The sequence below is a fragment of the Hydrogenovibrio sp. JE_KL2 genome, from assembly GCF_009296185.1.
Taxonomy (GTDB): domain Bacteria; phylum Pseudomonadota; class Gammaproteobacteria; order Thiomicrospirales; family Thiomicrospiraceae; genus Hydrogenovibrio.
The window spans coordinates 573609-688951 of record NZ_WBJR01000001.1; the positions used below are offsets into that span (position 1 = coordinate 573609).

At 43.6% G+C, this 115343-nt stretch carries 106 protein-coding genes and 8 tRNA genes (2 of these 114 cut by a window edge); 56 read left to right on the plus strand and 58 right to left on the minus strand.

Annotation, left to right across the window (positions count from 1 at the left end; translation table 11 throughout):
* On the plus strand, nucleotides 1-2454 hold the 3' portion of the coding sequence (locus F8R13_RS02685; RefSeq protein WP_152831778.1) for an EAL domain-containing protein. It extends 1950 nt beyond the left edge of the window; only the last 2454 of its 4404 coding nucleotides appear in the window; the start codon falls outside the window, past its left edge; the stop codon is at nucleotides 2452-2454.
* A gap of 3 nt (nucleotides 2455-2457) precedes the next feature.
* Here F8R13_RS02685 and F8R13_RS02690 read toward each other — a convergent pair whose 3' ends face one another.
* Nucleotides 2458-2694 (minus strand): bacterioferritin-associated ferredoxin, encoded by a 237-nt coding sequence (locus F8R13_RS02690; protein ID WP_152831779.1) that lies wholly within the window; start codon nucleotides 2692-2694, stop codon nucleotides 2458-2460.
* A 60-nt stretch (nucleotides 2695-2754) separates the two neighbouring features.
* Here F8R13_RS02690 and F8R13_RS02695 point away from each other — a divergent pair, with 60 nt between their 5' ends.
* Nucleotides 2755-3834 (plus strand): sialidase family protein, encoded by a 1080-nt coding sequence (locus F8R13_RS02695; RefSeq protein WP_152831780.1) that lies wholly within the window; start codon nucleotides 2755-2757, stop codon nucleotides 3832-3834.
* Nucleotides 3835-3838: 4 nt separating this feature from the next.
* Here F8R13_RS02695 and F8R13_RS02700 read toward each other — a convergent pair whose 3' ends face one another.
* Both F8R13_RS02700 and F8R13_RS02705 read right to left on the minus strand, forming a co-directional pair.
* On the minus strand, nucleotides 3839-4843 hold the full coding sequence (locus F8R13_RS02700) for an LPP20 family lipoprotein (RefSeq protein ID WP_152831781.1): 1005 nt from the start codon (nucleotides 4841-4843) through the stop codon (nucleotides 3839-3841).
* Entirely contained in the window at nucleotides 4840-5874 is a 1035-nt protein-coding gene (locus tag F8R13_RS02705) for a CsgG/HfaB family protein (protein WP_152831782.1), read from the minus strand. The genes F8R13_RS02700 and F8R13_RS02705 overlap by 4 nt, the downstream gene beginning before the upstream one ends.
* Nucleotides 5875-6100: 226 nt before the next feature.
* Between F8R13_RS02705 and F8R13_RS02710 the strand changes: the two genes are divergently transcribed.
* From F8R13_RS02710 to minE, 4 genes are all read left to right on the plus strand, one after another.
* Nucleotides 6101-6742, plus strand: coding sequence for a hypothetical protein (locus tag F8R13_RS02710; protein ID WP_152831783.1), 642 nt, complete (start codon nucleotides 6101-6103; stop codon nucleotides 6740-6742).
* A 202-nt stretch (nucleotides 6743-6944) separates the two neighbouring features.
* Nucleotides 6945-7643: a septum site-determining protein MinC gene (gene minC / locus F8R13_RS02715; RefSeq protein ID WP_152831784.1), complete on the plus strand. Its 699-nt coding sequence runs from the start codon at nucleotides 6945-6947 to the stop codon at nucleotides 7641-7643.
* A gap of 93 nt (nucleotides 7644-7736) precedes the next feature.
* Entirely contained in the window at nucleotides 7737-8549 is an 813-nt protein-coding gene (gene minD, locus F8R13_RS02720) for a septum site-determining protein MinD (protein ID WP_371414879.1), read from the plus strand.
* A gap of 2 nt (nucleotides 8550-8551) precedes the next feature.
* Nucleotides 8552-8806 carry a cell division topological specificity factor MinE gene (minE, locus tag F8R13_RS02725; RefSeq protein ID WP_152831785.1) on the plus strand — a complete coding sequence of 85 codons (255 nt, stop codon included), beginning with the start codon at nucleotides 8552-8554 and terminating at the stop codon, nucleotides 8804-8806.
* Between the two features lie 134 nt (nucleotides 8807-8940).
* Here minE and F8R13_RS02730 read toward each other — a convergent pair whose 3' ends face one another.
* Together F8R13_RS02730 and mfd are read right to left on the minus strand one after the other, a co-directional pair.
* A complete protein-coding gene (locus tag F8R13_RS02730) occupies nucleotides 8941-9756 on the minus strand; it encodes a peptidoglycan binding protein CsiV (RefSeq protein ID WP_152831786.1) in 816 nt (271 codons plus the stop codon).
* 59 nt (nucleotides 9757-9815) lie between these two features.
* Complete coding sequence (gene mfd, locus F8R13_RS02735) at nucleotides 9816-13346, minus strand: transcription-repair coupling factor (RefSeq protein WP_152831787.1); 3531 nt, start codon at nucleotides 13344-13346, stop codon at nucleotides 9816-9818.
* A 168-nt stretch (nucleotides 13347-13514) separates the two neighbouring features.
* On the opposite strand from mfd, the gene F8R13_RS02740 reads away from it, so the two are divergent.
* From F8R13_RS02740 to F8R13_RS02765, 6 genes are all read left to right on the plus strand, one after another.
* Nucleotides 13515-14738, plus strand: coding sequence for a hypothetical protein (locus tag F8R13_RS02740; protein ID WP_152831788.1), 1224 nt, complete (start codon nucleotides 13515-13517; stop codon nucleotides 14736-14738).
* A gap of 240 nt (nucleotides 14739-14978) precedes the next feature.
* Nucleotides 14979-16289 (plus strand): NAD(P)/FAD-dependent oxidoreductase, encoded by a 1311-nt coding sequence (locus tag F8R13_RS02745; protein WP_152831789.1) that lies wholly within the window; start codon nucleotides 14979-14981, stop codon nucleotides 16287-16289.
* Nucleotides 16290-16422: 133 nt separating this feature from the next.
* The gene (locus F8R13_RS02750; RefSeq protein WP_152831790.1) at nucleotides 16423-17046 is read left to right on the plus strand and encodes a trimeric intracellular cation channel family protein; all 624 of its coding nucleotides are present in this window, start codon (nucleotides 16423-16425) and stop codon (nucleotides 17044-17046) included.
* A gap of 18 nt (nucleotides 17047-17064) precedes the next feature.
* A complete protein-coding gene (locus F8R13_RS02755; RefSeq protein ID WP_152831791.1) occupies nucleotides 17065-18315 on the plus strand; it encodes a lipoprotein-releasing ABC transporter permease subunit in 1251 nt (416 codons plus the stop codon).
* Nucleotides 18308-19000: a lipoprotein-releasing ABC transporter ATP-binding protein LolD gene (gene lolD, locus F8R13_RS02760; protein WP_152831792.1), complete on the plus strand. Its 693-nt coding sequence runs from the start codon at nucleotides 18308-18310 to the stop codon at nucleotides 18998-19000. The genes F8R13_RS02755 and lolD overlap by 8 nt, the downstream gene beginning before the upstream one ends.
* Nucleotides 19001-19009: 9 nt before the next feature.
* The gene (locus F8R13_RS02765) at nucleotides 19010-20959 is read left to right on the plus strand and encodes an ATP-binding cassette domain-containing protein (protein WP_152831793.1); all 1950 of its coding nucleotides are present in this window, start codon (nucleotides 19010-19012) and stop codon (nucleotides 20957-20959) included.
* A 40-nt stretch (nucleotides 20960-20999) separates the two neighbouring features.
* Here the strand turns inward: F8R13_RS02765 and F8R13_RS02770 are convergent, their stop codons facing one another.
* A complete protein-coding gene (locus tag F8R13_RS02770) occupies nucleotides 21000-21215 on the minus strand; it encodes a DUF2892 domain-containing protein (RefSeq protein WP_152831794.1) in 216 nt (71 codons plus the stop codon).
* A 252-nt stretch (nucleotides 21216-21467) separates the two neighbouring features.
* Between F8R13_RS02770 and tig the strand changes: the two genes are divergently transcribed.
* The 9 genes from tig to F8R13_RS02815 all read left to right on the plus strand — a co-directional run bounded on the left by tig (nucleotide 21468) and on the right by F8R13_RS02815 (nucleotide 28481).
* A complete protein-coding gene (gene tig / locus F8R13_RS02775; protein ID WP_152831795.1) occupies nucleotides 21468-22781 on the plus strand; it encodes a trigger factor in 1314 nt (437 codons plus the stop codon).
* A gap of 140 nt (nucleotides 22782-22921) precedes the next feature.
* Nucleotides 22922-23530 (plus strand): ATP-dependent Clp endopeptidase proteolytic subunit ClpP, encoded by a 609-nt coding sequence (gene clpP, locus F8R13_RS02780; protein ID WP_152831796.1) that lies wholly within the window; start codon nucleotides 22922-22924, stop codon nucleotides 23528-23530.
* Nucleotides 23531-23542: 12 nt separating this feature from the next.
* The gene (clpX, locus tag F8R13_RS02785) at nucleotides 23543-24793 is read left to right on the plus strand and encodes an ATP-dependent Clp protease ATP-binding subunit ClpX (RefSeq protein WP_152831797.1); all 1251 of its coding nucleotides are present in this window, start codon (nucleotides 23543-23545) and stop codon (nucleotides 24791-24793) included.
* Between the two features lie 90 nt (nucleotides 24794-24883).
* Nucleotides 24884-27322, plus strand: a complete 2439-nt coding sequence (gene lon, locus F8R13_RS02790; protein ID WP_152831798.1) for an endopeptidase La — start codon at nucleotides 24884-24886, stop codon at nucleotides 27320-27322.
* A gap of 115 nt (nucleotides 27323-27437) precedes the next feature.
* Nucleotides 27438-27710 carry an HU family DNA-binding protein gene (locus tag F8R13_RS02795; RefSeq protein ID WP_029908910.1) on the plus strand — a complete coding sequence of 91 codons (273 nt, stop codon included), beginning with the start codon at nucleotides 27438-27440 and terminating at the stop codon, nucleotides 27708-27710.
* A gap of 399 nt (nucleotides 27711-28109) precedes the next feature.
* A tRNA-Val gene (locus F8R13_RS02800) sits at nucleotides 28110-28185 on the plus strand.
* A 17-nt stretch (nucleotides 28186-28202) separates the two neighbouring features.
* A tRNA-Asp gene (locus F8R13_RS02805) sits at nucleotides 28203-28279 on the plus strand.
* A 29-nt stretch (nucleotides 28280-28308) separates the two neighbouring features.
* Nucleotides 28309-28384 (plus strand) — tRNA-Val (locus F8R13_RS02810).
* 20 nt (nucleotides 28385-28404) lie between these two features.
* A tRNA-Asp gene (locus F8R13_RS02815) sits at nucleotides 28405-28481 on the plus strand.
* A gap of 149 nt (nucleotides 28482-28630) precedes the next feature.
* Here F8R13_RS02815 and F8R13_RS02820 read toward each other — a convergent pair.
* Nucleotides 28631-29407: an enoyl-ACP reductase gene (locus F8R13_RS02820; protein WP_152831799.1), complete on the minus strand. Its 777-nt coding sequence runs from the start codon at nucleotides 29405-29407 to the stop codon at nucleotides 28631-28633.
* A gap of 188 nt (nucleotides 29408-29595) precedes the next feature.
* On the opposite strand from F8R13_RS02820, the gene F8R13_RS02825 reads away from it, so the two are divergent.
* The 5 genes from F8R13_RS02825 to F8R13_RS02845 are packed head-to-tail and all read left to right on the plus strand — an operon-like array spanning nucleotide 29596 to nucleotide 36198.
* Complete coding sequence (locus tag F8R13_RS02825) at nucleotides 29596-31770, plus strand: ABC transporter substrate-binding protein (protein WP_253806300.1); 2175 nt, start codon at nucleotides 29596-29598, stop codon at nucleotides 31768-31770.
* A complete protein-coding gene (locus F8R13_RS02830; protein ID WP_152831800.1) occupies nucleotides 31770-32750 on the plus strand; it encodes an ABC transporter permease in 981 nt (326 codons plus the stop codon). The genes F8R13_RS02825 and F8R13_RS02830 overlap by 1 nt, the downstream gene beginning before the upstream one ends.
* Nucleotides 32747-34117 carry an ABC transporter permease gene (locus tag F8R13_RS02835; RefSeq protein WP_253806301.1) on the plus strand — a complete coding sequence of 457 codons (1371 nt, stop codon included), beginning with the start codon at nucleotides 32747-32749 and terminating at the stop codon, nucleotides 34115-34117. The genes F8R13_RS02830 and F8R13_RS02835 overlap by 4 nt, the downstream gene beginning before the upstream one ends.
* Before the next feature lie 38 nt (nucleotides 34118-34155).
* The gene (locus F8R13_RS02840; protein WP_253806302.1) at nucleotides 34156-35826 is read left to right on the plus strand and encodes an ABC transporter ATP-binding protein; all 1671 of its coding nucleotides are present in this window, start codon (nucleotides 34156-34158) and stop codon (nucleotides 35824-35826) included.
* A gap of 18 nt (nucleotides 35827-35844) precedes the next feature.
* Nucleotides 35845-36198 carry an acyl-CoA thioesterase gene (locus F8R13_RS02845; protein ID WP_152831801.1) on the plus strand — a complete coding sequence of 118 codons (354 nt, stop codon included), beginning with the start codon at nucleotides 35845-35847 and terminating at the stop codon, nucleotides 36196-36198.
* 64 nt (nucleotides 36199-36262) lie between these two features.
* Here F8R13_RS02845 and ppsA read toward each other — a convergent pair whose 3' ends face one another.
* The 7 genes from ppsA to slyA all read right to left on the minus strand — a co-directional run bounded on the left by ppsA (nucleotide 36263) and on the right by slyA (nucleotide 43695).
* On the minus strand, nucleotides 36263-38677 hold the full coding sequence (gene ppsA, locus F8R13_RS02850; RefSeq protein ID WP_152831802.1) for a phosphoenolpyruvate synthase: 2415 nt from the start codon (nucleotides 38675-38677) through the stop codon (nucleotides 36263-36265).
* Between the two features lie 168 nt (nucleotides 38678-38845).
* Nucleotides 38846-39568 (minus strand): SDR family NAD(P)-dependent oxidoreductase, encoded by a 723-nt coding sequence (locus tag F8R13_RS02855; protein ID WP_152831803.1) that lies wholly within the window; start codon nucleotides 39566-39568, stop codon nucleotides 38846-38848.
* 30 nt (nucleotides 39569-39598) lie between these two features.
* Nucleotides 39599-40258, minus strand: a complete 660-nt coding sequence (locus F8R13_RS02860; RefSeq protein ID WP_152831804.1) for an HAD family hydrolase — start codon at nucleotides 40256-40258, stop codon at nucleotides 39599-39601.
* Between the two features lie 36 nt (nucleotides 40259-40294).
* On the minus strand, nucleotides 40295-40999 hold the full coding sequence (ubiG, locus tag F8R13_RS02865) for a bifunctional 2-polyprenyl-6-hydroxyphenol methylase/3-demethylubiquinol 3-O-methyltransferase UbiG (protein ID WP_152832096.1): 705 nt from the start codon (nucleotides 40997-40999) through the stop codon (nucleotides 40295-40297).
* 90 nt (nucleotides 41000-41089) lie between these two features.
* Nucleotides 41090-42118, minus strand: a complete 1029-nt coding sequence (locus F8R13_RS02870; RefSeq protein WP_152831805.1) for a DUF2955 domain-containing protein — start codon at nucleotides 42116-42118, stop codon at nucleotides 41090-41092.
* A 19-nt stretch (nucleotides 42119-42137) separates the two neighbouring features.
* On the minus strand, nucleotides 42138-43196 hold the full coding sequence (locus tag F8R13_RS02875) for an HlyD family secretion protein (protein ID WP_152831806.1): 1059 nt from the start codon (nucleotides 43194-43196) through the stop codon (nucleotides 42138-42140).
* 28 nt (nucleotides 43197-43224) lie between these two features.
* A complete protein-coding gene (gene slyA / locus F8R13_RS02880) occupies nucleotides 43225-43695 on the minus strand; it encodes a transcriptional regulator SlyA (RefSeq protein WP_152831807.1) in 471 nt (156 codons plus the stop codon).
* 267 nt (nucleotides 43696-43962) lie between these two features.
* Here slyA and gyrA point away from each other — a divergent pair, with 267 nt between their 5' ends.
* The 11 genes from gyrA (at nucleotide 43963) to pyrF (ending at nucleotide 56437) form a co-directional block, all read left to right on the plus strand.
* Nucleotides 43963-46581 (plus strand): DNA gyrase subunit A, encoded by a 2619-nt coding sequence (gene gyrA, locus F8R13_RS02885; protein ID WP_152831808.1) that lies wholly within the window; start codon nucleotides 43963-43965, stop codon nucleotides 46579-46581.
* 122 nt (nucleotides 46582-46703) lie between these two features.
* The gene (gene serC / locus F8R13_RS02890) at nucleotides 46704-47768 is read left to right on the plus strand and encodes a 3-phosphoserine/phosphohydroxythreonine transaminase (RefSeq protein WP_152831809.1); all 1065 of its coding nucleotides are present in this window, start codon (nucleotides 46704-46706) and stop codon (nucleotides 47766-47768) included.
* Nucleotides 47769-47799: 31 nt separating this feature from the next.
* Complete coding sequence (pheA, locus tag F8R13_RS02895) at nucleotides 47800-48903, plus strand: prephenate dehydratase (protein WP_152831810.1); 1104 nt, start codon at nucleotides 47800-47802, stop codon at nucleotides 48901-48903.
* Between the two features lie 18 nt (nucleotides 48904-48921).
* The gene (gene hisC, locus F8R13_RS02900; RefSeq protein ID WP_152831811.1) at nucleotides 48922-50022 is read left to right on the plus strand and encodes a histidinol-phosphate transaminase; all 1101 of its coding nucleotides are present in this window, start codon (nucleotides 48922-48924) and stop codon (nucleotides 50020-50022) included.
* A 6-nt stretch (nucleotides 50023-50028) separates the two neighbouring features.
* Nucleotides 50029-50916: a prephenate dehydrogenase/arogenate dehydrogenase family protein gene (locus F8R13_RS02905; protein ID WP_172967676.1), complete on the plus strand. Its 888-nt coding sequence runs from the start codon at nucleotides 50029-50031 to the stop codon at nucleotides 50914-50916.
* 56 nt (nucleotides 50917-50972) lie between these two features.
* Nucleotides 50973-52319: a 3-phosphoshikimate 1-carboxyvinyltransferase gene (gene aroA / locus F8R13_RS02910; RefSeq protein WP_152831812.1), complete on the plus strand. Its 1347-nt coding sequence runs from the start codon at nucleotides 50973-50975 to the stop codon at nucleotides 52317-52319.
* Nucleotides 52319-52984, plus strand: a complete 666-nt coding sequence (gene cmk / locus F8R13_RS02915; protein WP_152832098.1) for a (d)CMP kinase — start codon at nucleotides 52319-52321, stop codon at nucleotides 52982-52984. The genes aroA and cmk overlap by 1 nt, the downstream gene beginning before the upstream one ends.
* Nucleotides 52985-53192: 208 nt before the next feature.
* Entirely contained in the window at nucleotides 53193-54866 is a 1674-nt protein-coding gene (gene rpsA / locus F8R13_RS02920; RefSeq protein WP_152831813.1) for a 30S ribosomal protein S1, read from the plus strand.
* A gap of 134 nt (nucleotides 54867-55000) precedes the next feature.
* Complete coding sequence (locus F8R13_RS02925; protein WP_029908955.1) at nucleotides 55001-55306, plus strand: integration host factor subunit beta; 306 nt, start codon at nucleotides 55001-55003, stop codon at nucleotides 55304-55306.
* A gap of 67 nt (nucleotides 55307-55373) precedes the next feature.
* Nucleotides 55374-55706: a LapA family protein gene (locus tag F8R13_RS11795; protein ID WP_172967677.1), complete on the plus strand. Its 333-nt coding sequence runs from the start codon at nucleotides 55374-55376 to the stop codon at nucleotides 55704-55706.
* 14 nt (nucleotides 55707-55720) lie between these two features.
* Nucleotides 55721-56437 (plus strand): orotidine-5'-phosphate decarboxylase, encoded by a 717-nt coding sequence (gene pyrF, locus F8R13_RS02935; RefSeq protein WP_152831815.1) that lies wholly within the window; start codon nucleotides 55721-55723, stop codon nucleotides 56435-56437.
* A gap of 9 nt (nucleotides 56438-56446) precedes the next feature.
* Here pyrF and F8R13_RS02940 read toward each other — a convergent pair whose 3' ends face one another.
* From F8R13_RS02940 to F8R13_RS02955, 4 genes are read right to left on the minus strand one after another with little or no spacing between them, the layout of a single operon-like run.
* Nucleotides 56447-57985, minus strand: a complete 1539-nt coding sequence (locus tag F8R13_RS02940) for an ATP-binding protein (RefSeq protein ID WP_152831816.1) — start codon at nucleotides 57983-57985, stop codon at nucleotides 56447-56449.
* A complete protein-coding gene (locus F8R13_RS02945) occupies nucleotides 57982-58689 on the minus strand; it encodes a response regulator transcription factor (RefSeq protein WP_253806303.1) in 708 nt (235 codons plus the stop codon). Before F8R13_RS02945 ends, F8R13_RS02940 begins: the two co-directional genes overlap by 4 nt.
* Nucleotides 58690-58731: 42 nt before the next feature.
* Nucleotides 58732-59664, minus strand: a complete 933-nt coding sequence (locus tag F8R13_RS02950) for a hypothetical protein (protein ID WP_152831817.1) — start codon at nucleotides 59662-59664, stop codon at nucleotides 58732-58734.
* Nucleotides 59665-59695: 31 nt separating this feature from the next.
* Nucleotides 59696-61186, minus strand: coding sequence for an RNA polymerase factor sigma-54 (locus F8R13_RS02955; RefSeq protein WP_152831818.1), 1491 nt, complete (start codon nucleotides 61184-61186; stop codon nucleotides 59696-59698).
* A gap of 186 nt (nucleotides 61187-61372) precedes the next feature.
* Here F8R13_RS02955 and F8R13_RS02960 point away from each other — a divergent pair, with 186 nt between their 5' ends.
* Nucleotides 61373-61819, plus strand: a complete 447-nt coding sequence (locus F8R13_RS02960; RefSeq protein WP_152831819.1) for a hypothetical protein — start codon at nucleotides 61373-61375, stop codon at nucleotides 61817-61819.
* A gap of 197 nt (nucleotides 61820-62016) precedes the next feature.
* On the opposite strand, the gene F8R13_RS02965 is transcribed toward F8R13_RS02960, so the two are convergent.
* From F8R13_RS02965 to dusA, 5 genes are read right to left on the minus strand one after another with little or no spacing between them, the layout of a single operon-like run.
* A complete protein-coding gene (locus F8R13_RS02965; protein ID WP_152831820.1) occupies nucleotides 62017-63186 on the minus strand; it encodes a hypothetical protein in 1170 nt (389 codons plus the stop codon).
* A gap of 46 nt (nucleotides 63187-63232) precedes the next feature.
* Nucleotides 63233-63601 (minus strand): arsenate reductase (glutaredoxin), encoded by a 369-nt coding sequence (arsC, locus tag F8R13_RS02970; RefSeq protein ID WP_152831821.1) that lies wholly within the window; start codon nucleotides 63599-63601, stop codon nucleotides 63233-63235.
* A 5-nt stretch (nucleotides 63602-63606) separates the two neighbouring features.
* On the minus strand, nucleotides 63607-63825 hold the full coding sequence (gene xseB, locus F8R13_RS02975) for an exodeoxyribonuclease VII small subunit (RefSeq protein WP_152831822.1): 219 nt from the start codon (nucleotides 63823-63825) through the stop codon (nucleotides 63607-63609).
* Nucleotides 63826-63859: 34 nt separating this feature from the next.
* Nucleotides 63860-65446, minus strand: coding sequence for an exodeoxyribonuclease VII large subunit (gene xseA, locus F8R13_RS02980; protein ID WP_152831823.1), 1587 nt, complete (start codon nucleotides 65444-65446; stop codon nucleotides 63860-63862).
* Complete coding sequence (dusA, locus tag F8R13_RS02985) at nucleotides 65443-66510, minus strand: tRNA dihydrouridine(20/20a) synthase DusA (protein ID WP_152831824.1); 1068 nt, start codon at nucleotides 66508-66510, stop codon at nucleotides 65443-65445. Before dusA ends, xseA begins: the two co-directional genes overlap by 4 nt.
* A gap of 193 nt (nucleotides 66511-66703) precedes the next feature.
* Here dusA and F8R13_RS02990 point away from each other — a divergent pair, with 193 nt between their 5' ends.
* Nucleotides 66704-68875, plus strand: coding sequence for a bifunctional (p)ppGpp synthetase/guanosine-3',5'-bis(diphosphate) 3'-pyrophosphohydrolase (locus F8R13_RS02990; protein ID WP_152831825.1), 2172 nt, complete (start codon nucleotides 66704-66706; stop codon nucleotides 68873-68875).
* 65 nt (nucleotides 68876-68940) lie between these two features.
* On the opposite strand, the gene pgl is transcribed toward F8R13_RS02990, so the two are convergent.
* From pgl to F8R13_RS03035, 9 genes are all read right to left on the minus strand, one after another.
* Complete coding sequence (pgl, locus tag F8R13_RS02995; RefSeq protein ID WP_152831826.1) at nucleotides 68941-69648, minus strand: 6-phosphogluconolactonase; 708 nt, start codon at nucleotides 69646-69648, stop codon at nucleotides 68941-68943.
* An 11-nt stretch (nucleotides 69649-69659) separates the two neighbouring features.
* Nucleotides 69660-71150, minus strand: a complete 1491-nt coding sequence (zwf, locus tag F8R13_RS03000; RefSeq protein ID WP_152831827.1) for a glucose-6-phosphate dehydrogenase — start codon at nucleotides 71148-71150, stop codon at nucleotides 69660-69662.
* 3 nt (nucleotides 71151-71153) lie between these two features.
* On the minus strand, nucleotides 71154-72602 hold the full coding sequence (gnd, locus tag F8R13_RS03005) for a decarboxylating NADP(+)-dependent phosphogluconate dehydrogenase (RefSeq protein WP_152831828.1): 1449 nt from the start codon (nucleotides 72600-72602) through the stop codon (nucleotides 71154-71156).
* Between the two features lie 241 nt (nucleotides 72603-72843).
* Nucleotides 72844-72919: transfer RNA gene (locus F8R13_RS03010), tRNA-Glu, on the minus strand.
* 98 nt (nucleotides 72920-73017) lie between these two features.
* A tRNA-Gly gene (locus tag F8R13_RS03015) sits at nucleotides 73018-73092 on the minus strand.
* Between the two features lie 4 nt (nucleotides 73093-73096).
* A tRNA-Glu gene (locus F8R13_RS03020) sits at nucleotides 73097-73172 on the minus strand.
* Between the two features lie 72 nt (nucleotides 73173-73244).
* Nucleotides 73245-73320, minus strand: a tRNA-Ala gene (locus F8R13_RS03025).
* A gap of 213 nt (nucleotides 73321-73533) precedes the next feature.
* On the minus strand, nucleotides 73534-74946 hold the full coding sequence (gene gltX, locus F8R13_RS03030) for a glutamate--tRNA ligase (RefSeq protein WP_371414880.1): 1413 nt from the start codon (nucleotides 74944-74946) through the stop codon (nucleotides 73534-73536).
* 82 nt (nucleotides 74947-75028) lie between these two features.
* Nucleotides 75029-76012 (minus strand): hypothetical protein, encoded by a 984-nt coding sequence (locus F8R13_RS03035; RefSeq protein ID WP_216642578.1) that lies wholly within the window; start codon nucleotides 76010-76012, stop codon nucleotides 75029-75031.
* Between the two features lie 234 nt (nucleotides 76013-76246).
* Here F8R13_RS03035 and F8R13_RS03040 point away from each other — a divergent pair, with 234 nt between their 5' ends.
* From F8R13_RS03040 to F8R13_RS03050, 3 genes are read left to right on the plus strand one after another with little or no spacing between them, the layout of a single operon-like run.
* Nucleotides 76247-77287 (plus strand): SLAC1 anion channel family protein, encoded by a 1041-nt coding sequence (locus F8R13_RS03040; RefSeq protein ID WP_152831830.1) that lies wholly within the window; start codon nucleotides 76247-76249, stop codon nucleotides 77285-77287.
* 1 nt (nucleotide 77288) lies between these two features.
* Nucleotides 77289-79100, plus strand: a complete 1812-nt coding sequence (locus tag F8R13_RS03045; protein WP_152831831.1) for a M61 family metallopeptidase — start codon at nucleotides 77289-77291, stop codon at nucleotides 79098-79100.
* Nucleotides 79085-79330, plus strand: coding sequence for a SlyX family protein (locus F8R13_RS03050; protein WP_152831832.1), 246 nt, complete (start codon nucleotides 79085-79087; stop codon nucleotides 79328-79330). Before F8R13_RS03045 ends, F8R13_RS03050 begins: the two co-directional genes overlap by 16 nt.
* Before the next feature lie 12 nt (nucleotides 79331-79342).
* Here the strand turns inward: F8R13_RS03050 and F8R13_RS03055 are convergent, their stop codons facing one another.
* The 6 genes from F8R13_RS03055 to F8R13_RS03080 all read right to left on the minus strand — a co-directional run bounded on the left by F8R13_RS03055 (nucleotide 79343) and on the right by F8R13_RS03080 (nucleotide 84310).
* Nucleotides 79343-80245: a bile acid:sodium symporter family protein gene (locus F8R13_RS03055; protein ID WP_152831833.1), complete on the minus strand. Its 903-nt coding sequence runs from the start codon at nucleotides 80243-80245 to the stop codon at nucleotides 79343-79345.
* An 87-nt stretch (nucleotides 80246-80332) separates the two neighbouring features.
* Complete coding sequence (locus tag F8R13_RS03060) at nucleotides 80333-81046, minus strand: DUF445 domain-containing protein (protein ID WP_216642579.1); 714 nt, start codon at nucleotides 81044-81046, stop codon at nucleotides 80333-80335.
* Nucleotides 81047-81077: 31 nt separating this feature from the next.
* Nucleotides 81078-82037 carry a 23S rRNA pseudouridine(2605) synthase RluB gene (gene rluB, locus F8R13_RS03065; protein WP_152831834.1) on the minus strand — a complete coding sequence of 320 codons (960 nt, stop codon included), beginning with the start codon at nucleotides 82035-82037 and terminating at the stop codon, nucleotides 81078-81080.
* On the minus strand, nucleotides 82037-82690 hold the full coding sequence (locus tag F8R13_RS03070; RefSeq protein ID WP_152831835.1) for a site-2 protease family protein: 654 nt from the start codon (nucleotides 82688-82690) through the stop codon (nucleotides 82037-82039). Before F8R13_RS03070 ends, rluB begins: the two co-directional genes overlap by 1 nt.
* Before the next feature lie 51 nt (nucleotides 82691-82741).
* Nucleotides 82742-83365, minus strand: coding sequence for an L-threonylcarbamoyladenylate synthase (locus F8R13_RS03075; protein WP_371414881.1), 624 nt, complete (start codon nucleotides 83363-83365; stop codon nucleotides 82742-82744).
* A gap of 102 nt (nucleotides 83366-83467) precedes the next feature.
* Nucleotides 83468-84310 (minus strand): PHP domain-containing protein, encoded by an 843-nt coding sequence (locus F8R13_RS03080; RefSeq protein WP_152831836.1) that lies wholly within the window; start codon nucleotides 84308-84310, stop codon nucleotides 83468-83470.
* Nucleotides 84311-84465: 155 nt separating this feature from the next.
* Between F8R13_RS03080 and F8R13_RS03085 the strand changes: the two genes are divergently transcribed.
* Genes F8R13_RS03085 through F8R13_RS03105 form a run of 6 tightly spaced genes read left to right on the plus strand, consistent with a single transcriptional unit; the run spans nucleotide 84466 to nucleotide 87446 of the window.
* A complete protein-coding gene (locus F8R13_RS03085) occupies nucleotides 84466-85131 on the plus strand; it encodes a septation protein A (RefSeq protein ID WP_152831837.1) in 666 nt (221 codons plus the stop codon).
* 24 nt (nucleotides 85132-85155) lie between these two features.
* Nucleotides 85156-85455, plus strand: coding sequence for a YciI family protein (locus F8R13_RS03090; protein WP_152831838.1), 300 nt, complete (start codon nucleotides 85156-85158; stop codon nucleotides 85453-85455).
* 56 nt (nucleotides 85456-85511) lie between these two features.
* Nucleotides 85512-85973: a transcriptional repressor LexA gene (gene lexA / locus F8R13_RS03095; protein ID WP_152831839.1), complete on the plus strand. Its 462-nt coding sequence runs from the start codon at nucleotides 85512-85514 to the stop codon at nucleotides 85971-85973.
* Nucleotides 85970-86503, plus strand: a complete 534-nt coding sequence (locus tag F8R13_RS03100; protein ID WP_152831840.1) for an asparaginase domain-containing protein — start codon at nucleotides 85970-85972, stop codon at nucleotides 86501-86503. Before lexA ends, F8R13_RS03100 begins: the two co-directional genes overlap by 4 nt.
* A gap of 56 nt (nucleotides 86504-86559) precedes the next feature.
* Entirely contained in the window at nucleotides 86560-86781 is a 222-nt protein-coding gene (locus F8R13_RS11625; RefSeq protein WP_253806304.1) for a hypothetical protein, read from the plus strand.
* On the plus strand, nucleotides 86778-87446 hold the full coding sequence (locus F8R13_RS03105) for a DMT family transporter (RefSeq protein ID WP_253806305.1): 669 nt from the start codon (nucleotides 86778-86780) through the stop codon (nucleotides 87444-87446). The genes F8R13_RS11625 and F8R13_RS03105 overlap by 4 nt, the downstream gene beginning before the upstream one ends.
* 26 nt (nucleotides 87447-87472) lie before the next feature.
* Here F8R13_RS03105 and yjgA read toward each other — a convergent pair whose 3' ends face one another.
* Genes yjgA through F8R13_RS03120 form a run of 3 tightly spaced genes read right to left on the minus strand, consistent with a single transcriptional unit; the run spans nucleotide 87473 to nucleotide 91028 of the window.
* Nucleotides 87473-88018: a ribosome biogenesis factor YjgA gene (gene yjgA, locus F8R13_RS03110; protein WP_152831841.1), complete on the minus strand. Its 546-nt coding sequence runs from the start codon at nucleotides 88016-88018 to the stop codon at nucleotides 87473-87475.
* Nucleotides 88019-88043: 25 nt separating this feature from the next.
* The gene (gene ligA, locus F8R13_RS03115) at nucleotides 88044-90074 is read right to left on the minus strand and encodes an NAD-dependent DNA ligase LigA (protein ID WP_152831842.1); all 2031 of its coding nucleotides are present in this window, start codon (nucleotides 90072-90074) and stop codon (nucleotides 88044-88046) included.
* Nucleotides 90075-90086: 12 nt separating this feature from the next.
* Nucleotides 90087-91028: a cell division protein ZipA C-terminal FtsZ-binding domain-containing protein gene (locus F8R13_RS03120; RefSeq protein ID WP_152831843.1), complete on the minus strand. Its 942-nt coding sequence runs from the start codon at nucleotides 91026-91028 to the stop codon at nucleotides 90087-90089.
* 204 nt (nucleotides 91029-91232) lie between these two features.
* On the opposite strand from F8R13_RS03120, the gene F8R13_RS03125 reads away from it, so the two are divergent.
* Complete coding sequence (locus F8R13_RS03125; protein ID WP_172967678.1) at nucleotides 91233-92546, plus strand: FGGY-family carbohydrate kinase; 1314 nt, start codon at nucleotides 91233-91235, stop codon at nucleotides 92544-92546.
* Between the two features lie 9 nt (nucleotides 92547-92555).
* On the opposite strand, the gene F8R13_RS03130 is transcribed toward F8R13_RS03125, so the two are convergent.
* A complete protein-coding gene (locus tag F8R13_RS03130) occupies nucleotides 92556-93317 on the minus strand; it encodes an HAD family hydrolase (RefSeq protein WP_152831845.1) in 762 nt (253 codons plus the stop codon).
* A 211-nt stretch (nucleotides 93318-93528) separates the two neighbouring features.
* On the opposite strand from F8R13_RS03130, the gene dksA reads away from it, so the two are divergent.
* The 4 genes from dksA to F8R13_RS03150 all read left to right on the plus strand — a co-directional run bounded on the left by dksA (nucleotide 93529) and on the right by F8R13_RS03150 (nucleotide 96537).
* Nucleotides 93529-93957, plus strand: coding sequence for an RNA polymerase-binding protein DksA (dksA, locus tag F8R13_RS03135; protein ID WP_152831846.1), 429 nt, complete (start codon nucleotides 93529-93531; stop codon nucleotides 93955-93957).
* A gap of 88 nt (nucleotides 93958-94045) precedes the next feature.
* A complete protein-coding gene (locus tag F8R13_RS03140) occupies nucleotides 94046-95611 on the plus strand; it encodes a bifunctional aminoglycoside phosphotransferase/ATP-binding protein (RefSeq protein ID WP_152831847.1) in 1566 nt (521 codons plus the stop codon).
* 42 nt (nucleotides 95612-95653) lie between these two features.
* Nucleotides 95654-96268: a hypothetical protein gene (locus tag F8R13_RS03145; RefSeq protein WP_152831848.1), complete on the plus strand. Its 615-nt coding sequence runs from the start codon at nucleotides 95654-95656 to the stop codon at nucleotides 96266-96268.
* Between the two features lie 41 nt (nucleotides 96269-96309).
* Entirely contained in the window at nucleotides 96310-96537 is a 228-nt protein-coding gene (locus F8R13_RS03150) for a hypothetical protein (protein ID WP_152831849.1), read from the plus strand.
* Here F8R13_RS03150 and F8R13_RS03155 read toward each other — a convergent pair.
* Nucleotides 96517-97131 carry a YqiA/YcfP family alpha/beta fold hydrolase gene (locus tag F8R13_RS03155; RefSeq protein ID WP_152831850.1) on the minus strand — a complete coding sequence of 205 codons (615 nt, stop codon included), beginning with the start codon at nucleotides 97129-97131 and terminating at the stop codon, nucleotides 96517-96519. The two genes, F8R13_RS03150 and F8R13_RS03155, sit on opposite strands and share 21 nt — an antisense overlap.
* Nucleotides 97132-97289: 158 nt before the next feature.
* Here F8R13_RS03155 and F8R13_RS03160 point away from each other — a divergent pair, with 158 nt between their 5' ends.
* Nucleotides 97290-98972: a DHH family phosphoesterase gene (locus F8R13_RS03160; protein ID WP_253806306.1), complete on the plus strand. Its 1683-nt coding sequence runs from the start codon at nucleotides 97290-97292 to the stop codon at nucleotides 98970-98972.
* Here the strand turns inward: F8R13_RS03160 and thrC are convergent.
* The 4 genes from thrC to alaC all read right to left on the minus strand — a co-directional run bounded on the left by thrC (nucleotide 98969) and on the right by alaC (nucleotide 104285).
* Nucleotides 98969-100444 (minus strand): threonine synthase, encoded by a 1476-nt coding sequence (gene thrC / locus F8R13_RS03165; protein WP_152831851.1) that lies wholly within the window; start codon nucleotides 100442-100444, stop codon nucleotides 98969-98971. The genes F8R13_RS03160 and thrC overlap by 4 nt on opposite strands.
* Before the next feature lie 130 nt (nucleotides 100445-100574).
* The gene (locus F8R13_RS03170; protein WP_152831852.1) at nucleotides 100575-101618 is read right to left on the minus strand and encodes a hypothetical protein; all 1044 of its coding nucleotides are present in this window, start codon (nucleotides 101616-101618) and stop codon (nucleotides 100575-100577) included.
* Nucleotides 101619-101726: 108 nt separating this feature from the next.
* Nucleotides 101727-103043: a homoserine dehydrogenase gene (locus F8R13_RS03175; protein WP_371414882.1), complete on the minus strand. Its 1317-nt coding sequence runs from the start codon at nucleotides 103041-103043 to the stop codon at nucleotides 101727-101729.
* A gap of 48 nt (nucleotides 103044-103091) precedes the next feature.
* Complete coding sequence (alaC, locus tag F8R13_RS03180) at nucleotides 103092-104285, minus strand: alanine transaminase (protein WP_371414883.1); 1194 nt, start codon at nucleotides 104283-104285, stop codon at nucleotides 103092-103094.
* 159 nt (nucleotides 104286-104444) lie between these two features.
* On the opposite strand from alaC, the gene F8R13_RS03185 reads away from it, so the two are divergent.
* Nucleotides 104445-104813, plus strand: coding sequence for an Mth938-like domain-containing protein (locus tag F8R13_RS03185; RefSeq protein ID WP_152831854.1), 369 nt, complete (start codon nucleotides 104445-104447; stop codon nucleotides 104811-104813).
* A 10-nt stretch (nucleotides 104814-104823) separates the two neighbouring features.
* Here the strand turns inward: F8R13_RS03185 and F8R13_RS03190 are convergent, their stop codons facing one another.
* The 4 genes from F8R13_RS03190 to surE form a co-directional block, all read right to left on the minus strand.
* Entirely contained in the window at nucleotides 104824-105564 is a 741-nt protein-coding gene (locus tag F8R13_RS03190; protein WP_253806339.1) for a M23 family metallopeptidase, read from the minus strand.
* 38 nt (nucleotides 105565-105602) lie between these two features.
* On the minus strand, nucleotides 105603-106187 hold the full coding sequence (locus F8R13_RS03195) for a YqaA family protein (protein ID WP_152831856.1): 585 nt from the start codon (nucleotides 106185-106187) through the stop codon (nucleotides 105603-105605).
* A 5-nt stretch (nucleotides 106188-106192) separates the two neighbouring features.
* A complete protein-coding gene (locus F8R13_RS03200; protein WP_253806307.1) occupies nucleotides 106193-106834 on the minus strand; it encodes a protein-L-isoaspartate(D-aspartate) O-methyltransferase in 642 nt (213 codons plus the stop codon).
* Between the two features lie 96 nt (nucleotides 106835-106930).
* Nucleotides 106931-107674, minus strand: coding sequence for a 5'/3'-nucleotidase SurE (surE, locus tag F8R13_RS03205; protein WP_152831858.1), 744 nt, complete (start codon nucleotides 107672-107674; stop codon nucleotides 106931-106933).
* 158 nt (nucleotides 107675-107832) lie between these two features.
* On the opposite strand from surE, the gene F8R13_RS03210 reads away from it, so the two are divergent.
* On the plus strand, nucleotides 107833-108387 hold the full coding sequence (locus F8R13_RS03210) for a Smr/MutS family protein (protein WP_152831859.1): 555 nt from the start codon (nucleotides 107833-107835) through the stop codon (nucleotides 108385-108387).
* 20 nt (nucleotides 108388-108407) lie between these two features.
* On the opposite strand, the gene F8R13_RS03215 is transcribed toward F8R13_RS03210, so the two are convergent.
* The 7 genes from F8R13_RS03215 to ycaO all read right to left on the minus strand — a co-directional run.
* Nucleotides 108408-108761, minus strand: a complete 354-nt coding sequence (locus tag F8R13_RS03215; RefSeq protein WP_152831860.1) for a septum formation initiator family protein — start codon at nucleotides 108759-108761, stop codon at nucleotides 108408-108410.
* A gap of 19 nt (nucleotides 108762-108780) precedes the next feature.
* Nucleotides 108781-110061 (minus strand): phosphopyruvate hydratase, encoded by a 1281-nt coding sequence (eno, locus tag F8R13_RS03220; protein ID WP_152831861.1) that lies wholly within the window; start codon nucleotides 110059-110061, stop codon nucleotides 108781-108783.
* A gap of 85 nt (nucleotides 110062-110146) precedes the next feature.
* Nucleotides 110147-110983: a 3-deoxy-8-phosphooctulonate synthase gene (gene kdsA, locus F8R13_RS03225; protein WP_152831862.1), complete on the minus strand. Its 837-nt coding sequence runs from the start codon at nucleotides 110981-110983 to the stop codon at nucleotides 110147-110149.
* The gene (locus F8R13_RS03230; protein WP_152831863.1) at nucleotides 110980-112617 is read right to left on the minus strand and encodes a CTP synthase; all 1638 of its coding nucleotides are present in this window, start codon (nucleotides 112615-112617) and stop codon (nucleotides 110980-110982) included. Before F8R13_RS03230 ends, kdsA begins: the two co-directional genes overlap by 4 nt.
* A 132-nt stretch (nucleotides 112618-112749) precedes the next feature.
* Complete coding sequence (tilS, locus tag F8R13_RS03235; RefSeq protein ID WP_152831864.1) at nucleotides 112750-114012, minus strand: tRNA lysidine(34) synthetase TilS; 1263 nt, start codon at nucleotides 114010-114012, stop codon at nucleotides 112750-112752.
* A gap of 14 nt (nucleotides 114013-114026) precedes the next feature.
* Entirely contained in the window at nucleotides 114027-114983 is a 957-nt protein-coding gene (locus tag F8R13_RS03240) for an acetyl-CoA carboxylase carboxyltransferase subunit alpha (protein ID WP_152831865.1), read from the minus strand.
* Nucleotides 114984-115075: 92 nt separating this feature from the next.
* Nucleotides 115076-115343, minus strand: partial view of a 30S ribosomal protein S12 methylthiotransferase accessory factor YcaO gene (gene ycaO, locus F8R13_RS03245; RefSeq protein WP_152831866.1) — the 3' end only. 1460 nt of this gene lie beyond the right edge of the window; 268 of the gene's 1728 nt are visible here — the last part of the coding sequence; its start codon lies beyond the right edge, outside the window — the gene reads right to left on this strand; its stop codon occupies nucleotides 115076-115078.

The following is a 115343-nucleotide window of genomic DNA, read 5'->3' on the forward strand; positions in this document are numbered from 1 at the left end:
AAGCTGGATAATGCTTCTGGGTTTGTTAAGCCTGTTGCTCGATCAGGCATAAACTCTGACTATCTCCAAGGGCTTGAAATATCTGTGAAGGACGAAGAGCTAAAAGGTCCAGCGGCAATAGCGATTACGACAAATATGCCTTATTGGTGCCAAGATTTTGAACAAGATGTAAATACCGCTCATTGGCACGAACGAGCACGTAAATTCGGTTGGAAGTCTTCGGCCTCCATTCCTTTGACGCAACGATCAAAAGTGGTTTCGACCTTAAATATCTACTCGGATGTGGTGAATGCGTTTGATGAGGAAATGCAGAATCTATTGTTGGAAATGGGAGCTGACATCAGTTTTGCCCTTTCTTCCTATGTCGCGGAAGAAGAGCGCGAGACAATCGAGCATGAGCGGCAGGAAGCGCTGGAGCGCTTACAAAAGTTAGCAGGGCGTCTGCCGGGCGTGATTTATCAATACCAACTCTTCAAGGACGGCCAAAGCTGCTTCCCATTTGCAAGTGATGCAATTGAACGCATTTATCATGTAAAAGCTGAAGATGTCGTGAAAGATGCGAGCTCTGTATTCAAAATCATTCACCCAGAAGATATAGAAATGGTTTCTCTTTCAATACAGGAGTCGGCGGAGAATCTCTCCCCTTGGCAGTTAGAGTATCGAGTGAAGTTTGATGATGGTGAAGTACGCTGGCTATCGGGTAATGCAGTACCTCAAAAACAAGATGATGACTCGATTCTTTGGCATGGTTTTATCACCGATATAACAGAACGAAGAAAAACCGAAGAGCAAATTGAGATGGCTTCCAAGGTGTTCGAGCAAAGCCGGGAAGGCATTATGATTACCGACGCGAACCAGAAGCTACTGATGGTCAATGACGCATTTAGCGAGATCACAGGCTATTCTAGGGAAGAAGTGTTGGGCAAAACGGCAAGTGTCCTTTCTTCAGGTAAGCATACAAATGAGTTTTACGAACAAATGTGGCGCCAGATTAGAGAAGAAGGTCATTGGCAAGGTGAAATCTGGAACAAACATAAGTCTGGACGTTTTTATCCTGAATGGTTGTCAATCAGCCAAGGTAAGGATAAGCATGGAGAGGTAATGCAATATATCGGTGTGTTTACCGATATGTCGAAAATAAAAGAGTCAGAAGAGCACATTCATCGACTGGAACACTTTGACAGCCTTACGAATTTGGTCAATAGAGAGTCACTGATCAAAAGGCTTACCAAGGAAATCGGTTTGGCAGAAGGGACACATAAAAATATAGCTGTTTTGTTCATTGACTTGGATCACTTTAAGAATATCAACGATACCCTAGGGCATTATGTCGGTGACAAGCTGCTGATGGAAGTTGGGCGACGTATATCAATGCTTTTACAGCCGGATGATCAGCTAGGTCGACAAGGTGGGGATGAGTTTATTGCAGTGATGCCTGACGCTGATGAAAATGAGGCCGCTCATATGGCAGAAAAAATATTGAAATCTGTCGCGTCGGAAATGTTGTTGGAAAATCTGAACCTAAAAATTACGCCATCGGTGGGAATTGCCATTTATCCTCAGGATGGTTCGGATGCCGGCAGCTTGTTGAAAAACGCTGATACTGCAATGTATCAAGCTAAAAATGATGGTCGCAATACCTACCGATTCTTTACCGCAGAGATGCAAAAGCATGCGGCTAAAACCATGTCGATTGAAAGCGCCTTGAGAACGGCACTAGCAAGAAACGAATTTGAAATGTATTACCAACCTCAGGTTTGTGCGCATACGCATGAGGTGGTGGGTGCTGAAGCATTGATTCGTTGGAATAACCCCGATTTAGGTAAAATTTCTCCAGCCGAATTTATTCCTGTTGCGGAACAAAGCGGGCAAATTCTTGAGATTAGCAACTGGGTCATGGAAACTGCTATTGAACAAATAAAAGAATGGCAGGAACAAGGTTTACCGTTTGTAAATATTGCCGTGAACCTATCTGCAGCGCAATTCCGTGACGAAGCGCTACCAAGTCAAATTATTGGTCTACTGAACAAACACACTGTTGAGCCATCTTGCTTGACGGTCGAGTTGACTGAGACGCTTGCGATGTCTGACCCTTATTCAGCCGTAAAAATTATGGACAAATTAACCGCTCATGGAATCAAAATAGCCATTGATGATTTTGGTACGGGTTATTCGTCACTGAGTTACCTCAAAAAGTTTAAAGCCACCAAGCTAAAACTCGATCAGTCTTTTGTTCAAGATGTTGCGGTTGATGCCGATGATCGATCAATTATTGTCGGGATGATCAGCCTTGCACAAAGCCTAGGGTTAAAAACCATTGCCGAAGGGGTTGAGACGCAAGAGCAATTAAGCTTCTTGGAAGAAAAAGGTTGTGATGAAATTCAGGGGTATTATTTTAGTAAACCCATACCATCAAAAGAGTTTGCGCAATTTATTTCAGAACGTAAAAACTGAGCTTTATTCCGCCGAATCCGAAGTGTCGGTTAAGCATTCGATCAATCTTGAGACTTGGCGCTTGCAACAACCATTACCGTCTGAAGCATAGGTTTGGCGTTGAACCATATCCAAAGTGACTGCACCTGATTCAATGGCATCAATGATTTTTCGTTTAGTGACCTCATTGCAAACACAAAGATTATCGTCCAAGTCACGACGAAGGATTTCAGGCAGTTTGTTTAAAGTTTCTGGTGTCATCCCATTATTTTAACGTAAACTCAAGCCAAAGACGGCTAGATAAAGAGAGCAAACATAAGCATGGCAGCGCAAAACGAAAGAATTGAGTACCCTGACATTAAATTGAATTTTGAGTTGGCCCCCGTAACCGACCACTCAGTCTTTCTTCATCCAGCAGTCCAACCTTTGGAACATGCATTTAATGGTCCATTTGCGCGCAATCAATACGGGCAATTGATTTGGTTGCACCGCAAGTCCGCCTATCTATCCGATGACGAGGGGGCAACCTGGCAGATTTTTCCTATCTTTGATGAAGATGATGATTTTGTTCTTAATGACAGCCATTGTATTGCGCTCTCGCAAGATAACACATTGGTGGTCTCTTTTATTTACGACCTGTATTTCAACTGGCACAGCAAGACCAATAAACCGACCAAAAACACTCATGCCTACCAGTGGGTCATTCGTAGTTTGGATGGCGGAAAAACCTGGCAGGAACCCGTCTTGGTACAAAAAGGCTATGCTGCAGAAGCCATGAGCATGGTTGTGTTGCCATCCGGGCGTCTGGTGATTTCCGCACAAAATCTTGATTATGAAGAGGGACGTCACTACAGTTTGTCCTTCTATTCCGATGATGATGGCGTAACTTGGCATGCCAGTAACAAAATTGATATTGGCGGAAGAGGGCATCATGGTGGCTGTTACGAAGGACGATTACTTCCTTTGAATGATGGACGTCTATGGTATTGCATACGCACCAATAGAGATTGGTTCTGGAATGCCTACTCGGAGGACGAGGGAGAAAGTTGGACGCATCTGGAAAAAGGACTGAGTGCCAGTAGTTCGCCCTCAACGATTAGACGACTGAATAGCGGACGAATCTGCCTGGTTTACAATCAGTTGTATCGAGAAGGCGAGTCAGCGGCGAGACGCGTGTCCGGTTTGTTCTCTGAAGTCGCGGCGTCCTGGCAAAGAGAAGAATTGTCTATCCGCTTTTCTGATGACGATGGGGGGACTTGGACCGACCCTGTGGTTATCGCCAGTTGTCAGGGCGCTTGGTTGTCTTATGCTTTTGTGTTTGAAGCTTCGCCGGGAGAAATCTGGATTTCTACCATGCAATCACAGCTTCGCATTAAGTTAAACGAATCGGATTTCGTTTAAAGTTCTATTCTTTATTCAAGCCAAGCGTCTGTTGTAGCGAACTGCTTTGCAGTTGTTGCTTGAAGTCATTTTGCAAATTGATGCTGGCTTGCTCGTTGTTCAATCCCTGACCCTTTAGCGAAAACTGATTGCTGCCTAGTTGTTTTTGCCCTTCATAAAACGCAATGGTCGCTTGGCTTCTGATAATGGTAAAACCATAAGCCTGAGTCGATTTTTCAGTCGCATCCAGGTTAATGTTATCCGTTGCGTCTTTATCTGTAGGTGCCAGTGAAAAGCCCGATGCCGTGATTTTATTTTCCAATGTGGGTTGCAGCATCGTGCCTGTTGAAGAAGTTGCGCGGATAAAGAATTTTACGCTCGTTTTTGCGGACTGATATTTTTTTGAAACGTCTGTTAGATAGTCTCTGTAAAGTTTTGTATTTTCACGTTTTTTAAGTGTTTGTAGTATGGCAACTTGGCGCTCAAAAGCGGCTAGTTTTTGATGCTCGGAATCATAGAACTGCCAGGTTAAATAGCCCGGCTGATGATTGTTCAAAAACTGTTTTTCGACACGTAAAAAACTTTCAATCTGTTGTTGTAGCTGGTTACGAATCGCAAAGGCTAATGCGGTTTTATCTGTTTTCACTAGGGCATAAAAACGGTCATAACCGGTTTGTTCGGTTTTAACGACTTGATACTGATTCAGTGTGGTCGTTTGCACCTCCGTCAAGATTTTCTGGTCAGTGGTTTCTTCATCGAATGCATAAGCACTATTGGTGCTTTTATGCTGGAGTTTGAACTGAGAACTAACCTGTACGCCAAGCTTGGATGCCAAATCATTGAGCGCGGCTTGCACAGCTTTTTCACGAGATTTTCCTGCGCCAGCACCATATAAATCCAACAGAGTATCGGCGGGTGGCGTCATGTACCAAGCAGGCGGCTGAATGAGCGGGAGTGGTTTGCTAGGCGTATCGGCACAGGATGTGAGTAATAATCCCAGCGTTAGGGCGAAAAGAGTGCGTATCATCATGGTTGTGCAATCTGCGCTGTCGCTTTCTTATGTTGCGCGATAACTTGGTTGATGCGGTTGATGGCCTGATTAATGGCCTCAACAGGTTCTTTTTGCAAACTATCGGCAAGGGTGTAGAGTTTTTTGGCTTCGTCATACTCTCCAGTTGCTTCTTTGACAACGCCCAAGTTGTAAGCCGCTACGTAAGATAGTGATTGCGTTTGGTAGACGAGTTGACTGAAAATCTGGTCAGCTTTGTCCATGCGGTGGGCTTCCACAAAAGCGATGCCGCTTTTCAATAGTTGTTTTTCATTGTCGTTGTAGTCGATATCAGGATCATCAAGCAGCTCAATACGTTTGTAGACATAGCGCGGAGCGATTTTACTCACGAAATCTGCGGCGATGTCATTTGCCTGACGTTGCCAGATAGTGTCCGACGCAGGGAGCGTCACCGGCATGTCGGCACAAGAAAACCAACTGTTGGAAGGCGAGTAACTGTTGCTGTATATGACGCTGGAGGTTTGGATGTCGATAATCTTGATATTCGCACTCATTGAAATGGTGCGTTTTGTACAGGGCACTCGATAGGTTCGGACGTAGTTACATTTTTTGTCCAAACACTCTTGGCGCTCGGTATAAAAACGGCTGTCTTGTGATGCCGCAGAAGAGACTTCGCCAGTAACAAAAGCCTGCGCGCCAATCAATTCTCCGGCCTTGACGATGTCTTTTTCATTGGTCAGCCCGGAATACTGGAGTTTTTGTTCTTTTAGAATCTTATCGAAATCCTGGCGGTTCAAAACGGTGTAGTAGGGTTTGTTTTCAACATTCTTCTGGCTCAAGCGCGTTTCTATTTTGCCACCCAATCCCACGCTATCATTTTTAAAGGTATTGACGGCGACACGTTTGTATTTCGCGGCTTGTTCTACTTGCGCGGGTTCCAGGTATTGAATGCGGGTTGTGGTAGCACAGCCGGACAGTTGCAGGATAAGTAGGGGGGATAAAACTATCAAAAAGTGTTTCAAAAAGACAAAGTGGGTTTTTGGCGTTTTCATGTGGAATTATATGAGCCTTGATTAAGCAAAATCTATTGATGCAATAGTAATGGAAAATGCGCGCTTCGTAAAAGGTCAAGCAAGGAAAAATTCATATTGCTTTAATTTTGTGAAGCTTCCATTGAAGATAAACTATACTGGAAAAACTTTATTACCTGAGTAGAATGACAGTAAATCGCGTCATGTGAACACTAGGACGATAAGAGCGATACAAAAGGAAGGTAGCATGGAAATTTGCAAAGAAAACATCAGTAACCGAATGAAAAACAATAAAAAAAGTCTGTTACATCTTGTCATGTTTGGTGCGGCAATGAGTTTGGTGGGCTGTTCAAGCACGCCGTCTAAAACGGATATCGCCGAAGAGCAGGCCAAGGTTGAAAAAATTCAGTCTGATGCCGCCGAAGCACAAGCTGAACGACGTCAGGAGCAGATGGAACAGGAAATGAAAAATCTGCCAGGTTGGGTGCTTGATCCACCAAAGACTGATGGTAGCGGTTTCTATGGTGTGGGGATCGGTTCAGACAGAGACCTGGTCAACTCCATGCGCAAAGCCAAGCTGCAAGCATCTTATGAACTGGCAAAAACCATGAAATCTGAATTGTCGGGCGAAGACACCATGACCGGTTCCGGTGAAGGTGAATATCGCTATGTTATCAACAACTTTGTCGATAAAGTGAATTTGTCTGGTGCACAAGTGGTGAAACAAAAAGTGGAGCCAATCAACGGTATGTACAAGTCTTATGTGCTGATGAAGTATCCTTATAACGACTTCAACCAAGTGCTGAAAGACTCTCAAGCAAACGATGCCAATAAGAAAACCTTGGAAGATGCATATCAGAGATTGATGAAAAAGATCGGTCGAGAGTAAGTGTTGAAAACTGGTCTTATGGCTTGAGCACTAAGACGCCGGAGCGAGTGTATTAATGCATTTCTCCGGCGTTTTTGTTTTGACTCAAAGCCTTGTCTCAAGTAATATTCTTGTCAGTTTCATAGAACCAATTTCCTATAAAAATATAAAGCCCGAACATCCGACATGAGATGCAAAACGGGGCAGAAATCTATAACCCATTATGAGTAAAATTATTGAGCTGAAAGGCTCCATCCTGTCTTTGACGGTACTACGTGTCCACTCTGCTGACATTGAGCAGACCAAATCTGCCATCACCGATAAAATTGATCAGGCACCGGATTTCTTTGCTGGCATTCCCGTGGTGATTGAATTCAAGATTCAACCTGAAGATCCAATGTTTCTGGCCTTGCTGGTTGAGTTTCTGCATCAGAAGCAAATGATTCCGATTGGGGTGCGTACCGAAGACCAGTCTATTCAAGAACAAGCATCTTACGCTGGTTTGGCGGTGTTCCCTGAAGAAGTTAAGAAACGTAAGAAAGAACAGACTGCCGAAGCACCGGTAGAAAGTGATGAACCTAAAGCAACCACGGCGATGGTGGTGCAAGGCACCGTGCGTTCAGGACAACAGATCTATGCCAAGGGGCGTGATTTGATGGTGATGGGCTCGGTAAACCCAGGTGCCGAAGTTGTGGCAGATGGACATGTCCATGTATTCGGCAAGATTCTCGGCAAAGTGTTTGCAGGCTCTTCCGGTATGACGGATGCGCGTATTTTCGCAAAAGAATTGAATCCGGAACTGGTGTGCATCTCCGGTTTGTATTTATTGGCAGAAGACATTGGCGCGGAATATAAAAAAGGCTTCATTGAAGTTCTGCTAAGAGATGATAAACTCGTGTTTCAAAGACCGCTTGAAGATTAGTTTTAGCGGATTAATGAAGCCAGTTTCACCAAAGAATTTTGAATTTTAATGCCCCGTTACTGGGGAAATGTTTGTGATGATTAGGAGACAAATGTGTCAAGAGTGATTGTTGTGACCTCAGGGAAGGGTGGGGTCGGTAAAACCACAACGAGTGCCAGTATTTCTACCGGTTTGGCCATGAAAGGCTATAAAGTTGCTGTTATCGACTTTGACGTGGGGCTGAGAAATCTGGACTTGATCATGGGGTGTGAGCGCCGAGTTGTCTATGATTTTGTCAACGTCGTGCAAGGTGAAGCGTCGTTAAAACAAGCGCTAATCAAAGACAAGCGCATTGATAACCTTTACATCCTAGCCGCTTCGCAAACGAGAGATAAAGATGCCTTGACGCAAGAAGGTGTGGGTAACGTCATCGAAGCCTTGAAAGAAGACGGTTTCGATTTCATTATCTGTGATTCTCCGGCGGGGATTGAAAAGGGTGCGCAGTTGGCACTGTATTTCGCAGATGAAGCGATTGTCGTCACCAATCCAGAAGTGTCATCAGTACGTGATTCGGATCGTATTTTGGGTATTTTGCAAGCAAAGTCAAAACGTGCGGAATCTGGCGATACGGCGATTGTCGAGCATTTGGTATTGACACGCTATAACCCAGAGCGCGTCGAAACAGGTGAAATGTTATCTGTGGATGATGTTATCGGCCTACTTAGCGTGAAGTTGCTGGGCGTTGTTCCTGAGTCTGAACAAGTGCTGAATGCGTCTAACTCTGGTAGTCCAGTTATTTTGGAGTCCGGATCGGATGCAGCGCAAGCATACATCGATATCGTTGACCGTTTCTTGGGTGAAGAAAAAGAGCATCGCTTCTTGACGGCTGAGAAAAAAGGATTGCTCAAGAAACTATTTGGGAGATAAGCATGGCATTACTAGATTATCTTCTGGGACAAAAGAAAAAGAAATCGGCAGGGGTCGCAAAAGACCGTTTGCAGATTTTGTTGGCGCATGAACGTTCGGAACGTAAAGCGCCGGAGTACTTGCCGAAAATGCGTGAAGAGATTCTTCAGGTGATTAGCAAGTATGTTCAAATCGATCAGGATCAATTGCAGATTTCCATCGACGAAGCCAACGGCTATGAAGTATTGGAACTGAACTTGGTACTACCTGAAAAGTAAGTCTTAACCGTTCTGGCTTTCGATAGTTCGATAGAGGATAAGCAAGCCTTGCTTATCCTTTCCATCATAATTGTCACACAGCCTCTTTTGATGGATTCTTTGGGCAAGTGAGGCTTACCCCAACCTGGTAGATTTTATTGACCAGTAGGGGTGGGCGCTGTTTCTTCTGATGGGTCAGTTGAAGTATCGTCTGGATTGTCGGGAATATCTTCACCTGTTGCGTGTATGCTAGGCTTTTCTGGTTGCGTTGCCGGCGGAAGTTCTGGATCAATCATCTCGTTGCCAGGCTTATAGTGCGGTAGGTATTTAATTTCTACCAAGGCACCGAAAATAGGGTGGTCTAGGTAATGGATTTGTCTGGTTTTGATTTTGCGGGATTCTTTCAATTGAAAACGCCAGAACTCTGGTAACAAATCTTCCTGCATGTTTTGGTTTTTCGCAAAGTCAGAGCGAATTACCAATGGAATTTTGCGTTCAAGTTCCAAGTTCATTTCAATATGCGGATAGCGTGATTTGTAGAATAACAGCGTGCCTTCCAGTCTCGATTTGTAGTCTTTATCGGGCAGTGAGCTGATGTAAATCGGTTTTGCCTGGTCTTCCGGTAGCGCATCCACCACCCATGCTTGATGGAACAAAATGTTGTAGCCCATGCGGCGCGTCATTTTGGATACTTCATCATTCAATAAGTTGTATTGCGGGCGAACTCTTGGCGGGGCGATGACATCGTCATCGTTCAAGTCCATAATAGGCAGATTGTCTGGCCAAAACTCTTCTGTCCAACCTTTTAAAGCCAGCGTCTCAAAAACGACTACTTCGACTTCGAACTTTGGCGGCGCGCTATTTTCGTCTGCCTGAGCATTTGTTGCAGGGAATAAACAAATTAGCGACAGTGCAATCGTAGTGGTATTGAGAAAAGTGGATTTGAAGGTCGATGCGAATCGGTTTTTCATCTTGATTTATCAATCCTTGGCGAAAGTTATCGTCAAATTTGTTGTCATTTGAGGCAATTTTACCCGGCTTTTATTGAAGCCACAATGAGCTCGATGGCTTGAATTCTTTGCGCTGTTTCCGGCATTGTATCGAAATATTTCAGTTCAGTTTGCCCTTTTAACTGATAATTTTTTGGCTGGCGTTGGATGAGTTGAATCAATCTTAGTGGATCGATATTTGGCGAAGAACCGAATTGGATGCGGATCATCGTCTCATGTGCTTCCACTTTCAGTAAGTTCATCGGTTCGACCAGTAACTTAACAGAGGTTGCCGCAAACAGGTTTTTCACCTGGTCAGGCAACAGCCCGAAACGGTCAATCATTTCCACTTCGAGTTCGCGTAGACTTTGCGTGTCTTTTGCACCGGCAATGCGTTTGTAGAATACCAAGCGGGTGTGAATATCCGGTAGATAGTCTTCTGGAATCAAAGACGGCACGCCCAGTTCGATTTCCGTACCATGGTGCAAACTGGTGTCCAACTCCGGTTGTTTACCGGATTTCAAGGCTCTAACAGCGCGATCAAGCAGCTCGGCATAGAGTCCGAAACCAATTTCCTGAATTTGTCCGGATTGCCCATCGCCCAGCAACTCACCAGCGCCACGGATTTCCAAGTCATGGCTTGCCAGCATAAAGCCCGCACCCAAAGTATCATGCTTGGAAATGGCTGCTAGACGTTTTTCGGCATCTTTGGTCATCAAAGATTTACCCGCAGTAAACAGATAAGCGTAGGCCTTATGGTGAGAGCGTCCGACGCGACCACGTAGCTGGTGCAGCTGCGCCAAGCCGAACTTATCCGCACGGTGGATGAGTATGGTGTTGGCGGTTGGAATATCAATCCCCGTTTCGATAATGGTGGTACAGACCAAAATATTGAAGCGGCGGTGATAGAAATCTTGCATGACCTGTTCCAGTTCGCGCTCATTCATTTGCCCGTGAGCGGAACGAACGGAGGCTTCAGGCAACAAAGCCTGCATTTCTTCAACCATGTTGTCGATTTTATCGACATTGTTATAAAGCAGGTAGATTTGACCGCCACGGCGAATTTCACGCAGGCAAGCTTCTTTAACGACGTCAGGGTTCCAGTCTTGAACAAAGGTCTGTACCGCAAGACGTTTTTCCGGCGCGGTGGCGATAATAGACAAGTCACGCAAATCGTTCATCGCCATGTTCAAGGTACGAGGAATAGGCGTTGCTGTCATGGTCATGACATCCACTTCGGTGCGCATCTTCTTTAATTGCTCTTTTTGACGAACGCCAAAGCGATGCTCTTCATCAATGATAATCAGGCCAAGGTTTTTGAACTGGGTATCGCCCTGAATCAATTTGTGCGTACCGATAATAATATCGACTTTGCCTTCTTTGGCATCTTCTAGAATGCGCTGGGTTTCTTTCGGGGATTGAAAGCGAGACAAACCTTCAACTTTGATTGGCCAGTCAGCAAAACGGTTTTGGAAGTTTTCCAAATGCTGTTGGGCAAGGAGTGTGGTCGGAACCAAAATGGCGACTTGCTTGCCTGAATAAGCGGCGATAAAGGCAGCGCGCATGGCAACTTCCGTTTTCCCGAAGCCGACATCACCACATACCAATCGATCCATTGGTTTAGGCGAGGCCATGTCCGCAAGCACTGCTTCGATAGCGGCTTCCTGATCCGGTGTTTCTTCAAATGGGAACCCTGCACGGAAGCGTGCATAGGCTTGCTCATCGGTTTCAAAAGCAAAACCAGGACGTGCTTCACGTTGCGCGTAAATATCCAATAACTCTGCGGCGACATCATGGACTTTTTCTGCCGCTTTGCGTTTGGCTTTTTTCCAACGGTCTGAACCAATTTTATGAAGCGGAGCGTTTTCGGCGCTGGCGCCGGTATAGCGGCTAATCAGGTGAAGGGAAGTCACCGGAACATAAAGTTTGGCTTCATCAGCATACTCTATGCACAGCAACTCGTGGTCTTCACCTTGGATTGTCATGGTGATCAGACCTTGGTAGCGACCGACACCGTGGTCGATGTGTACAATCGGATCACCGACTTCCAATTCAATCAGGTTGGAGATTGAAGTATCGAAATCACTGTGTTTTTGTTTACGACGACGGCGCTGGGTAACGGTTTCACCGAAAATCTGCGTTTCTGAAATAAGGCAGATGTCAGGCGTTGCATCGCTTGCGGATACATAAAGACTTTCTTCCAAAGGGCCGACAACGATGGCACAGTTGGTGTCGCGTTGCATAAAGTCTTGCCAGGAATCGACAATGGTCGGTTTTGGGCCGCTCAGCATTTTTTCTTTTTTGAGTAAGGTCAGTAGCGTTTCGCGACGCCCGGTTGATTCAGCACAGTAGAGCAGGCGTACGTTCTGCTCGTGTTTGTTATTCTTAGGCTTGTCGTTAAATAGGCGATCAACAAATGCGTTCAACTTTGCCAGAGGGTAGTCGGCGTTGTTTTGAATGCTTAAATCCGGCAGAGGCTTGTTGGCAAGTCGAGCGTTGGTTTTTGCGCCTTGAATTCTTTCAAAGGTGACGCGGTGGTACTGCTTTAATTTCGCAAGAGTATCGGTTTCGTTTGAAATCAGCAATGCGGGTGGCAATACCGGATAATCCGGGTTGTGCTGTGCGATTTGATAACGTTCTTGGTAGTCGTTCCAGGTTCTTTGAATGCTGTCACTTAGATCGCCATTATCAAAGAACAGGCTGTCTTGCGGTAAATAGTCAAATAACGTTGCCAGCGTTTCATGGAATAACGGTAGGTAGTATTCCAAGCCATCAAGGGTTTGATGGTCACTAACGGCTTTGTATAGTGTGGCGTGGCGCGCATCTTCACCAAACTGGGTGCGGAAATTCTGACGGAAAAGTTGGATGCCGGCATCACTTAGATCATATTCCTTGGCGGGTAATAACTCAATTTGATCAATGGCATCTAGCGTTCGCTGGTTTTCAGGGTCAAAGCTACGGATGCTTTCGATTTCATCGTCGAAAAGGTCTAGCCTAAAAGGCGTTTTACTGCCCATCGGAAAAACATCTATCAGTGAACCGCGTACGGCAAATTCACCCGGCTCCACCACTTGGTTGACACGCTGGTAGCCGCCAGTTTCAAGTTGCCGGTTAAAGGCTTCCACATCGATATTGTCCTGCGTTTTCAGGAAAAAAGTGTATTTATCAATAAAGTGATGGGGAACCACTTTTTGTAATAGCGTGGAAACGGGTAGAATGAGCAAGCCTTGTTTTAGGCTAGGCAGTTGATGTAAGGTTTTCAGTCTTTGCGAAATAATATCTTGGTGCGGAGAAAATTGGTCATAAGGTAAAGTTTCCCAGTCCGGAAAGTTCAGGATGGGAAAGTTTTCTCCAGCAAAGAAGTTAACGGCCTCTTCAAGTTTGTTGGCTTCATGGGTGCTGGCGGTTAAAAAAACTGCCAGGTTGGGGGTCGCCTTGATTTTCTCACTGAGCAGCCAAGCGGTTTCCGCCAGGTTGGAAACCTGCCAGTGAGAGCGCTGACCTTTGAATGGAAGGTTGATGAGCGCTTGGATGGAATAGGCGGATGGTTTGTTTGAAGCGTTTTGAGCCATTGCGTATCTGAGTTTATTTAACTTGCATCTATAACAAAGAGATTGAAAACGCAGTATTTTAGCAGATGCGGGCTGGATTGATGACCCGGATTTGCGCAAGACGCAAGATGAAAATTGAACAAAGTACAAAAACTAAGAGTATGAGACAAATAAAGGGTTAAGGATTTCATGAGATCACAATGGGCATATAGTTGGGTAATGGTTTTGTCGCACTCGAAAAAGCCAACACTGATTTTTCTAACATTGATTTCCATTATTAATTTAATGGGGTTGGTGTGGGTGAGTATTCCCCAAATGAGTCTGGGGTTGCTGAGTCTGGTACTCATGTCATTGGTAGCCATGAAGTTGATGGATTCTGTGAAGTCTGGTGTGTTGCTACTGGGATTCAGTCTGTATGTAATCCTAATGACTTTAGGGTTGCTGGGATGGATTGGGCTAACGCCTGACAGTGTTTCCGCTTTGGCTTGGGTGGTTGTAATGACGATGATGATGAGTCATTTGATTCACTTTATTGCGGCGTTACTTCGAGCCATGGCACGGGGCAGCTTTCAGCATGATGCCATTGCCGAAGCGCTAGGACAAACGCATCAGCCGATTTTACTGTCATCTCTAACCACCATTGTGGGGTTTGCGGTTGCGGCTTATTTTGATGCGCATTATGTCAATATGGCAGTGATTGTCGCGGTAGGGGTGCTGTTTTCTTATTTGGTGGTGCTGAGTTGGGTGCCTTGGGTACTGTTGAACTGGTTGTTGGAGTTCAGGGTGGGGCAATATGAAGATCGGCATGGTTTGTCATTTGTGGCAAAAACCTTAGAACATAACCTGATGTTGAGAAGAGGGTTAACGCTGATTGGTTTTTTATTGGCGGCTTGGGCAGTGTTTCAGCTTGTTGAGCAGTTCAATGCCATGAGAGCTGTGTTGACCATGATTGTTGCAAGTTTCTTTCTATTATTATTTGCATGGCACAATTTAAAAGTGGCTTTAGTGGCGACCTTGATTGGTTGTTTATCCGTCATCGTTATTTTGTCACCCATGCATTGGATTCATGCTATCTCAGTATTCTCTCCTTTTGTGTTGGTGGTGCCAATGGGCATCGTGTTGGATGATGTCGTGCATTTCTTTTCGCGCTATTTGAAGGCTGAACAATCCTTTTTTTCCAAGCATGAAGATAAAACACGTTTTGCGCTTGCCAGTGTTGGGCGCTCGATTTGGCTGACCAGCCAGTTATTGGTCATTGGGTTATTGGTATTACTCTTCAGTGATAACGAGTTGATTCGTCAGGCGAGCATGATGACGATACTCTCCATTTTATTGGTTTCATTTCTGTTGTTGTCGGTTATGCCTTCAATCACCGCTTCGGTAAAGAAAAGTGATGAAAAACTAATGTCATAAAAATATGTGATTCGTCATAAGTGAAATTATGTATAACGCCATTAAATATGACTATTTCCTAATATAATGAAATTTGATTTCTATTTTGAATCCTTATACTCCATCATAAGTCTCACTTATTTAGTCAAATCCATGGATATGGCTAGGCAGGATGCTCTGGTAGCGATGTGAGACCTGAAGTGACTCACTGAAATACTCGGCAATCAAAATAAAAAATAAAGTTAAGAGGAAGTAATCGATATGGCAACTATTGTTGTGGTCGGATCAAGTACCGGTGGTCTACCGATGGCTTATGATATTCGTAAGACATTAGGAAAGGAACATACAATCAAAGTCGTAAACGCTGTTGACGAATTCAATTTCGTGCCTTCAAACCCTTGGGTTGCAGTTGGCTGGCGTAAACCTGAAGACATTTCATTCAAATTGGAACCGCACTTGGTTCGTAAAGGGATTGAGTTTTATCATCAAACTGTTACGAAGCTGGATCCAGATGCGAACATGTTGACGCTTAGTGATGGCTCAGAAATGGGTTATGACTACTTGATCCTTTCAACAGGTCCTAGCTTGGCATTCGATGAAGTTGAAGGATTCGGTCCTAAGTCTCACGGTGGTAACACGGTTTCTGTTTGTACAACGCCTCACTCTGTTGAAGCTTTCGACGAATGGGAAGAGTTCTGTAAAAAGCCGGGGCCAATCGTGGTTGGTGCTGTCCAAGGTGCATCTTGTTTCGGTCCTGCTTATGAGTTCGCTATGATCATGGAAACGGAATTGCGTAAGCGCAAAATCCGTAACCAAGTGCCGATGACTTTCGTTACTGCTGAGCCATATATCGGTCACTTGGGTCTAGGTGGTGTTGGTGATTCTAAAGGTTTGTTGGAATCTGAAATGCGTAACCGTCACATCAACTGGATTTGCAACGCAAAAGTAACCAAAATCGAAGACGGTAAAATGTACGTTGACGAGTACAACAACCGTGGTGACGTTATCGATCAACACGAGTTGCCTTTCGGTTACTCAATGATGCTACCTGCGTTTAAAGGTTCTAAGTTCTTGGTTGATTTGGTTCAACCAGAGAATATGGGTGGTCCTTTGGTTAACCCACGTGGGTTCGTTAAAGTTGACCAATTCAGCCGTAACCCAACTTACCACAACATTTATGCGTTGGGTGTAGGGATTGCGATTCCACCAGTAGATGCTACTTGTCCAGTACCATGTGGTACGCCAAAAACAGGTTTGATGATTGAATCAATGGTAACTGCAATTTGCCATAACATCGAAGATGAATTGTCTGGTAAAGAACCTACATCAGAACCAACTTGGAATACAGTTTGTTTGGCGGACATGGGGGATACTGGTGCAGCATTCGTAGCACTACCTCAAATTCCACCTCGTAACCTGACGTGGGCGAAAAAAGGTAAGTGGGTTCACTTGGCGAAAATCGCATTTGAAAAATACTTCATCCGTAACATGAAGTCTGGTAACTCTGAGCCGATTTACCAAAAATACATTATGAAAATGCTAGGTATCAACCGTCTGAAAGCAGACAAGTAAGTCTTTCATAATGAAAACCTTAAACGCCCTCTTTATGAGGGCGTTTTTGTTTGTATATGACAACCCATTCTTGAAGTCGAAAATTCAATATTTAGAAAGTCTCTTTTAATTATTTTCTCTTATAATAGCCGCCATGACAGTATTGCAATCTCTTTATTACTTGGACTTATTGGGAACGGTGGTTTTTGCCATTACCGGTCTTTTGGCTGCAAGCGGAAAACAATTGGATTTGTTTGGGGCGCTTTTTGTTGCGCTGGTAACTGCAGTTGGCGGTGGAACAGTTAGAGATTTATTGTTGGGGCAGCCGGTTTTCTGGATTCAGCACAATATTTATATTTATCTTGTACTTATCACGACTTTGTTCGTCTTTTTCTATTCAAAACGCTTTCGTTTACCCATTCCACTTTTACTCTACCTTGATGCACTTGGCCTTGCGGTGTTTACCGTGTTGGGGGCGCAAAAAAGCATTTCTTTAGGTTTTCCCACCCCAATCGTTATCATGACAGCCGTGATGACAGGTGTACTAGGCGGCGTTATTCGTGATGTGTTGGTAGGAGAGGTTCCGCTTATTTTCCGTAAGGAAATCTATGCCACGGCTTCTTTCTTAGGTGCTATCCTGTATGTCGCTGGTCGGCAGCTGCCGATTTCAAGTGATTTACTGATTGTTATTTCAGTTGGATTTATTTTCATATACCGGGTTTGGGCCGTTCGGTATAACCACAGTTTGCCTGCATTTGATGCGGAAAGACGTAATTAACCCGGAAGAGTAATAACTATGTTTAAACAACCTTTTGAGCTACTGCTAGGGTTTCGCTACACCAGAGCCAAACGAAGAAATGGCTTTATCTCCTTTATCTCCTTATCTTCCATTATCGGTATTACGTTGGGTGTTTTTGCGTTGATAACGGTTTTATCCGTTATGAATGGGTTTCAGCAAGAGTTGCGTGACAGAATCTTGAGTATGACGGCGCATATGACGCTTTCCGAGCAGTATGAACGCCTTGGTAATTGGCATGATTTGTATGACAAAGTTATTCATCTTGACCACATTAAGGGAGCGGCTCCGAATGTTATGGGGCAAGGTATGTTGGCGCACGGCGACAAGGTGAAAGCGGCAATCGTCAGAGGGATTGCACCAAAGTATGAACCACAGGTGGCGGATATCGACTCTAAGATGAAGTTCGGACAGCTTGCCGATTTGAAACCAAAAGGCTATGGCATTATTTTGGGCTCTGAGTTGGCGAATGGTCTAGGCGTGTCGGTGGGTGATAAAGTGACTATGGTCGCCCCAGAAGGGACGGTTTCTCCTATGGGGGTGATTCCTCGCGTTAAGCGCTTCACGGTGGTTGGTATTTTTGAAGCGGGTATGTATGAATATGATAATGGTCTCGCACTGGTTAATATTTCTGATGCACAGCGCGTTTTCAAGATGCATGACAAGGTTTCTGGGCTACAGTTGAAGCTGGATGACATGTTTAAAACATCGTTGGTGCGTAAAGAAATTGGTCAGCACGTTGATAGAGTTCTCTATGTTCGGGATTGGACACAAGAACATGCGAATTTCTTCAAAGCGATTCAAATGGAAAAACGAATGGTGTTCATTTTTCTGACCCTGATTATTATGGTGGCGGCCTTTAATATTGTTTCGACAATGGTAATGGTGGTGACTGATAAGGAAAAAGACATCGCCGTTCTGAGGACCATTGGTGCCACGCCAGCCAGTATTCAATCCATTTTCATTATTCAGGGGTTGATTATCGGAACCGTCGGTTCGATTGTCGGCGCCATTTTGGGGGTAATTACCTCATTGAATATTGGAACGATTGTGCCTTTTATCGAAAACCTGTTTGGCTTTAAGTTCTTTCCACCGGACATCTATTACATCAGCGAGATTCCTTCGGATTTACACTGGTCGGATGTTTGGACGGTGTCGATTCTTGCGTTTGTTATGACATTACTGGCGACTTTGTATCCGGCGAGAAGAGCGTCCAAGACACAACCTGCGGAGGCTTTGCGTTATGAGTAATTTAATTTTAGAAGCGCAAGGTCTTCATAAAACCTATAAGGACGGTAAGCTTGAAACAGCCGTCATCAACGGCATTGATTTTCAGGTAGGAACAAATGAAACCGTGGCAATCATAGGTAGTTCGGGTTCAGGAAAAAGTACGCTATTACACTTGTTAGGTGGTTTGGATACTCCTACACAGGGTCGGGTGAGTTTGATGGGGCAGGACTTTTCCAGTTTGTCGACCGTTAAGCGCGGCACCTTAAGAAACCGTCACATGGGGTTTATCTATCAATTCCATTTTCTTTTACCTGAGTTGACAGCTATTGAGAATGTCATGTTGCCGCTAAGGGTTCGCAGAGAATCAGCCAAGCATGCAGAAAAAGAGGCGACCGAATTATTGAGTAGGGCGGGGCTGTCGCACAGATTGCACCACAAGCCGTCAGAGCTGTCGGGTGGTGAGCGCCAAAGGGTGGCAATTGCGCGTGCGCTAATTACCAAACCGGCGTGTGTTTTAGCGGATGAACCAACCGGGAATCTTGATGAAGGCTCTGCTAATCAAGTCTTTGATTTGATGTTGGATTTGAACCGGGAAATGCAAACATCCATTATTATGGTGACGCACGACCTGAAGCTGGCCTCCAGAATGGATAGACAAATGCATATTTTGGATGGCATCTTTGTCGATACCCCGTTTACCTACTGATTTTTCTTTATGTTAAGTATCCAATCTATCGACCTGATGGTCGGTAAGCAGCAATTGCTACAAGGCGCATCTTTAACGATCCATCCCGGGCAGAAAATTGGGCTTATCGGGCAAAACGGTGCCGGTAAATCAACGCTGCTAAAAGCTATTTTGGGTGAACTGTCTTTGGATGCAGGGACAATTCAGCTTCCTGCAAACTGGATAATTGGCTGCGTTCAGCAAGAGTTAACCGTCACCGAGGTCAATGCGCTACAGTTTGTTATTGATGGCGACGAACTCTATGCAGATGTTCAACGAGACATTTGCGTTGCTGAAGAAAAAGGCAATCAAGATAATTTGGTTCATGCTTATGATCGTCTGGATCGTATTTCCGGCTATCTTGTTCCGCAAAAGGCGAAACAACTGTTGTTTGGATTGGGGTTTGAAGAGGAGGCCTTTTCAAAACCTCTATCAGTGTTTTCAGGGGGTTGGCAAGTTAGGCTGAAATTGGCGAGAGCCTTAATGCAACGTTCAGACCTTTTGTTGTTGGATGAACCTACCAACCACTTGGATATTGAAGCGGTTTCCTGGTTGGTGCAGTGGCTCAAAAGCTATGAAGGCGCAGTGATTGTTATTTCCCATGATCGCTTCTTCTTGGATGAAGTGGTTTCGGGGATAGCACAAATCGAGCAGCAAAAAATTCACTTCTTTTCAGGAAATTTTGAATCTTTTGAGCGGCAAAAGAATGCGCAGTTGATGCAACAGCAGTCTTTGCATGAAGCGCAAAAAGTCCAAATGCAGCATTTGAAAACATTCATTTCACGCTTTAAAGCAAAAGCTTCTAAAGCAAAGCAGGCGCAAAGCCGGGTTAAGGCGCTAGAGCGTATGGAGGAGGTTGCCGCAGTTCAGGCGGTCAATCCATTCAAGTTCAGCTTCATTCAGCCAGACTATTTACCTGACCCGATGTTGAAAGTGGAAGAAATGAGCTTTGGTTATGACAAAGAAATTATTCACAATGCGAGTTTGGTGCTTCGAGCGGGTGACAGAATTGGGTTGGTTGGTGTTAATGGGTCTGGGAAGTCAACACTTCTAAAGTTGTTGATTCGTGAACTACAGCCACAAGCGGGTAAAGTCATACACGCAAAGGGTTTGAAAATCGGGTATTTTGCACAGCATCAATTAGAAGCCCTGACACTAGACTGGTCTCCGTTGCAGCACTTGATTCAGCTAGATAAGCAAAATATAGAAGATGGATCGCTCATTTCTGACCAGGATGCTAGGAGTTTTCTTGGGCGATTCGGTTTTACGAATGAAAAAGCACTAGAAGCGACAAAGCACTTCTCCGGTGGAGAAAAAGCACGGCTTTCATTGGCTTTGATGGTATACCAAAAGCCAAATCTGATTATTTTGGATGAGCCGACTAACCATTTAGATATGGAAACGCGTGACGCTTTGGATATGGCTTTGCAGGAGTTCAATGGGGCATTGATTTTAGTCACGCATGATCGTCATTTGCTTTCCAGTATAGTTGACCAGTATTGGTGGGTGCACGCAGGGCAGGTGGAAGCCTACTTCGGTTCATTGGATGAATACCTCAACCAGCGTTTGCAGTGGATAAAAAGTCAAAAGCTTGATGAGCGTGAGCAACAACAGGATAAGGTGCAACAAGCACCGAACAAAAAAGAGAAGCGTCAGGCGGGCGCACAATTACGAAAGCAAATTCAGCAAGCGACCAGTAAACAGACGTCCCGATTGAAACAAGTTGAGAAGACACTGGAGAAAGCGCAATTTGAATTGTCTGAACTACATCAGGCGCTGGAGGATAGTGAACTCTATCAAAGTGAGAATGCTGAACAGTTGACTCAAACGTTAAAAAGAGAGGCTGAGCTCAAAGAAAGTTTGGCAGCTTTGGAAGAAGAGTGGTTGATGCTCGAAGAAGAGGTAATGGAGATAACAGAACGGTTATCTTCGAGAGAATAAAAAAAGCCCGGACTAGCCGGGCTTTTTTGTAGGAGAGAGATTACCGAGCGCAGCCTCTGAAAGCACAGCCGTGTTGTAAGCCAAATTTGCGCAAAATCGATACCATTGGACAGAAACCTGTAAATGCTGAGATAAGTAGGTTGACACCAATGAATGCAGTCAAAAGTAACCATGTTGCAGAAACGTAATAGCCTAACACAACACTTACCAAAACCATTGTCCCAACAATCATCATCATGATTTTTTCGATCTTCATTTTAGATACTCCAATATTTTAATAGGGATATTAAAACGAATTATATAAGAAAATACTAATATGTCAATCTTTAAAAAAGTTCTTGAAGATTTAAAGTGGGAGGCTGGTTAATTCAACCTAGATATTTGATACCTTTATATTTATGAATAAATTCAGTATAATTCGACGTTTGTTTTAAGAGGTGCTTCGGGCTAGCTTATTGGCCTGTATATAGAAGTACGACCGAATTTTTAATTTTGAGAAAGTGACATCATGCAAGTAACAGTCGAAAAACCAAAGTCAGGTTTAGAGCATAAAATCACCGTTGTAATGCCTTCTGGTGATTTGGATTCAAAAGTTGAGAAGCGCTTAGCTGAAATGCGCCGCAACGTAAAAATGGATGGTTTCCGTCCTGGTAAAGTGCCAATGAGCGTTGTTAAAAAGCGTTACGGCGGTCAAGTTCGTCAAGAATTGATGGGTGATGCTGTTCAACAATCATTCTATGAAGCAGTTACCAAAGAAGAGTTGAATGTTGCTGGTTACCCAATGTTTGATAGTCTTGATGAAAAAGAGGGTTCAATCGAATTTACAGCACGTTTTGAAATCTTCCCAGAAGTTAAACTACCTGATCTTGCGAAGTTGAAAGTTGATTCTATCCAAGCGGAAGTGACTGACAAAGATGTCGACAACATGCTAAACAAGTTGCTTGAACAGAAAATGGTTTGGCAGCCTTCAAAAAGTGCGGCGAAAAAAGCGAAAAAAGGTGAGCAAGTAATCATCGACTTCGTTGGTAAGAAAGATGGTGTTGCCTTTGACCGTGGTAGCGCAGAAAATGTGCCTTTAGTGTTGGGTGGCGGTCAGATGATTCCAGGTTTTGAAGACGATATCATCGGCATGAAAAAAGGTGAAGAGAAAGTTATCGAAGTAACTTTCCCAGAAGACTACCAATCAGAAGAGCTAAAAGGGCAAACCGTTACTTTTGATATCACAGTTCACTCGATTCAGACAAAAGTGGTGCCAGAAATGGACGAAGAGTTTGTTAAATCGTTCGGTGTTGAAGAAGGTACAGAAGAAGCTTTGAGAGCCGAAATTCGTTCAAATATGGAAAAAGAATTGGCTAGAGCTGTCGATAGCAAAAACCGAACAGCAGTTTTCGATGCTCTGTCTGAAGCAGTTAAAATTGAATTGCCAAAATCTGCAGTTGAGCAAGAAGCTTCTGATTTGATGCAGCGTCAAGCGCAAAACTTCCAACAACAAGGTATTAAGCCTGAAGATGTTGGTCTGACAATCGATGCATTCATGTCAGACGCTGAAATTCGTGTCAAACTTGGATTGGTTTTGGGTGATCTCATCAAAGAAAACAAAATCGAAGCAACTGAAGCTGACAGAAAAGCTTACATTGAAGAGCAAGCGTCTTCATACGAAGATCCTCAGCAAGTAATCGAATGGTATGCTAAAAACCCTCAAGCGCAACGTGAAATCGATTCATTGTTGGTTGAAAAGCAAGTTGCCAATTTGATTCTTGGTAAAGCTAAAGTGAAGGAAGTTAAGAAGTCTTTTGATGATGTAGTTAACCAAGCTGGTTAATATTTCCTCTTTAGTTCTATAAAAAACTTAACCTTGCCGTAAATTGTGACGATTTATTGGCATCGTTAAGTTTTTTTTTGTCCGATAAACGGCTAATATAGAAACCGAATGAATAACAAAATATAAAAAGGTTGTATTGAATGTACCCAGGTGAAATTCAAAATGCATTGATTCCAATGGTTATCGAACAAACGAGTAGAGGGGAGAGGTCGTTTGATATCTATTCACGCTTATTAAAAGAACGCGTGATTTTTCTCGTTGGTCAGGTTGAAGATCATATGGCGAACTTGATTGTTGCACAATTGCTGTTTCTAGAATCTGAAAACCCTGATAAAGATATCCATTTGTATATCAATTCGCCTGGCGGTAGCGTGACAGCTGGAATGGCCATCTACGATACCATGCGCTTCATTAAGCCGGATGTCAGTACGATGTGTATCGGTCAAGCAGCAAGTATGGGATCGTTTTTGTTGTCTGCCGGCACAAAAGGCAAACGTTTTGCTTTGCCTAACTCAAGAGTCATGATTCATCAGCCTTTGGGTGGTTTCCAAGGTCAAGCTTCTGACATTGAAATCCATGCAAAGGAAATTTTGCAAATCAGAGATAAGTTGAATCGTGCGTTGTCAGATCATACCGGGCAGCCGATCGAACGTATCGAACAAGATACTGATCGAGACAACTTTATGAGTGCAGAGCAAGCTTGTGAATATGGCTTGGTGGATAAAGTATTAAACAGCCGCAACGGATAACGGGTGTGAGTTATGAGTGAGAAAACATTGTATTGTTCGTTTTGTGGAAAAGCACAAGACGAAGTCAAAAAATTAATTGCCGGACCATCCGTTTATATTTGCGATGAGTGTGTCGAGCTATGTAATGACATTCTAAAAGAAGAGTTTGGTGAAGAAGAACTAAGCACATTTGAATTGGAAAACTTGCCAACGCCTCATGAAATTAGCGCCATTCTTGATGATTATGTTATCGGTCAACAACAAGCTAAAAAGGTCTTGTCTGTAGCGGTTTATAACCACTACAAACGCCTTCAGAGTGGCCATGCAAAAGATGATGTTGAGCTTAACAAAAGTAACATTCTACTGATTGGGCCGACGGGTTCCGGGAAAACATTGTTGGCTCAAACCATGGCAAGATTGCTGGATGTGCCTTTTGCCATCGCGGATGCAACAACCTTGACTGAAGCAGGTTATGTTGGTGAAGACGTTGAAAGTATTGTTCTTAAGCTACTTCAAAAGTGTGATAACGATCCTGAGAAAGCGGAACGTGGCATTATCTATATTGATGAAATCGATAAGATTACGCGTAAGTCTGAGAATCCATCAATTACTCGTGATGTTTCAGGCGAAGGGGTTCAACAAGCTTTGTTGAAACTGATTGAGGGTACGGTTGCGAATATCCCACCACAAGGTGGACGAAAGCATCCGAACCAAGACATGATTCAAGTCGATACCTCTAAGATCTTGTTTATCGTTGGCGGTGCTTTTGAAGGCTTGGATAGAATCATTGAGCAAAGAACAGAAAAAAATGTCGGTATCGGTTTCTCAGCTGAAGTGAAGTCCAAGGACGAAAAAGCCACCTTGACACAGAAATTCAAGGAAATCGAACCTGAAGATTTGATTAAGTTTGGTTTGATCCCTGAATTTGTGGGGCGTTTGCCGGTTGTCGCTGCACTTGCAGAGTTAGATGAAGATGCATTGATTCAAATTCTGACTGAGCCAAAAAATGCTTTGGTAAAACAGTTCCAGAAAATGTTTGAACTTGAAGGTGCTGAGCTTCAGTTCAGAAAAGACGCTCTGAGTGAAATTGCCAAGATGGCAATTGAAAGAAAAACGGGCGCTCGTGGTTTACGTTCAATTTTGGAGCATACTTTGCTTGATACTATGTATGACTTGCCAAGTATGTCGGATGTCGAAAAAGTCGTTATTAACAAAGCGGTGATTAAAGGTCAGAAAAAACCGCTGTTAATGTACAAAGAAAGCGCGGAAAAAGTCTCAAGCTAGATTTTTTCAACGCGTATCTATTTAAAAATTCTTGAGAAGATATAAGCCAGTAATCCTACTGGCTTATTTTTCAGTTCAGATGGTTGTTGTATGGACATAGATCAAATCGATTTTAAAACAAATGTTTTCGTTCTCGCACTGAGGGATGTGGTTGTTTTCCCTGGCATGGTTGTGCCGCTTTTCGTTGGGCGAGAAAAGTCAATGAATGCATTGAATGCAGCCATGCAAGAAGATAAGCAGATCTTTTTGGTAACGCAGAAGAACGCTACACAAGAAACACCGACACTGGATAGCCTTTATAAAATCGGCGTTATGGCAAACATTCTTCAGTTGTTGAAGTTACCTGATGGCACATTAAAAGTATTGGTGGAAGGGGTTAAACGCTTCGAGTTAATAGATTTGAACGACCAAGACCAATATTTGACGGGTGATATCCAGCAAGTGGAAATTAATGAAACTCTTGGAGTGGAAGAGCAGGCGCTTGTTCGATCTATCCAAAAAAGCTTTCAACGTTATGCCGATTTGAAGAAAAAGGTGCCTTCCGAAGTACAGAAGAGCGTGCAAAAAACAGATGACCCGAATCAGTTGGTAGACACTATTTCCGCGAACTTGAAGTTGAGCATTGAAGATAAGCAGACATTGCTTGAAATGCTTTCTTTGACTGATCGTTTGGAAAAAATTCTAGCAACGATTGAATCAGAAATTGATTTGTTGGAATCAGAAAGCAGAATCAATCAGCGCGTTAAGAAGAAAATGGATCAAACACAACGCAATTTCTATCTAAACACGAAATTGCAGGCGATTCACGAAGAGCTTGGTGAAGGCGCTGAAGATAATGTGACGGAATTCAATCGTTTGAAAGAGCAGATTGAATCGGTTGGCCTGACACCAGAAGCTAAGAAAGTGGCTGAAGATGAGTTGAAAAAACTCAAGCAAATGTCATCACAATCTCCCGAAGCGAATATTGTCCGTACCTATCTAGAGTGGTTGGTTAATATTCCATGGAAAAAACGTTCTCGCGTTTCCAAAGATTTAAATAAAGCACAAAATGTTCTGGATACTCAGCACTATGGGTTGGAAAAGGTAAAAGAGCGTATTGTTGAATATTTGGCGGTTCAAAAGCGTGTCAACAAGTTGAAAGGACCTATTTTGTGTTTGGTGGGGCCGCCAGGTGTGGGTAAAACTTCTTTGGCACGTTCCATCGCAGAGGCGACCAACCGCAAGTATGTTCGTATGTCATTAGGAGGTGTGCGTGACGAAGCTGAAATCAGAGGACATCGTAAGACTTATCTGGGCGCCATGCCTGGGCGTATTATTCAGAAAATGAAGATCGCCGGTACGCGTAATCCTTTATTCTTATTAGATGAAATCGATAAGATGGCTCGTGATCAGCGTGGTGATCCTGCAAGCGCTTTGTTGGAAGTCTTGGACCCAGAACAAAACAAGAGCTTCAACGACCATTACTTGGAAGTTGATTATGACTTGTCGGATGTGATGTTTATTGCTACCTCTAACTCAATGGACATTCCTGAACCCTTGATGGACAGAATGGAAATCATTGATTTGTCAGGTTATACCGAGAATGAAAAACTTAATATCGCACAACAGCATTTGTTACCGAAAGAGATTAAAAATCATGGTTTGAAGCCTAATGAACTTCAGGTTGATGAGGCAGTAATTACTAAAATCATTCAGCTTTATACCAGAGAAGCCGGTGTACGATTGCTGAATCAGCAATTGTCCAAGATCTGCCGAAAAGTGGTGAAAAAGTTGGTGACGGATGATTCTTTATCTTCTATTCATTTAACGGTGGAGGATCTAGAAGAATATCTTGGCGTTGCCAAGTACCGTATTGGTCTGGCGGACGAAAAGAACCAGATCGGGCAGGTAGCAGGTTTGGCTTGGACTCGCGTTGGTGGCGATTTGTTGCGAATTGAGGCAACCGCTATGCCTGGGAAAGGGAAGAATACCTCGACGGGGCAGCTAGGTAGCGTTATGCAAGAGTCGACGCAGGCTGCGATGAGTGTGATTCGAAGCCGAACTAAAGAACTTGGCTTGGCTGACGATTTTTATGAGAAGCAAGACATACATTTGCACTTCCCGGAAGGTGCGACTAAAAAAGACGGGCCCAGTGCTGGTATTGCTATTTGTACTGCGATTGCGTCTGTTTTGACGCAAATCCCGGTCAAAGCAGATGTTGCCATGACTGGCGAGATCACTTTGAGAGGAGAAGTTCTTCCAATCGGTGGATTGAAAGAAAAACTTTTAGCAGCTTCTCGAGGCGGCATCAAAACCGTTTTGATTCCTTATGACAATATACGTGATTTGTCTGAGATTCCTGAAGAAGTGAAGAAAGGGTTGGATATTCACCCGGTTCAATGGATAGACGAAGTCTTCAGAATCGCGCTGGAATCTATGCCTAAACAAGCAGAGTCTTCTATAAACCTAGGTGATGAAGTAATAGAAAAAATTGTGGCAAATGAGACCGTAAAAGCTAAAAATCTTAAAAAAGATCATAAAAGGCACTAAATTCGTAAAAAAATGCGAAAACATGGCTTGACAGTAAATATTGTTCGTTGATATAACTACTGCAAGCCATTAAAGTGGTTTGTAAGACACTAAATACTTATGGAGAAACTCAAACATGAATAAGACTGAATTAGTTGCTGCAATTGCTGAAGAAGCTGGTCTAACTAAAGCTGATGCGGCTCGCGCATTGGACGCTGCCGTTTCAACTGTAACTAAAGCGTTAAGCTCTGGTGACTCGGTTGCAATTATCGGTTTTGGTACGTTTAAAGTTGGTGAGCGTTCTGCGCGTACTGGCCGCAACCCACAAACGGGTGCAGAAATGCAAATCCCAGCAGCAAAAGTTCCAAAATTCTCTGCTGGTAAAGCACTAAAAGAAGCAGTTAACTAATAAGAGTTTTCTTTCTTCTGTAAAAGGACCTCCTTTATGGAGGTTTTTTTATATCTAAAATTTAAAAGTTTTTATTGAATTTCTATCTAACCAAATGTTTTTAAACAAAAAAATTCCAATGCAGTTGTGTTTGTTTATAGTTTCAACAGTTATAAATGCTAATTAACTTCTCTCAAATCTTAATCGGTCTGTAAGGCGCTTAAACACTAAGTTTGTTTGTTATGTTCGAGTGACTTTTTGTATTGGTGTCATGATTTGTTTAGGGGGTAAATATAAAATTACAAAAAATGAAGATTTTGGTTTGACAATGGATGCCGAGTCTTTATAATACGCCCATCAGTTAAGGGGCAGCCTTGTTTATAACAAATATGTCACTTAATCGTTATAAAAGTCAGAGTTGGGTGATTAGCTCAGCTGGGAGAGCATCGCCCTTACAAGGCGAGGGTCACTGGTTCGAACCCAGTATCACCCACCAATTTTGACAACCTGTACGGAGTGGTAGTTCAGCTGGTTAGAATACTTGCCTGTCACGCAGGGGGTCGCGGGTTCGAGTCCCGTCCACTCCGCCATTTTTATAACACGAATTAATTCTTAATTCGGGTGATTAGCTCAGCTGGGAGAGCATCGCCCTTACAAGGCGAGGGTCACTGGTTCGAACCCAGTATCACCCACCATTTATTTTTGACACCTGTACGGAGTGGTAGTTCAGCTGGTTAGAATACTTGCCTGTCACGCAGGGGGTCGCGGGTTCGAGTCCCGTCCACTCCGCCATTATCTTCTTTATTTTTATTCAATCTTAAACCCACATTAGAAGCCAGAGATCTCTGGAATGCTTCTATGTTTTTGCATATGTGATTCACATAAATTTTGGATATAAAAAATCCCCAGTGAAGGGGATTCTTAGTCGTAATCAGCTTATCTTAGTTAGAAGACGCGATATTGTAGCCGCCATCAACATAAGTGATTTCACCGGTAATACCTGATGCTAGATCAGAGCATAGGAATGCTGCTGTGTTACCCACTTCTTCAATCGTAACATTACGTCGAAGAGGTGTCGCTGCAGCCGCTTTATCAAGCATGGTGCGGAAGTCTTTGATACCTGACGCGGCAAGGGTACGGATAGGTCCTGCAGAGACGGCATTAACACGAATACCATCCTGACCAAGATCAGCAGCTAGGTAGCGCACAGTCGCTTCTAAAGAGGCTTTGGCAATCCCCATAACATTATAGTTAGGCACAGCGCGCTCAGCACCTAGGTAAGAGACTGTCATAACAGAACCTTGATTCGCTTTTAGCATGTCATAACCAGCTTTAGTCAAAGCGGTTAAGCTGTATGCTGAAATGTCATGAGCGATAGAGAAGCCATCACGAGTTGAAGCATCAATCATACGTCCTTCAAGTTCTTCACGCGGCGCGAAAGCAACCGAGTGAACCAGAATGTCCAAACCACCCCAAGACTTTTTAAGTTCTGCAAAAACGTTTGTGATTTGTTCGTCAGAAGTTACATCAAGAGGCAAAACGATGTTGCTTCCTAACTCTTCGGCGATTTTCTCAACGCGGCTTTGTAGTTTTTCAGTTTGGTAAGTTAATGCGATTTCAGCGCCTTGCTCATGCATTTGCTTAGCGATACCGTAAGCAATGGATTTGTTATTGGCTACGCCGACAATCAGTGCCTTTTTACCTGCTAGGAAGCCCATTTCAACTCCTTGTAAGTTTTTATGTTGTTATTTCAATAAATAAAGTGTTGTCATTATAACGTAAATCATTCTATAGGATAGGTTTGTCGCCAAATCTCCCAAATCTAAATGGGCTGGTGTATACTGGCTTGCAGCGTTATTATGTGTAATGTCTTAGCAAAACCATACTTAGGAATTAAGGCAGAATTTTGATCGGACGTGCTGTTGTATTCTTACTGTTGATATCGGGGTTGACTGGCTGCTCAGGCTCTATGTGGAATAGTCCTTATCCAGTAGGGCAGACCCAGCAAGACATTCTCTATTCTTCCTTCTCATCCCCTCCTAAACATCTTGATCCTGCTATTTCTTATAACGCCAATGAATGGGCAATCATCAGCCAGGTTTACGAACCCCCTTTGCAATACGCTTACTTCAAGCGGCCTTATAGCTTGGAACCACTTACCTTGATGACGATGCCACAGGTTTCTTACCTAGATAAAGACGGCAATAAAGTCGATGAAAAATCTGCCAGGTTGGCCTACACGGAATATCGTTTTACCTTAAAGCCGGAAATCTATTTCCAACCGCATCCAGCCTTTGTCAAAGACGCTAGTGGACACCTAATCTATGGGCATTTGAGCGAAGAGGATGTGAAGGATATTCAAAGCCCTAGCGATTTCAAGTTGCAAGACACCCGCAGACTCTCTGCTGCAGATTACGTCTATGCGATTCAGCGCATGGCATTGAAACAGAATCATTCCCCAATTTTGGGAACCATGCAGCAGTATATTGTTGGGCTAAAAGCCTATTCAGATAAAATTTCAAAACAGGTTTCGCAGAATCCAGGTTTTGCTTTCAGAAAAGAAGCTATCTCTGGCGTTAAAGTCATTTCTGACAATGTATTCTCCATTAAAATCAAAGGGTTGTATCCACAATTTCTATATTGGATGAGTATGAACTTCTTTGCGCCGGTGCCATGGGAGGCGGTGCGTTTTTATCGTCAAGCGGTGTTGAAACAAAAGAATATTACACTGGATACTTTTCCGGTGGGCACAGGGCCTTATATGTTGGTGGAGAATAATCCGAATAAACGCATGAGGTTGTTAAAGAATCCGAATTTCGATCATGAGCTTTATCCATCGCAAGGCTTGCCGGCAGACGCGCCAAAGTCGCTTTTGAAAGATGCTGGAAAACCCTTGCCTTTCATTAATGAAGTCATCTATTCGTTAGAGAAGGAAAGTGTGCCTTTATGGAATAAGTTTCTTCAAGGCTATTATGATGTTTCCGGTGTGTCATCCGACAGCTTTGATCAGGCGATTTCCGTTTCGTCCAGCGGCAACATGGCGTTAACGCAAGCGATGAAAGACAAGAACATTCACTTTCTGAACCAAGTCGAGCCGACGATTTTCTATTTTGCATTCAATATGGCGGATCCGGTTGTAGGGGGCTATACCGAAAAACAACGCAAGCTACGCCAAGCCATCAGTATTGCCATCAATATGGAAGACTATATTTCCATTTTCCTGAATGGTCGTGGCATTGTTGCGCAAAGCCCGATTCCGCCGGGCGTTGCCGGCTATCAATCCGGTAAAGAGGGCATTGATCCCTATGTTTACGATTGGGTGGGTGGTGATACCAACGGACGAGCCAAAAGAAAGTCGATTGAAGTCGCCAAAAAGCTGTTGGCGGAAGCAGGGTATCCCGGTGGACGTAAACCAGATGGTTCACCATTGGTGCTTTACTATGACACGGCTGCAACCGGACCAGACAGCAAATCCATGTTGAATTGGTATCGCAAGCAATTCGCTAAGCTAGGCATTCAGCTTGCGGTTCGTGCAACCGATTACAACCGCTTTCAAGATAAAGTGCGTACCGCCAAAGTACAGATGTTTTCTTGGGGCTGGAACGCGGATTACCCTGATCCAGAATACTTTCTGTTTTTATTGGCGGGGGTCAACGCGCCTATCAACACCAATGGGCAAGGGGTGAATGGTGCCAACTATGATGATCCGCAATACAATAAATGGTTCGACCAAATCAAAACCATGCCGAATTCTCCTGAGCGTATGGCAATCATTCATAAGATGATTCGCAAGCTTCAGAAAGACGCCCCTTGGGTTTGGGGGGTTAACCCGAAAACGCTGGTGCTCTATCATGACTGGTACCACAATGCTTGGGCGCACCCTTTGGCAAACAACACGCTTAAATACAAACGGATTGATGCTCAAAAGCGTTATCAAGAACAACAAGCATGGAATAAACCTGTGATTTGGCCATTTGTTTTTGTGCTTCTAATCTTAATCGGCTCGATTTACCCATTGAGAAAAGCCTACTTGAAACGCCAGCATTTGCGCATTGATACTGACACCGAGGATGCAGCCTGATGTTTGCCTATATCATCCGTCGATTGTTGTATGCCATCCCGATACTTATCGGCGTAAACCTTATTACCTTTGCCTTGTTCTTCATGGTCAACACACCAGATGACATGGCTCGTGCGCAGCTAGGCGCCAAGCAAACTTCTCCAGAGTTGATTCAGGCGTGGAAAGTGTCCCATGGCTACGACAAGCCGCTGTTTTTCAATGCAAAGGCGTCTGGCTTTGACAAAGTGACAAACACTTTGTTCACGCAGGAGTCGTTGAAACTCTTTATGTTCGACTTTGGTCAGTCTGATGCCGGCAGGCAAATTTCCAGTGACATCTTGCAACGAATGGTGCCGAGTTTGTCGATTGCCTTACCGACGTTTATGATTGGGTTGATTACCAATATCGCTTTAGCGTTGTTGATTGTGCTGTTCCGCGGTTCGGTGTTGGATTCGGTCACCATGACGATTGCCGTCGCTATCATGTCGATTTCCGGGCTGTTTTACATTATTGCCGGTCAAGTCTTGTTCAGTAAACTACTGCACTGGGTGCCTATTTCCGGCTATGCCACCGGGTGGGAGGGCTCGAAATTTGTCATCCTGCCGGTTTTGATTGGCGTGTTCGCAGGCTTAGGTTCCGGCGTGCGTTGGTACCGTAGCTTGTTCTTGGAAGAAATCAATAAAGACTATGTGCGCACCGCAAGGGCAAAAGGGCTGTCTGAAATCTCCGTCCTCTTTAAGCACGTGTTGCAAAATGGGCTATTACCGATTTTGACCGGGGTCGTGGTGGTGATTCCGACCTTGTTTATGGGGAGTCTGATTATGGAGTCCTTCTTCGGCATCCCCGGGTTGGGGAGCTACACCATTGATGCTATCAACTCGCAGGACTTCGGCATCGTGAAGGCAATGGTATTCTTAGGTTCCGTGTTGTATATCTTCGGTTTAATCCTGACGGATATTTCCTATACCTTCTTTGATCCAAGAGTGAGGTTGAACGGATGATTCCCTTGTTCAACGGCATCTCCATTTATTTCTTTTGGACAGATATTATGATCTGGGGGCTGTTTTTCAGTCTGTTGGCTTGGTCGAGAGTGATTGGTCGGTCTGAGCAGGTCAAAGCGCAATGGCATCGGGTGTTCGAGTCTAAGGTGGCGATGATCGCCGCGATTATTCTAGTGGCATATTTTGCGATAGCCCTGATGGACTCGGTGCAAATCCACTTGGCACATGCCAATACCCAACCTGGCAGTTTTTTGGATGTTTTACTGGCACATTTGATTTCTGCAACCGAACGAACTTATTCCGCGCCTTTTGCGCTGCATGAGTTTACCAAGTCAACACAGTTGGGCTTGAATGGTGAAATGCAGCAGGTGTATCTTCCGCTAAAACATGTTAATGCAAATGCGTCGATAGGGATGCAAACAGGTGAAGCCATCGCGCTAGGCTTGCTGATTAGTGCGATTTTAATTGGTTTGCACGGCTTGTATCTTGCCAAACGAAATCAAACATCGTTCCCCCAAATGCTGTCCGCCATATGGCTTGAGCAAACCAAACTGCCTTGGCGTACTGCCTATGTCACTCTGACATCGCTTGTAATCGTGATGAGTTGGTTGTTTAAACTCAGTTATTCATACCATGTGTTGGGAACAGACCAAGTTGGCATTGATGTTCTCTACGATACGCTCAAAAGTATTCGCACCGGGGTATTGATTGGTGTGCTGACCACTTTGGTGATGTTGCCGATAGCCTTGACCCTGGGGATTACTGCTGGGTTGTTCAAAGGTTGGGTTGATGATGTCATCCAGTATCTTTACACCACACTGAACTCCATTCCCGGCGTATTGTTAATTGCTGCCGCAGTGCTGGTGATGCAAGTCATGATCAACAACCACCCAGATTGGATGCACTCCACCGCGGAGCGCGCTGACCTACGTTTGTTGTTTTTGGTGGGTATTCTCGGTGTCACCAGTTGGACAGGGCTGTGCCGCTTGTTGCGTGCCGAAACGCTTAAAATCAGCCAGATGGAATATGTCGTGGCCGCCCGTGCTTTTGGTGTGAGCAGAGCCAAAGTTATCTCGCGTCATATTTTGCCAAATGTCATGCATATTGTATTAATATCGGTCGTATTGGATTTCAGTAGTCTGGTGCTTGCAGAAGCGGTATTGTCCTATGTCGGCGTCGGTGTTGACCCAACCATGAACAGCTGGGGGAACATGATAAACCAAGCACGTTTGGAAATGGCGCGAGAACCGATGGTTTGGTGGTCACTGTTTTCGGCATTCGTGTTTATGTTTATTTTGGTGCTGGCGGCCAACCTTTTCTCAGATAGAGTTCAAACTGTACTCAATCCCAGAGAAAGCGTTAAATAAAAATGCGAAATAAGAGCGAAATAATCCAGTAAGTTTTAATGATGAGTTTAGAAGTAATGAGTTCAAATCAGCCCGTATTAAAAGTCGAAAACCTCTGTGTTGAGTTGGAAAAGAATCATCGACCTTTGATTTCCAATGTCAGCTTTGAGATCAATGCAGGGGAGATTTTTGCGCTGGTAGGCGAATCGGGCAGTGGTAAATCTCTCACTTCACTGGCGATTATGCGACTGTTGCCGGAAGCTTTGCAAGTATCCTCGGGTGCTATTTCGCTCAATCATCAAAGCCTATTCTCATTGCCTGAGTACCAAATGCAAAAAGTGCGCGGCAGACAGGTCGCCATGATCTTCCAAGAACCGATGACCTCCTTGAACCCGGTGATGAAAGTAGGGGATCAGGTTGCCGAGGTGCTTAGGGTTCACTTGGGGTTGAATCGTAAAGCCGCCAGAGAAAAAGTCGTCAGCCTGTTTGATGAAGTTGGCATTCCAAACCCTGAAGAACGTTATGACTGGTATCCGCATCAATTATCCGGCGGTCAGAAACAACGGGTGATGATTGCGATGGCGCTTGCCTGTGAACCTGATTTATTGATTGCCGACGAGCCAACAACCGCCTTGGATGTCACCATTCAGGCACAAGTGTTGAATCTGCTTAAACAAATCCGTGATGACCGTGGCTTGGCGATCTTGTTCATTACGCATGATATGGGCGTGGTCAATGAAATCGCTGATCGCGTTGCAGTGATGAAAGAGGGGGAAATTGTAGAGCAAGCTGAGACCGAGCATTTCTTTACCGATCCGCAACATCCCTATACGCAAAAGCTGTTGTCAGACGCGATTCCAAAGCGAGAAAATTTTGAAGATGAAGCTTTAAGTCCTGTTCAAAATCTTTTGCAAGTTAATGATTTAAAAGTCTATTTTCCGATTAAAAAAGGTATCTTTCAGCGTACAGTGGGTCATGTTAAAGCCGTCGATGGCGTCAACTTAACTATTCCAAAAGGGCAGACATTGGCGCTGGTGGGTGAGTCGGGCAGCGGTAAAACCACTATTGGCCAAGCCATTTTAAAACTGGTGGATGCTACTGCCGGGCAAGTGAATTTTACCAACGATCAAGCTACCCAAGCCATTAACTTGGTGGATTTATCCGAAAAAGCCATGAAGCCTTTCCGTAAAAAGGTACAGGTCATTTTCCAAGACCCGTTTTCGGCACTGAACCCAAGAATGACCATTAACGAAATTATTCGCGAAGGCATGAATAGCTTACAGGTTGGCCCTACAACCAGAGCAGAGCAAGATAAACGTATTGAGTCATTGTTGGAGCAAGTCGGCTTATTACCGGAACATAAATACCGTTATCCGCATGAATTCTCTGGCGGGCAGCGTCAGCGCATCGGTATTGCCCGCGCTTTAGCGGTAGAACCTGAATTGATTATCTGTGATGAACCAACCAGTGCCTTGGATGTTTCGGTTCGCGCACAGGTGTTGGCATTACTGAAAGACCTGCAAAAGACTTATCAGATGTCTTATCTGTTTATTACCCATGATCTGTCTATTGTGCCAAGTATTGCGCACCATGTGGCGGTGATGCAGGCCGGTAAAATTGTCGAGCAGGGATTGGTGGAAGACGTCATGCAAAACCCGCAGCACGACTACACACAAAGGCTGTTGGCTTCTGCACCCAGCTTGGTTAGGCAAGCTTTAGAACAAGCTTAAACATCTCTAGGAAATGGAATGCAAAACTATCAATTGGTGCTCACTGAGCATTTGAATCATTATGGCTTTTTATTTGGCGGTACTTTGTTGAAATGGGTAGACGAGTCTGCCTATATCTGCGCACGATTGGATTATCCTGGCAAGAGTTTCGTGACGGTAGGCATGGATAAAGTCAGTTACAAAAAGCGTGTTGAACTGGGGACGATTCTACGTTTCAATGTCGATAAAATTAAAACAGGAACGACGTCTGTCACTTATAAAGTCACCGCGAGCGTTGCCAGTGCGTTTAAGGATGATTGTTCAGAAATCTTTTCAACCATGGTCACTTTTGTTTGCATTGATGAAGATGGCAATAAACGACCGTTAGAATAAAAAAACTGCCAGGTTGGGGTTGAAACACATTAGACCCAACCTGGTAGATTTTAGTAATCAACGCTTATCTTCCCAGGCGTTTTTCCAATTCAACAATATCTTGAGTGGTTTTCAGTAGCGAATCTGGGTTTAGGCTCATGGAGTCAGCGCCCAATTCCACTAGGAATTCTGCCATTTCTGGGTAATCCGACGGCGCTTGTCCGCAAATGCCGGAGTGCAAACCATTGCGTTTGGCACCTTCAATCGCCCATTTAATCATGGTTTTCACGCCTTGATCTCGTTCATCGTAATCATAAGCCACCAGCTCGGAATCTCTATCGACCCCTAACACCAATTGCGTCAAGTCGTTTGAACCGATGGAAATGCCGTCAAACAGTGGGGCGAAGTGATCGATTTCAATCACGTTGTTGGGAATCTCACACATCATATAAACTTTCAAACCGTTTTCAGTGCGGCTCAAGCCGTATTTCTTCATGACTTCAAGCACTTGCTCGGCTTCTTTGACACGACGTACGAATGGAATCATGACGATGACATTGTTCAAGCCCATACGTTCGCGCACGGTTTTGATGGCTTGGCATTCCAAGGCAAAAGCCGGCTCGAAAGTCTCTGAAATATAACGGGATGCGCCACGGAAACCAATCATCGGGTTTTCTTCTTTTGGCTCAAAAGCACGCCCACCCAATAAGCTGGCGTATTCATTTGATTTGAAGTCTGACATGCGTACGACCACTGGTTTTGGATAGAAAGCGGCAGCGATGGTGCCAATACCTTCGGAAAGCTCGTGGAGGAAGAAATCTTTGCCAGACGCATGACCATCAATCAGCTCGATAATTTGCTCACGCTCATGGTCGCTTTCGATTTTATCCATGTTGAGCAGGGCAAGTGGATGTACTTTGATGGATTCGTTGATGATAAATTCCATGCGCGCCAAGCCAACGCCTTGGTTGGGTAGGAAGCTGGTTTTGAATGCTAAATCTGGGTTGGCGATGTTCAGCATCATTTCTGTTTTGGGTGTTGGTAAACCGGATAAATCTGTGTGCATGACATCAAAAGGCACGCTGCCTTCATAGACATTACCGGTGTCACCCTCGGCGCAGGAAACGGTGATTTCCGGGTTGTCTATGAGTACTTCAGTCGCATCCTGACAACCCACGATAGCGGGAATACCCAGCTCACGGGCGATAATGGCGGCGTGACAGGTACGCCCGCCACGGTTGGTGACGATTGCTGAAGCGATTTTCATCACGGGTTCCCAGTCTGGTGTGGTGATGTCTGAAACCAGTATTTCACCCGCTTGGAACTCATGCATGAACGTGGCGTCACGAATCACGTGTGCTTTACCCTGAGCGACTTTGCTACCGACGGCTCTGCCGGTGACAAGTGTTTTGGTGTCTTCATTTTTGTTGACATGGTAGGTTTCAAGCAAGTTGGCTTTGGTTTGTGAGGCAACGGTTTCAGGGCGCGCCTGCACGATGTAGAGCTTGCCGTCTAATCCATCTTTTGCCCACTCCATATCCATCGGTTTTTGGTAACCGGCTTTCTTGCTGTAATGCTTTTCAATCTTGATGGCGTATTCGGCAAGTTTGAGCACTTCATCATCTTTAATACAGAAGGATTTTTGTTCAATGGAAGATGTCGGGATGTTTCTGACCGGGGATTTGGTGATGTCCGGTGAGTAAATCATCTTGATGCTTTTGGCACCGCGGTGGCGACGCAAAATATGGCGGTAACCCTGTTCATAAGTCGGTTTGTGGACATAGAACTCATCGGGATCAACCGCGCCTTGAACCACGTTTTCTCCCAAGCCGAAAGCACCGGTGATAAAGACAGTATCGCGGAAACCACTTTCGGTATCCAGTGAGAACATGACGCCGGAAGCCGCCAAGTCGGAGCGCACCATTTTCTGTACGCCAATCGACAAGCCAACATCAAAATGATCAAAGCCTTTTTCGACACGATAGTGGATGGCTCGGTCGGTAAACAAACTGGCGAAACAACGCTTACAGGCATCCAGTAGCGAGCCTTTACCATGAATGTTCAGATAGGTGTCCTGTTGCCCGGCAAAACTGGCTGTGACCAAGTCTTCTGCCGTTGCAGAGCTGCGTACCGCCAAACTGATGTTTTCGTCGAACTGGTCTTTGAGCAGTTCGTAGGCTTCAATGATTTCCAACTCAAGCACTTTTGGTAGCGGGGCGTTGTAAACCAAGTCTCGAATGTGGTGTCCACGGTCAGCCAAATCTCGAACATTGTTGATGTCCAAGGTGTCGAGTAGGCGGTGCATTTCGCCTAGAAGTTGATTTTCTTCTATCAGTAAGTGGTAGGCTTCGGAGGTAATGGCAAAGCCGTTGGGAACCAATACGCCTTGTGGAACGAGTGCTTGGTACATCTCGCCGAGAGAGGCATTCTTACCGCCAACTAGGGGAATGTCTTCAATTCCGATTTCGTCAAAAAACTTGATATAAGTGAAACGCGACATGGCTCCTCCGGAAATGACTATGAAAGACTGCTTTTAGTGTTGAACAGCATAACAGAATTGCCTAAATAAAATCACTATCGAAAGTGTGGAATTCAAACTTTATTCAGACAATTTAGCCCCCCAACCTGGCAGATTTTGGAAGGGAGGATTGGCTTGTTGCTTTGCGACTTAATCGGTCGACTGAGCCGCTTCGTCGTTGAGCTTGTTGATGTCTTCCGAGTGCAGGCCTTCTAGAACAATTTGCAACAAGTGACTTGCCATGGCTTCAGCAGTAGGGAGCAGGGTAGGATCCTCACTCGGGAATTGTCTACTGCGTGTCGCAGACTGGAAAGCACCCAGTTTGGCATTGTAAAAATCAATATTGGCAGATGGGTTTTCAAATGCGGTGGTAACCATCAACTGTTCCAGTCCGGCTTTGGCAACACCGTAAGCGCCGTAATAAGCAGGGTGGCTTTCAGTACCCTGATCAAGAATGGCGACTAATTGACTGGTTGTCTCGCCGTTTTTCATCAGTGGCAAACATTGCTGTATCAGATGAAAGTTAGCGTTTAGGTTGGTGTGCAGGACTTCGTACCATTGCTTGTAATCGAAGAATTCAATTGGCGTAAAAGCTGGCAGAATAGCGGCATTCAGGAAAACACCGTCAAGTTGACCATATTCGCTACGTAACGTTTCTTGCAACTGGGCGTAGTGGTCGATGTTCGCACCCAATAAATCCATAGGAAACAACGCGGGTTCACAATTACTCTTAGCGGCTAGTTCGTCATAAATCAGATTTAAAGCTTCAAGATCTTTGTCTAACAAAATCAAGTTGTTATTATTGTTTGCTAAACCTAAAGCGAGCGCGCGACCGAGTCCTTGTGCCGCGCCAGTGATTAAGTAAGTGCTCATGGTTTTGTTTCCTTGGTGTTTGTTTTGTGGCTATTTTAGCTGATTGATGAATTCGCTGATTTCAAAAGGCGTGTCGAAGAAGAAATCCGCTGGCCAGTCACCGTCTGTTGCCGACTCCGGCAAGTAGCCGAATAGAGCGGCACCTGTTTTCATCCCAGCATTGATACCCGCTTCGATGTCACGAGGGTGGTCGCCAATGTAAATGCATTTTGTCGGTTCGATGCCACATTCTTCGGCGGCTTTGAACATTGGTTCGGCATTGGGTTTGCGTACGGGCAGGGTGTCGCCAGAGATGACAGTTAATGGCGTAGCAGGAAAGTGTATTTCCGAAAGGAGTTTTTCAGTCAACCAACCGGGTTTGTTGGTGACAATCCCCCATGGTATTTTCTTTTTATTAATCAGGGCTAAACCACGCTCAAGTCCAGGAAAAATACGGGTGTGGTGGTTGATGTTATCAAAGTACACTTGCAGAAAATATTGGCGTTTTTCTTCCAGCGCGTCACCTTCCAAATCTGGAAATGCAAGCTTGGTCATGGCTAGGCCGCCTTGAGAAACGGTTTTGCGTATATCTTGGTAGCGCAAATGCGGGGCATTGAAATGTTTACAGGTACGGTTCAGGGCGTAGGCAAAATCGTAGGAAGTGTCCAGTAGTGTGCCGTCCAAATCAAAAAGAATGCAGTCGATGCTCATAGTGACCTTATTAGTATAAATGTAGTAGTGTTTTTGTCAGTTTTTTTGGTACGCCAATAGGTAGTTGACGTCTAGTTTGTCTGACAGACCATATTGGTTGAGTACGGGGTTAAAGTCGATTCCCGCACCATCAACTAATTGCAAACCAGCTTGACGAGCCATTGCATCCAGCTCAGAAGGTTTGATGAATTTGTCATAGGTATGGGTGCCTTTCGGTACCAGATTCAACAGATTTTCCGCGGCTAAAATCCCGAGTAGATAGGCTTTGTAATTGCGGTTCAAGGTAGAGAAGAACACCCAACCGTTAGGTTTGACACAATCCGCAGCAGCTTTAATGATGGAAGCCGGATCTGGAACATGTTCCAGCATTTCCATACAGGTCACGACATCATAATGTTCAGGATGGGCTTTTGCGTGTGCTTCAGCGGCAATGCACTGATAGTCAATACTCAACTCGGATTCCAAACTGTGTAGCTTGGCAACGGTAAGAACCTCTTCGGCTAAATCAATACCCGTTGTTTTCGCGCCTGCTTCTGCCAAAGACTCAGATAGAATTCCGCCGCCGCAGCCAATATCCAGCGCCGTTTTGCCTTGTAAAGGGGTGTGAGACTCAATGAACTCAACACGAAAAGGATTGATGGTGTGCAACGCACCGAATTCACCTTCTTTATCCCACCAGGTATGGGCAAACTGGTTGAAGTTATTGAGTTCGGCTTGATCTGCGTTTGAATGGTCGGACATAGTTTTCAATATCATTAATCTTAGTTGCCTTGAATTATAAACAACTTCAACCGGGCTTGTGGCATGACTTTGTTTTTCATGGCTGGATTGTCAGTCGCCAAAGCGTGTTGCTTGAAAGCTGTTAAGTAAATAATGCATGAGATAACAGAAGACGAGTGTGCCAACGATAGCGACCATGATGCTGCTAACACGGTAAAAAGAGGTAAAGACTAGATCATTTTGCGGTGTAAGGTAAAGACCAAATAATACTGCTAAGGTTGTCATAGCACTAAAACCTGCACCCGAGCTGACACCTTCCTTGACGTGTGTTTGGCAGAACAGAAAAGTCCCTATCCAAAGAGCTAATATGACAAGAATTAATTCACTGGTCCAGTCTTGTAAGATAACTTGTATCAAAAGCGCATAGATGACACCAAGAGTTGCGCCCATTGCGCGCTTACGAGCGTAATCCATGCTGCCGTGCCAGTGCATAGGAAAGAGCAGTAAGATGGTTGTGACTTGTGCGGAAAGTGAGTCGTGCAAATCAAATACCTGAAACACCACGAAAGATAGGGTTGCGACACTGGCACCCATTAAGGCTTCATGTCGAACGCGATGGGGCTGCTTCTCTGGTGGCGTTCGTTTTGGCGGTGGTTCAAGGTCTGGAATGAGAGCCGTCACTGCATAAGCGATGAGTACCGAGAGGATGCCTGCGCCAAAATTGGTGAATATCATATCGTTGATGTCTGTATTGGCATAGCTGGCGAAATGCAGCATGATACTCAAGGTCAAAACACCATTGGCACCAAACAAAAACAGACTGCCACGAGACATGGCGATAAAGCGATAAAGAAAGAGCACAAACACCACAGGAATCATAATCCCCGGGTGTGTGCCAAATAGACCGCCAAGGATACCAAGTTCAATGCCGCTGATTGCAGAGGACGCCAATAGCTGCTTTGCGGCATGAGCGTTCATCTCGGGAACCAAGCCCAACAGAAGAATAGGGAAAATGGTGAAGAACACGCCATAATCCCAGTTCATTAATTTGCACATGGTGAAGCCGAGCGTTGCGCCTAACCCGACGCGAATGCTCCGTCTTAAGCCGTTTTCACTCAGTGCAACATGGTTTAGTATCATCTGAAATCTCGGTAAATTCTCAGTAAATATAGTGCAACAGGCTGATGGTTTTGATTTGCAATTTGGCAAGGAAACGGTAGATGCTATTTTGCGGTATCAATTGCACAGTAGCTAACGAGCCGGTTGCCAGTAATGGAAAGTCTTTTGATTGCAGTGATAAATGCAGGCGCATTCTTTGTGCATCACGAATCCAACGGTCAGATTTTATGGGGGTCGCTAGACTGCCGTTGGCATCAAATTGCCCCGTGCTCACGCCGGCATCTCGACTGGTTACTTGAGCCAGAAAAAGTTTACCCGGATCAGCATCGAAGGTGACCCAAGCTTGAGTTTGGTTGTTGACACCTCGAAGACTTTTTTCACGGAAGTCCGCAATGATGTCGAGCTTGTCGGACACGATTGCAAGTACAGGTTGATCGGTAGCTGCGACACTGCCATCCATCAGTTGTAGATTGGTGACGACACCATCTTCCTGAGCACGTACTTTGGTGTAGCTAAGATTAAGCTCAGCTTGTTGTTCTTGGTTGCGAGCCTGGAGTAATTTAAGGTTGTTGTTGCCGGTATTGCCTCTGGCAGCAATAAGCTTTGCCAGTTGTGCTTTGGAAGCAGAAAGGGTGGCTTCTGCGGTCTGCACATCAGTGGTGGCTTGATCTCTCAATTGACGAGACACGCCGTTACTGGCATAAAGAGCACTCAGGCGTTTTGCATCTCGTCGCTTTTGCGCCAGCTCTGCTTCGTTTGCATGAATTTCGGCTGTGGCAGCTTTAATAGAGGCGTCTAGCTCAGCATTGTTTTGCATTGCTTCATCCAATGACAGTTTTGCTTTTTCAAGGGCAAGTTTGTATGGCGCGTCATCAAGCGTGAATAGGATGTCGCCTTGTTTGACGTGTTGGTTGTTGTGCACAAGCACTTCGGTCACTCTTCCGCTAACCTGTGGCGCCATTTTAACCACCGTTCTAGTTGCCATGGATTGGGTGGTTAAGGGCATTTTCAAATCTGCAAGCATGAAATAGACGAGAATTGCGACAAAGAGCAGCATTGAAAATTTGATTAATCGTGCGAATTGTTGATCAGGCGTCATCTCTTTTCTCTCTGTGACTGTATTTATTTTATGGTTCTTGGATTTCCGATGTCAGTTTGTCATGTATGTTGGTGGCGATGCGTTCCATTACCGAATCAAATAATGTCAATTCTTCAGGTGTGATACCAGCAAGTAACTCTGTGCGAACCTGAACGATGCGGGCTTCCATTTGTCGAATGATGGCAATACCTTCTGGCGTTAAGTTCACCAGTCTTACCCGCTTGTCCTCTTTACAAGTATGTCGCTGAATTAAACCGTGTTCTTCCAGCTGACCAAGCGTACGCATGAGTGATGCAAGTTCGATTTCCAACGCATCCGCTAAATGTTTCTGGCTAGTGTTATCTCCCATACGCCAAAGTTTCCACATGGCGGTCCAGCGAGGGTGGGTTAGGCCTAATGGTAAAAGCTCTGCATCGACGATAACGCGCCATTGTCGATGTAGTCGGCCGAGCTTTTCTACCAGTGAGGTGTGGTTTGATTGTGTGATGTATTTTTTCATGGCATTCATTTTAGTTAAATTATTTAGCGTGCTAAGTAATAAATAGTTTAGCATGCTAAGTAAGTTTGTCAAATAATAATAGTGCTATTGAAAATAGATATTAAGGGAGGATGGTTTGTAGGGCGGGGGTTAAAAATGCCTTGCAATGAATTCAGAAAAATGGATGAGATTACAAAATTAACTGAAACTTAACAAAACACACTCTAAACGCGATTTTTTGGTTATAATCTTTGGCTAATTTCAACTCAATATAAGTCGATTTTTTATATGTCAGATTTTGCAAGAGAAATCCTTCCCATCTCGCTTGAAGATGAAATGAAGCAATCCTATTTGAGTTATGCCATGAGCGTTATCATCGGTCGTGCGTTGCCCGATGTTCGAGATGGATTGAAACCCGTTCACAGACGTGTGCTTTACGCCATGAACGAATTGGGTAATGGTTGGAATAGGTCATATAAGAAATCGGCTCGTATCGTCGGGGATGTAATCGGTAAATACCACCCTCATGGTGATACGGCTGTTTACGACACGATTGTTCGTATGGCACAGCCTTTCTCTTTGCGCTACATGCTGGTAGACGGTCAAGGGAACTTCGGTTCGATTGATGGTGATGCGCCAGCTGCAATGCGTTATACGGAAGTGCGTATGGCGAAAATCGCCCATGAGCTGCTAGCGGACCTTGATAAAGAAACTGTCGATTTCTCACCTAACTACGACGGTTCTGAGTCAGAGCCAAATGTTTTGCCAACGCGTATTCCAAATCTTTTGGTAAACGGTTCATCAGGTATCGCCGTAGGTATGGCAACAAACATCCCTCCGCATAACTTGACTGAAACGGTCAATGCCTGTGTTGCTTTGATTGATAACCCGGATTTAACGATTGATGACTTGATGGAATACCTTCCTGGGCCAGATTTCCCGACACAAGGGATTATCAATGGTACACGCGGTATTCGTGAAGCTTATGAGACAGGTCGTGGTCGTGTGCAGATTCGTGCTAAAACGGCTATTGAAACTGACAAGTCCGGTAAAACATCCATTATCGTTAATGAAATCCCTTACCAGGTAAACAAAGCCAAACTGATTGAGCGCATTGCAGAGCTGGTAAAAGAGAAGAAAATTGAAGGGATTTCTGGATTACGTGATGAGTCTGATAAAGACGGGATGCGTATCGTTATTGAGATTCGTCGAAACGAAGTGCCTGAAGTCATTATCAACAACCTGTACAAACAGACTGCAATGCAGACAGTGTTTGGTATCAATATGGTTGCTCTGATTGATGGTCAGCCAAAACTATTGAACTTGCGCCAGATTCTTGATGCGTTTATCAAACATCGTCGCGAAGTGGTTACACGACGTACTATCTACGATTTACGTAAAGCACGTGAAAAAGCCCACTTATTGGAAGGCTTGACCGTTGCGTTGAACAACATTGATGAAATGATCGAGTTGATTAAGTCATCTGCTAGCCCTGCGGTGGCAAAAGAGCGCATGCTAGAGCGTGATTGGCCAGTTGGCAACGTTGAGCAACTGCTAGAAAAAGTAGATTTGAATGACGTGAGACCAGAAGACCTTGAACCTGGTTATGGTGCCGCTGGTGGTATTTACAAGTTATCACCTGTTCAGGCTCAAGCGATTTTGGAAATGCGCCTACATCGTTTGACAGGATTAGAGCAAGACAAAATCATTGAAGAATACAGAGAGCTTGTTGAGAAGATTGCCGAATTCTTGGATATTTTGAGAAATTCTGACCGCCTAACAGAAGTGGTTCGCAATGAATTGTTGGAAGTGATTGACAGTTTTGGTGACGGACGACGTACTGAAATTGACTACAACTACCAAGATTTGGATGCGGAAGATTTGATTGCTGTTGAAGATCGAATCGTCACCTTGTCTCAAGATGGTTACATCAAAACACAGCCATTGTCTGATTATCAGGCACAAAGACGTGGCGGTCGTGGTAAGTCTGCAACGCAGATGAAAGAAGATGATGAAGTCGGTCAATTGTTGGTTGCGAGCACGCATGACATGTTGCTGTGTTTCTCGAACAGAGGTCGATTGTATTGGCAGAAGACATGGCAGTTGCCGTTGGCAAGCCGTGGTTCAAAAGGTAAGCCTATCGTAAACGTTTTCCCGCTGGAAGAAAACGAGTACATCACGTCTATTTTGCCGGTTTCAGAGTTTGTTGAAGACAAGTTTGTTTTTATGGCAACAAAGACATCTGTCGTGAAGCGTGTTGCATTGACTGATTTCTCCCGTCCTCGTGCAAACGGTATTATTGCCGTTGACCTATTGGAAGGGGATGAACTGGTCGGTACCGCATTGACCAATGGTTCGCAGGAAATCATGCTGTTCAGTGATATTGGTAAGGCAATTCGTTTTGACGAGAACGATGTTCGTGTCATGGGGCGTCAAGCTCGCGGTGTTCGAGGCATGAAGCTAAAAGATGGCATGAGTGTCATCAGTATGCAAGTTGCCGAGCCGGACACTTTGATTTTGACCGCAACCGAAAACGGTTTCGGGAAATGTACGCCAGTGGAAGATTACTCAACCATCAACCGTGGTGGGCAAGGGGTTATCTCCATCAAGACTTCCGATCGTAATGGTAATGTCGTTTCCGCGGTATCCGTCAAACCTGAGCAAGAAGTGGTGCTTATTACCAATAAAGGGACACTGGTTCGCACCAGAGTATCTGAGATTTCGGTTGTTGGTCGAAACACCCAAGGTGTTAAATTGATCAATGTCGGTAAAGGTGAGTGGGTCGTTGGTCTAGCCGTGGTTGATGTCAATGATGAAATCGACGAGGAAGGTTTGGAAGAAGGGGAAGTAGAAGCTGTTTCATCCGAAACACCAATCTCTGACGACACACCCGAAAGTGAAGAATAATTAAAAGACCACACCAAGACAGGCGCCGCATTAGCGCCTGTTTTTGGTTGTTGATATCCGAACGCTAACTTAATACGTTTACACTTCGCTATTCAAAATTTTTTATAGGAAACACGCAATAAATGAGAGCATTTAACTTTAGCGCTGGGCCAGCGATGCTGCCAGAAGAGGTTATGAGAAAAGCGCAAACAGAGTTCTTGGATTGGAAGAATACTGGTATGTCGGTTATGGAAGTCAGCCATAGAAGCAAGGAATTTATGGAACTGGCACATAAAATGGAAGCCGATTTGCGTGAAGTGATGCATATTCCTGACAACTACAAAGTCTTGTTTGTTCATGGTGGAGCCTCGCTACAGTTTACGGCGATTCCAATGAATTTGACGCAGGAGGGTGACACCGTTGATTACATCAATACCGGTGTCTGGTCTGCAAAAGCGATTAAGGAAGCGTCTCGTTATGTGAATGTCAATGAAGTGGCGACCTCTGAAACTTCTATTCCAAGTTTTGATGACATAAGTTTCAGTAAAGACGCCAAATACATTCATATTTGCCAGAATGAAACCATCACAGGGGTTGAATATCAATCACTACCGAAAACAGACAAGATTATTGTTGCTGATTTCTCATCAACCATCTTATCGCGACCAATTAATGTTTCGGATTTCGGTGTTATTTACGCGGGCGCCCAAAAGAACATTGGGCCAGCCGGTTTAGCGATCGTTATCGTTAGAGAAGATTTGATTGGTAATGCGCGCTCAGATACGCCAACATTGATGAATTGGCAGACCTATAACGATAACGAATCTATGTTTAACACACCATCCACTTATGCGTGGTATTTGGCCAGTCTTGTGTTTGAGTGGATCAAAGACCAAGGCGGTGTTGAGAAGATGGCTGAAATTAATCAGCGCAAAGCGAATAAGCTTTATGAGTTAGTTGATGCTTCTGACTTTTACTATAACGAAATCGAGCCTTCAGTACGTTCTTGGATGAACGTAACTTTTAAGCTTAAAAACCCAGACTTGGATACCTTGTTTTTGGAAGAATCCAAAAAGGCTGGCTTGTTAAGTCTGAAAGGGCATAAAGTTTACGGCGGTATGAGAGCGAGTATCTACAACGCTATGCCTGAAGCTGGAATTGATGCGCTTGTAGCATTCATGAAAGATTTTGAAGAGAAACACGCGTAACCCAGATTAAATAGAGAAACGAATCGGATATATGGAAATTTCACAGGCAGAAAAGGAAAGACTACTCGAAATTCGCAATGAGATCGACTCAATCGATGCGGAAATCCAAACATTGATTGCCAGACGTGCTGAATGTGCTCAACAGGTTGCACATGCCAAGACACAAGGCGGTCAGGTTGATGTGGTTTTTTATCGTCCTGAACGGGAAGCTCAAGTCTTGAGAGCTGTGAAAGAACACAATAAGAGTTTGATTTCTGACAATGAAATGATGCGCCTGTTTCGCGAAATCATGTCTGTATGTCTGGCGCTGGAACAGCCCATTAAAATCGCCTATTTAGGGCCTGAAGGAAGCTATTCTCACGCCAGTGTTATCAAGCAGTTTGGTGCGTCGGCGCATACCTTGGCGGTTTCTTCAATCGAAGATGTGTTTTCTGCGGTAGAAAAAGGAGATGCCAACTATGGTTTGGTGCCTGTTGAAAATTCATCTGAAGGGGCGGTAAAACAAACACAACAAGCCTTGATGAAAACCTCTCTCAAGGTCACTGGTGAAATTGAGTTGGTGATTCATCATTGCATCATGTCTCAGAATGAGAAGCTGGAAAACATCAAAAAAGTCGTCGCCCATGCGCAAGCCTTAGGGCAGTGTGAACACTGGTTGAAGAATAATATGCCTTGGGTCGAAATCGAGCCTGTTGCGTCAAACGCATTAGCGGCTCAAATGGCAAGTCAAGACGATACTCTAGGGGCAATTGCTTCGGAACAGGCGGCACAGCTTTATGGTTTACGCGTGCTGGAATCACACATTGAAGATAGCCATGAAAACAGTACAAAATTCTGGGCAATCGGTTCTGAAGAAACCGAGCCAAGCGGTGATGATAAGACCGCTATGATTGTTTCCATGTCAAATAAATCAGGCGCTTTGATGGATGTGTTATCCAGCTTTGCCAGTCGAAAAATTTCTATGACACGCATTATTTCGGTACCCTCAACTGATACCAAGTGGGATTATTTATTCTTCATTGATATTTTGGGGCATAAAAAAGATGCTTCCGTTGCCGAGGCGCTTGAAGAGGTAAAACAAAAGACATCCTACTTCAAACTACTTGGATCTTTTCCTACTTCACCATTCAGCTGATATTTGAGCTTATAAAACATGACAAAACTTTTCGAAAAGCTGTTACAACCACAAGTCGCAGGCATTCAAACTTACGTGCCTGGAAAGCCTATCTCTGAGCTTCAACGCGAATACAACCTTTCACGTGTTTCCAAACTTGCATCGAATGAAAACCCGTTGGGAGCCAGTCCAAAGGTATTGCAGGCTATTCGCGATCAATTGGTGGATATCGGGCGTTACCCAGATGGCAGTGCGTATTATCTGACGCATGAAATGGCAAAATTTCTGAACAGAGCGCCAGAGGAAGTTGCTTTTGGAAATGGTTCAAATGAAATGCTGGAGCTGGTAGCAAGACTTTTTGCTGGGCCAGGTGATGAAATCGTTTACTCGCAATATGCATTTGCCATTTACGCTATCAGTGCACAGATAGTCGGAGCAACCGGCGTTGAAGTACCGGCGAAAGGGTGGGGGCATGATTTGCCCGCCATGTTGAAAGCAATTACGCCAAAAACCAAGATTGTGTATCTGGCTAACCCAAATAATCCGACCGGAACCATGTTTTCCAAGGATGAATGGGAAGCTTTCATTTCAAAAGTACCCTCGGATGTTATCGTGGTGCTTGACGAGGCTTATTTCGAGTATGTGAACGATTCAGCCTATGCAAACGGTTTGGATTATATCGATGACTATCCAAACTTATTGGTTTCAAGAACCTTTTCTAAAGCTTATGGGTTAGCGTCTTTGCGCTTAGGTTATTTGGTAGGGAACAAGGAGCTGATTGGCTATATCAACAAGCTTCGTGCACCGTTTAATGTTAACCACTATGCGCAAGTTGCTGCAGTAGCTGCGATTAAAGACCAGAGCTTTGTTAAAAAGACAGTGGACTTCAACTTGTCTGGTATGGCACAGTTTCTGGCTGTTTTTGACAAGCTAAACATTAATTACATTCCTTCTCATGGTAATTTCGTGTGTGCTTCCTTCGGTAAGAAAACCAGTGAAGTGAATCAGGAATTGTTAAAAAAAGGCGTAATCACCAGGCCTTTAGCTGGGTACGCTATGCCTGAGTACCTACGTATATCTATTGGCAGCTCAAACGAGAACCAACACTTTATCAGTGTTATTACCTCTCTGATGAAGTAGCACGAAATGATGAATATAAAAAAAATTACCATTATCGGCGTGGGCTTAATTGGAGGATCCTTTGCCAAAGGGTTGAAGGAAAGTTCAGAAAAGAACAACCTTGGTTACGAGATAACTGGCTATGAACCGAATGTCGATAATCTGAAGAAAGCCGTTGATTTAGGGGTTGTTGATCGCTACGAAGTAGAATTAGCAAATGCAGTTCAAGATGCGGATTTGATTCTTTTAGGTGTTCCGCTTGGTGCGATGGCGATGGTTTTGAACGAAATTCGCGCTAGTATCAAACCTAATGCAATTATTACGGATGTTGGCAGTGCCAAAATGTCGGTTATTTCAGCGGTCAAGGAAGCATTTGGTGAAGTGTTGCCAAACTTTGTTGCCGGTCATCCAATTGCAGGAAAGGAGAAGAGTGGGGTAGAGGCAGCCTGTTCGGACTTGTTTATAGATCATAGGGTGGTGCTAACGCCGACACAGGAAACCTCTGCTGGAGCAATGGCAACCGTTAGAGCTTTGTGGGAAAGCTTGGGGGCTTGTATTACTGAGATGGCGCCTGAGTTTCATGATGAAGTTTTCGCCGCAACCAGCCACTTACCGCATTTATTGGCGTTTAGTTTGGTTGACTTACTTAACGAGCACGAAGAGCTGGGGAATGTTTTTCAATATACCGCTGGTGGATTCCGTGACTTTACCCGTATCGCTTCAAGTGATGCCACCATGTGGCGAGACATTTCACTCAGTAACGCTCAAGCGATTGTGAAGTGGCTTAGAAACTACCAAGCAGAAATAGATAATTTAATCGGCTTAATCGAAGGGCAACAGTCTGACGCTTTATATGAGTTGTTTCATGACGCCAAGGTTGCTCGCGACAAACATATTGTAAAAGACACGCTTTAAAGTCAGCAGTCGAATGATTTACACAAAATTTTCATAGATTAGGGTTTTAAAAAGTAATGGCTAAAAATGTACAGTTTCATGTCAAACCTGGAGGGGTTTTAAAGGGGCGTATTCGTGTTCCTGGCGACAAGTCGGTATCGCATAGAAGTATTATGCTTGGGTCAATAGCAGAAGGAACAACCCGTGTAACCGGGTTTCTGGAAGGTGAAGACAGTTTGGCCACCTTGCAGGCATTTAAAGATATGGGTGTCCAAATTGAAGGCCCTGATCAAGGAAATGTCACTATCCATGGTGTGGGTTTACGTGGGCTGAAAAAACCATCAAATCCTTTGGATATGGGGAACTCAGGAACCGCTATGAGATTGATGGCAGGGATTCTTGCAGGACAAGACTTTGAGTGTACTTTGATTGGTGATGCTTCTTTATCCAAACGTCCTATGAAACGTGTGACCCAACCGCTTGGCGAAATGGGCGCTGATATTGACACAGCAGAAGGTGGCATGCCTCCTTTACATCTCAAGCCTACTAAAACAGGTTTAAGCGCTATTGATTACACACTACCGATGGCTAGTGCTCAGGTTAAGTCTTGTGTATTGCTTGCCGGTCTTTATGCCAATGGAACGACCTCTGTCGTTGAGCCTGCACCGACTCGCGATCACACGGAACGTATGTTGAAAGGTTTTGGTTACGATGTGAAAACCCATAAGCTTGATAGTATGCAAACTCGTGTTGAGCTAACGGGTGGTGGTGCATTAAAGGCTATGGATATTGACGTGCCTTCAGATATCTCTTCTGCAGCATTCTTTATGGTAGCAGCCGCCATCGCACCGGAAGCAGACTTGGTGATTGAACATGTCGGTATCAATCCGACAAGAACTGGTGTTATAGATATTCTAAAGCTGATGGGCGCAGATATTACTTTGGAAAATGAATCTACGGTTGGCGGTGAGCCTGTTGCAGATATTCATGTGAAGTCTTCTAAATTAAAAGGAATCGAGATTCCAGAAGCCTTGGTTCCACTTGCGATTGATGAGTTTCCAGTGTTGTTCGTAGCAGCCTCTGCCGCAGAAGGACGAACGGTTTTGACAGGTGCTGAAGAGTTACGAGTCAAAGAGTCTGATCGTATCCAAGTGATGGCGGATGCATTAATTGCGGTTGGTATTGATGCGCAACCGACACCTGATGGAATGGTGATTAATGGCGGGCAACAAAAACGCCAGGTTGGGGGTATCAACAGTCATCACGACCATAGAATCTCAATGGCAATGACTGTTGCCGGATTGAATGCTGTAGACGATATTGTGATTGACGATTGCGCTAACGTGAATACATCATTCCCGACATTTGTCCAATTAGTTAATCATATCGGAATGACAGTAAATGTCGTTAAGGAAGGGGTGTGATGTTATCTCCAGTAGTCGCAATTGATGGCCCTAGTGGCGTAGGTAAAGGTACGCTGGCGCAGTGGCTTTGTTGTAAAACCGGGTTTCACTTGTTGGACAGTGGCGCTATTTATCGCGCACTGGCTTATGGCGTGTCTAAAGAAGGTGTTGATATTGCCGACGTTGACAGCTTGGTGAAATTGGCGGAATCTCTTCCGGTTGAGTTTAAGGCAACCAGTATTATTTATGCAGGTGAAGACGTGACGTCAACTATTCGCACGGAAGAGGTTGCCGCAGTTGCATCGAAAGTGGCCGCAATTCCTGAAGTTAGACAGTCATTATTGAAGCGTCAAAAAGATTTTGCACAGGCACCAGGTTTGATCGCTGATGGACGAGATATGGGAACGGTTGTTTTCCCAAATGCCAATGTTAAGTTGTTTTTAACTGCTTCCGCAGAAGAAAGAGCAAAAAGACGTGTTAACCAGTTGAAAAATCAAGGGGTTAGTGCTAACATTGCGCAAATTACTCAGGACATCATGGAAAGAGATGAAAGAGATCGAACTCGAAGCTCTTCTCCTCTGATCCCTGCAGACGATGCTTTGATTATTGATACGACGAGTTTAACGATTCAAGAAGTATGCGATAAAGCACAAAGCGCGTTAGTTGAAGCAGGAATTGATTTCTGATAAATCTACGTAACTTATTGTTATGTAAAAAGAATTTAATCTTTATTCGTTTTTTCGAATAAAGATTTTTGTTTTTGTAGTGATTTAAAACTACAGAGCGATTCAGTCAGACGTTTGGGAGTCTGATATTTAATTAACTGACCCGATTATTTCTTTTACATCCCAATCAAGAGATATAAACGGCTTTTTAAAATTTTGGTATAACCCCATGAGTGAATTATCTTTCGCTGAATTATTTGAACAGTCTTTACAAGAAGACAAATTCCAAACTGGTTCCCTAATCCTAGGGACTGTAGTAGCAATCGACAAAGAAGCTGTTTTAGTCGATGCTGGTATGAAATCTGAATCTGCTATTCCTAAAGCACAATTTGAAAACGCTAACGGCGAACTAGAAGTTGCTGTTGGTGATCAAGTTGAAGTGTACTTAGAAACGCTAGAAGACGGCTTTGGTGAGACGCGTTTGTCTCGTGAAAAAGCTAAGCGTGCTAAGACTTGGGATCGTTTGGAAACTGCTCTTGAAAATAACGAAACTGTTGTGGGTCTTGTTACCGGTAAAGTTAAAGGTGGCTTAACAGTTGACGTTGAAGGTGTTCGTGGTTTCTTGCCTGGTTCACTTGTGGACGTTCGTCCGATTCGCGACTTTGGCTTCCTTGAAGGTAAAGAGATCGAACTTAAACTTGTTAAACTAGATCGTAAGCGTAACAACGTTGTTGTTTCTCGTCGTGCTGTGATTGAAGCTGAAAACTCTGTAGAAAGAGAAGCGCTTCTTGCAAACATGGAAGAAGGTTCTACGCTTAAAGGTATCGTTAAAAACCTTACTGACTACGGTGCGTTTATCGACCTTGGTGGTATTGACGGTCTACTTCACATTACTGATATGGCTTGGCGTCGTGTTAACCATCCATCAGAAGTTATCCAAGTGGGTGATGAGATTGAAGTTAAAGTTCTTAAGTTCGACAAAGACAAGAACCGTGTTTCTCTAGGTATGAAACAACTTCAAGAAGATCCTTGGGCTGATATGGTTGCTCGTTACCCAATCGGTGCGGAAATCATGGGGAAAGTTGCCAATATTACTGATTACGGCGCATTCATCGAAATCGAAGATGGTATTGAAGGTTTGGTTCACACTTCTGAGTTGGATTGGACTAACCGTAACATCCACCCATCGAAAGTTGTTCACCTAGGACAAGAAGTTAAAGTTAAGATTTTGGATGTTGACCAAGAGCGTCGTCGTATTTCATTGTCTATCAAGCAATGTACGGTTAACCCATGGGAAGCATTCTCTGCGACGCATGCTAAAGGTGACAAAATCTCTGGTAGCATCAAATCTATTACTGACTTTGGTATCTTCATCGGTCTAGATGGTAACATCGATGGTTTGGTTCACTTGACAGACATTTCTTGGTCTCAACCAGGTGAAGAAGCTGTTCGTGACTTCAAAAAAGGTGATGAACTAGAAACTGTTATCCTTTCAATCGATCCAGAGCGTGAAAGAATCTCTCTAGGCCTTAAGCAACTTGAACAAGATCCTTTCGGTGAATTCGTTGCTGAAAACGGTAAAAACAGCATCGTAACGGGTACTGTTAAGTCTGTTGATGAAAAAGGTGCTGTTATTGATCTAGCTGATGACGTTGAAGGTTATTTGCGAGCTTCTGAACTTGCTGAAGATACTCGTGATGCAAGCTCAGTTCTTAAAGTTGGTGATACTGTCGAAGCGAAAGTGATGAATGTCGATCGCAAAAACCGTACGCTTTCTCTTTCTGTAAAAGAAAAAGAAGCGCAGGAAGAAGCGAATGCGATTAAAGACTATTCAGCATCACAACCGCAAGCAGCAAGCACTATCGGTGACTTGCTAAAAGGTCAGCTTTCTACTGACGAGTAAAATGCAACAAGCTGCTCTATCTCTTCTTGTTTAAGAAATGGAGCAGTGCCTAGTCTTAATAGACTTATGGGGGATGGATATCCCATTTTACTCTTAAGTAATTAAGAGACTTTTTACAGAAAGAGACAGTAAAAATGACTAAGTCAGAATTGATCGAATTGATTGCTAGACGTCAAACTCAATTTAGTCAAAAAGACGTTGAGTTAGCGGTGAATCAAATTATTGACTCTATGATAGAAAGCCTATCAGAGGGGGATAGAATCGAGATTCGCGGCTTTGGAAGTTTTAGTCTTCATCATCGGCAAGCTCGTGTTGGGAGAAATCCTAAAACCGGTGAGAATGTTGAGTTGGGAGAAAAGAGGGTTCCTCATTTCAAACCTGGAAAGACTTTAAGAGATGAGGTCGACGAATCCAAGGATATGTACGACATTATTTCTTAACGATAAAAACTCACATTCTAATTTTCCAAAGGGGTACAATATTTTAAAAAATTGTACCCCTTTTTTTATGTTCAAAGCATTCTCAATCATTATCACTATCCTGTTTTTGGCCTTCGGAATATTTCTAGGTGTTCTGAATCCGGGCAATGTTAAATTTGATTTAATTTTTCAGCAAATTGATATCCCGTTATCCATTCTGTTAGCGATTACGTTTTCTATAGGCATGTTATTGTCTGGCATTTATTTCACGTTTATTTTACTGAGCAAGCAGTGGCAATTAAGAAAAGCCAATAAGCAAAATACAAAGCTATCCGGTGAGATAGTCCAGCTTCAGAAGCAGATTGCTGACTATGAGAATTCCAAAGAGATTGAAGCTAAGAACGAAATTGCAAACTTGTAAGTAAAGAGAGATATATGCACAAAAAATCAGGTATTCCAGACCCTAAAGTCGTAGTGGCTTTAGATTTTCCATCCGTCGCAAGAGCAACATCTTTCATCAATCAGATGAAGCCAAATCTGTGTCGCCTAAAAATAGGCAAAGAGTTGTTTGCAATAGGTGGGCCTGCTTTTGTCGAAAGTTGTATCGACAAAGGGTTTGATGTTTTCCTGGATTTAAAATATCACGACATTCCGAACACGGTTGCAAAAGCCTGTCAGGCTGCTGCAAAAATGGGCGTTTGGATGATTAATGTTCATGCTCTGGGTGGGCGCAAAATGATGGAAGCCGCAAAAGAAGCCGTCTTGCAGAACTCTCATCAACCGATTCTGATTGGGGTGACTATCTTAACGAGTATGGAAGAGTCAGACCTTAAAGAAGTTGGACTGGTTGGAACGCCGCATGACAATGTGATTCGTTTAGCAAAATTGGCATCAGATTCTGGATTAGACGGTGTTGTCTGCTCGGCACAGGAGGCTGCCGCAATTCGTGAAACGGTAGGAAAGGATTTCTGTTTGGTAACACCTGGTATCAGGCCAGAAACAGCAGATGCAAACGATCAAAAACGTATTATGACGCCTGAAGCAGCTCTGGCAGCCGGATCAAGCTACTTGGTTATTGGAAGACCTATTACACAAGCCAAAGATCCTATTCAAGCTTTGATTGATATCAATGATTCCATCAAGGGTCTATAGCCTAACTTCTTAAATAGTGGGTAGCGTGATTTTTATCACTACACCGATTGGCTGATTACCTAAATCCATATAGTTAAAAGCTTCGGCCTTACCGTTATGGAAATCAGTAATCAGCTTAACAATATAAAGCCCTAACCCTAGGTGAGCCTGGTTATCAGCATTAGTTTCCCTGATAGAGGTCATGCCGTCGAATATCTGTTTCTCAATTGACTGGGGTAGTGCTTTACCTGTATTTTGTACAAGAATTTCTACCTCATTTTGAGCATTTAATGCCGCACTAATGGTGATTGGTTCTTTGCCATTATCAAAATCCTTGGCATTACTAATCAACTTGTCCATAAGTTGCTCAAGCATAAAGCCGTCACCAATGACTTGTGTTTCCGAAGGCATATTGATTTGAATATTGAAGCGGTGATCAGGATTCAATGCAATCACATTCTCTAGATAATGAGTTAACATCTCGGAGATGTAGAAGGGTTCTGGTTCCTGCATCGACAAACTTTCTTCAATGCTGTTAGCTTCTGACAAGGAGCTGATGATTTGTTTCAGCTGTTCTAATGCATGTTTTGAATAGCGAACTTGCTTATGATCAATGTCTTGCTCCAATAATGAGAGAGACATAGACAGGCGATTCATAGGGTTGTGCAACTCATGACGCAATGCTTTAGGTAACTGTTTCAAATAGCGTTCATAGGCTGAAAGCTGGCTCAACATATCATGGATATGGTGGCGTAAATCTGAAATTTCATCATAGTAATAGCGAGGCATAATATCTGGGAAATTAAGTTTATTGACCTTGCCATGCGCATCAAAAGTATTGCGAACATCGTAGTCTAAGCGAGCAATTCGTTTTGAGAGTGAGGCTATGTAAAATACTGCACCAAAGAAAACAAAAATGAAAATCAATGCGCCCATTCCGATTAAGCGATAAAAACGCTTTAAAGAATCGGTCAGTAGGCTATTCATAGTTTGTTCTAAAACGATTGCGCCAATAATGTGTCCTCTAAGCTTTAGCGGTGTAGCAGACATTAAAGAAATCGGGTTGTCTTTATACATTCGGTATTGCTGGAATGTATGTCCGGAAATTGCCTGGCGAATAAGTGCGACCTCTGGATTGGTGCTTTGAGGGTAGGGATACGGCAGAGTAAAGGGAATGACATTGGAAAGTGTTTTGATCAGAAAGTAGCCAACACGGGCAAACCAATCCTTATTCAAATCACTCGGTTGCTGGGAAAGTCGACCCACTACGTAAGTTACTTGGCCAAACTCATTGACTATCCATAGTACGGACTTATCCAAGTTCAAATGGCTGAGTTGGTTTGTTGGTGTGCCTGACAGAATTTGCTGTGCCCATAAATCTGTACGATTTTCAAGGACATAGGATAGGTTTATAACAGTTTGCTGCTGAATGATCGCTTGGTTTTCGAGCAACATTCTGTGAAGATCAATTGCAAATCGGTAAGCAAGTGCAGGCAGGAGAGTCAACATCAGAAGCAGTATGTAAAACCGCGTTCTGATGGTTAACCGCATTTTAAAAGAGGGCTTCATTTTTGTCGCCAGCTGTAGCCTCGTCCATATTCGTTGTGAATAAGATTAAAGTCGTTATCAACTTTCTTAAATGCGTTTCTAATACGGCAGATGTGGGTATTAATTGTGTTTCGCTCAACAACACCTTGTGTCGATTCCTGAAGCTTGTCATAAGTGACAACACCTTTCTCGCCAGTTAATGCAAACTGCTTCAGCATTTCAAACTCAGTTGCAGTCAGGTCTAACACTTGACTATGCCAATAGGCTTTAAATTCATTGTTTGCCAACACCAAACCATCAATTAATGACTTATCACCTTCATCGTTGGTTTGAATTGAGCCTGTAATGCGTAAAAGATTTTTAACTTTTGCAGTTAATACACCAAGGCTGATGGGTTTTGGCAAGTAGTCGATAGCCCCTAAAGCATGACCGGTGTATATATCGAACTCGGATTGACGTTCAGAAAGGAAAATCACAGGAATAGCGGTTTCAAACGATAGCAGGTGTTTAGCAAGCTCAAAACCACCATCAATTTCATTTCCCAAAATAATATCGGAAATAACCAAATCAGGCAGGCTCTCTTCAAAGCTAGATTCTGCTGAAGCCCTATCGCTAAAGGTTTTGATTTTGAAACCTTGTTCTGAAAGTGCCGTTCCTAGGTTTTCCAACTGTAATGGGTCGTCTTCAACAATTGTAATGGTGTAATCATTGTTTAGCATTGCCATGAATTTTTCCTGTTGTAATTAGGTTTTATAAGATTTTACAACTTAACTGATGTACTGGAAGTCCAAAACTTGCATATTCATAATTAATCCAGCATCTTGAATAGGCAGTACGATGGCATCTTCGCTTGAATGGTTATGGTGCGAATGCCACCAGCCAGGAGGTGTAACAAATACAGCACCTGGTTCCCACATTGCTTTGATTGGTTCAACCAAGTTGCCTTCTTCATCAATTTCTTTGCTGATTAAAGTATAGGTATCAGGGCCCGCAGCAACACAGTAATCGATCGCTACAGAGTTGTGTCTATGCGGTTTTTGGACAACACCAGCAGGTAGGGCATTATATAAAGACCAGAGTGTATGGGTAAGTGTCATGGTTTTTGGGAAATTAGGGTTCGCCAAAAGAATACCGGTTCTATTTCTACCTTCACCTTCACTTCTTACTTTTGCGAGCTCGTTATCCAAACGTTCTTTAGTGTAAAGAACAGGACTAAAACGTTGTTGAGTAGGCTGTACGCCTAAATACTTCAATAGCGGGGCATCATTTACCCAATAGATAGCAGTGTCTTCCGAGGCAGTGTGCAAAGCACTTTCAATGGATGGTAGCGTGAAAAGATCACCTGTCTTCCACTCGATAGTGCCTTCAGACATTTGTGTCTTGCCTTGTCCGTTAATGACATAGAACATTTGCGAGGTTACTTTCGCTGACGTTTTGATGGACTCGCCTTTGCAAATACGAACAAAGTTCGCCAACAAGTTTGGTGAAGTCGCAGGATAGTCAATCTCGAGTGATTTGGATAAATCAAAAGGAATGATTCGAGTTGGTCCTGATTGATGTAAAGAAGCCGCAAAACTTGCTACATCAATTTTAGGCATTGGCGGGTTCACAGCAGACATGTACTCTTTAAAGTCTGCCTGTGTTTGCCATTGCTGTTGAGAAACCTCTTGACGTAATTCAACGGATTGATTTGGAATCATTGTTAATACTCTTGTTTAATTTTTTATAAAACTATTTGAATTTGTTTAGTTTTTTGCGATCACTAGAAGAGGGGATACCCATAGATTCGCGATATTTGGCGATGGTGCGTCTAGCCACATTGATTTCTTTTTCTTCTAGAAGTGACATTAACTTGTTATCGCTCAAAGGCTTGTTTGGATCTTCAGCCTCAATCAGTTGTTTGATGTGCGATTTAATCGCAATGGCCGATTGGTCTTCACTACCGTACTGAGAAACCCCTGTCGAGAAGAAATACTTCAGCTCAAATGTTCCTCTGGGGGTTTGCATGTATTTTTGGTTGGTTGCTCGTGAGATGGTGGACTCATGTAGCTCAAGCGATTCTGCGACGTCTCTCAGCACCATTGGTTGCATGGCTTGTTCGCCCTCGTCAAAGAATCGGGCCTGCCTTTCGATAATATATTTACCTACTCGCAGTAGTGTCTCACCGCGGCTTTGAATGCTCTTAATAAGGCCTTTTGCCTCAACCAGCTGTTCTTTTATTTTCTTGGATTCATCCGACTGTCCTGACAATCCCGACGCCATATTTAAGTAAGCTGAATTAATGGTTAGGCGAGGAAAGGCGTCTTGATTTAATTCAATCAGGAAACCATTTTTGGTACGCGAAAGAATTAAATCCGGTGTAATCATTTCACCTTGAGAAGGGGAGTACTCACGCCCAGGTCTTGGGTTAAGTGATTGAATAACCTGAATAACTTGATGCAATTCTTCATCATCCAAGAAATAAATCTTCTTGAGGCGCTTGTAGTCTCGCACTGTCAAAAGCTCGAAGTTTTCTTGAATCATTTTTGTTGCAGTGACAACAAAAGGGTTTTGGTGTAGAGATTTCAGCTGAATTACTAAGCTCTCTGATAAGTCTCGTGCCGCGACGCCAGTAGGTTCAAAGTCTTGAATAATAGCCAAAACTTCTTCAACATCAGCAAGGCTGATGTCTAGATCGGGCTCTTTATCAAGGATGTCTTGTAGGATTTCATCTAAAGAAACGGTTAAAAAACCTTCATCAGTAACTTCGTCAATAATGAAAGAGGAAATAAGTTCTTGATTATCTTGCCAAGGATAAATATCTGACTGCCAATAGAGCTTATCTTTCAAAGTAAGTTCGGCAGAGGTATAAGTATCAGGAGAATTATAGTCATCTAAAGACTGAGCCTTGGAAATTTGAGAGGCACCGTAATCGCTGTAAACTTCGTCCCATTCACAGTCTATTTCCATGTTGTCGGAAATGGCATCAGCTTGCTCAATATCAATTTCAGACTCGGATGCATCAGGTTGATCTTCGGAAGAAGACTCAATTTCAGGAGAAATATCGTCCATATCCTCTTGAAGGTCTTCAACCTCAAGCATAAAGTTACTTTCAAGCGTAGTAGCGATGGTTTGCTGGACTTCAAGTGCAGAGTATTGCAATATTTTGATAGACTGCTGCAGCTGGGGGGTAAGCTTAAGCTGTTGACCAATATTGATTTGTAATCCAGGCATTAATGCCATTGCACGTTTCTCCTTGAAACCCGAAATTCGCTTTTAAAACTGATTTAACACTATAATAATCGAAAATCTTAAAAATCGGTATGTTTCTTGTTCGAGTTTTTTACATGTATATTACAAAAAAAGACGCTAGAATAAGGACGCAAACGCAAATTAGACATTATCAAATGGCATAGATGGAGGGTTATCGTGTCAATTAAAGAAGAAGCAATCAAACTTGTAGAACAGCTTCCTGAAGAAGCCAGTTGGAATGATCTTGTAAAAAGCCTGATTCGTGAACGCAAAATCACTCTTGGATTGACGGATATTGAAGTGGTTCAGGATCAACTGACAGAAGAAGAATTATCTGCAGTCATCGCAAGGCTTGAATCGGCAAGTTCTGCACACGATGACATGAGAAATACACGTAAATACAATCCTGATAACGCGCTAACGATTAGCTGGGTTTTGGTGTCATTAGCGCCTTTGCTGTTTATTTCAATTCTTATTGCGCCTGCGGCATATCTATTATCTGCGCTTGGAATTGTTTTTGGCGCGAAAGCCTGTATGTCAAAAATTAAAGGCGCATGGTTGCCAACAGTCGTTGGTGTGATTGAGCTTATTTTGTTTGTGGCATTACCAACAGCTGTTGGTTAATCGTGTAAACCCAACCTGGCAGATTTTGAAGCCAGGTTGAAAAGAATTTAAAAAGCGGCTTAGATGGCCGCTTTTTTATTATTTGAATTCTTATATAACTTCGCATAATGTATATTATGTTAAATTCAATGTTTTGTATTGTTGAGCCACCCTTGTATGAAAGAAACTGATGATTAGTCAGTCCCCTTCATGAAGTTCTAGTCATCTGCAGAAATAGCGTTTTTATGGAAGTAGTTTCTCAATGCATTTTCAAAATGCAGTTGATAGTCCAATGAGATGTGACCTTTTTGAAATGGTTCGTCTGGCTTAAGATTTCTGAAATAATGCATCTTCTCAATTTCAGTTTTACCTTTTGGGATTTTGGCTAGCGGTTCTGGCCATTGTGCCATGCTGTGACAACCTAGACACGAGAACCCGTAGAAATCAAGCGGCCCATTTAATCGACCGCCATAACCCAATCTGCGTCGCGCATAACTGGGAATACTATCCATGACGACTGTTTCTTTCAACTTGGCACCGTTTTTCACCATGGTTGGCGTTATTGCAGGGTCATTTCCCCACTGAACACCTAGCGGCACCATTTTATCCCAGGCACCGTTTTTACCTTCTTTGGCATCTTTATCATAAACAAAGGCGCCCATCACCCAGCTAGTTGTATCATCCGCACGTTTATCGCGAATGGAAAAGTCAATTTGAACCAACCTGACCGGCAATACTTTTTTAGGGCTTTTTCTATTGATGGTTTCGTTTATGTTGGCAAGTACGGTTGGCGCGCCTTGCATAAAAGGTAGTTGCTTGTCGGAACCTGTTATAAAGACGAATTTGGCAATAAAACTGCCTTCTGGAAACTCGGTTTTTGAAAGGTCTGGCGCACCTTTTTTTAGGTTTGGCTTGTCGCCATGACACCATATTTGCCCAATTTGATAGGCAGCGTAATCATTATAGAAGCTCAGCTCCCATTTTTGCTGTGGCTCGGTTTGCGTTGGTGCCAGTTCAAATGGTTTTGCATCCGCATTTCGGTTAAGTCCCCTAACCCCTTCTCTAGCGCGTCTTCCCATGGTAACCCATGGCATGTGATACCAGTGATGTACTTTATTTTGTCCTGGGCGCCAATCAGCTTGCTGCATGCCCGCAAAGAGATAGGCTTTGATTTTCTCAAGGTATTCCGAGGGATCTTTTTTGAAGTTCCAATCTTCCCAAGGTTTTTGTGTTGAAGGGAGTGTTTTAGGGTAATGGTCATTAAGCTGAAACAATTGCCCTTTGTACTGGCTACTAACTTTATCTTGATAGTCAGGAAAGCTACAACTGGACTCGCCAGCGGCCACGCTGCCGGCAGAATAGATCAACGAAAGAACAAGCGTCGTCATTGTTCGGCGATTTAAACAGTACTTATCAACCATCCTTACCAAAGACCTAGTCCATATCATCCAGTAATAAAGCAACATTTTCTGGTGGGCGCCCTATTGCGTATCGACCATTGATGTTTACAATCGGACGCTCGATGAGTTTAGGGTTTTGTTGCAGAATCGCCAACCATTCCTCACGTGTTTTATTATCGTCAATGGATAACCCCAACTCTTTGAAAAGGTCTTCTTTTGTTCTTATCAACTGTTGTGGTTCAATGCCTAATCCCGTACAAATTTCATCAAGTGTGGCAACATCAAGCGGCGTTTTTTGATAGTCGATAATCTCAATGTCTGGTGTAGCATCACTGCTTTCCAATAATTGTAAAGTTTGTCTGCTTTTTGAGCATCTAGGGTTGTGATAAATCGTTGCCTTCATTTGCCTCAACCTTCGCTATCTTCGTCCACTTTATCTAGTCGCTTATTCAATGCAGATTCCACTGCTTCAATACGTGACTGACACAAGGTGTAAGCTCTGGTGGCTTCATCAACCATTGGCACCAATTCATCTATGTCAATATTGTCGGACTGAGAGAGTTTTTGCGCAATTTCCTGCAATTTCTCATAGTTTTTTTGGTAGCTGTTTTCTGTGTTCTGAGCCATCGTTTAAAACTCCGTTTTGTTCAATTCTGAATATCTAATCTTTAATGACTGTCACATCAATAGACCCGTCTGAAAATTGTATTTCCAGAGTGCCTTGTTGCGTCGCTTGATCTCTAGTGGTAATTGGCTTCTGGCTGTCTTTTGCTTTAACCATTGCAAATCCCCTGTTCAACTGGGTTTTGGGGCCCGAACTCAAGATAAAGCCAATCAGTTGTTGTGCATTTTGCTTGGCGGACTCCAGTAACTTTGCAGGTCGTGACAACAAAATCTCACGATAGTGAGACAAGTTTTGCTTTTGTAGTTGCACCTGGTTGGTTGCCTGATGAAAAATAGCATCAAAACACTGTTCCAAAAGGTGTTGTTGCTGATTTAACTTACGAATGCTCTGTTGTTGAATATGGATCATCAATGGCGTCAGGTTTTGTTTATGCATATGTAAGGACTGCAAACTCTTGGTTTGAATTCTGGACTCCATTTCCTGTAGCTGTTGCTTTTGCCTTTGTACATACAACAAACTCGCCTTTTCAATAAAAAGCCAATTTTGTTTTGCTGTTTGCGCAGATGTAACAATAGCACGGTGTACTGCACCAATGACTTTACTCGGCGTGTCAAACCTGACAGCGCACACTTCATCTAAAAGCGTATTGTCTCTTTCATGCCCTATCCCGGTAAGTACGGGGAGTTGCATGTTTGCAATGGCTTTTGCCAATGCATAATTATTGAGTGGTTGTAAATCAAGCTTAGCACCACCGCCGCGAATAATAATCAGGGCATCAAAATGATTGGATTGATGCAGCGCCAGGAAAGCTTCAAAAGCCAGCAGCATTTCTTTCTCGACGTTTTCACCTTGAAATGCCGAATAGAAATATTTGAATTCGCATAACTTGTGCTTAACCAGCAAGTCAGCATCGGCTCGAAAATCACCAAGCCCAGCCGCAGATGGCGGTGCGATAACCGCAACACGATAAAAGTCTTTCGGCATAGAGAAGGTTTTGTTTTTATCGTAAAGCTTTTCGCTGATCAGTTGTTTCCGGATAGTCTGTAGAGCAGCTTCCAACTCACCTAATGTGAAGCTTGGGTCAAGGTCTTGAATAACCAATGAAAAACCGAATTTCTCATGGAATGTCGGTTCAACCATCAACAAAACTTTTTGACCAGGTGCCAGTTCTGATCCTGTTTCGTCTGCAAACTTTCTTAAAAGCCTTTCTGCTTGGCTTTGCCAAATCATCGCACGACAAGTCGCCAGTTGAGCACCCTCTTCGGTCGTCTCGGTCAACTCAAAATACCAGTGCCCTCTTCGCTCATTCATATTGGCAACTTCTGCCGTTACCCATACTGCGCCAGTAAATTGTTTACGAATCGCCAATTGAACCTGAGACATTAACTGACTCAGCGGAATGCCCTTTTCTTTTTCATTCGAAGACGTTGCTTCATTACTACCCGGAAGGACTATTTGCTGAGTTGATTCATGTGTGGCATCTTGAGGTAGCCAACGCTCAAATGGCGAAAGATCAGATGACAAGTCATCAGGAACATACCATTTTTTTTCAACCGGATTCCAGCGAGCGCCGACAGACTTGGCAATATCTTTTTCGGCAAATGGCACTTCAAGCAGAATCATGACGCTTGTTCCATTCGGTAGATTTCATCATTGACCTTCTGTAACGCAGTTTGCAGTACTTCAATGCCCGCGCCCGCTTTAAATGCGTTTTCAGAAAGATAGCGGCGCCAAATACGTCCACCTGGCATACCATGAAACAATCCGAGGATATGCCGTGAAATCTGGTGTAGCTTACCATCATGTGCCAAGTGGTTTTCTATATAAGGATAAAGTGATTCCAGCACTTCTTGTCGAGTAGGTGTATTCGCATTATCTCGATAATACAGCGGGTCGACACTGGTCAATAAGTAAGGATTTTCGTAAATAGCTCGACCTAGCATTACTCCATCAACCGCTGGAAGTGATTGATCCGGGACTAAGAAATCCACTCCGGCTTCGGGCGTTGCAATGCCGCCATTAATAGCAATAGAAAAGGTTGGAAATGTTTGTTTGATTTGGCGAACCCAGTCGTATTTCAAAGGAGGAACATCCCTATTCTCTTTTGGCGATAAACCCTGTAGCCAGGCATTTCTAGCATGCAAAATCACACCATCGCCACCGGCATCAATAATGCCACCGACAAAATCGACCAGTTTGTCAAAGTCTTCATTATCATCCAACCCGATTCTCGACTTCACTGTAACCGGAATTGAAATTTTTTGCTTCATGGCATCAACACCTTCTGCCACCAACTTCGGGTGGTTCATCAGGCAGGCACCAATCATATTGTTCTGAACACGGTCAGAGGGGCAACCCACATTTAAGTTGATTTCATCATATCCCCACTCTTCGCCTAATTTGGCGCAATGCGCTAATTCAAGCGGATCAGAACCGCCGAGCTGTAAAACCACTGGCTGATCTTGCTCATGCCCTAAAAAACGAGGTAGATTATTTCCATAAATAATCGCACCGGTGGTCACCATTTCACTGTATAGCCAAGCGTGCTTTGTCAGCTTTCTATGGAAGACACGACAGTGACGGTCAGTCCAGTCTAGCATTGGCGCAACAGAAAAGCCTTGGGCGCTGTTTTGCTGAATGGGGGCGCGAGTTGTAGTGCTTTGAAACATACTATCTTGTGAGTTCATAAAGTGAGTTCATAAAGTTCATAATCTTGGCATTATCGCATTTTCTCAAGTTGATGAACATTGCCAATGGCTTTTTCACCACTATATCCAGATTTATCGCGCATAAATAGGTATAAATTCGGTAAACTACACGGTGACCTAATACCTAAGAAACAAAATAAGAAAAGATTTCAGAGGCGGAAAAACAATAAAAATGACTCCCCAAGAACTTTATCTACAAGTCTTTAAAAAAGAATTCAATGACCAAGAAGACGATGCTCTCAGCTTTAAAGCCTGTGAAATCGCGGTTGAAGCAGAAGAATTACCTAAAGTTGCCAACGTAAGAAGCGCCGATGTCGCCGTTGTTTTGGCTGGACTAAATCTCGATAGGGATACCTTAATCGCGACACTTTTGAGCGACGGTAATTTGGATGAAGCTTATCCCATTGAAAAACTGAAATCGCTCTTCAGTCCGAACATCGTTCAAATGGTTTCGGAAATTCGCCGCTTGAACGCCATCAAAGAATTCAACGCAGCTTCCGCTACCAACGAAGTTCAAACCGAACGCCTAAGGCAAATGCTATTGGCGATGACTTCGGACATTCGCATTATGATTGTCAAGTTGGCTTATCGAGTGGTTCGGCTGCGTAATCTGAAAAATGAACCTGATAATGTTAAAGAACAAATAGCCAACGAAACGCAGTTGATTTTCGCTCCCCTTGCCAATCGCTTGGGGATTGCTCAACTCAAATGGGAGTTGGAAGATTTATCCTTCCGTTATCTGAATCCTGAGTTGTATAAGTCTATCGCTCAGCAACTGGATTCAAAACGTGCGGGAAGAGAAGCCTTTATCAATAGCGTGATTGATACTTTGAAAGACATGTTTAATGAAAAGAATATGGACTTCAAGATATCCGGGCGCCCGAAACACATTTATAGCATCTGGAAAAAGATGTCGAAAAAGAACCTTCCGATCGACGAGCTTTATGATCTCCGAGCGGTTCGCATCTACGTGGATTCTATTGAGCAGTGCTATGAAGCATTAGGGATGGTTCACAGTCGTTGGAACTATATCAAGGGTGAGTTCGACGATTACATTGCAAGTCCTAAGGAAAACGGTTACCAATCTATTCACACCGTTATTATCGGTGCAGAAAACAAAACCGTTGAAATTCAAATTCGTACCTATGAAATGCATCGCCACGCAGAATATGGTGTAGCGGCACATTGGCGCTACAAAGAAGGCGGCAAAAAGCTGGATGCACGTCTTGAACAAAGCATCAACCTCGTTCGACAAATGTTGGAGTACAACGATAATCCGGATTTGTTGAATGAAATCAGTACAGAACTTTTGTCTGAGCATATCTATGCAATGACGCCAACGGATGAAATCATTACCCTAAGTAAAGGCTCTACACCGCTGGACTTTGCCTATTATATCCATACCGAGCTTGGGCATCGTTGTCGTGGCGCAAAAGTTAATGGCAGAATTGTTCCCCTAACCTATCAGCTAAAAACCGGCGATAAGGTCGAAGTGCTTACCGTCAAGTCAGGTGAACCGAGTCGTAATTGGCTAAACCCTAACTTAAATTATTTGGGAAGCAGTCGTGCACGTGCCAAAGTACGTCATTGGTTCAATCATCAAAACAAAGAAGCCAACCGAGATGCCGGTGAAGCAATCTTCAATAAAGAATTGCGCCGTTTGCACGCGCAAGATATTCATATCGATCAGTTGGTTCAGCAATTTAAATCAGAATCCGTATCAGACTTCTTTGAGGCGTTAGGTCGAGGTCAAATCAACGACCGCCAACTGAACAGCGCGATTCAAAAACAACTGAAACCGCAACAAAAACACATTACCTCTCAAGATCCGACTAAAACCAAGGTGACTGATTCAATTCATTTGACCGACAACCGCCATGAGCCGGCAAGAGCTTATGTCATCGGTTCACCTCAACTAAAAACACAGTTGGCGCCTTGTTGTCACCCGACTGAACAGGATGAGATTATCGGTTATGTCACCCGTGGTAGAGGGATTACTGTCCATAAAAAAGACTGTAATAATATTCTGAATCTCAACTACGAAGAGCAAAAACGCTTGATTGGCGTGTCTTGGACACGCCATCAAGAAGAGCTAGTGGAGACCTATGAGGCTGAGCTAAGCGTGCTGTGCTTTGACAGAAAAGGTCTACTGAGGGATATCATGACTTTGTTGACATCAATGGACATCAACATCCTTCGTTCAGATACGTCATCGGATAAATCCGATGGTACCGTTACCATGCAGTTCGTTCTGGAGCTGGACTCGCATATCAGTGTGGGGAATCTACTTGACCAACTGGAACAGATAGACAACGTAGAAACCGCTTCAATAAACTTAAACTAAAATCTACCAGGTTGGGGTATTTATCTTAAATATCAACCACTTGATTTATTTTGTAAAGGTGAATACTATAAGGGCTTAAGAGCATCTTCACTCAGGTAAGTGAATGTGTTTTCTAAGCCATAGATGTTTGAAATAGGGAGGTTCTCCCCTTTTAGCCATTGTTGAATGGCCGGATGCTTTGAAGCACCTGTCACAACTTTTATAACGGTTTTGCTGTTGCAAAGCGTTTCGAAAGACAAGCTTAAACGCTCATTTGGCGGTTTAGGAGATTGACGTTCTAATACAGTATATTGGTCTTCGATATAAAAATGCCCCGGAAACAAACTGGCAGTATGTCCATCCTCCCCCATTCCCAGCAAGCACAAATCAAAACAGCCAACAGAACCAACCACGGCATGAACAATGTCATTGTAAGCCCGAGAAGCGGCTTCTAAGCCTAACTCAGTTGGCATGAAATGAATCTGGTTGTTTGGAATTTGTTTCTGTTTACCTAGCCAATGCTGAGTTAAGGCGAAACTATTCCTTTCTGCATTTGTTGCTGGATAGCAGCGCTCATCCCCCATATAGATATGCCAACGTTTCCAGTCAGCCTCAGCCTCGCAAAGCAGTTCATAGCAACGATTGGGGGTCGTCCCCCCTGCCGTAATAAAATGAAAACTTCCCTTTTGTGAAATGGACTCATCAGCAATGAGTAAAACCTGCTCAGTGACTTTTTGAGCAACCTCTTCAGCGGTTTGCAGGGCAATCCAGTTATTTGGTAAGGATGTATTCATTTGAGCATCTTTTATGGATTTGTGGCGCACTCTGGGTTGATATGACGGCGCCAACCTTGATCAGGATGATCAAAGAGTTTTTCAGCGCCTTGTGGCCCCCAACTTCCTGATGGGTAGGTATCAATATAACTGGTATCAGAAGCCCAAACCTCTAATACAGGATCCACGACTTTCCAAGCCGCTTTGACTTCGTCGTAACGCAAGAATAGCGAACGATCACCTTTGATAACATCCAACAAGAGTTCTTCATAGGCATCTATTGAGTCCTCACCCTCCAGTCTCATGGCGGCATCCAAACTAATCTGCTGGGTTGAAATTTCCAATCCAGGCTCTTTGGCCGTCATTTCTACTTTAATGGATTCGCGAGGCTGTATTCCAAAAATAATCCAGTTAGGATCCATTTTTTTCACCTGAGAATCGCGGAAAAACTGCTTTGGTGGATGTTTAAAGCAAATGGAAACCAATGTTTTCGATGTAGCCATATTCTTACCCGTTTGAATGTAAAACGGCACACCAGCCCAACGCCAGTTGTCGATATAAAGTTTAAGGGCTGCATAAGTTTCGGTTACGCTGTCTTCGGCAACGCCAGGCTCTTCAAGATAGCTTGGCACCTGCTGTCCATTCACTTCCCCAGCGGCATACTGCGCACGGTAGGCTTGAGACTTAACATTATTCTTGGAAATGGAGCGAATCGACTTGAGCAGTTTTACCTTCTCATCACGTAAATCTTCGGCATCCATGGATGCCGGAGGTTCCATGGCGACAAGTGCTAAAAGCTGCAACAAATGACTTTGAATCATGTCTCGCATCGCACCGCTGGTATCGTAATAACCTGCACGACTCCCTATGGGTTTGTCTTCGGCATGGGTGATTTGAATGTGGTCGATATAGTTTCGGTTCCAGAGTGGTTCCATCAACAAGTTGGCGAAGCGAAAAACCATCACGTTCTGCACCATACCTTTTCCTAAGTAATGGTCAATCCGATAGGTTTGCGATTCACTAATGTACTTATTTAGCTCCAGTTGCAGAGCTTTTGCACTGGCTGTATCATAGCCAAATGGCTTTTCAAGCACCACTCTTCGCCACCCTGTACTTTCGTCAAGCAACCCAGTTTTATTTAGGTTTCTAACAACCTTGGCAAAGTGGTCCGGCCCCAAAGAAAGATAAAATGCCATATTGGATGGCATGTTTTCAGCATTCAGTAAGTTTTCTAATTCATGGTAAGAGCTAATTTCATCCGCATCCATCGAAAAATACTGCATACGCTTTGCAAAGCGTTCAAAAACATCATCTTTCAGTCCACCACGTGCTTTAGGCGAAACGGCTTTTTTGATGATCTCCAACCATTCTTCTTGCGTATAGTTTTTACGTCCTAGGGTGATCAGACGCATGCCGTCACTTAAACGGTTCATTTCATCCAAGTGATAGAAAGCAGGCATCAACTTGGTTAAAGATAAATTTCCCGTCGCACCAAAAACAACAAATGAACAATCCTGTGGCATTCATTACACCTCGTAAGTTGTGGAGCTAACATTTCCGCCGGATTGAATCCAGTCGGTGTGGAAAAATTCACCACGAGGTTTATCGACACGCTCATAAGTATGAGCACCAAAATAATCACGCTGTGCCTGTAGAAGATTGGCTGGTAAGGTCGCACTGCGATAACCATCAAAGAAAGCCAGTGCTGAGCTTAATGCAGGTGTTGGTATCTGGCTTTGAATACCGAAAATAATGGCTTTACGCCAATTTGACTCTGCCCCATTTATGGCAGACTCAAAGAAGTTTGCATGCAGAAGGTTCTGTAAATCTGGCTGCTTATCATAGGCTGCCTTAATTTCGCCCAGGAAGGTGCTACGGATAATACAACCGCCACGCCACATCAACGCAATGCCACCATAATTTAATTCCCAACCAAACTCTTTGGCAGCTTCGGACATCAACATATAGCCTTGTGTGTAGGAAATGATTTTTGAGGCATATAGTGCATCATGAATGGCCGTCAAGGTTTCCTGCTTGTCTACAGATAATGCAACTGGTTGTTTCGGAAAAATCCCTGCAGCTTTTTGCCTTTCGGTTTTTAATGACGACAAACATCGGCTATAAACTGATTCGGTAATCAAGGTTAGAGGAATCCCCAAATCCAGTGAACTGATTCCTGTCCACTTTCCGGTTCCCTTTTGTCCTGCGGCATCCAGAATCTTATCGACTAACGGCTCACCATCCTCATCTTTAAATGAAAGGATGTTTGCCGTAATCTCAATCAAGTAAGAATCCAGAACACCTTGGTTCCACTCTGCAAAAATTTGCTGGCACTCGTCTGCACTGAGTCCAAGCCCTTCTCTCATGAGTTGGTAGGCTTCGGTAATCAACTGCATATCACCGTATTCAATACCATTGTGAACCATTTTGACATAGTGTCCGGCACCACCTTGCCCAACCCAGTCACAACAGGCTTCTCCATGACTTTTCGCTGCAATATCCTGAAAAATAGGTTTAACGGATGTCCAGGCTTTTGGGTTGCCTCCAGGCATGATGGAAGGCCCTGATCTAGCACCCTCTTCACCACCGGAAACGCCTGTTCCAATAAACAGTATGCCTTTTTCTTCTAGGTATTTGGTACGGCGGTCTGAATCGGTGTATAGCGAGTTTCCGCCATCGATAATAATGTCACCTTTTTCCAGAAGCGGTAATAGCAACTCAATAAAGTGATCAACCACTTCACCTGCCTTAACCATTAGCATGACTTTTCTAGGAACACTAAGGCTATCAACAAACTCTTCTAGGGAGTAAGCCCCTACAATCGGACGATCTTCAACGCGCTGTTGTAAAAAGGTTTCTGTCTTATCCGCAGATCGGTTATAAACCGTTACGCGATAACCGTGATCAGCCATATTCAGAACAAGGTTCTGCCCCATGACTGCTAAACCAATTAGACCGATATCCGATTTTGACATAGAGCAACTCCTACCTAGACGTATTTGCACACTAAACATTGAGATGAAGCTTTAGCTTAGCGAGGAAATACATTATCAATATGAAATAAATTTTAAGAAAAGCGAATGTGTGCTGATAGGCACCTAGACACGACGATGTGCTTGAATTTCAGTTTAACAGGAAAAATAAAATCGAGAAAGCGGAAAAGCGAGAAATAAAAAAGCCCAGCATAACTCGCATTATGCCAGGCTTTTAGCAATGTGGCGTCCCGTAGGGGAGTCGAACCCCTGTTACAGCCGTGAAAGGGCCGTGTCCTAGGCCTCTAGACGAACGGGACAGATTTGAGCGTCCGCTCGGTGCCTGTATTTCAACAAGCGATAAGCTGAAAAGGTTTATGTACGGGCCTAGTCGTACCCTATTCAACTTACCTAAAAATGGAGCGGGAAACGAGGATCGAACTCGCGACCCCAACCTTGGCAAGGTTGTGCTCTACCGCTGAGCTATTCCCGCATAGTGGCGTCCCGTAGGGGAGTCGAACCCCTGTTACAGCCGTGAAAGGGCCGTGTCCTAGGCCTCTAGACGAACGGGACACTTTGAAAAGTGTCATCTCTAAAGTATGACGCGATTATGGCCTAGTATAATCGTGTTTATCAGTTCAAATTTGGTGGAGCTAAGCGGGATCGAACCGCTGACCTCAACACTGCCAGTGTTGCGCTCTCCCAGCTGAGCTATAGCCCCAAATTTCCACTCTAGTTAAGATTGTGAAATCTTAGTCAGGAGCCATGTAACTGATAGGCGCGTATTATAAAGATATGCCGTCTTGGGTCAAGGCATTTTTTCATAAATCTGTAAATATTTTTTGTTTCGATAACCGCTGTGGTGGCAGCCAAAAAACAAACGGGCGAACTTCATTACAAAGTCGCCCGTCGTATTTCTTTTTTTATCAATATATTAAGCGTCTTTCATTCGCTGCTGAATATATTCGATCGCTAGGGTAATACGATCCACACAACGTTGTTGCCCGATCAGCTCTGCCGTTGCATCAATTGATGGAGACTGTCCGCCTCCAGTAATCGCAACGCGTAAAGGCATCCCGACTTTCCCCATACCTACTTCCAGTTCAGCAGCCGTAGCTTCAATCGCATGGTGAATGGCTTCTTTGCTCCAGTCAGACAGAGCGGCAAATTTTTCCTGAACTTTTCTGAGTGGTTCTTCCGCGACTCCTCTTAGGTGCTTTTTGGCTGCATCTTCATCAAAGGTTTCATAGTCCTGATAGAAATACACGGCACCATTAGCCATTTCTACAAGGGTTTTGGCTCTTTCTCGCAGTAGGTCTACTACTTTTGAAATATCCGGTCCTTGTGTGATATCCAAGCCCTTCGCTTCCATAAAAGGTGTTAGGTTTTTAACTAGATTGTCTACCGGAGTATTTTGGATGTGCTGCTGATTGATCCATAACAGTTTTTCAGCGTTGAACGTAGAAGGTGCTGAATTAACTTTTTCCAAATCAAAGTATTCAACCATCTCGTCAATAGTGAAAATTTCCTGGTCCTTGTAAGACCAACCAAGGCGAACCAAATAATTCAACAACGCTTCAGGGAGAAACCCTTCTTCCTTGTATTGCAATACGGAAACGGCCCCATGACGCTTGGACAAACGACTTCCATCAGGCCCCAATACCATTGGAATATGAGCGAATCTTGGTAAGGACGCACCCAGTGCATGGTACAGGTTGATTTGTCTTGGCGTATTGTTCAAATGGTCATCACCACGAATGACATGTGTGACATTCATATCCCAGTCATCCACAACAACTGTTAGGTTGTAAGTAGGCGTGCCGTCCGAGCGCGCAATAATCAAATCGTCCAGCTCTTTGTTGGAAACCGTTACTTTTCCTTTGACGATGTCATCAATCACGACATCACCATCCAACGGATTCTTGAAACGAATCACTGGCTTAACACCTTCCGGTGGTGTCCCTTTAAAGTCACGGTAACGACCGTCATAGCGTGGTTTTTCACCACGTTCACGTTGTTGTTCACGCATTGCATCCAACTCTTCTGGTGTTGCATAGCAGTAATAAGCCAAGTCATTATCAAGAAGCTGTTGAATAACCGCTTTATAGCGATCGAACCTTTGCGTTTGGTAATAAGGGCCTTCTGAATGTGACAATCCAAGCCACTCCATCCCTTCCATAATGACATCTACAGATTCCTGAGTGGAGCGTTCCAAGTCAGTATCTTCAATTCGTAAAATAAAATCGCCGCCCTTTTGCTTGGCATATAACCAAGAATAAAGTGCCGTTCTAACACCGCCGATATGTAAATAACCTGTTGGACTGGGCGCAAAGCGAGTTTTTACCACGAAGTTCTCCTAGAAAAAGTGAATCGAAAATGGCGTCTATTATAAAACATCTTGGGGCAGCAATGATGAGACATCGTGACAGTTATTGTTCTTCTACGATGCTTCTTGTCAGAAAGGTACGCGTCATGTGGTAGAGCAAAATGCTCGATAGCGTGATATTGGTCGCCATAACAATAAATGCCAGACTGAGAATCACAGGATTTCCTGTTAGGTCATAAATAAACTGTAGCGAAACATCATAGGATGCTAAAGGATATATGAACGCCCAACCAATCATGGTCAAACGAATCTTCCTGAAAAAGCGCTGCATCAAGAACCACATACCCAAAAAGAAGGTTGCGAAGCTGAACAAAGCCCAAGTTACCGCACTCATTGCTGTCGCATGAGATAACAATGCATAAGCAATCAATCCCAGTGATGGCGGTGACAAGATAATAAACAAGCTTGGTCTTAAGGTGTCTTGGATACTGACTTCAAAAATCAGACGGTAAAATAAGATGAAAACAAACGTAAACCATAAAAACAAGCTGACCGAAAAGTAGAACCATAAGAATTCATCATAGGATTTAGGCAGATAGAAATCCCCTACGATCACCACCATGAAATTACCGGACAACAGAATGAAAAAAGTTGGCCGTATATCTTGAAGCTGAAGATTAGTATCATTTAGCCAACGGGTCAGAATCTCAATATTCAAAAAAGTATGAGCAATCACGACCAGTGCAAAAGCAATTAACCATAAATCCTGCCCGTCATTGAAGTCTTCAAGAGAAAGCAGCAGCAAGAGCGACGTAAGCGTGAGAATGGGAAAGTCTAGTAAACTGATAGAGTTCTGCCACTGAGCTTTGAAAAATTGTCGCCCTTCTGCTTTTAATAGGTTGGCAAACGAAAACACGGCCATTGCAGCGAGAATCAACCAGGCAAGATGCATTATCCACGCACTAAAAGTGGTGCCAGAAGCAATGATTCTTTCAAAATGATGTACTTCAATACCCAAACCGATAAGCCCCATCGGCATCGAAAAATAGCTGACCGGTAACTTAAAGAAGTCACGCTTTTCAAACATGGGGCTTTTTTCCATCGGTTTAGGGGGATCCTTTCGTGTTTTGCTGTCTGGAGTGAATATTCATTTGTTAAAAGTATGGTGAAGTTACTGAAAATATTCAATCATTTCTTCACGACACCTTAGAGGCTAAACAAGGATTATGCAAACTTGAAGGATAACAATTTTTCGACAAGTCATTATAATAGCCGTAAATTTGATCTTTCTTTGTAACATCGCTTATCGCTTGGGGACACCATGACTGAACAGCAAACTTTATCTAACGAAACGCCACCTAACCGTTTGAGTTTTTTCCCGATTACGCTTTTCGGCGCCATTATGGGCTATGCCGGTTTAACTATAGGCTTTCATAATGCTCATACTATTTTGGGACTGTCACAGACCATTGCGTTGACCTTAACGGCAATCACAACGTTGTTTTTTGTTTTAGTGGCATTGACTTATGGGGTGAAGTTACTGAAGTATAAGGATGCGGTAACCAAAGAAATCAACCATCCAATCGCCGTCAACTTCTTTCCAACTGCCAGCATCAGTCTATTGCTTTTATCGATTCTTTATAAAGATATCGCGCCAGCGCTTTCAGAAATCATGTTTGTCATAGGTGCACTTGCTCAGTTGATGCTGACCTTTTATGTCGTGCAGTCTTGGATTTTGCATGAAAAGTGGCAAATTAACCAAATGACACCTGCTTGGTTTATCCCCATTGTCGGTAACATTGTTGCACCGCTACCGGCAATGCAATTCGGCCTCCATGAAATTGCATGGTTCTATTTCAGTATTGGTTTGGTATTCTGGCTGATTCTACTAGCCATTGTTATGTATCGATTGTTTTTCCATCCTCCTATGCTCAAGCTGATGGAACCAACCTTGTTTATTTTAATTGCACCACCCGCGATGGGCTTTTTGTCCTACTTGGCAATTCAGGATGGCGATTCAATTGATAACTTTGGTCGGGTACTTTATTACACCGCTTTATTCTTTTCTCTTCTGTTGTTCACACAAATTTGGCGTTTTATTAAAGTTCCATTTTCTTTGTCTTGGTGGGCATACACCTTCCCGATTGCAACCATTGCTAATGCTAGCTTTATGATGTACGAAAAGCTACACATGAACGCATTTGGCTTTTTTGCCGCGTTCTTTTTATCGGTGCTTTCCGCATTGATTTTGCATCTAACGCTAAAAACATTTATCGCAATCAAGAACAAAAAACTTTGTGTGCCACCACCTGCTGAACCCAAACCAGCAGAACCTACTGAAACAGAACAAGCCCAAGGTTAATATGACCATTCATTACACCGTCACCCTAGAAAATGCACATGCCCATTTAATAGATGTGCATCTTCGTATTGAGAACGTTCACCAAACAACGCTGAATTTAAGTTTGCCTAACTGGATTCCTGGCAGTTACCTGATTCGCGACTTTGCTAAAAACCTCATAGACATGAGCGCAAAAGATGGTAACGGTAATACCTTGGAGATTCGGATGCTCGACAAATCTCATTGGCAGGTTTTGAGCACTGATGAAAACGTGCTTGGAAGCGTTCAAGTCAGTTATCAAGTCTATGCCTGGGATTTATCGGTACGCACCGCACATTTTGATCAAACGCATGCCTTCTTTAATGGCACCTCTGTATTTCTACGTGTTGATGATTTTGCCGACGCGCCTTACGAAATTTCTTTACCGAAAACAAAGCTAACCGAACAGCAAGGTTGGCGTGTTGCCTCCACGCTACCAAAGGTAAGTACGGATGCATTTGGCTTTGGCGACTACCGTGCAGCAAACTACCGTGACTTGATTGAATATCCGGTAGAAGTCAGTGATTTTGTCGAGGTTGAGTTTGTCGCCAATGGTGTTCCGCATCGTATTGCTTTCACAGGAAAGTTTGAAAGACACAAACTGAATAAAGAACAATTAATCAAAGACTTAACGGCTATTTGCGAGACTGAATTGAGCTTATTTGGTGCCCCCTATCCTTTTGTTGAGTACCTATTTCAAGTGATGGTGACGGATAACGGTTACGGCGGATTGGAGCACACCAATTCTACTGCCCTCCTGTGTTCTAGAAGTGACCTGCCTTACACAACTGATGCGAAACGCACTGATGGTTATATTCAATTCCTAGAGTTGTGCGCGCATGAATACTTCCATAGTTGGAACGTAAAGCGAATTCAACCAGCAGTGTATCAGGCATCCAACCTGTCTGAGCCTGTCTACACCAACCAATTATGGTGGTTTGAAGGCATTACCTCTTACTTTGATGGTCTGTTTTTGAACATGGCAGGCTTGGTCGATTCAGATACTTACCTCAAGCGTCTGTCAAAAGAAATGACGCGTGTCTATCGCATGCCGGGGCGCTTCAAACAGTCCGTGGCAGAATCCAGCATAACGACTTGGACCAAGTTCTACCAGCAGGATGAAAATGCCCCCAATGCCATTATCAGCTACTACACAAAAGGCAGCTTAATCGGCTTGGGTTTAGACCTGCTTATTCGTCAACAAACGCAAAACCAAAAGACCCTTGTAGATGTTCTCAAGGCACTTTGGCAAAAGCATGGGTTGCCTCGAAAAGGGTTGCTTGAAGGTGAAATAGAACAGCTTTGCGAGGAAGTTTCAGGTATTGACCTGACTGATTTCTTCAAACAACATCTGTTTGATAAAGAAGACTTGCCGTTTGAAGGCCTATTCTCACCTTTCGGTGTTGATTTCACACTACGTCCTGCAACAGGTTTGAAAGATACCGGCGGGAGCACCGAGGAAACCAACTTTCCTGTACAACTCGGCGCAAACCTACAAACCACAGAGCACCAAACTGTGCGGGTAACGCACGTTTGGAATGACATGGCACTTCACAATGCTGGCGTTGCCACGTCGGATGAAATCATTGCTTTGAATGGCTATAAAATGGCATCGACCGATGCCGTGGAAAGCTTCTTGAAAGGCTGTGAGCTGGGTGACAAAGTTATTTGTCATTATTTCAGACGTGATGAACTCATGAAAACGGAAATACAATTCAATCATCTAGTATCGGATCGAGTCGTTTTGGAAAAAAACAATCAATATGGAGAGGCTTTGTCATGGCTGAAGAACTAGACGTGCGCGTTTCTGAACAGGAAGCCAAAATCCACCAGTTGGAAATTCATCAAGCCTATCAAGATGAAACGGTCGATCAACTCAGTCACTTGGTTGCCAAGCAGCAGCAAGACATTGTGGAGTTAAAACATCAATTAAAGGTGCTTTCGGAATTCTTAAAGAACATGAAATCCGAAATGGGTAGCCAAATCAAACTACCAAGTGAGGAAAGCCCGCCGCCGCATTATTGAGTGTTTTTGCCGTTATTTGTGTCGCCAAAAAGCGGCTAATAATGAACCTGACAAATTGTGCCAGATGCTGAACAATGCCCCTGGCAATGCACTGACTGGGCTAAAATACTTTAACGCCAACGCAACGCTTAGACCTGAGTTTTGCATACCGACTTCTATCGCCACCGTACGGCTGGTTTGAACATCATAACCCAACAATCTTGTAATACTGTACCCCGAAGCCAGGCCTATCAAGTTATGCAATATAACCGCAAAGATAACCGCCATACCCATCGTTGACATTCTGTCGTGATTCAACGCAACGACGATGGCAATAATCAACACGATTGATGTCATGGAAACCAAAGGCAAGAATGGTTGAACCGGTAGCAGTTTGGTTTTCAAAAAATGCATTACCAACATTCCCAACACAACCGGCAGCAGTACAATCATCAACAAGCTGGACAACATTTTACCGGCAGGTACCGTAATCATCTGGTTCAGATATAGCCAGGTCAGCAAAGGCATCAGCGCAACCGCCAAGAGGGTTGAAACCAGTGTCATGCTGATAGAGAGCGCAACACGTCCACCGATTAAGTAAACAATGACATTCGAGGCAGTACCGCCTGCCGTTGTGCCGACCAACATCATCCCGGCAGCCAGTTCAGGTGAGAAATTCATGGCTTTGGAAAGTAGCAATGCAGCAAGCGGCATCACAATAAATTGAATGGCAACGCCGAGCATGACCAAGCGTTTTTCAGAGAGAACACGTTGAAAGTCCTGCCAATGAAGCGTCAATCCCATGCTGAACATGATGAGTGCCAGAAGCGGCGTAATCCAAGGTCTTAGCTCGGTGAATTCAGCGGGTTGCTGATATGCCCAAAAACAGGCTAGCAAAACCCAAAGTGGAAACAGTCTAGTGACAAGGTTCAACATAAATACTCAAATATCATGTTTATTGTTCAAATTCAGTCACGCCCCCAACCTGGCAGATTTTGGTTGCAGATTTATTCTGTAAGACACTTAAACGACTTGAGATATCCAGGCGGAAATCAGACCGATAACACCACCAAACACCCCGCCCCAAACCACAAGCCAACCCAGGTGCTCTTTGATGATTTGTTGGACCATTTGTTTAACCAGCTGCGGTGTTAATTCTTCCAAACGGGATTCGATGATAGATTCGACTTGCTGACGGATCTCTGAAATGACGCTAGGCTGGTCGATTTCATCTTGCAGCAACGCCACAAACTCTTCTTTTTGCGTCATTTCAATTAACGCTTCTTTCATATTGATAATAAAAGGATTTTTAAGCGGCGTTAGCGCGCTAGCGCCACCAAACATGCCCAGCATACTGCCAAAGCTCGATTGCATGATGACATCAACCAACTTATCAAATGCAGGCGTTAAATCCACCTTTTCGATAACCGGTGCCAGCTTCAACTGAGGCGATGCGGTTTCAGCCTGAACAAAACGATCAATATTTTCTTGAGTAAAAAACTGTTCCATCATCAAATTTTTGATGGCGGTTTTAAACTGTTCAAACTGATTGGGAATAACCCCGGAGCCAACCAGTCCCGGAACCCGCTCAAACAACATATAGATTGCCAACCAGTTGGTCAATGCGCCAGACAAAGCAAACGCACCTGCCATCATAATCCAGTGATTATGAAGAGCGATACCAATCAAAACAATAATCAGGCTGATGCCATTGGTTAACAGGTTCTTATCCAACATAATTTCTCACTCAAAATCTGCCAGGTTGGGGTTACTGGTTCTCTCCGCGCTGTCTGCCTTTATAAGGGCTGGAAGAAGGTCTTCCTTTTAAGTTGCCAGTAGGCGTGCTTCGTTTGCTATGGCTTTTTGAAGATGTTTTAGAGTAATCCGGCGCTGCCTTCGGTGTTAAATCCGGCCTTGGATCAAGCGGTAAGCCAACACTCTTTAGTAGCTGGTTGACTTGTTTCCAGGTTAGGGTTTCAACCTTGCCGCGTCGTAAGGTTCTTGGCAAACTAAACTCACCATATCGGGTACGAATCAGTCGACTGACCTGCACGCCTTGAGATTCCCAAATGCGTCGAACTTCACGATTTTTACCCTCTTTGAGCACAACTCGGAACCATTGGTTAACGGAGTCTTCCTCTTGTAATTTCAGGTGTTCAACCTTGTCAAACTTTGCCCAACCATCTTCAAGCTTAACCCCTTTTTTCAAGGTTTTGATCATCGCATCAGTCACCTCGCCAAAAATTCGTACTGAATACTCGCGCTCGATTTCATAAGATGGATGCATCATGCGGTTGGCCAACTCACCATTGTTGGTAAACATCAATAAACCGGATGTATTCAAATCCAGGCGCCCGATACTCACCCAGCGGCTGTTAATGATGCGCGGCAAATGTGCAAATACCGTATCTCTACCCTTTTCATCCTTGCGGGAACAAACTTGCCCTTCAGGCTTGTTGTACAAGATTACTTGCGTTGATTGCTTCGCTAGACGGGTTTCTTTAACGGGTTGATCTTTCACCTTGATGGTATCCGTTGTTAAGGCTCTTTCACCCAGTGTCGCGACACGGTTGTTGACCTTGACCAAACCGGCTTCAATCAGTTTTTCAACTTCTCGGCGTGATCCGAAACCCGCTCGAGCCAAAATTTTCTGCAATTTTTCGCCGGCAGGATTTGCTGCGACCTTTGCAGTTTTCGGCGATGCCGATTTATTTGGTGTTTTATTCATTATGCGAGTCCGACTATTTGATAAATAAGCTGCTGAAATGCCTGATAAGGTCCGGAAATAATCGGCCCAAGAAATCCTAGCAACATCATGCCCAGTAAGATAAAGAAACCATAAGGCTCTATTCGATTGTAATTGTACGCTAAACGAGGCGATAAAAATGCCGACAATACTCTACTACCGTCCAACGGCGGGATTGGGATCATGTTCAGTACCATCAACACCAGGTTAATGGCAATACCTGCAGCACCGGTATACGTCATGAACTGGCCGATATCCGGCTGGGAGTCCAATCCATAACCGATTCGCGCGATAATCGCCCAGAAAATCGCCATCAAAAAGTTAGACACTGGCCCTGCAACCGCCACCCAAGCCATATCTCTTCGAGGATTCTTAAAATTACCCGGATTGACCGGAACGGCTTTTGCCCAACCGAAAATGAAGCCACCCATGATCAATAAGGCAATTGGTACAACGACTGTACCGATGGGATCAATATGCTTCAAAGGGTTGATGGTTAAACGACCTTGCAATTCTGCGGTACGATCGCCGAACTTCATTGCTACCCAGCCGTGTGCGACTTCATGGAGGGTAATGGCAAAAATCACGGGGATAGACCACACCGCAATTTTTTGCATAATCGTTAATTCATCCATCTGGAATCCTTTGTCATTGTGTTATGAAAAGCGAGGTTCAACGTTGAACCTTTAGTCGCTAAATTCTCCCTGACCTTGACGTATCAATACTGGAACATCGTCGGTAAAGTCAATCACGGTCGTCGGTTCAAAACCGCCAAAACCACCATCCAAAACGGCATCCAAAGCGTGGCCGATTTGCTCCTGAATAGACCAGCCATCTGTCATAGGCAGTTCTTCTCCCGGCAAAATCAATGACACGGAGATCAAGGGTCTGTCAAAATATTCTAGCAAGTGATTTGCGACAATGTTTGGAGTAACCCTTAATCCTATGCTTTTTTTCTTAGGGGTTTGTAGGCGTCTCGGCACTTCTCGGCTTGCCGTCAAAATAAAGGTGTAAGGACCAGGCAAGTGCGATTTTAAGTAGCGGAATTGGATGTTGCCGACTTTGGCATACTCCGATAAGTTACTAAGATCCTTACACATAATAGTGAAGTCATGTTTGTCATCCAAGCGGCGAATGGCACGAATGCGGTCTGCCCCTTCTTTGTTATCCAGCAAGCAACCAAGCGCGTAACCCGATTCCGTCGGATAAGCGATGACACCACCTGAATTAAGAATTTCAACCACTTGCTTGAGTTGTCGCTCCTGAGGGTTATCAGGATGAACGGAAATATATTGACAGTCTTTTCGCACAGCTTTTACCGATATAGCCTATTTTCAATGACATTAAAGTTGCTGCGTATTATATGAAAAAGCACAATGTATGTGCAGCGTATTGAGGACTATTTGAGCGGCTTATACTGGCGTTTTGAAGTGATTCCATACCGGGTCGACGCCGTTAGGCATAGGAGACAACCACCCCAAGCCTCTCCATGATTGCTCAGGACGGTGAAAATCACTCCCTAGAGAAGCATAAAGACCGAAGCGTTTTGCTCGATCTGCCATCCCCATCTGATCAGAGCAAACTCTTGGTTGATTGACCACTTCAATCGCCTGCCCTCCCGCATCTCGGAAAGTCTCAATCATTTTGTTGAGCTTGTTAGCCCCCATTTTATAAATGTGAGGGTGCGCAATGACCGCAATACCCCCAGCACTTAAAATCCACTCAACCACTTCCGTGATGTCAGGCCAATCAACTGGTACATACAATGGACGACCTTTCTTCAAATAACGGTCAAACGCCTTTGGCTGATCATTAACAATACCGCGCTCAATCAACGCATGTGCAAAATGGTTGCGTCCAATCATGCCGGACTCCAGTTTTGGCAAAATGTCAGTTAACAAACTTGGAAAACGCTTTTGTGCCTTGGTATCCATTTCAAATGCACGCAACCAACGCTTGACGCGATTCATTTTCAAGCCATTTTGTAAGTCGCTGTTGCTAACATCGACATCAAGACCTACAACATGAATAGTATGACCTTGCCACTGACAAGAAATTTCCGTTCCTGAAATCAACGTTATGCCCTGCTCATCGGCAAAAGGTTTTGCCAGTTCATATCCGAGTGTCGTATCGTGATCGGTGATGGATAAGTGCGTGACTTGCCTTTCTTTCGCCAACGTAATCAGGGCTTCAGGAGACAGTGAACCATCGGAAATGTGTGTGTGGCAATGAAAGTCGGCTTTGAAATCGGACATGTGAGCAAAAATTCTTCAAAAGTAAGTTGATGTAACTGTGGCAGCAACACCAAGTTTCCACCTTTTCTACAGCATTTTAACTTTATTTAGCCTGATAACCCAGATAAAATGCAGGAACTAAACAAATAAGACTCTAACAAGACTGCCTCAAAAACATGAAATTATTATTCGATTTTTTTCCGATCCTCCTCTTTTTTATCGCCTTTAAACTTTTTGGAATTTATGTTGCGACGGCTGTTGCTATTGCTGCTTCCGTTTTGCAGGTAGGCTATGTCTACTTGAAAAACAAGCGTGTCGAAAACATGCACCTGATTACACTTGCTTTAATCATCATCCTTGGGGGCGCCACCCTTATTTTCCACGATGAAACTTTTATTAAGTGGAAGCCCACCATTGTTAACTGGGGCTTTGCACTTGTTTTCCTAGGCAGTCACTTCATCGGCAAAAAGCCAATCGTCAGACGCTTGATGGATCAGGCGCTATACCTGCCTGAAAAAGTATGGAATCGTCTGAGCTATATGTGGGTGGTCTTCTTTATCTTTTCTGGGGTAGCCAACCTTTATGTCGCTTTCAACTATGACACGGACACTTGGGTTAACTTTAAACTTTTCGGATTAATGGGCTTAACCTTGGCCTTTATTTTGGTTCAAGGAGTCTATATTTCCCGTTATATTCAAGATGACAACGTTGCCAATGAGGTGAATGAAAAAGCCATGGAAACCCTTGCAGACGTTGAAATGGACTCTGTTGTCGTTGCCAAACACCAGCAAGAAGGGAAAGACGACGAGCGACAACCGCCGACTTCACCAGATACCAAATAACTACGATTCAGAACAGGAAAAACCATGTACTACTCTATTTTTGCCTACGATGTTCCAAACAGTTTGCCGTTGAGAGCGAGTGCTCGCCCTGACCATATCGCACGCTTAAAAGCGTTGTCAGAAAGTGGCAAATTACTGCTTGCAGGTCCAAACCCTGCCATCGACAGTGAAGAGCCTGGAGAGGCAGGTTTTACTGGCAGTCTGATTGTCGCTGAATTTGATTCCTTGGAAGCGGCGCAGACTTGGGCTAACGCCGATCCTTACCTTTCTGCTGGGGTTTATGAAAAGGTAGAAGTAAAACCTTTCAAAAAAGTGTTACCTTAATCAAGTTTAGTCGTTAGAATAAAACCTAATTGGACAAACATAACCAGAGGTGTGCAATGTCGAATGTAGCTTACTTGATTCCAAAACGTAATCAGAAACTCCAATTGGCTGAAGCTGACCCACTAGAAATGGTGGATGTCGATTTCGTTCAAATTCCTTTGCTTGGTTGGACATCAGCCGGTCAACCAATTCAAATGGAAATGGACTACGACACCATCGCTGTTCCCAAAACCATGGTTAAAAAAGAAACCTTTGCACTACGTGTTAAAGGGAACTCCATGATTGAAGAAAATATTGAAGATGGTGATATTGTCATTATCGAAAGGCGCTCAAATGCAGAAAATGGTGAATCGGTTGTTGTTCGTATCAACAATGAAGAAGTCACCATGAAAAAGTTCTACATTGAAAAAAACGGTATTCGCTTACAGCCTGCAAACAGTGAAATGGAACCTATCTATATCACCAACGATCAAATTGAAATTTTAGGAATCGTTACGGGAATCCTACGTCAACCATGAAAGACCAGCCTCCGTCATCCGTTACTGACAACACATCCGAGTTACTCCTACTGGTAACAGGCGGCACTCTGGATAAAGATTACAATGCCCTTTCAGGCGAACTTGAGTTCTCGTCTACACATACGCCACATATCCTGTCTCAAGCCAATGTATCCTTTCACTCGATTCAAACCTTAATGCTAAAAGATAGCTTAGACATGGCACAAGCAGACAGAGAGGCTATTGCTAACGCCTGCATTAATGCATCACAGCAAAAAATCGTTATCACTCATGGTACCGATACCATGACAGACACCGCTTGCTATTTGAAGGCTTGTCCGGAACTGGCTGACAAAGTTATTGTGCTGACGGGAGCTATGCGCCCTTTCATGTTAGGAAACTCAGACGCCAGCTTCAACTTGGGTGCAGCAATGATGGCAGCCGATCTATCTCCAAATGGGATCTACATCACAATGAATGGCATGCGCTTTGAGGCGGATGACGTTCGCAAAAACAAATCGCTTGGTATTTTTGAACGACTTCGACGCTAACGTTCAATAAATCACTTCTTTTATTTTCGATAAATTTAAATCTAAAGAGACCAAGCATGAATGTATCCGTCGCCTATTTTCTAGTTATCCTTATTTGGGCCACCACGCCCTTAGCAATCCAGTGGAGTGGCCACCTGGATTGGTTTTTTGGTGTTGCCGCACGTATTTTGATTAGTGCAATCATCGTCATCCCTTTGGTTTTTGTATTCAGTAAAACACCATTTTCACTTAAACCTTCCGCGCTTAAAGTTTATGCCGCAGCATGCTTGGCGGGATGACGCCTATCTATTTTGCGGCACAAACCATGCCCTCTGGTTGGATTTCCATTATTTTTGGACTGACACCGATTCTGACAGGTATTTTTTCTTATTTCCTGTTGAAAAACTTCAGACTGACATCCAATAAGGTGTTAGGCATTTTTGTCAGTTTTAGTGGGTTAATCGTGGTTTTTAGCCCGCATTTGAATTGGCATTCATCACTGGCTCTGCATGGTTTACTGCTGGCTTTATTAGGAAGCAGCTTTCATTCTCTAAGCACCGTTTTGGTCAAACGCTACAATCATGAAGTGCCTCACACACATGTAGTGGCAGGTACAGTTTGGATAAGCTCCGTAGTCTATACGGTTTTACACCCAAGCTATCTATTGTCATTTCCTGACATGGACATGAAAGCACTTGGCTCTATCCTCTATTTAGGCAGTGTCGGCTCGGTATTTGGTTTTATTTTGTACTATTACATTTTGAAAAGGCTAGATGCAGTAAGAATTGGCTTGATTACTCTGATTACGCCCATTGTCGCAGTATTTCTAGGACATTTCTTAAACAAAGAACCGCTTGATAGCATGATTCTGTTAGGGGTGGCATTGGTTATATTGGGATTAATCGTTTACGAATTCGGACACAAAATCCGTAAACCTCATCAGAAAATGGAAGCTAATGGGTGAAAGTGAGTTTGTTTTAACTCACTTTTCTACCACTCAAGCCCTCTAAGGTATTTGAAGATAGCGCGTGAGGATTTAGGCGGTTTGTTCTGCTCGGCTTCTTTCTGTGCATTTCGAATCGATTGACGTAAGAGCGTTCTATCCGCTTGCGGGTAAGATTCCAAAAATTCATTTAGCGCATCATCCCCCTCTTCAATCAAACGGTCACGCCATTTCTCCAAACGGTGGAAGTGGGCATTTTGCTGCTGCGCTTTTTGTTCTTCTTCCTGGAATTTTTCTTTGATTTCAACAATTAAATCTTCATTCTTACGAAGCAACTTCCCGATAAAAGCCTTTTGTCTTTTAAGTGCAGGTCCTTTATCCATGCGCTTTAATAACAAAATCGCATTTAACAGCTCATCCGTTAAACCTAAGGATTTAATCTTGGATTCGGACAGTTCCGCCAACTTCTCACCTAAATCAGTGACAGCCTGAGCAGCCTTTTTAATATCGGTTCGGCTCTCGAACTCTTCTTGTTCCCAGTCAGGAATTTCTTTAGGCGTCTTGGCGCGGTTTACATTACGTGGTCTAACCATCTTCTTATCCTTTTCTTAGCCGAAATTAACTTTCCGGCATCATCTCAAGCCATTGCTGCTCATTTAGCACAGTTATACCAAGTGACTCGGCTTTTGCCAACTTAGAGCCAGCTTTCTCGCCTGCCAGCAAAAAATCTGTACTGGCAGAAATGCTCCCTGTAACTTTTGCCCCTGCCGCCTCTAATAGTTTTTTAGCATCTGTTCTTCCCATAGACTCCAAGGTGCCGGTAATAACAACGACTTTACCAGCAAAGGGACTGTCTTCTTGAATGACAATGTCTTGGGGTTCGGGCCAGTGTACCCCGGCATTGAACAACCCCTGAATCACTTCTTGGTTATGTGGCTGCTGGAAAAAATGAACCAAATGGCTCGCAACCACTTCTCCAACATCGTTCACCTCTATCAGCTCTTCCAATGTCGCTGCCGATAAGGCTTCATAGTTTTTGAAGTGTCTAGCCAAACTTTCAGCCGTGACTTCTCCCACTTCAGGAATCCCTAAGCTGTAAATAAACCTTCCAAATGTTGTCGACTTTGAGTCTTGTATTGAATCCACAACATTTTGCGCAGACTTAGTCGCCATGCGCTCTAAACCAGAAAGTGTTTCAACATCCAATGCATAGAGATTATCAGGATGATTGACCAGTTTTTCATCAACCAATTGATTAATAAGCTTTGTACCCAAGCCCTGGATATCCATTGCCTTTCTTGAAACAAAGTGTTCAAGTGCCCGTTTACGTTGTGCAGGACAAAACAAGCCACCAGTACACAGGTACACAGCTTTATCAGGCTCTTTAACAATCTCTGAACCGCACTCAGGGCAATGATGAGGCATTGAAAAAAGCCTTGTGTTATCTGGTCTTTTCGATAGTACAGGACCAACCACCTCTGGAATGACATCACCTGCACGACGCACAATCACTGTGTCACCGATGTGAACGTCCTTTCGCTGTATTTCATCCATGTTATGCAACGTGGCATTTGAAACCATTACGCCACCAACATTCACGGGCTGCAGTCTTGCCACAGGGGTAATGGCACCTGTTCGACCGACTTGAACGTCTATCGCCAACAGTTCAGTCCAAACCTCTTCTGCAGGAAACTTTCTCGCTATGGCCCATCTAGGGGCTCTCGCGGTAAAGCCTAGTTGTTGCTGTAACTGTATAGCATTCAATTTGTAGACAATACCATCAATTTCATAAGGCAACGAAGGTCTAAGCTGTAACATTTGTTCATAGTAGTCAGCCATCCCATCAACACCTTCAACAATGCTAGCGTTGGGATTCAGAGGAAGCCCCCACTCACCGAAAAGTGCCATCATCTCACTATATAATGCGGGTACAGGCCAACCTTTCGAAACCTCTCCCCAACCATAAACATAAAAACTGAGGTGACGTTGTGCCACAATTTTTGAATCCAACTGACGCAAAGTCCCCGCAGCAGCATTTCTAGGGTTCGCAAACGGTTTGTCACCGTTGTCTAATTGCTGTTGATTCAACTTTTCAAACGTCGACTTAGACATGAACACTTCACCACGGACTTCTAAAGTCGCCGGGAAGTTTGTGCCACTAAGTTTTAATGGAATCGACTGGATGGTTTTAACGTTTTGGGTGACATCTTCACCTACCTTGCCATCGCCTCTTGTTGTGGCCTGGACAAACAGACCTTTTTCATAACGGAGGTTAATAGCCAAGCCGTCCATTTTTGGCTCTGCGGAAAACATCAATGTCTGATCGGGGTAACGATCCGCAATTCTTTGGCAGAATTCTTCCATATCATCTTCATCAAATGCATTATCGAGTGAATACATTGCAACACGATGGGTAACGGAGTCAAAATGACTTAAGGGGCGATCTCCGACACGTTGTGAAGGAGACTCTGCCGCAACCCATTCAGGATTTTCGGCTTCGGTTTTTAGTAGCTTTTGATAAAGTGCATCATATTGCCCATCGCTAATCTGCGGGGTATCTAAAACATAATATTGGTAGCTATGATGATTGAGTTCAGCAACGAGATCTTTATAACACTCAAGTGTTTGGCAGGCGGCATCTAAAGTCATAAAACGAGGAAATTACTTTAATGCTTGTGATTCATAGGCGACAGCGGTATCGCGCATTTGTTGCAAATCTGATTCTTTAATTAGGTGACGTTCTGCATTGTATAAACGACCGTTCAGGCGCTGAGAAATCTTTCTAGCCATCATAATCATGTCATGCATAACGGCTGGCGCTTTAACAGTAGTTGGTAACTCTAAGATAAGTACAACGCCTGGCGTTTGATAATCATTATTTGTTGGTTCTTCAATCGGGAAAGTACCTGGTTCCAAAAGGTTGGCGACTCGGATAATTTCATTTCCCATTGAATCTTTTTTGACGAAAATCTGATTTACATTGGAAACCAACCCAACGCCTTGAAGGGTTTGATTCACCTTTGGCCATAGAAAGTCTTCTGTCCCCATTACAATCAGTGCAAAAACCTGTGGTTCCGTTTTTTCGACATTGCTTTTTTGTTGGGCAATTTCTGCCGCGACTTTTGACGGTTCAGTAGGGACTCCAAAGTCAGGAAGGTCGTCTTTGTCAGCCGCAAAACCATCAATTGCAACCATGGTTTCATCCTTAATGACAATATGCTTTGGTTTCTTTGGCTCAGCTTTGCCATCAGTATATTTAACGTCTGCAGCAGCAATCTCTGGAACGGTCTCTTCTGGTTCTTTTTTAGGGGGTTCAAACCCTTCTCCGAAAGATAGACCAAGTTGGTTCTCAGGAATATCTTCTTCATCTACATGGAGTCTATGCTGTGTTTGAGAAGAAACCGTAATATGCGGTTCGCCTAGGTCATTAAGTGCCTTATCCGCTTTCTTTTTGGTGGCGTCTATTGATGTGCCAGAAGACGTTGCTTCTGTTTCAGAGTCAGATTGGTGAGACGACGAGGTAAACTTTTTCTTTTGTAGAAAATAAAGGCCGACAATGACAATAATTGCAAATATGATTAAAACCTGTTGCAATTCATTCATTTAACTGTACCCTCTGTTTTTACGACCGACTAAACTTCGGTCTTAATTTTGTCTCACATTGTCCTAGGTCTTAGTCGCATCAAAAAACGCCGCACTTAATGCAAAATTTAATGACCAACATATCCGCTCAAATTCTACTTGAAATCATCGACAATGAAAAGGCAAGATACCCCCAGTTTGACAGAAACAGAGAAAAATAGATTCATGGATAAAGTCATGGACATTAACGGTTCGCTTATCGGAAACATTTTAGGATTGGACGTAGGGACATCTGGCATTCGCGCAACCGTGGTATCACCAACAAATGTCTTATTGCATACCGATCAAGAAGAAATGCCCTTTCCCACCCGTGACAATACCATTAGTGAGCAATCACCTGCAGTATGGGAGGATAGCCTGAAGCGCTTGTTGAAGAGATTGCAGCTAAATTCTGTTTTACCCGAAATAAAGTATATCGTTGCTGATGCCACCTCATCTACTGTCTTGTTAATGGACGACCATTTAACACCACTAACCCCTGCCCTTATGTATGACGATAAAAGAGCCGTTGAACAGGCAACTAAAATTACCGAATACGCACCAACTAATAGTGCTGCTCATGGCTCCTCTTCAACATTGGCAAAAGTAATGTGGCTGGAAGAGTCTCTTCAACAAAAACCGTCTCAAAAAGGTTACAAAATTGCACACCAAATTGACTGGGTGAATAGTTTTTTTACTCAAGCGTCATGCCCTACTGATGCCAACAATGCTCTAAAACTAGGGTTTGATCCAGTTGAAAATAAATGGCCCGACTGGGTTCAGCAACTTGTAAACTCCCCTCTTCCAGAAGTTGTCATGCCGGGAACGGTTATCGGCAAACTTTCACCAGCCATTGCTGATACCTACGGGTTTTCGAATGAGGTTCAAGTGCTTGCCGGCACAACGGACTCGATTGCTGCCTTTTTGGCTTCCGGTGCAAAAAAACTTGGCGATGCAACGACTTCACTTGGCTCAACTTTGTGTTTAAAACTCTTAACGGATAAACCTATATTCAGTCCTGAGCATGGCATCTACAGTCATATTTTAGGTGACCTGTGGCTGGTTGGTGGCGCATCTAATACTGGTGGCGCCGTATTATTGAAATACTTTACACTCCCTGAAATCATTCAGCTTCTGGATGAAATTGATATCAATCAGCCAACAAATTTAGATTACTACCCACTTCTGACGCCAGGCGAACGTTTCCCCATAGCAAACAGCGACCTACAACCCAAAGTATCGCCTCGTCCATCAGACGATCAGAACTTTCTTCTGGCACTCATTGAAGGGCTGGTTGGTATTGAAAAACTGGGTTATGAACTCCTTGAACAGTTGAGTTCGACTCAGATACAAACGATTTATACCGCTGGTGGCGGCACAAAAAATACAGCCTGGATGGCTTTGCGAGCAAACCGTCTCGGCTATAAAACAAAAAAAGCGGCTCAAACAGATGCCGCTTTTGGCGTAACTCAGCTTCTTTTTAGAAGCTTTGGTCAATAAACCTTGGTTTTAGGCATTGGCGATTTTATGCACCAATGCTAGATCCAAATAATCCTGCCCGAATGTTTCACCAGACAGCAAAGTGAATGGCTCTCCTGGTTCTCCCATGTGATCCAAAACGACTACAGCATCAGAGAAGTCATCATCCTTAGTGTATTCGTTGATTGTGACGATAGTCTTCAAGTTGGCTGCTGCAGAAGACTGAATACCATTTGAAGAATCTTCAAAGGCAATCGCATCTTCTGAGGTTAGGTTCATTTGCTCCAGTGCCCAATGATAGATATCCGGCGCAGGCTTTTTAGCTGGTACGATATCTCCAGCGGCAATAACCTCAAACCAAGATTCTGAATCTGGACCTAAAGTACTTTCCAATAGTGCCGTAACGTTAGCGGGTGTCGTTGTCGTTACAACAGCCATACGCATACCTGCTTCTCTTGCTTCTTTGATTAAACGCTCAACGCCCGTACGTAATGGAATCTTTCCTTCTGCCATCAATTGCGTGTAAAAGTTTGTTTTAGATTCATGAAGCCCCTTAACGAAATCATCAAAGTTTTCTGGCTTTTCAAAATCGGTATTGAACTTGTCAAGGTAAAAACGAATACGCTCTTTACCACCCGTTACTGCCAGCAACTCTCCATACAATGCTTCATCCCAGCTCCAATCCAATCCAGCGTCTTCAAACGCCATATTAAAGGCAACTCGGTGCCCATCTCTTTCCGTGTCCGCTAGGGTTCCATCAACGTCAAACAACAGTGCTTGCAATTTAGACATACCTTACTCTCCAAGTCGTAATTTCAATACAAAAAGTATTGCTATTTAATTCAATTAGTTAGCGCGGTATTATCCTTTGTTTATTAATTTTTTCAATCATTTGCTCAAATAATTTTATAGGGTTTTAGGTGCATAAATATTGTCTCGTCTGATTTTTATATGGTATAAATCCCGGTTAGTAAATTTTTTCAACTACAAGAAGAAAACAGAAATGAACATTGAGACTGATTTCATTGAAGACTATCCAACTTATGTGCCTGAAAAAGGCGAAGAATACATGAGCCCAAAAATGCGTGAGCACTTCAAGAACAAACTGCTTGCTTGGAAAAAACAGCTAATGGATGAAGCTTCGAGTACTGTCGATCACCTAAAATCTGACTCAAGCACGCCTGCCGACCCTAATGATCGAGCTTCGCAAGAGGAAGAATTTGCACTTGAATTGCGTACACGTGATCGTGAAAGAAAGTTGATTGCAAAAATCGATAAATCCCTAAAAGACATTGAAACGGGTGAATACGGTTACTGCAAAATGTCTGGTGAAGAAATTGGGCTTGCTAGAATGGAAGCGCGTCCAACAGCAACCTTAACGGTTGAAATGAAAACCAAACAAGAGATGCGCGAGAAGCAAGGTATTGCCTAATCCTTGCTGTTTTCTCTCGTATTGAGTTCAACCTGAATGGCATTCAGGTTGAACAAAACCCAACCTTATTCTTTTTGTATCTGACTCAATGGATTTAATCCCCCTCATTGATCAGCTCTCCGCTAGCGATCTCTACCCTCACCCTGTAGAAGTAATCACTACAATCGAAACACACATATCCATTGTATTTTTAACAGGTCAATTCGCTTACAAACTAAAAAAACCAGTTAACTTCGGGTTTCTAGATTTCTCTACGCTTGAACAGCGTAAAAACTTCTGCCGTCTTGAGTTAGCACTTAACAAAAGAACCGCTCCCGAAATCTACTTAGAAGTTGTGCCACTCTATGCACACCATGATCGCTTGAGCTTTACGCAATTTAACGATAGCGAACCAGTGGAGTACCTTGTAAAAATGAACCAGTTTGACCCCAACTATGTATTAGGCCGTTTTTTACGAGAAAACACTTTAGCGTTCGAACAAATCGAAAATCTGGCTACACAAATATCAAATTTTCACCAACAGGCCGAAACCTGCCCGACTGATCTGATATATGGACACCCTGACGATGCCGTCCACCCCATGTTGGAAAATTTCCCCTCTTTGATTCAAACTTTTGAACATCCTGAGGTTCGTTACCGCTTAACGCAGCTGGCGCAATGGACGCACTTCAAGCAAAAACAGCTTTATACGGTACTTGAAGAACGCAAACAAGATGGTTTTGTGAAAGCTTGCCATGGTGACATGCACTTGGATAACATCACCCTTATCAATGAAAAACCTGTGCTGTTTGATGGTATTGAATTCAATGATCAATTTCGTTGGATAGACACCATCAACGACCTAGCATTCCTATTGATTGACCTCGATTATAGGCAACAAATAGCTTTAAGAAGACAGCTTCTTTCGCTATACATGAACCAAACTTCTGATTATAAAGCATTGGAATTGTTGCGTTTTTACCAAACCTACCGAGCAATGGTTCGTGCCAAAATCACTGCTTTGCGTTACCACCAACTGGATAAAAACAGTCGTGAAGCTGAAGATTGCTGGCAAATGGCACTAGACTATATCAAACAAGCGGAAGGCTACGCTTATGATGTTCCCGAAACTAAAATTATCCTGATGCAAGGTATTGCGGGTTCTGGCAAAAGCCATTATGCACAACAACTACTAAATGAAGTAGATGCTATCATTATCAGCTCCGACATTGAGCGCAAACGCCTGTATGGTGTTTCGCCATTACATCGTGTTGCCGAAGAAGAAAAATCGGAACTCTACTCTGCCGAAATGAACCAGCGCACCTACGAAACGCTCTATGACTTAACCGAAACCATTGTTAAGGCTGGTTATAGTGTTATCGTCGATGCAACCTTTCTAAAATATCAGCACCGGGAAGTTTTTATGGAGCTTGCCGAAAAATTGAATGCCGATTACCGAGTGGTATATATTGAGCCGGAAATTGATTTGATTGAACAGAATATCGAGCAACGACTCCATAAGAACAACAGCCCTTCCGATGCGACTATCGACATTATGCACCGACATTTGGAACAGCTTGAACCGCCATCACTCGATGAAGATGTTTTTAAACTAACGCCACACGAAAACATTTGCCCGGAAACTTTCAAGTCTTGGCTAAACCGGCCGATATAATTCGTATCCTACTTAACAAGCTGTATTTTGTCGGTATTTATTATGAAAAAATGGCTAGTCATTCCTTTTCTGCTATTTTGCTGTTTGCCTCAGACAGTCAATGCCGAAGACAATCCGGACGCACCGCCTAAACCGAAATTCAAGGCACCGCCACCACCGCCAGCTGGCACGCAAGGAACACCTGATGGCGCAACCCTATTTGGCGTTGCATTGAACGGTGCTGTGCGAGACCTGATTAATACACAAATTAAAGACATTGGTGGCTTCACCGAGGCTAGATCAACCCAACCAGAGCACAATTTCGACAAATACTTTCCAACCTTTAGAAAACGCGAACTCTATTACGTTGAGTTTCACTACACGCCAGATGGACAGTTCTATTCCGCCAAAGAGGTTTACCGTCCAGTTTCGACTCGCTTCGAGAACAAGCTCTCCCCGATTCAAACCAGAGAAGTTGCGCGTCAGTTAGTAGAAAAAATCGGGCAACCAACTAAAATCGAAAGAAAGTCTGCCGATGGTACGCCCAGTTATAACGCCTATATTTGGGATGGTAAGAACCTTACCATCACCGTAGATCGTATCGGCAGTGAAATTTATGGTGAGGTATTCGTGCTTTACCAAATGAAAATCAACCCTTATTTGGTTGCATCCTACTGATTGCAGCGTTATGATTTAAGAAAAGCAAAGGGTTAAAGAAGATGGATGTTTCAAGCATAGGGTCAGCGACTCAAAACTCGATTCAAGGCATGCAAAAGGGTTTTGAACAACTTGATCAAGCAAGTAAAGACATTGCAAATCCAAATCAGCCGGATAAGGCAAGTGGTCTAGTGCAAACAAAATTCAGCGAGACACAAGTTGAAGCTTCTACCAAAAGCTTAAAGGCAGCCGATGATCGTATCGGTACCTTACTGGACATCATGGCGTAACGACTCGTTACACTCCTCGATAAAACGTCTGACGTCTTCCCAAGACGCTTCTAAATGCTGAAAAGCATGGTCCCCACCTTCAAAAGCCAATACTTTTGAGGAACTAACTTCTTGATATTTATCATAAGCAACCCCATACGGGATCACCTCATCCCCTTTGTCCAGCAATAGTAGGCTTGGGGTCGTTATGGCGCTAGGCGTTATGTACTGTTTTAACGATTCAATATAGGCTTTATCAATAACAATATGCTCGCCTGTTACCGGATGATCATATGCGCCAATGTTTTGTTCAGAAATAGGAACCGGGTCAAGTGCCGGATTAATCATCACTAAAGGGACGCCGTACAACTTTGCCAAATACTCCCCGTAGAATCCACCCATAGACGAACCGAAAATCTGCCAGGTTGGGGGGACAGGCTTTGACAACAACTCACGCTCAATTATCATTTTTAAATAGGCAATGGTCGCTTCAGGTGAGCCTAATGGATAAGTCGGCGTCAAAACCTCAATACCCAAGTTGGCAAACGCGTTTTTATACCACTGAGCTTTATGACTTGCTCCACTGCTTAAAAAACCATGCAAATAAAGAATCATGCTAAAATTTATTTCCTATGCTAATGAATGCCAACGCCGAATCACTCAAAAAAACAGAACCGCAACAACCTGAAATTGTTGAGCGCCCTTTTTCTCAAAAAATATTTGATGCTGCATTAAAATTGGGGCTCACTCCACTTCAAGCCCGGCTCGTTGCTATGCGTTTAACAGACGCTGATTTTGAAGATGATAACATGGCGGAAATGCTGGAAAAAATCGTTTTTCCGAAACTCAAATACCTGCAACACCCTCACGAACTTAAAAACGCGGAACAAGCAGCTAAACATATTGCCGATGCCATTCAATCAGACGGACAAATTGTTTTAGCCACCGACTACGACACTGATGGCGTCACCTCAGCATGGGTAGCCACTCGCGCTCTTGTAGATTATTTCCACGTTAAACCAGAGCGCATCACACATATCCTAGGTGAGCGAAAATCCGGCTATGGTATCACTGATGATGTGGTTGATCGCATTCTCGCCATCGATAAAAAAATCGATTTGGTGATTTCAGCCGACCAAGGTTCCAGTGATGAAGCAAGAATTCAACGATTGGCTCAACATGGCATTTCGGTTTGCGTCACTGACCACCACCAAATACCTGCTGATGGCACACCCAAAAGTGCGATCTGCACAATCAACCCTCAACAGGAAGGCTGCGAATACGACAAAACGGTGGCTGGCTGTTTCGTTATTTTCCTGGTGATGGGGCAAACCCGCAAAGAATTGATTGATCGCGGCGTCCTGCCCTCCTCCTCGCCCTCACTTAAAGACTTGGTCATGAATGTTGCCTTGGGGACGGTCGCCGACAGCGTTAGCTTAAAAGGCGTCAACAATCGTGCAGTGGTGCAAGCGGGTCTTGCGATGATGAATGAATTGAAACACCCTAGCTGGCAAGCCATGCACGCGCTGAATGACAATAACCAACAACCCTTCACGGCTGAATACCTTGGCTTTCAAGTAGCGACCCGCATCAACGCGGCAAGCCGCGTGAGTGATGTCACCACAGCCTTTCATTTCTTGAATGCCGAAGATTTTCATCAGGCGCAACAGATGTTGGATCAGCTGGAAATGGACAATCTCAACCGTCGGGAACAGCAGGAAGCCATGCTGTTACAGGCCAGACAAACTGCAGATGCACAGTATTATCCAGGCAAGTTCACCATGGTCATCAAAATGCAGGGAAATGCTGGAATTCAAGGCATTATCGCTTCTCGAATCGGCGAGCAGTATGGCTTGCCGACCATTGCAATGACGGATTTGGAAGATGGCTTTCTCGCAGGCAGCGGACGCGGCATCATTTCCAACATTGATTTACGCGAAGCCTTTCAGTGGATGTCCGAACAAGATAGCGACCTGTTTGAATCCATGGGTGGTCATAAAGGCGCCGCTGGCTGCATGATTCCGATTGAAAAGTTTGAAATATTTTCAGACTTGTTCGAACAGGCAATTCGCCATCAACTTGATCATAAAGTTCCAATCTTCCAAATCGAAACCGATGGTCAACTGGAACCTTATCAGCTGACACCAAGCCTGCTAGATGAGCTAAATGTGCTGGAACCTTATGGAAGAGATTGGGCTAAGCCTATGTTTTACGGGGATTTCTGGGTTCAATCATGCAGAACCGTCGGACAATCGCAAACCCATCTTTCCTTTAACCTAAAAGCGTCAGATGGACGTCCGATTTCAGCGATTTTCTTTAATGCACTGGATTCAAGTGATGAAGCAGTTCCATACCACATGGGTCAGGAAATCCGCTGTGTTTATCAACCGGCATTGAACCGGTATATGGGATCAACCAGTCTGCAACTCAGACTGGTTCATGCCGAGGTGATTTAAGCCAAGAACTTTAAGATTTCACTCTCAATATATTGCTTATCAATAACCGTTTTTTGCGCAATCGGTTTTGAGAACAGTGCTTCAATTTGTGACGGAATGGATATTCCGGCTTTATCCGCAATCATTTTCAACGCATCACGATCATGCTCATAAATATCTCCCGTCAGCGCCTTGGCAATAACAGGTGAAAACTTCGTCCATTCTGCAGTTGAATAAGCAATGGTTTTCAATGTTTTATCTTCACGACAAGTATCATACGCCTTAAAACAGGTTGCCGTATGTGGACACATCAAGTAACCAACAGAGAACGCCTGCTGAATGTAGTTCAAGCCCTCTTCATCTGTACAGAAGTCTGCGGCGAAAATCGCTTGCACTTGAGACAACTCGGCTTCAGTCAACTCATAGAACTTATTGTTATCCAACTCAAACATCAACTCTTTCGTACGTTCTGCGCCAAACAAATCGAACAATACGCGCTCAATGTTAGAGGACTTTAAAATATCCATTGCCGGTGACGTGGTTGGAATCACCGAAATCTCACGCAAATCATAACGTCCCGTGTTGATGAACTTGGTTAGAACATTGTTCATGTTGGATGCAATGTGGATTTGCTTGACCGGCAAGCCCATCTTCAACGCATAGTAGCCGCCCAAAGCATTACCAAAGTTTCCACTGGGTACATTTAGGTAAACCTGATCCCCCATTTGGATTGCATTCTGACGAACCAACTCTAAATAGCTGTAGATATGGTAAATGGTTTGGAAAATAATACGTCCGAAATTAACGGAATTGGCCGCTGAAAGCGAGATGTTGTGTTCTTTCAGTGCGTCGCGGAATTTTTCGGAAACCAACAGGCTTTTTAGTGCTGTTTGCGCATCATCGAAATCACCATGAATGCCAATCACTTTCAAATTGGCAGCATCTTCTGTCACCATTTGCAGGCGTTGAACATCTGAAGTTCCACCATCTGGATACAAACAAGCTACTTGGACGTTATCGCGGTTCTTGAAAGTTTCCAGTGCCGCTGGCCCAGTATCGCCACTGGTCGCTGCTAGGATCAAATACTTCTCATCGCGCGCTTGTGCAATAGCTGACAGTACTTTTCCGAAAGGCTGCAACGCCATATCTTTAAATGCACGAGTAGGCCCGTGGTAAAGCTCACTCACGTAAAGGTCGTCATATACTTTTACGACTGGCACCGGATTGTTTGGATCGTCAAACTCGTCATATAGCGCTAGCGCTTCATCAATAATCTTTTCTTCGATATCAATTTCAAACGCCTTCAAGACGTCTTTTGCCAATGTCTTATAACTGGAATTTACATGAGACAGGAAAAAAGCTTCATCAAAGCTTGGCAAAGACTCCGGGGAATAAATGCCACCAAAAGAAGACATCGGGCTCAAGATCGCTTGAGCAAAAGAAATATGAGTTGGGCGTTGGCCATCATTGCCACGGGTTTCGATAAATTTCATATGATCCCTGTTGATAAATTCTCGGTCGATGTTCCATACAATAAACGATGGAGTTTCAATTATTTAACTAACGGCGAATTATACCGGAAACATTGGTTTTTTTCGCCCTGAATCTACGGTGATTAAACGGTTAATCTGTATATTTCTGGATGGACTTTTTCCAGCGCCAGAATTTCTTTAAATGATTTGGCGTCAGGTAATAGCGATGATTCATTCCTAAATCCAACAGAAGTGAATGAATGCTGCCATTACGAAGTGCTGACAATATGGGAGCAAACCAGTTTTCTTCAAGCTTTCCAATAAGCGAAACCCAATCATCTTCCGTCATATCAGACATGGCTTCATCAAGTACTAGCATCTGTTCACTAGAAGGATTATCAACCATGAATTTCTGCCAGGTTGGGTAGGTATCCGGCACCTTCATAAAACGTGATTGAGACAGTTTTGCCAATCCCTTCAGGTAAGCAAAATCTCCTGCCAACACGGCATCCTGCCTTGCATAAATATCTTCCGTGCGAATCAGCCCTTCTCCCCATACCCAAACACCATTGATCTCAGGTAGGCCTTTTGAGCGTCGCTCTTCATTGACCGGATGGGTAAAAAACAACATTTGGACTTCATTCATCAGTTGTCGCCAATAGGTAGCAGCATTCCCCTCCGGCATGGCATCTTGTATAGATTGGTAGTTCACCGCTTCAAGTGAATAGGTCTGTACATCTATAGGTTGAAGGATGCGTATATACCAACGAAGATTACTTCCCAACTCCAACTCGACTCTATCTTGCTCAAAGTGCTTATTGAAGGCTTCAACCAATGCCTTTGCCTCGTCATCCTGTAATGCCAGTCCTTTTCCGGGAATCAGTACCAACGTATCCCTATCGGGAATCAAATGAACAGGATCAACCCTTAACCAAAAATAGCTTGGATCAAAGCCCTCCAAATCTACGATGGCAGTGGTTGGCGCAACAGGCAGCGTACTTTTTTGGTGAAACAGATAACTGGCATTGTCCGAAAAGGAGATTTGATGCGCTTTATCTTTAGGCAACTTATCTGCTTTAGCCAAAAGCGTTTCAAGTGCGGAGAAACGCTTGCCTTCAAGCGCACCACCTGCTTCAGCAATGTGCGCTGGTGTTAGAAGATTGGGAACCCACAATGTTAAAGCCGACGAGGTCATACCCTCTCCTAAAGAATTAAATACATAACAATAAGTTATTAAAAATTAAACAAAAAAGCCTTCAATCAGAAGGCTTTTTCTTTCAAATTTCTTCAAGTAATTTCGAGCTTATTTAAACCCAGCCACTCGAATACGCATGATATCACCATCAATCTCTTCCATACTTTCAAGTGCTGAAATCGCTTGGTTGATTGTCGTTTCTTGAACCTTGTTGGTAATCATCACAATGGTGGCATCATCTTCATTATCAGCGCATGGCTCTTGGTGCAACAGTTCGATGCTGATATGCGATTGCGCCATAATCGAAGACACTTTTGCCAACACGCCAGCGTGATCTTTTGCATAAAATCTTAAGTAGTAAGCAGATTGAATATCATCAATGGCAACCACAGGTGCTGAAGTAAGCTGATCCAAAGCGAATCCTAACCCCGGCACACGATCTTCTTGAGGTTGGTGCAATGCACGGATAACATCGATAATATCCGCCACAACCGCACTTGCAGTTGGGCCTGCACCGGCGCCAGGACCATAGTAAAGTGTTTGACCAACATGATTACCGGCAACCATAACCGCATTCATTACACCATTAACGTTGGCAATCAACACAGAGTCTTTCACCAAAGTAGGATGGACTCTTAATGAAAAGCCACTATCTGCACGTGCGGCAATACCTAGGTGCTTGATTTGATAACCGAGTTTTTGCGCAAACTGGATATCATCGCCTGTGACTTTTGAAATCCCTTCAGTAAAAACCTTGTCGAACTGTAGTTCAATACCAAATGCGATTGAAGCCATGATTGTCAGTTTGTGTGCAGCATCAATCCCTTCGACATCAAACGTCGGGTCTGCTTCGGCATAGCCCAACTCCTGCGCTTTTTTCAAAACCTGCGAAAAATCTGCGCCCGGTTTTTTCATCTCTGTCAGAATATAGTTGCCTGTACCGTTGATGATACCCGCCAACCATTCGATTTGGTTCGCCGCTAAGCCTTCTCTCAACGCCTTAATGATAGGAATACCGCCAGCAACGGCTGATTCATAAGCGATCATCACACCCTGAGCATCGGCAGCCTTAAACAGTTCGTTACCATGTTCAGCAATCAACGCTTTGTTTGCGGTAACAATATGCTTTTTGTTTTGGATAGCTTGTTCCAAGCAGGTTTTTGCAAGCGTTGTGCCTCCCATCAGTTCAACAACAATGTCTACATTTGGATTATTGACAACCGCTAGAGGGTCAGTCGTTATCTCAATGCCGGTTGTATCAACTGATCTTGTGCGATTAAGGTCTCTAACAGCAATGTGCTCAACTTTAACGGAAACTTTTCCGCCCAATCGTCTTTGAATTTCGGCCTGAGTGGTATTCAAAATATTGACCGTTCCACCACCAACAGTACCTAACCCTAGAAGACCTAATCTTACTTCTTTCACGAAAACTCCAATTCCTTGCTCAATTTTTAATTTATAAAAAACGATATCTTAGACGTTAATCAATCCGTCTTTACGGAACATATCGCGAATACCTCGAATCGCCTGACGCGTTCTGTGTTCATTCTCAATTAAACCGAAGCGCACATGATCATCGCCATAGTCACCGAATCCGATACCCGGTGCCACCGCCACTTTCGCTTCTGTTAAAAGTTTTTTAGAAAACTCCAACGATCCCATTGCTTTGTATTCTTCTGGAATCGGTGCCCATACAAACATAGTCGCCTTAGGCAGCTCCACATTCCAACCAATGGAGTTCAACCCCTGACACAAAACATCTCGTCGTGATTTGTACATATCACTGATTTCCTGCACGCAGTCTTGAGGTCCTTCCAAAGCGGTGATTGCCGCAACCTGAATCGGGGTAAAGGTTCCATAGTCTAAATAAGACTTCATTCGTTTCAAAGCATAAACCAACTCAGGATTCCCTACCATGAAGCCAACCCGCCAACCCGGCATGTTATAGCTTTTAGATAGCGTGTAAAACTCTACGGCAATGTCTTTAGCACCTTCTACCTGCATAATAGAGGGTGCAACATAACCGTCAAATGCAATATCTGCATAGGCTAAGTCGTGGATAACCCAAATATTGTGTTCTTTAGCTATGGCAACTACCTTCTCGAAGAAAGGCAAATCAACCGTTTGTGTCGTCGGGTTGCCAGGGAAGTTCAGAACAAGCATCTTAGGTTTTGGCCATGACTCTTTGATAGCCTTTTCCAACTCTTCAAAGAAGTCGACATCCGGTGTCATACGCACATGGCGAATATCAGCACCTGCAATGACGAAACCATATGGGTGAATAGGATAAGCCGGGTTTGGAACCAAAACCGTGTCCCCTTTATCCACTGTAGCCAAAGCTAAGTGCGCCAAGCCTTCTTTAGAACCGATGGTGACTACCGCTTCTGTTTCATAGTCCAAATCAACATCAAACTTAGTTTTGTACCAGTTGCAAATGGCGCGTCTTAAACGAGGAATCCCTTGCGACACTGAATAACGATGCGTCCCTTCACGCTGAACAACTTCAATCAACTTATCAACGATATGTTTCGGTGTATCTTGATCTGGGTTCCCCATACCAAAATCAATAATGTCTTCGCCTCTACGGCGGGCCTCGGCTTTTAACTCACCGGTGATGTTGAATACATAAGGAGGAAGTCGTTTTATTCTCTGAAAGTCGCCAGTCACGGAAATGAACCTTGTAAAAAAACGCACGAAATTGTGCAAATGCTGTGAGATAAGTTTAAGCTGTTAATGATATACAGAAATGCCCGATTCCGTCAATGCATTTGCGCTATAATTACGGCTAAAATAAGCACTAAACATGAGATTTCAACGAGCTGTTTTATGAAGTTTACCGAACACAGAGATTCCAACATCTTAACAGTGAAAAACTACCAGGTTGGGGGCGTCAAAGTAAATAATGATTGGATCAATCACAGTTGCTATCTGAACCAAAAAAATCTGGTCGAAAATTGGGCTTGCACCACACTTGATGCCCTCAACGAATCTCGTCTGGATGAGCTATTTCTGCTACAACCGGAAATCATCATTCTTGGCACCGGAGAAAACCAACAATTCCCTGCACCGAAATATTTTGCCTATTGTGCACAGAGAGGCATTGGACTTGAAGTGATGGATAACGCGGCTGCTTGTAGAACTTACAATGTTTTGACTACTGAGCAACGAGAAGTCGTACTAGCGCTGATTATTTAGCCTTGCAACATCAGCGCAGGAATTTTTGATGGAAAAGCGGTTTAGCATCGACTTTTCGTCCATGGTAACGTGCCTCAAAAAACAGCTGCGGTTCTTGCACATCTCCGGTAGCCCCAACTGTTGCAATCAGAGCGCCCTTCTTTACTTCTTGCCCTTCTTTCACCAATAGACTGTCATTGTGTGCATAAATCGTAAGATACCCATCATCATGCTTAAGAATGATTAACCTTCCGTAGTGTTCAATGCCACTACCTGAATAAACCACTTCACCCTGCTCTACAGCATAAACGGCTTCACCAACTGGCGCCTTAATCACTAAAGCATTGTTCCCTGCGGAATCACTGAGAAATTGGTAGTTATACGGCTTACTCAACGGCCAGCCAAAACCGGATGTTGCGTCCATTTTGGGTGCCTTATGTTCGCTTTTAGAGAAGTTGTGTACCAAAGGGGCTTTGATAACTTTGCGGGGCAACACCAACTCTTGTTTGATGTACAAGGTATAAGGTGGGTGTAACCCATTGACATCCGCCAACTTCATCATGTCTACACCACAACGGTTGGCAATGGTGCTCAGCGTGTCTCCTGAGCGAACCACATAAGGAGAGGTACAACCTGATCCAGATTGACTTCGAGGTGAAATTCTATCTTCTTGACCAAACATTTTATCTTGGTCATTAAAGTATTGATCACCGCCATTCCAACCTCTGTATTTGGCTGGTGAGCAAGCATAGAGTGACAGGCAAGAAAGCATCAAAAGCAAATTTCTAACGATGCGAAGGCTATTTCGTCTCATGAATTCAGGTGTTTGATTAGCAAGTAACCTAATACTAACACAATTGTTCCATAGCCTAAATAATCAACCGAACGTCGAATTTGAGCCTCATATTTCTCGCCACCTTTTTTCATTAAAAAAGCGACCAGATAAAAACGCGCGCCTCGCCCGACCAGAGAGGCGATGATAAAAGGCAGGATTGCCAAGTGCATTGCACCTGAAGCAATAGTGAAAAGTTTATAGGGAATAGGACTAAACCCAGCTAAAAACACCACCCAAAAACCATACTGATTGAAAAAACCTTCTACCTGATGATATTTATCAAGGTAATACATCGACTCGATAATGGGCAGCACGGCATCCAGCATCAAATAGCCGATTAAGTAACCCAATATCCCGCCAAATAGCGAGCCTAGCGTGGTAATCAAAGCAAAACGATAGGCTTTTTCAGGTTGGGACAGTGCCATCGGCATGAGCATGACATCCGGCGGAATCGGGAAAAAAGAAGACTCGGCAAAACTCATTCCAGCAAGGTACCAAGGTGCTTTGGGGTGTTTAGACCAACTAATTGCCTTGTCGTATAGTTTGGTGAATATTCTCATAATGGTTATTCTGACTCCGTCACTAGACCTGTTTTCATTGGAACAAACAACACTTCGCCCAAACACTCTTCTTTGACACCGGTCGATGTCTTGATGAAGCCGTATAAGTACTGTTTTTCTTCCCCTATCGGCATAATCAAACGACCATTTTCACAGAGTTGTTCAATAAGCTCTTCAGGAACTTTAGCAGGTGATGCCGCTGAAATAATACCATCAAAAGGTTTGTGCTTAGGCCAGCCCCAATGTCCATCTGACAAGGTAAAATCTATATTGTGTAGTTCTAGTTTTGCTAGAACATTCTGCGCACGGTTCAGTAAAGGTTCAATGCGTTCGACGCTGTAAACGTGTTTTGCCATGAGTGACAAAATTGCCGTTTGATACCCTGAACCCGTCCCGATCTCTAATACCTTATAAAGCGGGCCATTTTGAAAAAGCCAAGAGGTCATTTTGGCAACAACCCAGGGTTGGGAAATGGTTTGACCATAACCGATTGGAAGCGCTGTATCCTCATAAGCCCGAGTTGCCATCGCTTCATCCAAAAAAAGATGTCTGGGTGTGACTCGAATGGCATTTAGCACCTCCGCATCATTAACACCATGATCGATCAGTCTTTGCACCAAACGATTGCGGGTTCTTTGTGAAGTCATCCCAAGACCTTGGTTGTCTCGAAAAGCTTCATTAGGATAAATAACTTGTTGTTGAGTGAAGGTAGAAAGTTCTGAAAAGTCGAGTTTCATCGCCGTTTAATTAAACCAATCTGAAAGTTTATTAAGCATGTCATAATGCGTTAAATCTATTTTCAACGGCGTCACAGATGCATAACCGTTTTCGACAGCATAAAAATCTGTCCCTTCACTGGCATCTTCAGCTTCGCCTGCAGGGCCAATCCAAAAAATATGATTCCCCCTTGGATCTTGGTGCTTAACGACCCGCTCCGAGCAATGACGTTTACCCAACCTGGTCATTTTTATCCCTTTAAGGTCTTCTACCGGAATATCTGGGACGTTAATGTTCAAGATGGTATCGGCATCCAGAGGCATGTGATGGAAATCTTTCAAGAACAATCTTAAAACTTCACTTGCTGTTTCGAAGTGACGATCACCACACAATGAAATGGCAATAGAAGGTTTTCCTAAAAAGCGCCCCTCTGTCGCCGCAGCAACAGTTCCTGAATATAGAACATCATCGCCCATATTCGCTCCGGCATTAATACCGGAAATAACCATATCGGGCTGGTAGTCCAGCGCACCATTAACCGCAAGGTGAACACAATCGGTAGGTGTTCCATTAACGCAGAAGATATGTTCTTCCTGCTGGGTCATGCGTAAAGGTTCTGTAAGGGTGAGAGAATTGCTGGCAGCACTTCTATTACGATCTGGAGCGACAATCATCATCTCGGAATGAAAGTCAGTGGCATTTAAACATTCGTATAATGCACGTATACCAGGTGCGTTATAGCCATCATCATTTGAAAGCAGGATTTTCATGTACTTATAATTTTAAACAATAAACTGAAAGAGATTACCCGATCACAGCTTAGACTAGAAAGCGTAACCTGCAATAAACGAAATACATTCTACACCATTCATTTTAATGTGAAGCTAAAATACACATAAGTTCTGATTCAAAACTAAGCCTTCAAAATATGACTCGAAACAATGACGAAATGAATAGTGATGAAAAAAGTTTGTTTGCGGAAGCAATGAGTGACGTAACCCCTTTGCAGCTGTCTTCTAATAAGGTTGCGGCGGAAGTAAAGCCTCGCCCTGTCAACGCAAAAAAGTCAATGCGTTCGAGTACACGCTTTAACGCTACAGACCTCTATAACGAGCCAGCAGACAAAGTTTCAGCGCACGAAACACTGTTTTTTCAACGCTACTCATTGAGCAAAAGTGACTTAAAAGCATTGAAAAACGGTAGCTTTCAATATAACTGGTCAACTGATCTTCATGGCTTAACTGAACTTGAAGCTGAAAAACAACTTATCGATTTTCTTAGTGACGCGTTGTTGCATGAACAAAAACACGTGTTAATTGTTCATGGAAAAGGTTACCACTCAAATACAGAACAGCCTGTTTTAAAGAATCTTGTCAACCAAGTCCTAAGAAATTGGCCACACATTATTGCGTTCTGCAGTGCAAAGCCAAAAGATGGTGGAACTGGCGCAACCTACGCTTTTCTAAAACTCAAGAAAGTTTAAGACAATATCGCAAGAAAGACTTACTTAGCTTTTTCAGCTGTAGATGTAGTTTTTTCTGGATTGTTTTTTTGACTGACATCAGCTGTATTCTTAGCTTCTGGCTGGAGTTCTATTACCTTAACAAAGGCTTCATCTTTGCCAATCATTCCCAGTTTTTGTCTAGCAATGGTTTCAACTGAATTTTTCTGTGATTGCAGGACATAAACTTCTTTTTTTAAGTCTGCATTTCGAGATTCAAGCTGTTGAACTTTATCTTCTAAGGTTCCCAGCTTTTTTTGAAGAGATAGGTAATCGCTTATGCCACCATCAGATGACAATAAGCGAATCAGCAACAAAAAAATAACCGTTCCAAGAACAACATAGACCGTTTTCAAAGAACGATTTCCTTTTCGATTACTTCAAGTTGTAGAAAGCGTCTTTACCAGGATAAACCGCTTGGTCACCCAACGCTTCTTCGATACGAATCAACTGGTTGTATTTCGCAATACGATCCGTACGAGACATAGAACCTGTCTTGATTTGACCAGAACCAGTCGCTACTGCGATATCGGCAATGACCGTATCTTCAGTTTCACCAGAGCGATGCGACACAACAGCAGTATAACCAGCTTCTTTCGCCATGCGAATCGCTTCAAAAGTTTCTGTCAAAGTACCGATTTGGTTAATCTTAATTAGGATTGAGTTACCAACGCCTTTCTCAATCCCCTCTTTAAGGATTTTGGGATTGGTTACAAACAAGTCATCACCAACGATTTGTAGACGGTCACCATACTTTTCAGTTTGCAACTTGAAACCGTCCCAGTCAGACTCATCCAATCCATCTTCGATAGAGATAATTGGGTATTTCTCAACCCATGCACCCAAGAAGTCAACCATTTCAGCTGAGGTAAGTGTCTTATCTTCTGAAGCCAAGTAGTATTTACCGTCTTTGTATAACTCTGAAGATGCAGCATCCATTGCGATCATGATATCTTTACCAGCAACATAACCGGCCATTTCAATCGCTTCCAAAATAACTTGAATCGCTTCTTCGTTCGATTTCAAGTCTGGAGCAAAACCACCTTCATCACCTACCGCAGTGTTGTAGCCTTTGTCATGCAATACTTTTTTCAACATGTGGAATACTTCTGCACCGTAACGAATCGCTTCTGTAATGCTTGGTGCGCCGACTGGCATGATCATAAATTCTTGGAAATCCACTGAGTTATCAGCATGCTCACCACCGTTAATGATATTCATCATTGGAACAGGCATTTTGTAATCATCAGTTTTCAAATAAGCATAAAGCGGAAGACCTTTAGATTTAGCCGCAGCTTGAGCAACTGCAATAGACACTGCCAAAATCGCATTTGCACCTAAACGCGCTTTGTTTTCAGTACCGTCAAGATCGATCATTGTGTTATCAATTAAAGCTTGGTTCGTCGCATCTTTACCAATCAAAGCAGACTTAATTTCAGTGTTGATATTATTAACTGCTTTCAAAACACCTTTTCCACCAAACTTAGACTTGTCACCATCTCTTAACTCGATGGCTTCACGAGACCCTGTAGAGGCTCCTGAAGGTGAAATCCCTCTACCCATAGAACCATCTTCCAAAATAACATCGGCTTCTACAGTTGGGTTTCCACGAGAGTCAATCACTTGACGCGCTTTAATATCTTTAATCAATGACATTAATCGTTCTTCCTATTTTCGTTAATACTTTTAAATTCAAATCATTTTACGTAACCAATATGTCACACAAGTGACAACTGGCGTTTTACAGTAATTCGTTTTCAATGAAGCCCTGTGTTTTAACAACTTCATCAAGTCGCTTCATTGTTTCTAGCAATGGCATTAATTTGCCAAGCGGCCACATGTTAGGCCCATCAGACAACGCATTCGCTGGATCAGGGTGTGTTTCCATAAATACACCTGAAATCCCTGCGGCAATTGCTGCGCGTGCCAATACCGGCACCATTTCTCTTTGACCACCAGAGGTCGTTCCTTGACCACCCGGCTGCTGGACTGAATGCGTAGCATCAAACACTACAGGACAACCTGTACTTCTCATTGAAGCCAAACCACGCATATCCGAAATCAGAGTGTTGTAACCAAAAGAAGTTCCGCGATCACAAACCATAATTTGCTCATTTCCGACTTCTCTGGCTTTAGCAACTACTTGGTCCATATCCCAAGGCGCCTGAAACTGTCCTTTCTTAATATTGACCGGTAGTCCTTGGCGGCACACGTTTTGGATAAAGTTGGTTTGTCTTACTAAAAAAGCTGGTGTTTGCATCACGTCAACAACAGATGCAACTTCTTCAAGCGGAGTATCTTCGTGAACATCAGTTAAAACAGGTACGCCAACTTCATCTTTTACCTTCTGAAGAATGCGAAGCCCCTCATCTATCCCAAGCCCTCTAAAGCTTTTTGTCGAAGAACGATTGGCTTTGTCATAAGACGACTTAAAGATAAAAGGCATGCCTAAAGCATCTGTCATCTCTTTAAGCTGACCAGCAGTATCAATTGCCAACTGTTCAGACTCGATAACACAAGGGCCTGCGATTAAAAATAAAGGTTTATCAATACCTACTTCAAAGCCACATAGATTCATAATTTATTCTCTTTCGATTTATATTGGTTAGCCGCTTCTACGAACGCTTTAAACAAAGGGTGTCCGTTGCGAGGTGTCGATGTAAATTCAGGGTGAAACTGGCACGCCACGAACCATGGATGCTCTGCAATTTCGATCGTTTCGACCAGATTTCCATCTTCCGAACGGCCAGAAATTGTCAAGCCTGCACCTTCCAAGCGCGGAATATAGCCGTCATTCACTTCATAGCGGTGACGATGGCGCTCACGAATAACTGTTTTCCCATAAATATCATGTATCTTACTATCGTCTGACAAAATACAGTTTTGTCCGCCAAGACGCATAGTGCCACCCAGATCAGCCGTTTCATCTCGCTGAACAGTATTACCTTCTTCATCCGTCCATTCGGTGATTAGCGCAACAACTGGATACGGCGTATTTGGATTCAACTCAGTACTGTGTGCATTGGCCAAACCTGCCACGTTTCTGGCGTATTCAACAACAGCCATTTGCATCCCCAAACAAATTCCTAAGTACGGAATTTTATTTTCACGGGCATATTTGATAGAAGCAATTTTTCCTTCAACACCACGTTCGCCGAAACCACCTGGAACCAAAATCGCATCCATATTTTCAATAAGCGATGTACCCTTCTGTTCAATTTCTTCTGAGTCAATGTAGTGGATATTGACTTTGGTCTTCAACTGAATACCACCGTGCGTTAAGGCTTCTATCAGTGATTTATAGGCTTCTGTCAAATCGACATATTTACCGACCATCGCAATCTCAACCGACTTTTCAGGGTTAAGCTGTGCTTCTACAACCTTATCCCAGTCAGACAAGTTCGCTACTGGAACATCCAATCTAAAGCGATTCACTACGATTTCATCTAAACCTTGCTCATGAAGCATTCTAGGCACTTCATATATCGTGCGAGCATCCAAAGAATTGATAACAGCTTTCTCTTCAACGTTGGTGAAAAGTGCAATTTTTCGTTTTTCCGATTCTTCTAACGGTCTTTCTGAACGACAAATCAAAACATCAGGTTGAATACCGATTGAGCGCAATTCTTTTACTGAGTGCTGCGTCGGCTTGGTCTTAACCTCACCCGCAACTGCGATGTATGGCAGCAGGGTTAAGTGCATAAATAATGCTCTATCACGCCCGACTTCTACACCCAACTGACGAATCGCTTCTAAGAATGGTAGGGATTCGATATCCCCCACTGTTCCACCAACTTCAACCAGTGCCACATCAGAGCCTTCTGCTGCTTTCAGAATACGACTTTTAATTTCATCCGTAATATGAGGAATAACTTGAACCGTGCCGCCCAAATAGTCACCACGCCTTTCTTTACGAATGACTTTTTCGTAAACCTGTCCCGTGGAAAAACTGTTTCTTTTGGTAAAGTTACGCTGTACAAAACGCTCGTAATGACCCAAGTCCAAATCGGTCTCTGCACCATCATCGGTAACAAATACTTCTCCATGTTGGAAAGGACTCATCGTCCCTGGGTCCACATTGATATACGGGTCCATTTTCAGCATACTGACTCGCAAACCTCTCGCCTCAAGAAGAGAACCCAAAGAAGCTGCGGCAATACCTTTTCCTAAAGAAGAAACCACACCGCCGGTAACAAAGATAAATTTAGTCATGAAATCACTTTTGACGTTAAAAACTGAGTTTTGAGACAAGAGGAACTTGCCCGCTAGAATGGAAGCTAATTATAGCGTAAGTCGCTATACACAGCAAACTATTCAGCAGATTTTGGTCAGTTATTTGAAGCTTCATCTCTTAAACTTTTCATTCGTAGAATACCCCAAGACAGCGGCAATCTCACCTTCTATCTCAATAACAGGCCAACGATGTCGGTTCCAGTAAACAATCTGGTTATTATTCAGCCACTTCTTTAGCCCTGGAGTTTTTTCAAAATCATCCAGTTCGATTGATCTAAAAACCACAGGGCTTTCCAACCAACGCTCTGCAATTTGATGATTAAGCATGCTTTTTTCATCAAAGTGTAAAAACTCAAAGCTTTCAGGAATATACCCCAACCTGTAAGATTCTTTGAAATTTACCAGAAAATAAATCTTTTTACCTTCCACTCGAATCTCAGAATGGTTTGACAACATTCTTTTAGGATGCGCATTGGGATTGTTTAAACATAAAACCTCTTTCAACCAAAGATAAATAGTTTGGTTTAACTCTATCTTCTGCTGTTGTTTCAGAATCCAATAAATAATCAGGTTTTTTTGTCTAGCCCAACTTTCATCCGCCATCCTTGACAAATCTAGACTAAAACTAGAGCTTTCAACTCTTGAGAGGTCTTGTTCACCAATTTCATGCAACAATTCAACAGCTTCAGAAGCATTACCTGACAACCTTGCAATTGCTTCATTAAATTTTGGCCATTTGTTGTAGATATTGGGTAGCAGTTGATTCCGAATATAATTTCGGCTAAATTGATTTTCTTGGTTACTTGGATCTTCTATCCAAGATAAATTATTTTCTAGCAAGTAGTCTTTAATTGCTTGCAACTCTACCCTCAGTAGCGGGCGATAATGCGCAATCGCTTCTTTTTCGACATGCCAGACTTTAAGGTAGCTCATCGCACGCAAACCGAACAATCCTGTGCCACGAACAACATTCAACAATACTGTTTCCGTTTGATCTTGTACATGGTGCGCCGTTACCAAGACAGCATCCGCCTGTTTTAACACCTGACCAAACAAAACTTCGTAGCGTCTTTCTCTGGCAACCGCTTCAACACCTTTACGATGCTTAGCTTCAATTTTGACTTTCAATTCTTCAAAAGTAATGCCATTTTCCTGGCAAAAACCACTACAAAAGCTTCCCCAAGAGTCTGATTTTGGTTGAAGTTGATGATTAATGTATATAGCTGTCAAGCGATGCTTTTCGGCTTTTTGAGCTAAACAATGAAGAAGTGCGATGGAGTCTTTACCACCACTAAATGCGACAACAATCTTTTGTTGAGAAGGTAACTCCGCTAAAAAATGGTCAATTGCCCTTTCAACGGAGTTAGAAAACATGGTTAAACCGCTTATTACGCCAGTTCAAAGTTACCGTATTTCATGTAACGCTGGTAACGGCTGTCGACAAGCTGATCAATGGCTCTGTTTTCCATTAAATCTAACTGGTCAATTAAAGCCTGCTTCAGTGTTAATGCAGCTTGTTGAGGGTTTCTGTGAGCACCTCCCAGTGGTTCAGGAATGATCACATCAATCAAACCCAACTCTTTCAATCGCCTAGAGGTAATTCCCAATGCTGTAGCGGCATCAGCAGCGTTGCCAGCATCTTTCCATAAAATGGAGGCACAGCCTTCTGGGGAAATCACTGAATAAGTGCTGTATTCCATCATCATAGTGACGTCGCCAACACCGATTGCCAATGCACCGCCTGATCCACCTTCTCCGATGACAGTACAGATAACCGGCACTTTCAATTCAGACATTTCAATCAGATTACGGGCAATCGCTTCTGACTGACCACGTTCTTCAGCATTAATTCCAGGGTAGGCGCCAGGAGTATCAATAAAGGTTAAGATCGGCAATCCGAAACGCTCAGCCATTTTCATCAATCGAAGGGCTTTGCGATAACCTTCTGGTCTAGGCATACCAAAATTTCGATAAATTTTCTCTTTGGTATCTCTACCTTTTTCTTGACCGATAACCATAACAGCACGACCATCAATACGCGCTAAACCACCGACAATTGCTGGATCATCGGCAAAAGCTCTATCTCCATGCAATTCGGTGAAGTCCGAAAAAATTTCTTTAATGTAATCTAACAAGAAAGGACGTTGCGGATGCCTAGCAACTTGAGCAACCTGTACATCAGAAAGTTTACTAAAAATAGATTCCGTCAGACTTCTACTCTTCTCTTCTAGCGCGGTTACTTCATGAATCAAATTCATATCTTTACCATCTAGATGGCGCAACTCATCAATTTTGGCTTCAAGCTCTGCAATAGGTTGTTCAAAATCCAAAAAATCTAACTTCATTCTTTTTCCAAGGTGTCATTTTTAGTTCAAATAGAATTGGCGTATTTTAACAAACATTTTGAAATTAACGTAATTTATCTCTGAAAGCTGTTTTAAAACGCTTTTTGCTTAAATTCCTGGATTCTATGGTAGACATTTAGAAGGGCCTGATGGCTTTTACTTAATTCAAACGCCTTATTGCCAATGGGCAGATCAGCCAAGTAAGCTTCACCTTCTATATAGCGCCACACCCTATCGACAAGCTCAGTGCCAAAAAGTTTTTTCTGCATGTCAAAACTATAGAATTCCATTTCATCACTAAACACAATTTCCAAAGCAAATGAAAGTGCCTTGTATAGCATCTTCATGCCTTCATCATCA

Excerpts from the sequence above, each read along its gene's own strand:
- F8R13_RS02730 (WP_152831786.1), bottom strand. The coding sequence starts at position 9,756 with ATGAAAAACCGATTCGCATCGACCTTCAAATCCACTTTTCTCAATACC.
- F8R13_RS02770 (WP_152831794.1), bottom strand. The coding sequence starts at position 21,215 with ATGAAGATCGAAAAAATCATGATGATGATTGTTGGGACAATGGTTTTG.
- xseB (WP_152831822.1), bottom strand. The coding sequence starts at position 63,825 with ATGGCTCAGAACACAGAAAACAGCTACCAAAAAAACTATGAGAAATTG.
- F8R13_RS03155 (WP_152831850.1), bottom strand. The coding sequence starts at position 97,131 with ATGATTCTTTATTTGCATGGTTTTTTAAGCAGTGGAGCAAGTCATAAA.
- F8R13_RS02925 (WP_029908955.1), top strand. The coding sequence starts at position 55,001 with ATGACTAAGTCAGAATTGATCGAATTGATTGCTAGACGTCAAACTCAA.
- F8R13_RS02830 (WP_152831800.1), top strand. The coding sequence starts at position 31,770 with ATGTTTGCCTATATCATCCGTCGATTGTTGTATGCCATCCCGATACTT.
- F8R13_RS02870 (WP_152831805.1), bottom strand. The coding sequence starts at position 42,118 with ATGATACTAAACCATGTTGCACTGAGTGAAAACGGCTTAAGACGGAGC.
- F8R13_RS02755 (WP_152831791.1), top strand. The coding sequence starts at position 17,065 with ATGTTTAAACAACCTTTTGAGCTACTGCTAGGGTTTCGCTACACCAGA.
- thrC (WP_152831851.1), bottom strand. The coding sequence starts at position 100,444 with ATGAAATTTATCGAAACCCGTGGCAATGATGGCCAACGCCCAACTCAT.
- F8R13_RS02860 (WP_152831804.1), bottom strand. The coding sequence starts at position 40,258 with ATGAGCATCGACTGCATTCTTTTTGATTTGGACGGCACACTACTGGAC.
- arsC (WP_152831821.1), bottom strand. The coding sequence starts at position 63,601 with ATGAAGGCAACGATTTATCACAACCCTAGATGCTCAAAAAGCAGACAA.
- F8R13_RS02710 (WP_152831783.1), top strand. The coding sequence starts at position 6,101 with ATGGAAATTTGCAAAGAAAACATCAGTAACCGAATGAAAAACAATAAA.
- F8R13_RS03070 (WP_152831835.1), bottom strand. The coding sequence starts at position 82,690 with ATGGATGAATTAACGATTATGCAAAAAATTGCGGTGTGGTCTATCCCC.
- F8R13_RS03140 (WP_152831847.1), top strand. The coding sequence starts at position 94,046 with ATGGATTTAATCCCCCTCATTGATCAGCTCTCCGCTAGCGATCTCTAC.
- dksA (WP_152831846.1), top strand. The coding sequence starts at position 93,529 with ATGAACATTGAGACTGATTTCATTGAAGACTATCCAACTTATGTGCCT.
- F8R13_RS03190 (WP_253806339.1), bottom strand. The coding sequence starts at position 105,564 with ATGCTTTCTTGCCTGTCACTCTATGCTTGCTCACCAGCCAAATACAGA.
- pgl (WP_152831826.1), bottom strand. The coding sequence starts at position 69,648 with ATGAATACATCCTTACCAAATAACTGGATTGCCCTGCAAACCGCTGAA.
- aroA (WP_152831812.1), top strand. The coding sequence starts at position 50,973 with ATGGCTAAAAATGTACAGTTTCATGTCAAACCTGGAGGGGTTTTAAAG.
- F8R13_RS02740 (WP_152831788.1), top strand. The coding sequence starts at position 13,515 with ATGAGATCACAATGGGCATATAGTTGGGTAATGGTTTTGTCGCACTCG.
- lexA (WP_152831839.1), top strand. The coding sequence starts at position 85,512 with ATGTCGAATGTAGCTTACTTGATTCCAAAACGTAATCAGAAACTCCAA.
- F8R13_RS02945 (WP_253806303.1), bottom strand. The coding sequence starts at position 58,689 with ATGGCAATGCTAAACAATGATTACACCATTACAATTGTTGAAGACGAC.
- surE (WP_152831858.1), bottom strand. The coding sequence starts at position 107,674 with ATGAAAATCCTGCTTTCAAATGATGATGGCTATAACGCACCTGGTATA.
- minC (WP_152831784.1), top strand. The coding sequence starts at position 6,945 with ATGAGTAAAATTATTGAGCTGAAAGGCTCCATCCTGTCTTTGACGGTA.
- ubiG (WP_152832096.1), bottom strand. The coding sequence starts at position 40,999 with ATGTCCGACCATTCAAACGCAGATCAAGCCGAACTCAATAACTTCAAC.
- F8R13_RS03090 (WP_152831838.1), top strand. The coding sequence starts at position 85,156 with ATGTACTACTCTATTTTTGCCTACGATGTTCCAAACAGTTTGCCGTTG.
- F8R13_RS02875 (WP_152831806.1), bottom strand. The coding sequence starts at position 43,196 with ATGACGCCTGATCAACAATTCGCACGATTAATCAAATTTTCAATGCTG.
- F8R13_RS02905 (WP_172967676.1), top strand. The coding sequence starts at position 50,029 with ATGATGAATATAAAAAAAATTACCATTATCGGCGTGGGCTTAATTGGA.
- F8R13_RS03080 (WP_152831836.1), bottom strand. The coding sequence starts at position 84,310 with ATGTCCGATTTCAAAGCCGACTTTCATTGCCACACACACATTTCCGAT.
- F8R13_RS03230 (WP_152831863.1), bottom strand. The coding sequence starts at position 112,617 with ATGACTAAATTTATCTTTGTTACCGGCGGTGTGGTTTCTTCTTTAGGA.
- tig (WP_152831795.1), top strand. The coding sequence starts at position 21,468 with ATGCAAGTAACAGTCGAAAAACCAAAGTCAGGTTTAGAGCATAAAATC.
- F8R13_RS11795 (WP_172967677.1), top strand. The coding sequence starts at position 55,374 with ATGTTCAAAGCATTCTCAATCATTATCACTATCCTGTTTTTGGCCTTC.
- F8R13_RS03195 (WP_152831856.1), bottom strand. The coding sequence starts at position 106,187 with ATGAGAATATTCACCAAACTATACGACAAGGCAATTAGTTGGTCTAAA.
- F8R13_RS03045 (WP_152831831.1), top strand. The coding sequence starts at position 77,289 with ATGACCATTCATTACACCGTCACCCTAGAAAATGCACATGCCCATTTA.
- minE (WP_152831785.1), top strand. The coding sequence starts at position 8,552 with ATGGCATTACTAGATTATCTTCTGGGACAAAAGAAAAAGAAATCGGCA.
- xseA (WP_152831823.1), bottom strand. The coding sequence starts at position 65,446 with ATGATTCTGCTTGAAGTGCCATTTGCCGAAAAAGATATTGCCAAGTCT.
- F8R13_RS02765 (WP_152831793.1), top strand. The coding sequence starts at position 19,010 with ATGTTAAGTATCCAATCTATCGACCTGATGGTCGGTAAGCAGCAATTG.
- F8R13_RS03120 (WP_152831843.1), bottom strand. The coding sequence starts at position 91,028 with ATGAATGAATTGCAACAGGTTTTAATCATATTTGCAATTATTGTCATT.
- F8R13_RS02820 (WP_152831799.1), bottom strand. The coding sequence starts at position 29,407 with ATGGGCTTCCTAGCAGGTAAAAAGGCACTGATTGTCGGCGTAGCCAAT.
- dusA (WP_152831824.1), bottom strand. The coding sequence starts at position 66,510 with ATGAACTCACAAGATAGTATGTTTCAAAGCACTACAACTCGCGCCCCC.
- lolD (WP_152831792.1), top strand. The coding sequence starts at position 18,308 with ATGAGTAATTTAATTTTAGAAGCGCAAGGTCTTCATAAAACCTATAAG.
- mfd (WP_152831787.1), bottom strand. The coding sequence starts at position 13,346 with ATGGCTCAAAACGCTTCAAACAAACCATCCGCCTATTCCATCCAAGCG.
- F8R13_RS03060 (WP_216642579.1), bottom strand. The coding sequence starts at position 81,046 with ATGTTGGATAAGAACCTGTTAACCAATGGCATCAGCCTGATTATTGTT.
- F8R13_RS02690 (WP_152831779.1), bottom strand. The coding sequence starts at position 2,694 with ATGACACCAGAAACTTTAAACAAACTGCCTGAAATCCTTCGTCGTGAC.
- zwf (WP_152831827.1), bottom strand. The coding sequence starts at position 71,150 with ATGCCACAGGATTGTTCATTTGTTGTTTTTGGTGCGACGGGAAATTTA.
- F8R13_RS02700 (WP_152831781.1), bottom strand. The coding sequence starts at position 4,843 with ATGATGATACGCACTCTTTTCGCCCTAACGCTGGGATTATTACTCACA.
- clpX (WP_152831797.1), top strand. The coding sequence starts at position 23,543 with ATGAGTGAGAAAACATTGTATTGTTCGTTTTGTGGAAAAGCACAAGAC.
- kdsA (WP_152831862.1), bottom strand. The coding sequence starts at position 110,983 with ATGAATCTATGTGGCTTTGAAGTAGGTATTGATAAACCTTTATTTTTA.
- gyrA (WP_152831808.1), top strand. The coding sequence starts at position 43,963 with ATGTCAGATTTTGCAAGAGAAATCCTTCCCATCTCGCTTGAAGATGAA.
- F8R13_RS03035 (WP_216642578.1), bottom strand. The coding sequence starts at position 76,012 with ATGTTTGAAAAGCGTGACTTCTTTAAGTTACCGGTCAGCTATTTTTCG.
- pyrF (WP_152831815.1), top strand. The coding sequence starts at position 55,721 with ATGCACAAAAAATCAGGTATTCCAGACCCTAAAGTCGTAGTGGCTTTA.
- eno (WP_152831861.1), bottom strand. The coding sequence starts at position 110,061 with ATGTCATTGATTAAAGATATTAAAGCGCGTCAAGTGATTGACTCTCGT.
- F8R13_RS11625 (WP_253806304.1), top strand. The coding sequence starts at position 86,560 with ATGAATGTATCCGTCGCCTATTTTCTAGTTATCCTTATTTGGGCCACC.
- F8R13_RS03130 (WP_152831845.1), bottom strand. The coding sequence starts at position 93,317 with ATGTCTAAATTGCAAGCACTGTTGTTTGACGTTGATGGAACCCTAGCG.
- F8R13_RS02990 (WP_152831825.1), top strand. The coding sequence starts at position 66,704 with ATGACTCCCCAAGAACTTTATCTACAAGTCTTTAAAAAAGAATTCAAT.
- tilS (WP_152831864.1), bottom strand. The coding sequence starts at position 114,012 with ATGTTTTCTAACTCCGTTGAAAGGGCAATTGACCATTTTTTAGCGGAG.
- clpP (WP_152831796.1), top strand. The coding sequence starts at position 22,922 with ATGTACCCAGGTGAAATTCAAAATGCATTGATTCCAATGGTTATCGAA.
- rpsA (WP_152831813.1), top strand. The coding sequence starts at position 53,193 with ATGAGTGAATTATCTTTCGCTGAATTATTTGAACAGTCTTTACAAGAA.
- lon (WP_152831798.1), top strand. The coding sequence starts at position 24,884 with ATGGACATAGATCAAATCGATTTTAAAACAAATGTTTTCGTTCTCGCA.
- F8R13_RS03105 (WP_253806305.1), top strand. The coding sequence starts at position 86,778 with ATGACGCCTATCTATTTTGCGGCACAAACCATGCCCTCTGGTTGGATT.
- F8R13_RS02855 (WP_152831803.1), bottom strand. The coding sequence starts at position 39,568 with ATGAGCACTTACTTAATCACTGGCGCGGCACAAGGACTCGGTCGCGCG.
- F8R13_RS03170 (WP_152831852.1), bottom strand. The coding sequence starts at position 101,618 with ATGACCTCGTCGGCTTTAACATTGTGGGTTCCCAATCTTCTAACACCA.
- yjgA (WP_152831841.1), bottom strand. The coding sequence starts at position 88,018 with ATGGTTAGACCACGTAATGTAAACCGCGCCAAGACGCCTAAAGAAATT.
- F8R13_RS02745 (WP_152831789.1), top strand. The coding sequence starts at position 14,979 with ATGGCAACTATTGTTGTGGTCGGATCAAGTACCGGTGGTCTACCGATG.
- slyA (WP_152831807.1), bottom strand. The coding sequence starts at position 43,695 with ATGAAAAAATACATCACACAATCAAACCACACCTCACTGGTAGAAAAG.
- F8R13_RS02750 (WP_152831790.1), top strand. The coding sequence starts at position 16,423 with ATGACAGTATTGCAATCTCTTTATTACTTGGACTTATTGGGAACGGTG.
- F8R13_RS03160 (WP_253806306.1), top strand. The coding sequence starts at position 97,290 with ATGCGTTTAACAGACGCTGATTTTGAAGATGATAACATGGCGGAAATG.
- rluB (WP_152831834.1), bottom strand. The coding sequence starts at position 82,037 with ATGAATAAAACACCAAATAAATCGGCATCGCCGAAAACTGCAAAGGTC.
- F8R13_RS03100 (WP_152831840.1), top strand. The coding sequence starts at position 85,970 with ATGAAAGACCAGCCTCCGTCATCCGTTACTGACAACACATCCGAGTTA.
- F8R13_RS03085 (WP_152831837.1), top strand. The coding sequence starts at position 84,466 with ATGAAATTATTATTCGATTTTTTTCCGATCCTCCTCTTTTTTATCGCC.
- F8R13_RS03210 (WP_152831859.1), top strand. The coding sequence starts at position 107,833 with ATGACTCGAAACAATGACGAAATGAATAGTGATGAAAAAAGTTTGTTT.
- F8R13_RS03150 (WP_152831849.1), top strand. The coding sequence starts at position 96,310 with ATGGATGTTTCAAGCATAGGGTCAGCGACTCAAAACTCGATTCAAGGC.
- F8R13_RS03055 (WP_152831833.1), bottom strand. The coding sequence starts at position 80,245 with ATGTTGAACCTTGTCACTAGACTGTTTCCACTTTGGGTTTTGCTAGCC.
- F8R13_RS02955 (WP_152831818.1), bottom strand. The coding sequence starts at position 61,186 with ATGGCATTAATGCCTGGATTACAAATCAATATTGGTCAACAGCTTAAG.
- F8R13_RS03200 (WP_253806307.1), bottom strand. The coding sequence starts at position 106,834 with ATGACTTCACAAAGAACCCGCAATCGTTTGGTGCAAAGACTGATCGAT.
- pheA (WP_152831810.1), top strand. The coding sequence starts at position 47,800 with ATGGAAATTTCACAGGCAGAAAAGGAAAGACTACTCGAAATTCGCAAT.
- serC (WP_152831809.1), top strand. The coding sequence starts at position 46,704 with ATGAGAGCATTTAACTTTAGCGCTGGGCCAGCGATGCTGCCAGAAGAG.
- hisC (WP_152831811.1), top strand. The coding sequence starts at position 48,922 with ATGACAAAACTTTTCGAAAAGCTGTTACAACCACAAGTCGCAGGCATT.
- F8R13_RS03185 (WP_152831854.1), top strand. The coding sequence starts at position 104,445 with ATGAAGTTTACCGAACACAGAGATTCCAACATCTTAACAGTGAAAAAC.
- F8R13_RS03145 (WP_152831848.1), top strand. The coding sequence starts at position 95,654 with ATGAAAAAATGGCTAGTCATTCCTTTTCTGCTATTTTGCTGTTTGCCT.
- F8R13_RS03125 (WP_172967678.1), top strand. The coding sequence starts at position 91,233 with ATGGATAAAGTCATGGACATTAACGGTTCGCTTATCGGAAACATTTTA.
- F8R13_RS02835 (WP_253806301.1), top strand. The coding sequence starts at position 32,747 with ATGATTCCCTTGTTCAACGGCATCTCCATTTATTTCTTTTGGACAGAT.
- gnd (WP_152831828.1), bottom strand. The coding sequence starts at position 72,602 with ATGTCAAAATCGGATATCGGTCTAATTGGTTTAGCAGTCATGGGGCAG.
- F8R13_RS02940 (WP_152831816.1), bottom strand. The coding sequence starts at position 57,985 with ATGAAGCCCTCTTTTAAAATGCGGTTAACCATCAGAACGCGGTTTTAC.
- F8R13_RS03050 (WP_152831832.1), top strand. The coding sequence starts at position 79,085 with ATGGCTGAAGAACTAGACGTGCGCGTTTCTGAACAGGAAGCCAAAATC.
- F8R13_RS02840 (WP_253806302.1), top strand. The coding sequence starts at position 34,156 with ATGATGAGTTTAGAAGTAATGAGTTCAAATCAGCCCGTATTAAAAGTC.
- ppsA (WP_152831802.1), bottom strand. The coding sequence starts at position 38,677 with ATGTCGCGTTTCACTTATATCAAGTTTTTTGACGAAATCGGAATTGAA.
- F8R13_RS03040 (WP_152831830.1), top strand. The coding sequence starts at position 76,247 with ATGACTGAACAGCAAACTTTATCTAACGAAACGCCACCTAACCGTTTG.
- F8R13_RS02965 (WP_152831820.1), bottom strand. The coding sequence starts at position 63,186 with ATGACGACGCTTGTTCTTTCGTTGATCTATTCTGCCGGCAGCGTGGCC.
- F8R13_RS02705 (WP_152831782.1), bottom strand. The coding sequence starts at position 5,874 with ATGAAAACGCCAAAAACCCACTTTGTCTTTTTGAAACACTTTTTGATA.
- F8R13_RS02950 (WP_152831817.1), bottom strand. The coding sequence starts at position 59,664 with ATGATTCCAAATCAATCCGTTGAATTACGTCAAGAGGTTTCTCAACAG.
- F8R13_RS03240 (WP_152831865.1), bottom strand. The coding sequence starts at position 114,983 with ATGAAGTTAGATTTTTTGGATTTTGAACAACCTATTGCAGAGCTTGAA.
- ligA (WP_152831842.1), bottom strand. The coding sequence starts at position 90,074 with ATGACTTTAGATGCCGCCTGCCAAACACTTGAGTGTTATAAAGATCTC.
- F8R13_RS02795 (WP_029908910.1), top strand. The coding sequence starts at position 27,438 with ATGAATAAGACTGAATTAGTTGCTGCAATTGCTGAAGAAGCTGGTCTA.
- F8R13_RS02845 (WP_152831801.1), top strand. The coding sequence starts at position 35,845 with ATGCAAAACTATCAATTGGTGCTCACTGAGCATTTGAATCATTATGGC.
- F8R13_RS02695 (WP_152831780.1), top strand. The coding sequence starts at position 2,755 with ATGGCAGCGCAAAACGAAAGAATTGAGTACCCTGACATTAAATTGAAT.
- cmk (WP_152832098.1), top strand. The coding sequence starts at position 52,319 with ATGTTATCTCCAGTAGTCGCAATTGATGGCCCTAGTGGCGTAGGTAAA.